The sequence below is a fragment of the Coprothermobacter platensis DSM 11748 genome, assembly GCF_000378005.1.
Classification (GTDB): Bacteria; Coprothermobacterota; Coprothermobacteria; order Coprothermobacterales; family Coprothermobacteraceae; genus Coprothermobacter; species Coprothermobacter platensis.
On the sequence record NZ_KB899040.1, the window covers coordinates 1,007,145 to 1,122,487 of the forward strand.

Annotated in this window: 108 protein-coding genes and 1 tRNA gene (2 of these 109 cut by a window edge); 48 read left to right on the plus strand and 61 right to left on the minus strand. The window is 41.9% G+C overall.

Annotation, left to right across the window (positions count from 1 at the left end):
* The 6 genes from D890_RS0105505 to D890_RS0105530 form a co-directional block, all read right to left on the minus strand.
* On the minus strand, positions 1-1,616 hold the 5' portion of the coding sequence (locus tag D890_RS0105505; protein WP_018963512.1) for an OPT family oligopeptide transporter. 304 nt of this gene lie to the left of the window's left edge; only the first 1,616 of its 1,920 coding nucleotides appear in the window; it begins with the start codon at positions 1,614-1,616; its stop codon lies beyond the left edge, outside the window.
* A 161-nt stretch (positions 1,617-1,777) separates the two neighbouring features.
* Complete coding sequence (locus D890_RS08070; protein WP_018963513.1) at positions 1,778-2,119, minus strand: PqqD family protein; 342 nt, start codon at positions 2,117-2,119, stop codon at positions 1,778-1,780.
* Between the two features lie 70 nt (positions 2,120-2,189).
* A complete protein-coding gene (locus tag D890_RS0105515; protein ID WP_018963514.1) occupies positions 2,190-4,103 on the minus strand; it encodes an OPT family oligopeptide transporter in 1,914 nt (637 codons plus the stop codon).
* Between the two features lie 94 nt (positions 4,104-4,197).
* Complete coding sequence (locus D890_RS0105520; RefSeq protein ID WP_018963515.1) at positions 4,198-4,851, minus strand: hypothetical protein; 654 nt, start codon at positions 4,849-4,851, stop codon at positions 4,198-4,200.
* Between the two features lie 5 nt (positions 4,852-4,856).
* A complete protein-coding gene (locus D890_RS0105525; RefSeq protein WP_018963516.1) occupies positions 4,857-6,002 on the minus strand; it encodes a hypothetical protein in 1,146 nt (381 codons plus the stop codon).
* Positions 6,003-6,014: 12 nt separating this feature from the next.
* Positions 6,015-6,605, minus strand: coding sequence for a ribonuclease H-like domain-containing protein (locus D890_RS0105530; RefSeq protein WP_018963517.1), 591 nt, complete (start codon positions 6,603-6,605; stop codon positions 6,015-6,017).
* Positions 6,606-6,631: 26 nt separating this feature from the next.
* Between D890_RS0105530 and D890_RS0105535 the strand changes: the two genes are divergently transcribed.
* The gene (locus D890_RS0105535; protein ID WP_245533151.1) at positions 6,632-7,081 is read left to right on the plus strand and encodes a hypothetical protein; all 450 of its coding nucleotides are present in this window, start codon (positions 6,632-6,634) and stop codon (positions 7,079-7,081) included.
* Here the strand turns inward: D890_RS0105535 and D890_RS0105540 are convergent.
* The 4 genes from D890_RS0105540 to D890_RS0105555 are packed head-to-tail and all read right to left on the minus strand — an operon-like array spanning position 7,041 to position 10,700.
* Positions 7,041-8,339, minus strand: coding sequence for a hemolysin family protein (locus D890_RS0105540; RefSeq protein WP_018963519.1), 1,299 nt, complete (start codon positions 8,337-8,339; stop codon positions 7,041-7,043). The genes D890_RS0105535 and D890_RS0105540 overlap by 41 nt on opposite strands.
* Before the next feature lie 25 nt (positions 8,340-8,364).
* Positions 8,365-9,282 carry a hypothetical protein gene (locus D890_RS0105545; RefSeq protein ID WP_018963520.1) on the minus strand — a complete coding sequence of 306 codons (918 nt, stop codon included), beginning with the start codon at positions 9,280-9,282 and terminating at the stop codon, positions 8,365-8,367.
* Positions 9,282-10,430 carry a hypothetical protein gene (locus tag D890_RS0105550; protein ID WP_018963521.1) on the minus strand — a complete coding sequence of 383 codons (1,149 nt, stop codon included), beginning with the start codon at positions 10,428-10,430 and terminating at the stop codon, positions 9,282-9,284. Before D890_RS0105550 ends, D890_RS0105545 begins: the two co-directional genes overlap by 1 nt.
* An 18-nt stretch (positions 10,431-10,448) precedes the next feature.
* On the minus strand, positions 10,449-10,700 hold the full coding sequence (locus D890_RS0105555; protein ID WP_018963522.1) for a metal-sensitive transcriptional regulator: 252 nt from the start codon (positions 10,698-10,700) through the stop codon (positions 10,449-10,451).
* Positions 10,701-10,912: 212 nt separating this feature from the next.
* Between D890_RS0105555 and D890_RS0105560 the strand changes: the two genes are divergently transcribed.
* Complete coding sequence (locus tag D890_RS0105560; RefSeq protein ID WP_018963523.1) at positions 10,913-11,077, plus strand: XapX domain-containing protein; 165 nt, start codon at positions 10,913-10,915, stop codon at positions 11,075-11,077.
* A 76-nt stretch (positions 11,078-11,153) separates the two neighbouring features.
* Positions 11,154-11,573 (plus strand): 23S rRNA (pseudouridine(1915)-N(3))-methyltransferase RlmH, encoded by a 420-nt coding sequence (locus tag D890_RS0105565; RefSeq protein WP_018963524.1) that lies wholly within the window; start codon positions 11,154-11,156, stop codon positions 11,571-11,573.
* Positions 11,574-11,583: 10 nt separating this feature from the next.
* On the opposite strand, the gene D890_RS0105570 is transcribed toward D890_RS0105565, so the two are convergent.
* The gene (locus tag D890_RS0105570) at positions 11,584-11,919 is read right to left on the minus strand and encodes an iron-sulfur cluster assembly protein (RefSeq protein ID WP_169333495.1); all 336 of its coding nucleotides are present in this window, start codon (positions 11,917-11,919) and stop codon (positions 11,584-11,586) included.
* 74 nt (positions 11,920-11,993) lie between these two features.
* Here D890_RS0105570 and mnmA point away from each other — a divergent pair, with 74 nt between their 5' ends.
* Both mnmA and mnmG read left to right on the plus strand, forming a co-directional pair.
* Positions 11,994-13,019, plus strand: coding sequence for a tRNA 2-thiouridine(34) synthase MnmA (mnmA, locus tag D890_RS0105575; protein ID WP_018963526.1), 1,026 nt, complete (start codon positions 11,994-11,996; stop codon positions 13,017-13,019).
* 37 nt (positions 13,020-13,056) lie between these two features.
* Positions 13,057-14,898 carry a tRNA uridine-5-carboxymethylaminomethyl(34) synthesis enzyme MnmG gene (mnmG, locus tag D890_RS0105580; protein ID WP_018963527.1) on the plus strand — a complete coding sequence of 614 codons (1,842 nt, stop codon included), beginning with the start codon at positions 13,057-13,059 and terminating at the stop codon, positions 14,896-14,898.
* Here mnmG and D890_RS0105585 read toward each other — a convergent pair.
* The 4 genes from D890_RS0105585 to D890_RS0105600 form a co-directional block, all read right to left on the minus strand.
* Positions 14,895-16,211, minus strand: a complete 1,317-nt coding sequence (locus D890_RS0105585) for a TldD/PmbA family protein (protein WP_018963528.1) — start codon at positions 16,209-16,211, stop codon at positions 14,895-14,897. The two genes, mnmG and D890_RS0105585, sit on opposite strands and share 4 nt — an antisense overlap.
* Position 16,212: 1 nt before the next feature.
* Positions 16,213-17,598, minus strand: a complete 1,386-nt coding sequence (locus tag D890_RS0105590) for a TldD/PmbA family protein (RefSeq protein WP_018963529.1) — start codon at positions 17,596-17,598, stop codon at positions 16,213-16,215.
* Between the two features lie 158 nt (positions 17,599-17,756).
* The gene (locus D890_RS0105595) at positions 17,757-19,049 is read right to left on the minus strand and encodes a TldD/PmbA family protein (RefSeq protein WP_018963530.1); all 1,293 of its coding nucleotides are present in this window, start codon (positions 19,047-19,049) and stop codon (positions 17,757-17,759) included.
* 1 nt (position 19,050) lies between these two features.
* The gene (locus tag D890_RS0105600; RefSeq protein WP_018963531.1) at positions 19,051-20,436 is read right to left on the minus strand and encodes a TldD/PmbA family protein; all 1,386 of its coding nucleotides are present in this window, start codon (positions 20,434-20,436) and stop codon (positions 19,051-19,053) included.
* Positions 20,437-20,519: 83 nt separating this feature from the next.
* On the opposite strand from D890_RS0105600, the gene D890_RS0105605 reads away from it, so the two are divergent.
* Positions 20,520-21,269 carry a G5 and 3D domain-containing protein gene (locus D890_RS0105605; RefSeq protein ID WP_018963532.1) on the plus strand — a complete coding sequence of 250 codons (750 nt, stop codon included), beginning with the start codon at positions 20,520-20,522 and terminating at the stop codon, positions 21,267-21,269.
* Positions 21,215-22,051 (plus strand): 16S rRNA (adenine(1518)-N(6)/adenine(1519)-N(6))-dimethyltransferase RsmA, encoded by an 837-nt coding sequence (rsmA, locus tag D890_RS0105610; protein ID WP_245533152.1) that lies wholly within the window; start codon positions 21,215-21,217, stop codon positions 22,049-22,051. Before D890_RS0105605 ends, rsmA begins: the two co-directional genes overlap by 55 nt.
* Here rsmA and glnA read toward each other — a convergent pair.
* Positions 22,029-23,396: a type I glutamate--ammonia ligase gene (gene glnA, locus D890_RS0105615; protein WP_018963534.1), complete on the minus strand. Its 1,368-nt coding sequence runs from the start codon at positions 23,394-23,396 to the stop codon at positions 22,029-22,031. The genes rsmA and glnA overlap by 23 nt on opposite strands.
* A gap of 116 nt (positions 23,397-23,512) precedes the next feature.
* Between glnA and D890_RS0105620 the strand changes: the two genes are divergently transcribed.
* Genes D890_RS0105620 through D890_RS0105640 form a run of 5 tightly spaced genes read left to right on the plus strand, consistent with a single transcriptional unit; the run spans position 23,513 to position 28,102 of the window.
* Positions 23,513-24,247, plus strand: a complete 735-nt coding sequence (locus D890_RS0105620; RefSeq protein WP_018963535.1) for a 4-(cytidine 5'-diphospho)-2-C-methyl-D-erythritol kinase — start codon at positions 23,513-23,515, stop codon at positions 24,245-24,247.
* Positions 24,247-24,999 (plus strand): nucleotidyltransferase family protein, encoded by a 753-nt coding sequence (locus D890_RS0105625; protein ID WP_018963536.1) that lies wholly within the window; start codon positions 24,247-24,249, stop codon positions 24,997-24,999. The genes D890_RS0105620 and D890_RS0105625 overlap by 1 nt, the downstream gene beginning before the upstream one ends.
* Positions 25,000-27,222: an O-antigen ligase family protein gene (locus tag D890_RS0105630; RefSeq protein ID WP_018963537.1), complete on the plus strand. Its 2,223-nt coding sequence runs from the start codon at positions 25,000-25,002 to the stop codon at positions 27,220-27,222. It begins immediately after the preceding gene.
* Positions 27,223-27,281: 59 nt separating this feature from the next.
* Entirely contained in the window at positions 27,282-27,701 is a 420-nt protein-coding gene (locus tag D890_RS0105635) for an OsmC family protein (protein WP_018963538.1), read from the plus strand.
* Positions 27,698-28,102, plus strand: a complete 405-nt coding sequence (locus D890_RS0105640; protein WP_018963539.1) for a secondary thiamine-phosphate synthase enzyme YjbQ — start codon at positions 27,698-27,700, stop codon at positions 28,100-28,102. Before D890_RS0105635 ends, D890_RS0105640 begins: the two co-directional genes overlap by 4 nt.
* Here the strand turns inward: D890_RS0105640 and lgt are convergent.
* Entirely contained in the window at positions 28,032-28,919 is an 888-nt protein-coding gene (gene lgt, locus D890_RS0105645) for a prolipoprotein diacylglyceryl transferase (protein ID WP_018963540.1), read from the minus strand. The two genes, D890_RS0105640 and lgt, sit on opposite strands and share 71 nt — an antisense overlap.
* A gap of 43 nt (positions 28,920-28,962) precedes the next feature.
* On the opposite strand from lgt, the gene D890_RS0105650 reads away from it, so the two are divergent.
* Entirely contained in the window at positions 28,963-30,141 is a 1,179-nt protein-coding gene (locus D890_RS0105650; protein WP_018963541.1) for a glycine C-acetyltransferase, read from the plus strand.
* 9 nt (positions 30,142-30,150) lie between these two features.
* Here the strand turns inward: D890_RS0105650 and D890_RS0105655 are convergent.
* Positions 30,151-30,240: transfer RNA gene (locus tag D890_RS0105655), tRNA-Ser, on the minus strand.
* 85 nt (positions 30,241-30,325) lie between these two features.
* Between D890_RS0105655 and murJ the strand changes: the two genes are divergently transcribed.
* Positions 30,326-31,879 (plus strand): murein biosynthesis integral membrane protein MurJ, encoded by a 1,554-nt coding sequence (gene murJ / locus D890_RS0105660; protein ID WP_245533153.1) that lies wholly within the window; start codon positions 30,326-30,328, stop codon positions 31,877-31,879.
* Here murJ and D890_RS0105665 read toward each other — a convergent pair.
* Together D890_RS0105665 and D890_RS0105670 are read right to left on the minus strand one after the other, a co-directional pair.
* A complete protein-coding gene (locus D890_RS0105665) occupies positions 31,863-32,897 on the minus strand; it encodes a DUF933 domain-containing protein (RefSeq protein WP_018963543.1) in 1,035 nt (344 codons plus the stop codon). The two genes, murJ and D890_RS0105665, sit on opposite strands and share 17 nt — an antisense overlap.
* 5 nt (positions 32,898-32,902) lie before the next feature.
* Positions 32,903-33,733, minus strand: coding sequence for a patatin-like phospholipase family protein (locus tag D890_RS0105670; protein ID WP_018963544.1), 831 nt, complete (start codon positions 33,731-33,733; stop codon positions 32,903-32,905).
* Positions 33,734-33,810: 77 nt separating this feature from the next.
* On the opposite strand from D890_RS0105670, the gene D890_RS0105675 reads away from it, so the two are divergent.
* On the plus strand, positions 33,811-34,449 hold the full coding sequence (locus D890_RS0105675) for a hypothetical protein (protein ID WP_018963545.1): 639 nt from the start codon (positions 33,811-33,813) through the stop codon (positions 34,447-34,449).
* Positions 34,450-34,514: 65 nt separating this feature from the next.
* Here the strand turns inward: D890_RS0105675 and D890_RS0105680 are convergent, their stop codons facing one another.
* The 11 genes from D890_RS0105680 to D890_RS0105730 all read right to left on the minus strand — a co-directional run bounded on the left by D890_RS0105680 (position 34,515) and on the right by D890_RS0105730 (position 47,074).
* Entirely contained in the window at positions 34,515-35,453 is a 939-nt protein-coding gene (locus tag D890_RS0105680) for a fused MFS/spermidine synthase (RefSeq protein ID WP_018963546.1), read from the minus strand.
* The gene (speD, locus tag D890_RS0105685; RefSeq protein ID WP_018963547.1) at positions 35,428-35,853 is read right to left on the minus strand and encodes an adenosylmethionine decarboxylase; all 426 of its coding nucleotides are present in this window, start codon (positions 35,851-35,853) and stop codon (positions 35,428-35,430) included. Before speD ends, D890_RS0105680 begins: the two co-directional genes overlap by 26 nt.
* 155 nt (positions 35,854-36,008) lie before the next feature.
* Complete coding sequence (locus D890_RS0105690) at positions 36,009-37,124, minus strand: S1C family serine protease (RefSeq protein WP_018963548.1); 1,116 nt, start codon at positions 37,122-37,124, stop codon at positions 36,009-36,011.
* A 46-nt stretch (positions 37,125-37,170) separates the two neighbouring features.
* Complete coding sequence (locus D890_RS0105695; RefSeq protein WP_018963549.1) at positions 37,171-37,668, minus strand: hypothetical protein; 498 nt, start codon at positions 37,666-37,668, stop codon at positions 37,171-37,173.
* The gene (locus D890_RS0105700; protein ID WP_018963550.1) at positions 37,665-38,633 is read right to left on the minus strand and encodes an SIS domain-containing protein; all 969 of its coding nucleotides are present in this window, start codon (positions 38,631-38,633) and stop codon (positions 37,665-37,667) included. Before D890_RS0105700 ends, D890_RS0105695 begins: the two co-directional genes overlap by 4 nt.
* An 18-nt stretch (positions 38,634-38,651) precedes the next feature.
* Positions 38,652-40,286, minus strand: a complete 1,635-nt coding sequence (locus D890_RS0105705; protein WP_018963551.1) for a glycoside hydrolase family 57 protein — start codon at positions 40,284-40,286, stop codon at positions 38,652-38,654.
* Positions 40,287-42,110: an alpha-amylase/4-alpha-glucanotransferase domain-containing protein gene (locus tag D890_RS0105710; RefSeq protein WP_018963552.1), complete on the minus strand. Its 1,824-nt coding sequence runs from the start codon at positions 42,108-42,110 to the stop codon at positions 40,287-40,289. It abuts the gene before it with no gap.
* On the minus strand, positions 42,103-43,683 hold the full coding sequence (locus tag D890_RS0105715; protein WP_026291333.1) for a 1,4-alpha-glucan branching protein domain-containing protein: 1,581 nt from the start codon (positions 43,681-43,683) through the stop codon (positions 42,103-42,105). The genes D890_RS0105710 and D890_RS0105715 overlap by 8 nt, the downstream gene beginning before the upstream one ends.
* Before the next feature lie 147 nt (positions 43,684-43,830).
* On the minus strand, positions 43,831-44,886 hold the full coding sequence (gene galT / locus D890_RS0105720; RefSeq protein ID WP_018963554.1) for a galactose-1-phosphate uridylyltransferase: 1,056 nt from the start codon (positions 44,884-44,886) through the stop codon (positions 43,831-43,833).
* Positions 44,883-46,286 (minus strand): glycogen synthase, encoded by a 1,404-nt coding sequence (locus D890_RS0105725; protein ID WP_156802686.1) that lies wholly within the window; start codon positions 46,284-46,286, stop codon positions 44,883-44,885. The genes galT and D890_RS0105725 overlap by 4 nt, the downstream gene beginning before the upstream one ends.
* Positions 46,287-46,300: 14 nt before the next feature.
* Positions 46,301-47,074 (minus strand): nitrilase-related carbon-nitrogen hydrolase, encoded by a 774-nt coding sequence (locus D890_RS0105730; RefSeq protein ID WP_018963556.1) that lies wholly within the window; start codon positions 47,072-47,074, stop codon positions 46,301-46,303.
* 156 nt (positions 47,075-47,230) lie between these two features.
* Between D890_RS0105730 and ptb the strand changes: the two genes are divergently transcribed.
* The 9 genes from ptb (at position 47,231) to pyrE (ending at position 54,636) form a co-directional block, all read left to right on the plus strand.
* Positions 47,231-48,142, plus strand: a complete 912-nt coding sequence (gene ptb, locus D890_RS0105735) for a phosphate butyryltransferase (protein ID WP_018963557.1) — start codon at positions 47,231-47,233, stop codon at positions 48,140-48,142.
* A gap of 124 nt (positions 48,143-48,266) precedes the next feature.
* Positions 48,267-48,701 carry a hypothetical protein gene (locus D890_RS0105740; protein ID WP_018963558.1) on the plus strand — a complete coding sequence of 145 codons (435 nt, stop codon included), beginning with the start codon at positions 48,267-48,269 and terminating at the stop codon, positions 48,699-48,701.
* A 384-nt stretch (positions 48,702-49,085) separates the two neighbouring features.
* The gene (gene pyrR / locus D890_RS0105745; RefSeq protein WP_018963559.1) at positions 49,086-49,643 is read left to right on the plus strand and encodes a bifunctional pyr operon transcriptional regulator/uracil phosphoribosyltransferase PyrR; all 558 of its coding nucleotides are present in this window, start codon (positions 49,086-49,088) and stop codon (positions 49,641-49,643) included.
* Positions 49,644-49,711: 68 nt separating this feature from the next.
* On the plus strand, positions 49,712-50,623 hold the full coding sequence (locus D890_RS0105750) for an aspartate carbamoyltransferase catalytic subunit (protein ID WP_040363572.1): 912 nt from the start codon (positions 49,712-49,714) through the stop codon (positions 50,621-50,623).
* Entirely contained in the window at positions 50,620-51,867 is a 1,248-nt protein-coding gene (locus D890_RS0105755) for a dihydroorotase (RefSeq protein ID WP_018963561.1), read from the plus strand. The genes D890_RS0105750 and D890_RS0105755 overlap by 4 nt, the downstream gene beginning before the upstream one ends.
* On the plus strand, positions 51,857-52,534 hold the full coding sequence (locus D890_RS0105760) for an iron-sulfur cluster-binding protein (RefSeq protein WP_018963562.1): 678 nt from the start codon (positions 51,857-51,859) through the stop codon (positions 52,532-52,534). Before D890_RS0105755 ends, D890_RS0105760 begins: the two co-directional genes overlap by 11 nt.
* The gene (locus tag D890_RS0105765; RefSeq protein ID WP_018963563.1) at positions 52,519-53,343 is read left to right on the plus strand and encodes a beta/alpha barrel domain-containing protein; all 825 of its coding nucleotides are present in this window, start codon (positions 52,519-52,521) and stop codon (positions 53,341-53,343) included. Before D890_RS0105760 ends, D890_RS0105765 begins: the two co-directional genes overlap by 16 nt.
* Position 53,344: 1 nt before the next feature.
* Positions 53,345-54,052, plus strand: coding sequence for an orotidine-5'-phosphate decarboxylase (pyrF, locus tag D890_RS0105770; RefSeq protein WP_018963564.1), 708 nt, complete (start codon positions 53,345-53,347; stop codon positions 54,050-54,052).
* A complete protein-coding gene (gene pyrE, locus D890_RS0105775) occupies positions 54,049-54,636 on the plus strand; it encodes an orotate phosphoribosyltransferase (protein WP_018963565.1) in 588 nt (195 codons plus the stop codon). Before pyrF ends, pyrE begins: the two co-directional genes overlap by 4 nt.
* Here the strand turns inward: pyrE and D890_RS0105780 are convergent.
* Positions 54,631-55,701 carry a PLP-dependent transferase gene (locus D890_RS0105780; RefSeq protein ID WP_018963566.1) on the minus strand — a complete coding sequence of 357 codons (1,071 nt, stop codon included), beginning with the start codon at positions 55,699-55,701 and terminating at the stop codon, positions 54,631-54,633. The genes pyrE and D890_RS0105780 overlap by 6 nt on opposite strands.
* Before the next feature lie 3 nt (positions 55,702-55,704).
* Entirely contained in the window at positions 55,705-56,490 is a 786-nt protein-coding gene (locus D890_RS0105785) for a metallophosphoesterase family protein (RefSeq protein ID WP_018963567.1), read from the minus strand.
* Positions 56,491-56,661: 171 nt separating this feature from the next.
* Between D890_RS0105785 and D890_RS0105790 the strand changes: the two genes are divergently transcribed.
* From D890_RS0105790 to D890_RS0105800, 3 genes are all read left to right on the plus strand, one after another.
* Positions 56,662-57,561: a cation diffusion facilitator family transporter gene (locus D890_RS0105790; protein WP_018963568.1), complete on the plus strand. Its 900-nt coding sequence runs from the start codon at positions 56,662-56,664 to the stop codon at positions 57,559-57,561.
* 56 nt (positions 57,562-57,617) lie between these two features.
* The gene (locus D890_RS0105795) at positions 57,618-58,244 is read left to right on the plus strand and encodes a histidine phosphatase family protein (protein WP_018963569.1); all 627 of its coding nucleotides are present in this window, start codon (positions 57,618-57,620) and stop codon (positions 58,242-58,244) included.
* A gap of 61 nt (positions 58,245-58,305) precedes the next feature.
* On the plus strand, positions 58,306-58,920 hold the full coding sequence (locus D890_RS0105800; protein WP_018963570.1) for a histidine phosphatase family protein: 615 nt from the start codon (positions 58,306-58,308) through the stop codon (positions 58,918-58,920).
* Positions 58,921-58,987: 67 nt separating this feature from the next.
* Here the strand turns inward: D890_RS0105800 and D890_RS0105805 are convergent, their stop codons facing one another.
* Together D890_RS0105805 and D890_RS0105810 are read right to left on the minus strand one after the other, a co-directional pair.
* On the minus strand, positions 58,988-60,025 hold the full coding sequence (locus D890_RS0105805; protein ID WP_018963571.1) for an alanyl-tRNA editing protein: 1,038 nt from the start codon (positions 60,023-60,025) through the stop codon (positions 58,988-58,990).
* A 2-nt stretch (positions 60,026-60,027) separates the two neighbouring features.
* Positions 60,028-60,618, minus strand: a complete 591-nt coding sequence (locus D890_RS0105810; protein WP_018963572.1) for an HAD family hydrolase — start codon at positions 60,616-60,618, stop codon at positions 60,028-60,030.
* 160 nt (positions 60,619-60,778) lie between these two features.
* Between D890_RS0105810 and D890_RS0105815 the strand changes: the two genes are divergently transcribed.
* On the plus strand, positions 60,779-61,234 hold the full coding sequence (locus D890_RS0105815) for a Fur family transcriptional regulator (RefSeq protein ID WP_018963573.1): 456 nt from the start codon (positions 60,779-60,781) through the stop codon (positions 61,232-61,234).
* Here the strand turns inward: D890_RS0105815 and D890_RS0105820 are convergent.
* The 7 genes from D890_RS0105820 to D890_RS0105850 form a co-directional block, all read right to left on the minus strand.
* Positions 61,204-62,190 (minus strand): nitrilase-related carbon-nitrogen hydrolase, encoded by a 987-nt coding sequence (locus D890_RS0105820; protein WP_018963574.1) that lies wholly within the window; start codon positions 62,188-62,190, stop codon positions 61,204-61,206. The genes D890_RS0105815 and D890_RS0105820 overlap by 31 nt on opposite strands.
* On the minus strand, positions 62,183-62,686 hold the full coding sequence (locus D890_RS0105825; protein WP_245533156.1) for a hypothetical protein: 504 nt from the start codon (positions 62,684-62,686) through the stop codon (positions 62,183-62,185). Before D890_RS0105825 ends, D890_RS0105820 begins: the two co-directional genes overlap by 8 nt.
* A 75-nt stretch (positions 62,687-62,761) precedes the next feature.
* Positions 62,762-63,694 carry an N-acetylglucosamine-6-phosphate deacetylase gene (nagA, locus tag D890_RS0105830; protein WP_018963576.1) on the minus strand — a complete coding sequence of 311 codons (933 nt, stop codon included), beginning with the start codon at positions 63,692-63,694 and terminating at the stop codon, positions 62,762-62,764.
* A 53-nt stretch (positions 63,695-63,747) separates the two neighbouring features.
* Positions 63,748-64,125 carry a lipopolysaccharide assembly protein LapA domain-containing protein gene (locus tag D890_RS0105835; protein WP_018963577.1) on the minus strand — a complete coding sequence of 126 codons (378 nt, stop codon included), beginning with the start codon at positions 64,123-64,125 and terminating at the stop codon, positions 63,748-63,750.
* Positions 64,125-64,334 carry a DUF3783 domain-containing protein gene (locus tag D890_RS0105840; protein ID WP_018963578.1) on the minus strand — a complete coding sequence of 70 codons (210 nt, stop codon included), beginning with the start codon at positions 64,332-64,334 and terminating at the stop codon, positions 64,125-64,127. Before D890_RS0105840 ends, D890_RS0105835 begins: the two co-directional genes overlap by 1 nt.
* A 34-nt stretch (positions 64,335-64,368) precedes the next feature.
* Positions 64,369-65,313 carry an NAD-dependent epimerase/dehydratase family protein gene (locus tag D890_RS0105845; RefSeq protein ID WP_018963579.1) on the minus strand — a complete coding sequence of 315 codons (945 nt, stop codon included), beginning with the start codon at positions 65,311-65,313 and terminating at the stop codon, positions 64,369-64,371.
* Between the two features lie 107 nt (positions 65,314-65,420).
* The gene (locus D890_RS0105850) at positions 65,421-66,059 is read right to left on the minus strand and encodes a phosphoribosyltransferase (RefSeq protein WP_156802687.1); all 639 of its coding nucleotides are present in this window, start codon (positions 66,057-66,059) and stop codon (positions 65,421-65,423) included.
* 114 nt (positions 66,060-66,173) lie between these two features.
* Between D890_RS0105850 and D890_RS08125 the strand changes: the two genes are divergently transcribed.
* Positions 66,174-66,410 (plus strand): DUF2905 family protein, encoded by a 237-nt coding sequence (locus tag D890_RS08125; RefSeq protein WP_083916941.1) that lies wholly within the window; start codon positions 66,174-66,176, stop codon positions 66,408-66,410.
* On the opposite strand, the gene D890_RS0105860 is transcribed toward D890_RS08125, so the two are convergent.
* Genes D890_RS0105860 through D890_RS0105885 form a run of 6 tightly spaced genes read right to left on the minus strand, consistent with a single transcriptional unit; the run spans position 66,348 to position 72,822 of the window.
* Entirely contained in the window at positions 66,348-67,004 is a 657-nt protein-coding gene (locus D890_RS0105860; RefSeq protein ID WP_018963582.1) for a DedA family protein, read from the minus strand. The genes D890_RS08125 and D890_RS0105860 overlap by 63 nt on opposite strands.
* A 7-nt stretch (positions 67,005-67,011) precedes the next feature.
* Positions 67,012-67,710 (minus strand): phosphatidylserine decarboxylase, encoded by a 699-nt coding sequence (locus tag D890_RS0105865; protein WP_018963583.1) that lies wholly within the window; start codon positions 67,708-67,710, stop codon positions 67,012-67,014.
* A complete protein-coding gene (locus D890_RS0105870) occupies positions 67,704-68,681 on the minus strand; it encodes a glutamate--cysteine ligase family protein (protein WP_018963584.1) in 978 nt (325 codons plus the stop codon). The genes D890_RS0105865 and D890_RS0105870 overlap by 7 nt, the downstream gene beginning before the upstream one ends.
* 10 nt (positions 68,682-68,691) lie before the next feature.
* Positions 68,692-70,137, minus strand: coding sequence for a PIG-L deacetylase family protein (locus D890_RS0105875; RefSeq protein ID WP_018963585.1), 1,446 nt, complete (start codon positions 70,135-70,137; stop codon positions 68,692-68,694).
* 33 nt (positions 70,138-70,170) lie between these two features.
* Positions 70,171-70,986 carry an AEC family transporter gene (locus D890_RS0105880; RefSeq protein ID WP_040363494.1) on the minus strand — a complete coding sequence of 272 codons (816 nt, stop codon included), beginning with the start codon at positions 70,984-70,986 and terminating at the stop codon, positions 70,171-70,173.
* A gap of 36 nt (positions 70,987-71,022) precedes the next feature.
* Positions 71,023-72,822, minus strand: a complete 1,800-nt coding sequence (locus tag D890_RS0105885) for a DUF2207 domain-containing protein (RefSeq protein WP_156802688.1) — start codon at positions 72,820-72,822, stop codon at positions 71,023-71,025.
* Positions 72,823-72,925: 103 nt separating this feature from the next.
* On the opposite strand from D890_RS0105885, the gene D890_RS0105890 reads away from it, so the two are divergent.
* Positions 72,926-73,789 (plus strand): class I SAM-dependent methyltransferase, encoded by an 864-nt coding sequence (locus D890_RS0105890; protein ID WP_018963588.1) that lies wholly within the window; start codon positions 72,926-72,928, stop codon positions 73,787-73,789.
* Between the two features lie 136 nt (positions 73,790-73,925).
* The gene (gene glgP, locus D890_RS07620; RefSeq protein ID WP_018963589.1) at positions 73,926-76,418 is read left to right on the plus strand and encodes an alpha-glucan family phosphorylase; all 2,493 of its coding nucleotides are present in this window, start codon (positions 73,926-73,928) and stop codon (positions 76,416-76,418) included.
* Positions 76,419-76,467: 49 nt separating this feature from the next.
* Here the strand turns inward: glgP and ptsP are convergent, their stop codons facing one another.
* The 5 genes from ptsP to D890_RS0105920 form a co-directional block, all read right to left on the minus strand.
* The gene (gene ptsP, locus D890_RS0105900; RefSeq protein ID WP_018963590.1) at positions 76,468-78,126 is read right to left on the minus strand and encodes a phosphoenolpyruvate--protein phosphotransferase; all 1,659 of its coding nucleotides are present in this window, start codon (positions 78,124-78,126) and stop codon (positions 76,468-76,470) included.
* Between the two features lie 2 nt (positions 78,127-78,128).
* Entirely contained in the window at positions 78,129-78,407 is a 279-nt protein-coding gene (locus D890_RS0105905) for an HPr family phosphocarrier protein (RefSeq protein ID WP_018963591.1), read from the minus strand.
* Positions 78,408-78,432: 25 nt separating this feature from the next.
* Entirely contained in the window at positions 78,433-78,843 is a 411-nt protein-coding gene (locus D890_RS0105910; protein WP_018963592.1) for a bacteriohemerythrin, read from the minus strand.
* An 87-nt stretch (positions 78,844-78,930) separates the two neighbouring features.
* A complete protein-coding gene (locus tag D890_RS0105915; RefSeq protein WP_018963593.1) occupies positions 78,931-79,338 on the minus strand; it encodes a bacteriohemerythrin in 408 nt (135 codons plus the stop codon).
* A gap of 101 nt (positions 79,339-79,439) precedes the next feature.
* Positions 79,440-80,609, minus strand: a complete 1,170-nt coding sequence (locus D890_RS0105920; RefSeq protein ID WP_018963594.1) for a M20 metallopeptidase family protein — start codon at positions 80,607-80,609, stop codon at positions 79,440-79,442.
* A 71-nt stretch (positions 80,610-80,680) separates the two neighbouring features.
* On the opposite strand from D890_RS0105920, the gene D890_RS0105925 reads away from it, so the two are divergent.
* From D890_RS0105925 to D890_RS0105945, 5 genes are all read left to right on the plus strand, one after another.
* Positions 80,681-81,223, plus strand: a complete 543-nt coding sequence (locus D890_RS0105925; protein ID WP_018963595.1) for an MBL fold metallo-hydrolase — start codon at positions 80,681-80,683, stop codon at positions 81,221-81,223.
* Between the two features lie 7 nt (positions 81,224-81,230).
* Positions 81,231-82,790: an MBL fold metallo-hydrolase RNA specificity domain-containing protein gene (locus D890_RS0105930; protein WP_018963596.1), complete on the plus strand. Its 1,560-nt coding sequence runs from the start codon at positions 81,231-81,233 to the stop codon at positions 82,788-82,790.
* An 83-nt stretch (positions 82,791-82,873) separates the two neighbouring features.
* Positions 82,874-84,172 (plus strand): HD-GYP domain-containing protein, encoded by a 1,299-nt coding sequence (locus D890_RS0105935; protein WP_018963597.1) that lies wholly within the window; start codon positions 82,874-82,876, stop codon positions 84,170-84,172.
* A gap of 74 nt (positions 84,173-84,246) precedes the next feature.
* On the plus strand, positions 84,247-84,726 hold the full coding sequence (locus D890_RS0105940; RefSeq protein WP_018963598.1) for a ferredoxin domain-containing protein: 480 nt from the start codon (positions 84,247-84,249) through the stop codon (positions 84,724-84,726).
* A gap of 6 nt (positions 84,727-84,732) precedes the next feature.
* Positions 84,733-85,863, plus strand: a complete 1,131-nt coding sequence (locus D890_RS0105945; RefSeq protein WP_018963599.1) for a pyridoxal-phosphate-dependent aminotransferase family protein — start codon at positions 84,733-84,735, stop codon at positions 85,861-85,863.
* Positions 85,864-86,402: 539 nt separating this feature from the next.
* Here D890_RS0105945 and D890_RS0105950 read toward each other — a convergent pair.
* The 4 genes from D890_RS0105950 to D890_RS07625 form a co-directional block, all read right to left on the minus strand.
* Positions 86,403-88,952, minus strand: coding sequence for a calcium-translocating P-type ATPase, PMCA-type (locus D890_RS0105950; RefSeq protein WP_018963600.1), 2,550 nt, complete (start codon positions 88,950-88,952; stop codon positions 86,403-86,405).
* Between the two features lie 236 nt (positions 88,953-89,188).
* On the minus strand, positions 89,189-89,809 hold the full coding sequence (gene pcp, locus D890_RS0105955) for a pyroglutamyl-peptidase I (RefSeq protein WP_018963601.1): 621 nt from the start codon (positions 89,807-89,809) through the stop codon (positions 89,189-89,191).
* A gap of 21 nt (positions 89,810-89,830) precedes the next feature.
* Positions 89,831-90,757 carry a DUF979 domain-containing protein gene (locus D890_RS0105960; protein WP_018963602.1) on the minus strand — a complete coding sequence of 309 codons (927 nt, stop codon included), beginning with the start codon at positions 90,755-90,757 and terminating at the stop codon, positions 89,831-89,833.
* A gap of 44 nt (positions 90,758-90,801) precedes the next feature.
* A complete protein-coding gene (locus tag D890_RS07625; RefSeq protein ID WP_018963603.1) occupies positions 90,802-91,428 on the minus strand; it encodes a DUF969 domain-containing protein in 627 nt (208 codons plus the stop codon).
* 193 nt (positions 91,429-91,621) lie between these two features.
* Here D890_RS07625 and D890_RS0105970 point away from each other — a divergent pair, with 193 nt between their 5' ends.
* The 11 genes from D890_RS0105970 to D890_RS0106020 all read left to right on the plus strand — a co-directional run bounded on the left by D890_RS0105970 (position 91,622) and on the right by D890_RS0106020 (position 106,141).
* Positions 91,622-93,595: an oxidoreductase gene (locus D890_RS0105970; protein ID WP_018963604.1), complete on the plus strand. Its 1,974-nt coding sequence runs from the start codon at positions 91,622-91,624 to the stop codon at positions 93,593-93,595.
* 26 nt (positions 93,596-93,621) lie between these two features.
* The gene (locus D890_RS0105975; protein WP_018963605.1) at positions 93,622-93,912 is read left to right on the plus strand and encodes a glutaredoxin family protein; all 291 of its coding nucleotides are present in this window, start codon (positions 93,622-93,624) and stop codon (positions 93,910-93,912) included.
* 97 nt (positions 93,913-94,009) lie between these two features.
* On the plus strand, positions 94,010-94,399 hold the full coding sequence (locus D890_RS07630) for a ferredoxin-thioredoxin reductase catalytic domain-containing protein (RefSeq protein ID WP_018963607.1): 390 nt from the start codon (positions 94,010-94,012) through the stop codon (positions 94,397-94,399).
* 30 nt (positions 94,400-94,429) lie between these two features.
* A complete protein-coding gene (gene rd / locus D890_RS0105985; protein ID WP_018963608.1) occupies positions 94,430-94,591 on the plus strand; it encodes a rubredoxin in 162 nt (53 codons plus the stop codon).
* Between the two features lie 180 nt (positions 94,592-94,771).
* Positions 94,772-96,403 (plus strand): L-glutamate gamma-semialdehyde dehydrogenase, encoded by a 1,632-nt coding sequence (gene pruA / locus D890_RS0105990; protein WP_018963609.1) that lies wholly within the window; start codon positions 94,772-94,774, stop codon positions 96,401-96,403.
* An 82-nt stretch (positions 96,404-96,485) separates the two neighbouring features.
* Positions 96,486-97,862 (plus strand): MFS transporter, encoded by a 1,377-nt coding sequence (locus tag D890_RS0105995; RefSeq protein WP_245533157.1) that lies wholly within the window; start codon positions 96,486-96,488, stop codon positions 97,860-97,862.
* A gap of 107 nt (positions 97,863-97,969) precedes the next feature.
* A complete protein-coding gene (locus D890_RS0106000) occupies positions 97,970-98,467 on the plus strand; it encodes a hypothetical protein (RefSeq protein ID WP_018963611.1) in 498 nt (165 codons plus the stop codon).
* Positions 98,468-98,535: 68 nt separating this feature from the next.
* Complete coding sequence (locus D890_RS08075; RefSeq protein WP_018963612.1) at positions 98,536-100,899, plus strand: copper amine oxidase N-terminal domain-containing protein; 2,364 nt, start codon at positions 98,536-98,538, stop codon at positions 100,897-100,899.
* Positions 100,900-101,170: 271 nt separating this feature from the next.
* Positions 101,171-102,811: a hydroxylamine reductase gene (gene hcp / locus D890_RS0106010; protein WP_018963613.1), complete on the plus strand. Its 1,641-nt coding sequence runs from the start codon at positions 101,171-101,173 to the stop codon at positions 102,809-102,811.
* 165 nt (positions 102,812-102,976) lie between these two features.
* Complete coding sequence (locus D890_RS0106015) at positions 102,977-104,863, plus strand: aldehyde ferredoxin oxidoreductase family protein (RefSeq protein WP_018963614.1); 1,887 nt, start codon at positions 102,977-102,979, stop codon at positions 104,861-104,863.
* A gap of 240 nt (positions 104,864-105,103) precedes the next feature.
* Positions 105,104-106,141, plus strand: a complete 1,038-nt coding sequence (locus D890_RS0106020; RefSeq protein ID WP_018963615.1) for an acyltransferase — start codon at positions 105,104-105,106, stop codon at positions 106,139-106,141.
* Between the two features lie 153 nt (positions 106,142-106,294).
* Here D890_RS0106020 and D890_RS0106025 read toward each other — a convergent pair whose 3' ends face one another.
* Together D890_RS0106025 and D890_RS0106030 are read right to left on the minus strand one after the other, a co-directional pair.
* Positions 106,295-108,457 (minus strand): copper-translocating P-type ATPase, encoded by a 2,163-nt coding sequence (locus D890_RS0106025; protein WP_018963616.1) that lies wholly within the window; start codon positions 108,455-108,457, stop codon positions 106,295-106,297.
* An 80-nt stretch (positions 108,458-108,537) separates the two neighbouring features.
* A complete protein-coding gene (locus tag D890_RS0106030) occupies positions 108,538-109,200 on the minus strand; it encodes an O-methyltransferase (RefSeq protein WP_018963617.1) in 663 nt (220 codons plus the stop codon).
* Between the two features lie 133 nt (positions 109,201-109,333).
* Between D890_RS0106030 and D890_RS0106035 the strand changes: the two genes are divergently transcribed.
* Entirely contained in the window at positions 109,334-110,782 is a 1,449-nt protein-coding gene (locus D890_RS0106035; RefSeq protein WP_040363577.1) for a cobyric acid synthase, read from the plus strand.
* A 251-nt stretch (positions 110,783-111,033) separates the two neighbouring features.
* Here the strand turns inward: D890_RS0106035 and D890_RS0106045 are convergent, their stop codons facing one another.
* Both D890_RS0106045 and D890_RS0106050 read right to left on the minus strand, forming a co-directional pair.
* Complete coding sequence (locus D890_RS0106045; protein WP_018963620.1) at positions 111,034-113,034, minus strand: hypothetical protein; 2,001 nt, start codon at positions 113,032-113,034, stop codon at positions 111,034-111,036.
* 102 nt (positions 113,035-113,136) lie between these two features.
* Positions 113,137-115,343 carry the 3' portion of a M56 family metallopeptidase gene (locus D890_RS0106050; RefSeq protein WP_018963621.1) on the minus strand. The gene runs 226 nt beyond the window's last position, so 2,207 of the gene's 2,433 nt are visible here — the last part of the coding sequence; its start codon lies off the right edge, out of view; its stop codon occupies positions 113,137-113,139.

Below are 115,343 nucleotides of genomic sequence, written 5' to 3' on the forward strand. Positions count from 1 at the left end.
ATAGGCAGATATAATCCCAAAGCGACAGGCATTATAGGTATTTCTAATATGGCAAGAACGATTGCAAAAACGACACCAATAATGACCAGCACCCAAGGCAAATCAGCACTAAACACACCTTCTATGATCATCTTCATCAATGTAGCTTGCGGTGCGGCAATGTAAGAAGTACCGAAACCCCACGCTTGGTTGAGTAATGTAAGAATAAAACCAATAACAGCAGCAGAAGCAACTACACCGATCATCATACCTGCTTCAATACGCCAAGGAGTACCTCCCACTAAATATCCCACTTTAGTATCCTGCACAACATCACCGGCAACTGCTGCGGCCGTACACACAATAGCACCCACAGCCAAAGCTGCAACCATACCGGTGGTACCTGTCCAACCCGTTGCCTTCATGATCAATGCAGTTATCAAAACCGTAGCGATAGTCATACCAGAAACAGGGTTATTCGAACTGCCTATGAGACCGACAAGCCTGGAACTAACAGTAACAAAGAAGAAACCAAAAATGGCTGCTAACAGAGCACCAAGCCAACCCATGTGCATTTGGGGAATGAATACGGACACAATAATCGCTACGACAATACCACCAATCATGATCATGGGGTTCAAATCAGCATCTATACGGGACACTTTACCATTCGCTTTACCACCAAATCCCTTTAAAGCTTCTCTGAATGATTTAAACATGGTGGGGAGCTCTTGTATGAGACTTATGAATCCACCACAAAGCATTGCACCTGCGCCCATGTATTTGAGATAGCTCGACCAAATATCCCCGTAGGACATCTGTGAAAGGGGCACTGTGCTCGGGAATATGGGGCTAGCAACTGACTGTCCAAAGAAGGTGATCATTGGTATAAGCATGATCCATCCGAAAACAGCTCCAGCAAACATGTATGACGAGATTTTCGGACCAACGATAAATCCTATGCCCAGAAGTGAAGGTAGTACATCAAGGCCGATAGCAGCATTTTTTATACCAGGAATAGTCCACCCAACTTCCGTGCTGAATAAGTTCATGCCGTCGCCCAAATACTTGTAGATGAAACCGACCAATCCACCCATCGCCATGTAATAAGCACCTGTTCCGCCCTCTTCACCTGCAACCAGTACTTCTGCACTGGCTATGGATTCAGGATAAGGCAGTATGCCATGCTGGCTCACAACCAGGTAGCGTCTTAAGGGTATCATCAGCAGCGTACCGATGGTACCACCTACAAGTGTTATTAATCCCATAACCCAAGGATTCGGATTCAAACCCCACATAAATAAAGCGGGTAAGGTAAAAATTGCACCTGCAGCCATTCCATCACCAGCAGATGCAATGGTTTGTACCATGTTGTTTTCCAAAATAGCATTTTTGCGCCCCAAAGCTTTGGAAACAGCTATGGCAATAACCGATGCAGAAATAGAAACAGAAATAGTCATGCCTACTCGTAAACCCAAGTAAGCGTTTGCGGCGCCAAATAAAATTGAAAGAAAGGCGCCTAACAAAACCGAGACAACAGTAAATTCGGGCAAAGCTTGTTCGGAAGGGATGTACGGAACATAAGTTTGTCCTTCTTTCAAACCATAAGCCCCATCTGGTAAACCTCTTTTAGCCAATTCTCAGTCACCTCCTAAAACCCAAAAGATTTCACTATATTTTAGCATTTAAACCCAGCTTACGCTTGAAACCACGTACAGTAGAAGCTATTCAATAACAATCTGGGGAACAAGGCCCATGTAGAACTAATTTATCGAGCAATTGCCTAATCTCTAAAAACTTACTTGCCTTTTTTGAAATAAATAAAATCGCCGTTATAAAGATAACGAATAAAGGTCACCAGTCGAGGAAATGTGGGAGATACTTTTTCTCCCATCTGTTCTTCTAAAAGCGTGCCTATCTGTGCTATGCTTCTCTCTCCATCAATGAGTAACCATACACGAGAGCCTATTTCGTCAAGATCTATGGTTATCTCTTCTGGCGTTTTAAAAAGGCGGTGCATTATTTTGTCATACCACCTATTTCTGTAAATCTTTAAACTGACCAAACCTTCGTTTTCTACATGTTTGACATACCATTTCTTTACAGGTACCAGTTCCAGTGCATTGCGTTTTTTTGCCACTTTTCACCTCCGTAGTTTACGGGGGACGCACAGCGTCCCCCAGATTAGAAACTTACTATTTTACACTTCCTTAACTATTCTCTTCTTTTGGCTTTCTAAAGGTGTAGAAGCACAATACAGCTGCCACCAATAAGAATAGCACCAACGTCCAACCGTTGCTAATTGGTGGCTTGTCGAACAGCGCAACATGGACATTGAAGTATGCAAACATTGCAAGCAGCAAGCCCATTAACGCTTCGCCAGCTATCAAGCCAGAGCTAAACAAGATACCTACTTCCTGCTGCTGTGAAACCTGCTCTTCATTTTTCTTGGACATCCTGTCTAAAATACCTCTGATAAAACCACCCACAGCTATAGGAGTAGAAAGATAAATGGGTAGGTACAAGCCAATTCCTACAGGAAGAACAGGAATTCCCAATAGCTCCAGTGTTATCGCTATAAACGCACCAGCAATAACCAATATCCATGGAATGTTCGCGTTAAAAACACCTTCAATAATCAATTTCATGAGTGTAGCTTGAGGTGCAGGCACCTGAATGGAACCGAACCCCCATGCAGAATTAAGCATGATAAGAACAAAACCAATGACTCCTGCAGATGCAGCTATACCGATGATTTGTGCTACTTGCTGTCTCCATGGTGTAGCGCCCAGTAAGTAACTCGCCTTTAAGTCTTGGGAAATGTCACCCGCACTGGCTGCTGCTGTGCACACAATTCCACCAACAATCAATGCTGCGGCCATACCTGTGGTGCCAGAGAAACCTAAAGCTTTCATGATTAGAGCCGTCAGCAATACTGTAGCAATAGTCATACCAGAAACAGGGTTAGAAGAGCTTCCCACCATGCCAACAAGTCTGGAACTTACAGTAACAAAGAAGAATCCAAACACAACAACAAGCAATGCTCCCATCCATCCTAAGGGAATATCCGGTAACAAAACCATGAGAACCACCATAGCAATAATACCTATGATAAGTGATAAGGGGCTCATATCTGTATCGGTTCGTACAACTTCCGTTGCTTTTGCACCGAAACCCTTCATGGCTTGTCTAAAAGAGCTGAACATCACAGGAAGCTCTTTTATCAAGCTGATCAAGCCTCCTGCGGCTACAGTGCCAGCACCAATATATCTTAGGTAAAATTTCCAAATATCAGAATAGTTCATTTGATTTAGAGGGATTGTTGACGGGAATATGGTTGCAGAAACGCTTTGGCCAAAGAACGATATGAGCGGTATAATAACTAACCAACCCAGTACAGCGCCCGCTAACATATAGAAAGATATTTGTGGTCCGACGATGAACCCAACACCGAGTAGCGAGGGCAATACGTCAAAACCAAATGCAGCGTTCTTTATACCAGGTATTTCCCAACTTATCTCCGTTGGGAATAACAGAGCACCGTCCCCCAAATACTTGTAAATGAACCCAACTAAACCACCGATGACCAGATAATAGGCACTACTTCCACCTTCATCACCCGCCACCAGCACTTCTGCACAGGCAACACCTTCAGGATAAGGCAATATACCATGTTGCCCCACAATTAAATAACGCCGAATTGGAACCATGAACAACACACCCAAAGTGCCACCTATGAACGTTACTGCACCAATGGTCCACGGGTTAGGGTTCATTCCCCACATAAACAATGCTGGAATAGTAAAAATGGCACCAGCCGCTAATGATTCTCCTGCAGAAGCAATGTTTTCCACTGTCATGTTTTCCAGAATAGACTTACGATGCAATAACCCTCGCGTTATTGCCATGGAAATGACAGCTGCAGGAATGGAAGCTGAAATCGTCATACCCACACGCAATCCCAGGTAAGCGTTTGCGGCACCAAAAACTACAGACAAAATCACACCAAGAATGACCGAGTAAATCGTAAATTCTGGCATTACCTTGTCTGGTGGAACATAGGGAATATACACCTGTCCCTCTTCAAGCTTGTAGGCGCCCTCTGGCAATCCCCTCCTTGCCAACTTCAATCACCTCCCACAATGCATATTGAATAATGTTATTTTATCACCGTTATGTGTAGGAGATGCCTAGTATGAATAGCAAAAAGTTCTTTGTTTAACTTTCAAGCAATTTCTGCAGCCAAAATGCCAAAAACGATGCGACAATGCCAACCAATAATGCTATGGCCAAAACCGCCCAAAATGACAACGAGAAAAAGAATGTATGTATCCACAATGTCGATAAAAAAGTCACCAAAAATGAACGCCAAAGGATAGCATCAGCGCCAGACCCAAACGGGATTAACAGAGAAAGTAGCATAAAGACCATGGGAAGCGGAAAAACATTATATAATAACGAGCCTTTTTCAGCAAGTACAGATAACTGCGTATAGTCCAAGGTGTTAAGGGAAACGAATACAGAAAGATAACCAAGCGCCCAGATACCAAGCAGTAGCAAAGTCCAAATGCGTGACCACGGATGATCTATGTCTTTTAAAACCAAACCAAAACCCATCGTACAAACCAAAGCAATCAAGACCACGTTAATGGGCAGAATCCATACAAAGGTACCTCCAAAAGACATACTCGAAAGCATGAGCCACAAGAATGCAACACCAAGTACGAAACGATTATCCTTAAATACAAAATCTTCTCTGCTGATAAACTTGCCATCTTCTCTTTTTTGTTTAAGCACTAACTTCGTCGATGCAACATGAACTACCATAGCAACGACAGCAAAAACAGCCCAGACCAATAGCATTTTCCACATCGCAGCTACCTCCCTTCACCAAAAAACACATAGCTTGCTAAAAGCGCAATAATGAATGGCACCAACGTGTTTATGACGTCCAATTTTATATTGGCCCAGCCCAGAGTGGAATTGAGTATGTTTTGGATTGAGAAAAATGCGCCGCTCCCACCCCAAAGGTTGACGGCTATAGAAGAAACGAAACCGGTAAAGATGCCGGCAATTGAGAGAAACAATCCTATTATGACGGGGACAATCCCTACGTTGATGCTTGGTTTAGCTATTTGGTAACACAACCCCAATAAGAGGATAAGGACATAGATCCTTACAATGGCCACAGTAGGAGCGGTAATGAGCATCGATGCAAGGCCCGTAGCTTTAAACAGAAAGCCGACAGATGGTGGTAAACCAGCTAATACGATGGTCTGTAAAGAAGGGCTCGCCAATCTGCCTAGAACAGCCCATGGAAAAGCGATCATAGCGAGTAAAGCCAACTCAAAGCTGCCTCCCCGAGGAGAGGCAAACAAGACTGCGTATGTAATCATGAAGAAAAAGAAAAAGTCTGATTCAGCAGAATCTGTCTTTCTAAAAACACAGAACAGATAAACCATACACGGGATTAATCCTATTAACCAGAGTACAGCATCAAGGTATGATGGAGTTAGCCTTACTTCAAAAGTTGGATACCACAGAAAGAAAACAAACATGTAGCTTACTAATGTTCCCAAAACCTTTAACGTGGAAGAAGTCAAACGTGTTAAGCTAAGCGGGAGCAGGGTCAGCGATAATACATCCAATAGGAGAGAAATATTCCTTGTGAAATCGGCATTGTTTGCGAAATCAGCTCCACGCTGAGCCATCTTTTGCGGCAGTAGCCACCAATAAGAAGATTTATCTGGTTCGCCCATAGCTAAATATGTTCGAAAAATGGTAGAGCCTACCAATATGGCTGTTCCGGCCCAAAACGTCCAAGGAATACGGTCTTTGGATAACATAAAAACCAGCACATATGTTGCAAGCAAAACAATTATGGCGATCCAGTAGGTTGATCTGACTAACGGGATAAGCCATAACGCAGACAGAAGCAAAACACCGACAAACTTTACATTCTTTGATTCCACCAACTCCCAGACGCTTACAACTAAAGACGGTATTACCATAAGAAAATCCATAAATCGGCCTCCTCAGAAAAGAGATTGTTCAATGTGAAGGTATAAATTGGCTAACCCAGTAATGTCATAAAAATTGTGCTTCAGCACTTTTTCCAAACTTTCCGTGTCTCCATCATAAAGAAAATTCTGGTAATACTGCGGAACAAAACGCGAAGGAACATCGTCAACGCGTTCAATGCCGAGAAAATGCTTTTCCAAAAATGATTGCTTCAAAGAAGGAACTTTCCCTTGAAAACGTTTTTTTGCAGTCAAGTATAAATCAATGTGCAGCTCAGGAGAAAACGGCTTAAGACCATGGTATCGTAAACGTTGGTTGATAAATGGGATATCGAAATTTGCTCCGTTATATGTGACAACATCGCCTCCGTCGGTAAGTTCCAAAAACCTTTCTAAAAGGTTTTTCTCGCCTTCTTCGTCCAAAAGATAAAGTTGCGTTGCCCTTACTTCCGGTCCTCCCCGTAAGAGCCCAATAACAGTAAGGGGGCTACCCACAAGAGACAACGTTTCTATGTCTAAAAACGTTTTCGGAACCCAAATGTCGTCGCTTATCTCATATCCGCGCTCAGCAAATCCTTCATGACGTATTTCCGTAAAAACAGCCATGTGTATATGATACAATGAACTTCGTTATGTGGCTTGCATTTTTGTTTTCAATATCTGCCTTTAACAACTTTCACAGGCAAAAATTTGCCCTTTCTTTTGCTACCGCTTTAGTTATACTTGGGTATCTTTACTCGAGCAATTATTTTATATTTGTGGACATAGGCCTTCTTATCATACTGTGGATTCAGAGACCGACGCGAATACTTGTGGGCTCAGTAGTGGCTTTAGCTATCTCGCTCTTTACATTCTCTTTGATGCCATATAGCATTGTCCCCGCTTATCTATCTTTTACCCATTATTTTCTTTCTCTGGCACTTATGGCTTCTATAACAGAAGATTCACTTATCGGGGCTGCCATCCTTATTTCGGTGTTCAACAGTCAGTGGGCTGCAGTAGTTATTGCTCTTTACGCAGTCATTACAGGATATCAAGCACTTAAGAAAGCTGATCTTCTTCCGAAACTTCACGTTCGATAAGAACTTTGTCTATACGCTTATTTGTAACAGAAAGAACAGTGAACTTTGTTCCATCAATTTTCAATTTCTCCCCTACTTCTGGAAAATGTTGAAGTTGTAAGAGAATAAAACCGGCTATGGTGTCTACTTCCTCTGCCTCCAAGTTTAGATCCAAAGCGTCATTAACATCCCCTAAAGAGACCTGGCCTAAAACCACAGCCTTTACGTAATCATCAGATTTTTCTACAATCCTTATGGGCTCTTCTTCCTGGTCGTACTCATCTCGTATTTCTCCTACAAGCTCTTCAAGGATGTCTTCCAAACTTACAACGCCCGCGACAGCACCATATTCATCAACTACCACAGCCAAATGATTACGTAAACGTCGCATTTGGAAAAACACTTCATTTATCATTTCTGTTTCAGGAACAAACAGTACATCACGCCTAATACTGATCAAATCCTGCCCCATATTTCCTTGAACCTGCAAACGCATCAAATCCTTTATGTGAACCACACCAAGTACGTTATCCAACGTTTCATCACAGAGCAAAGCCCTGGAGTAACCAGAATCGAGCATAAGTTTTAGGGCATCTTCCACACTGGTCCTTTTATCAAGCCAGAACACCGCAAGACGAGGAGTCATGATTTCTCTAACCGTTGTGTCACTGAATTCAAGAACAGATTTAATCATTTCCTCTTCTTCTTGAAGAAACTGCCCTTCTGACCTGCCACGTTCTACTATTCTCAAAACCTCTTCATCGGTAACCACACTGCTATATTCCAGGCTGCCTACGCCTACAAACGCCAAAACAAGTTTCTGAACACTAGCCAGCAACCAAACAAATGGGTACAATACATAAAGAGTGGTAGCAAGGCCAACTAAAGCTCTTGGAGCAAAATAATCCCTATACCTGACAGCTAATGATTTAGGAATAAGCTCACCAAAGATTATAGAGACAAAAGAAACAAGAGCTGTGATGATGATAGCGGCTATCGTTCCACTGTTTGGTATCCCGATGCGGGATAGTACCACGCCCAAGGGAGCAACCCAGCCTAACGTGGAAAAAGAAGACATGAGGAACCCTGCAAGAGTGACACCTATTTGGACAGAAGAAAAGAAAAACGGAGGATCATCCAGCAGCTTTTTAACGAGACCACTTTTTGCACGAGCGCCCAGAACTTCCCCAATCTCATCCTTATCCATTGATACAACAGCGATCTCTGTTGCGGCGAAATAACCATTTATAAGAACCAACAAAACTAACACAAAGAACATATTCACTTGCTAATTGGAACCTCCGTTATCCGCGATAGAACACAGTGCGCCAATCTGCTCCAACTGGCCTTTCATCTATCTCGGTATCCATGACCATACCTTCAATATAGGTCGTGTGCAAAAGAACCATTGTTGAATCGATTATCATAACATCAGGCACTGTTATGTTGTAATTCTCAGCAGAACCTTGACGTTGAGGCACTAGGCCTTCTGTAAAAACTTTTCCGTTTACTTCATTAAAAAGATTTTCTAAGTCATTATCAATGGTCTTGACATTAAAACCAAAGGAGGCGAGAACATTAGGACCCCATGGTAGACTCGCTCGTGAATAATCATCTTCAATGACTTTTCTCAGCTTCGCCAATGCATCATTTTTCCCAGAAGCCATTGATTCCAAAGCTTCTAAAGAACGCAGCGTACGTTTGTAAGCATTGTAAGCAGCACTCACGGATAAGGGGCTAACATCCTTTGTTATCGGTTCTACTGCCTGAGGGAAACTCTTAAGTAGTTCCAGATAACCCAAGAAAAGGTCCACGTCTAAAGGAATATAGCGGTGATTCTCATCAACGGGATTCCAAGGCGTATTAATAGAACCCCACCACATACCCATCTCACCTGTTTGTGTAAAGTAAACCGTATCTGCACCACATGCTATCAAGTTAGCTCCACCATAACACGGCCCATTAACGACAAAATCAAAACGTTCCTTAGAACGCTTGATGTGGTCAACTATGCGGAAACCAAGCTCAGGGCGTAAAGTTGTGGTTACAACAGAAAGCAAAACAGTTTTCGGAGCACGTTCAACAGCGTTCAGTATGTAACCCAGGATATCGTCCCCTACTTCTGTCTGAGGACGAACAAAAACTACAACCGGCCACTCACCGGTTGCGTCACCAACGTTTTTAACTATGTCAGATAGTAAATGATAACTTTCACTGTCCATTATCTTGTAAGAATAATTATATCATGATTGCGCGTAACCAAAGCCAGCCATTTTTCGTTCCACGAATAATCCATTACCTCAACACCTGAAAACCAACGTCCGTCACTGGAATAAAGATACCTCTCGCCAAGTAAGTATTCACTATGAGACGGAGAAATTGTAAATTTTGGAGAATCTACAGGCTCTCCCGTAAGGAAATCCCAAAATATCATGCCATTCTTTGTTTGGAAAACGATGTAATTGCCCTCTACGTCTACCAATTCACCCGGCGCTTCATGTACCCATAGCCAAGCGCCATTGTCTTTATATGCCCATACTTTATTCCCGTAAAAGACAAAGCCAGAACCGCTTTTATACCAGCTACCACTTTTTTCTGGTGCATCCACCGACCAAACACGCCAACCATATTCGACATTGTACTGACTCACCGTCGTAGAGGAAAAGGCTAACATTGAAGTATCGCTGACAATCTTCACTTTGGAAAAATCATCAGTGGCAGTTCTCAATATGCTTCCTGTAGATAAAGAGGGAGTAAGTACCAAAATGTTACCATCTAAAGAGTATTCATCGCTTATCTGGGCACTGGCAGTAACAATAGCAGGCATAGTGATAGTGCTGGTACCAATAGTTACCGTGGATTGCATGGGAACAGATTGGTAGTAAACGCCGTACAGCGGAACAACAGATCCTTGGTCATAATCAAACCCAACGAAGGAACTTTTAGCAACATTTAATGGCAAGGCTTTGCCATTTATCATAACAGTCGCTTCTCCAGAGAAACCAGGCAGCCATAAATAGTTGCCTTTTGCATGATATAACCCATCTATGGTTTGTACAGTAAAAAGAGATCTTGCAGGTCCTCTCAGAAGTAGGCCTGTAGGCATTATATTGATTTTTTTATTGTCCTCTGGTTTTATGTAAATATCCTCTTTTACTAATGTCAATCCGCTATACTTAACCTCCACCACATGCTTTCCTGCTGAAACAGACCCAGAGCTGAACGCTGCATTGTCCAGAAAAGTAGCAAAACCATTAGGAACCGACAATGTGACTTTTCCATAAGGAGCTGGTACCACCATGGAAAATATAAGCCACACACCACCAATAATCGCTATTATGGTGAAAACTAAAAACACACGCCACTTCACAACGATAAACCCCTTCGTTTAAGAAAGTGACGCAATAATCTTGAGGATTTTACCAATTTCTGCTTCTTCATTATCGTCATATGATACGCAATTGCAAAGGTGTGCCTTAGCAATCTCCACACCCACGCTTTTTAGCGCTTCGCGGGCAGCTACTATCTGATATAAGATGTCGCTGCAATTTCTTCCATCCAAAACCATTGATTCAATGCCCCTTATTTGCCCGTCAATTCTCCTCAAATGTTTTATGACCTTATCCTTGGCGTCTTCCAACGGCACTCACCTCTGTGCTTATTATAACCTTGCGGCTTTCTCTTAGTAAGGAACTATTGAAAACCGCATTCATATATTTCTTTGAGAGCAGGTAGCTGACCGCTATTTATCTTATCTCTAAAATGATGGAACCTTAAACAATTTTTCTTGCGTTCAGTTTCTTGTAAAATATTAGAGCTCAAAAAAATTTATTGTCTATTGAGGAGGATGTCATGATCTTACAAAGTATATTGGCCACTATTGCCGGCTTCGCTGTAGGTTTTCTGTTTTCGCTATTAAAATTGCCCGTTCCAGCGCCTGCAGAGCTCCCCGGTGTCATGGGTGTTGTAGGCATGTTTTTAGGATTTGTAGCAGCTCGTGCTGTATTCAAACATTAGTTTTGTAATAGAACGTTATTTCTGGGCGGGACATACATGTTACATACCCGCCTGTTCTTTTTTAAAATAGGATTATATGAAAATAAATCTTATAGCGGTGGGTAAGTTAAAGAAAGACTATGTCTCCGAAGGTATGTACGACTATATGGAAAGAATTAAACATTACATACCCTTTCACCTCATTGAAACAAGTAGTGAAAACCCTATTCAGTACTTACAAAAGAAAGGTATGCACATAGCCTTGGACATTAATGGAAAAGAGATGTCTTCTGAAGCATTTGCTACGTTCATAAACAATCTAATGAACACTTCTACTGATGATGTTTATTTTTATATTGGGGGAGCCAACGGGTTCAATAGTGCTTTCATGAAACAAGTAAACGAACGCATATCTCTTTCTCAGATGACTTTTCCTCATGAGTTAGCGCGTTTGCTGTTTCTCGAACAACTTTATAGGGCGCTAACAATCATTAGAGGCGAACATTACCACAAATGAAAAGGGCTGCTTATTGAGCAGCCCCAGGGTTCATTATGGCAGGGTTGATAAACTCCGGCGTCCAGCTCGGGTCAAACACTAATTCCACGTTAACATGTGGTCTTAGTGCTAAAGATGTAAGTATATCTTTAACCTGGGCAACCATATAGTCCATTAATGGGCAACCAGCAAAGGTCATGGTCATCTTGACATTAATGGTATCTTCTGTTATGCCCAAGCCATAAATAAGGCCAAGGTTGACCACGTCAAAACCAATTTCAGGATCTATTACCTGCTGCAAACTTTCTAAAATCGTTCTTTCCTCTTCTGTTTTTGCATCTTGCAAATATACCGGTCTAAAATCCACTTCATGCACCTCCACGCATATTATATACCCCCTCATAGGGGGGTTCCAATACAAAATAGTATAATATTGTTCCGATGAAGATCGCAGTCGGTTTATCAGGTGGAATTGACTCTACAGCCAGCGTTCTTAAACTGCTCCACGAAGGACATGACGTTGTTGCTGTTTTTCTGAACATGCTTCCAGAAGGCGTTTATCAAGAGAAAACATGTTGCTCATTGGACAGCAAGCTTTTGGCTAGGCGAGTCGCTAAACAAATAGGAGTGCCTTTTGAAGAATGGAATTTGCAAGAAGATTTTTCTTCAAATGTGATAAGTATTTTTAAAGCCATGATGAAGAGAGGCCTTACACCGAACCCATGCGTTTTCTGTAATAGATCTGTAAAGCTCGGAACTTTCGTAAGAATGGCATTGGAACGTGGTTTTGACGCTGTAGCAACAGGGCATTACGCTCGTCAGTGTGAAGGTCAACTTTATAAAGGAAAAGATTTATGGAAAGATCAATCATATATGCTCTCTTTGGTATCTCCAGACATACTCAAACACGTTATCTTCCCTTTAGGGAACTTAACACGTGAAGACGTCATCGATTTCGCACAGTCTAACGGTATCACCTATATACCACGCAGTAGTCAAGACATTTGTTTCATGCCACAGGGCGGTTTTGATGCCTTCGTTCAACAGTCGTTTCCAGAACTGTCAAAAGAAGGAAATGTCATTTACCATGGCAAGACTATAGGGCAACATCGTGGCTATGCATATTACACTATTGGCCAAAGAAAAGGCATAGGTATCGGCTTTAAGGAGCCTCTATACGTTAAAGCCGTAGAACCAAAAACGAACACTGTTTTCGTAGGTACATCAGAAGAACTTTTCTCTGGTGCCATGGATGTTGCTGTTATAAATAACTTTATGCCTGTTTCTGAAATGTCTCAAATCAAAATACGTTATCACGCCCCATCGGTTAATGCGCATGTAGAGAGAATCAAAGGAACAATACTTCATGTCGTTTTTGAGAAACCTGTTAGGGCAATAACACCGGGTCAAGTAGCAGTAGCGTATGAAGATGATGCCGTACAATGGGCGGGTATCATTCTAAGATAGCAAAATTGATCAATGTTAGGAGGTATCAATCGTAACCATGTCATATGACGTAATTGTAGTAGGAGGTGGCCATGCAGGCTGTGAAGCCGCCTATATTTCTGCTAAACTCGGCGCAAAAACGCTTCTCGTAACAAGTTTCATAGATACCTTAGCGCTTTTACCTTGTAACCCAGCCATAGGTGGCCCAGGCAAATCGCAGCTCGTTAGGGAAATAGATGCTTTAGGCGGCCTCATGGGAAGAGTAACTAACAATTCTTACATACAAGCACGTGTACTCAATAAAAGTAAAGGGCCAGCAGTTTGGGCAAATAGAGGACAAGTAGACAAATACAGATATCCCAGCGAAATGTTGCACAGATTAAGTGAAACAGATAACTTAGAGATTATGCAAGCATTCGTAAATGGTCTTTTATTTGATAATGACAAAATCGTCTATGGTATCAAAACAGAAGATGGCAGATCTATTGAAGGGAAAACTGTTGTATTAACTACGGGTACGTTCTTGGAAGGGAAAATATATATTTCAAGTTGGAGCAAACCTGCCGGTAGATGGGGTGAATTTCCAGCTATAGGCATATCGAAGGACCTTAGGAACTTGGGCCTTTCCATGGGACGCTTCAACACAGGAACAACACCCCGTGTAGATGAAAAAACTATTGATTACAGCAAAGCAGACAAACAAGAAAATGATCCTGGGCTGACATTTTCATTTTGGGAAGAGCCAAACCCACCGGGTTATAAAGACGTTTACATGGTCAGGACTAATGCAGAAACAATGAAAACAGTAAGAGATAACATACAGCTTACAGCCTCTCGAGCAAGCACCATGGTAAGAATAGGGCCAAGGTATTGTCCTTCCATAGAGGAAAAAGCCATATGGTTCCCTGACAAGACGGAGCATCTTATTTTCTTAGAACCAGTGGGGTTAACTACCTGTGAAATATACCCTAACGGCCTCGCTATCTCTTTACCGGCAGATATCCAACTAAGAGTACTAAGGACTATAAAAGGGCTGGAAGAGGTTGAAATTATAAGGCCAGGTTACACCATAGACTATGATATGGTATGGCCGTCTCAACTGAAAACAACTTTGGAAGTCAAAGGAGTTAGTAACTTATTCTTGGCAGGGCAGATAAACGGTACTACGGGGTATGAAGAAGCCGCAGCACAAGGCGTAGTTGCAGGCATAAATGCAGCGCTTAAAGCATTAGGAGAAGAACCATTTGTGGTACAGAGACATGAAGGGTTTATCGGTACGCTTATCGATGAACTTACAACAAAAGAGTTAGCAGAACCATACCGTATGCTAACGAGCAGATCTGAATTTCGGATGCTGCATCGTCAGGATAATGCCATATGGCGCCTATCAGAAAAGGCACATGATAGAGGCATATTGGCTGACTCAGAATACAATAAAGTTCTTGAACACAAAGAAAAAATGAACGATGTAAGAAAGAAACTCGCAGAAACAAGCGTGAGTCCCATATACTTCCCTATTCTCAAACAATCAGTAAAAGCTCAGACCATCCTCAAAAGGCCAGAGGTGCACATCACCGATTTGCAGAATGTTATACCGGAAATAGCACAACTTACTCAAGAAGAACAGCTCACACTGGAGATTGAGAACAAATATGAAGGATACATGGAAAAAGAAATGAGTTTACTTAATTCTATTAAGAAACTCGATAATTTGAATATACCGGCTGATTTCAGTTATGAGAATCTCCCCATAAGCAGAGAAGCATTAGATGCATTAAACAAGACGCGTCCATCTACTTTAGGGCAAGCATCAAGATTGGCAGGTGTACACATGAGTGATTTAGCCGTGATTCTGGCCAACATAAAAAAACGGCCGAACAGGGGCAAAAAGTTATCTTAACCGCTTACCGTTATACCATCTAATGCTACCAAAGGGCTTACGAACCAAGGACCAGTGGGGTTAGGAAATATGCCAATAGGATAAGCTGTTTCCTCTTTGCTAGTAGCAACAATCTGCTTAAGTGCGTCCCAAATATTCCCGCTTAGAGTAATGCCACTCAAAGGAATATGCTCGCCTTTGTCGACTAAAACACCGCTGGCACCCAAGGAAAAGTTTCCACTTAGGCTGTTCAATCCACCTGAGAATATCCCTTGTAAGAAAGTAATAAGAACATACTTATCCAAGGACTCAATCGGTTGCGTACTTGAAACTTCAAAATGAACAATAAAAGGTTGTTCTGATGGTTCGTTTCGGAAAGACTCGCGGTAACCTACTCCAGTCGGCCTTTTATTGAACTGCGCGGCAGACGCTAAGGAATAGTAAGGTGTAAGGAACATTCCGTCTTTCATCAAATACGTCGTATCGATTGGAGTACCCTCTTGGTCAAAACAATACTTTTGTGGTATGCAAGGATGCTCACCGCAAAGAACCAAGCTCGCATTTTTTGCTACAACTTGACTGTTCTCCTTATGAGTGAAAAAGCTCATGCCTCTACCTACATTTGCCCCGCTAAAAGCGTTCAAGAGCATCAACCAGATTTGTGACCATTCTGGGGAGTCGAAAACTACTGGAACATCTTTCATGTTTGCTTTTACGCCATCCAAGGAACTATAAGCCCTATCCAATGCTTTCCCTACAAGTTCATCTTCGTTCAAAGATTGAGGATTACCTGTTATGTTAAGCCAGAAACTTGTATTGCTCTTTTTACCTGTAACGACGGGATCTACTTCAAAATAATAAACTTGTTCTTCAGATCGTACATGCCCCTCATTGGTGTTAAACAACTCCCAATTTTTCAATACTCTTTTTGAGATAATGTCAAATGTTTTTATGCCCTTGCTAAGAAGCACACCCGATATTTGATATGCCAAAGAGGCAAGTTCAACATTGGACTGGGCCTCAGATATTTGCTCCCCTTCGCTGCCAGGCAGCATTAGTTGGCTCTTTTCACCAATCAATGCGCACTGAGCACTATTACTTATGGTTTTTTGCATTTCATCATCGGTCATCTTGTTGCCATAACTGAAACCAATTTGTCCATTCCTAATAACTCTGACTCCATACCCATTCATATGAGATAAGGATGAATCTTCTACTTTAACCCGCCAATCAGAACCAGAAAGTCTTACACGTTCAGTTTCTTCCTTCATATAAAATATGTCACCTTGCCCATATTTTTCAGATATGGAAGGCAAATAAGTGCTAAATTCCAACCTAATCACCTCCGACAAAGATTTTCGAAATCATGACGTAAGGCTCGCCGCACCCCACAGGAATTAATTGATTCTCTTTCCCACATAACCCAGCCGAGATCTTCAAGTCTTCTTTACTGCTCACCCCTACAATATCCTTGAGCGTGGTTAACCCGTTTCCAATCATACTCACTTCTTTAAGAGGAAATGTTATTTTGCCGTTTTCAATTAGCCATGCATCGATTACATCAAAAATGAAATCTCCTGTCGCTTGATCTACTTGTCCGCCTCCAAGCATATTCACTAAAATACCTTTTTCAATAGAGGAAAGCATATCTTCATATTGATCATGACCTGGCTCAATGTATGTATTGCGCATTCTCGGATAGGGTATGCATCCATAATTTTCTCTACGACCATTTGATGAATGCGGAAAGTTCCCAATGAGATGCTCTGTATAATCACTCATATAGGAAATCAACACGCCATCCTTTACAAGGATGGTCTCCTGATTAGGAAATCCTTCGTCATCAAAAGCATTAGACCCCCACTCGCCAGGAATAATTCCTGAGTCAATAAGTGTAACTTTAGAGTTTCCTATCACTTGACCGATTTTATCCTCCATTACCGAAACGTGTTTTCTTATGAAATCTGCTTCCAGCGAATGCCCTACTGCTTCGTGGAAAATAACACCACCTGGTCCAGGTGCCAGAATAACAGGATACTCTCCTGAAGCTGGCACTATCGCTTTAAGCTTAGAAATAGACATTGCTACCGCATCCAAAGCTGTTTTTTCAGCACTGGTTTCTTCTAATAATTCCAGTCCTCCAAGTTTTCCATTAACAGAATAGCCAACTTCTGTGTTTTCACCATCTGTTGAGTAAATGCTACAAGAAATGTGAGCTCTCGGGCGCTCTTCCTCAGCATAATTCCCCAAACTGTTAAGCATTTCAACTTTAGATATTGTTTGCGTTATACGTGCTGATACCTGAATTACTTGCGGATTTTTACCTCGCGCGTATTCATCAATGGCTCGCAAATAGGTCTCTGCTTCATCCAATTTGTTCCATTTACTCCATGATGTTCCTTTCAGAGTGCCTTGCATCTTCATAGTTAAAAAAGTAGTATTAGAAGGGTGGCTATTGTTTCCTAACCTGTTTCCAAGCGTATTTGCCATGGAAATTAGATCATCTAAGGAAGGATCATCCACAACTCCGAAATAGGTAATCCCATTGTGTATTAACCTTATACCTGCCCCAAAGACGGAGCCCATAGAAGGCTTTTCAAGTTTGCCATCTCCTATAGAAAGAGTCATATCGCTCCTGTCTTCAACGTAGACATCAAAAAACTCATGAGGAAACTTGTTCAACTCTTTACCAACTTCTTCTAATAAAGATTCACCGAACAAGAAATCACCCCCATAGATTGAATCTAAGAATAATATTAGCGCAAAAATGTCTAATTTGTCGTTTTATATGCTTTTAATGTAAAGGGACATTCTGGCGTCTTTTTCAGATCTTGAAGCCAAAATGTCCCTTAAAAAGGCTTGCAAATCAATAATAATTATTATCCGCTAATGGTAATACCATCCAAGGCGACCAATGGACTTACTACCCAACTACCTGAGGGAATAGCCTCTTCCTTATCCGACGCTGCAATAACTTGATTCAAAACATCCCAAATGTTACCGCTTAGAGTAACGCCACTGACTGGTATGTGCTTTTCCCCATCCAACAAAACACCATCAGCGCCTATGGAGAAAGCACCGCTAACAGCATTGAGGCCTGAATGTATGCCTTTTAATGATGTCACAAGTAAATACTTATCGAGTGACTCTAACGTGGGAAGACCCTCTATTTGGAAATGGCAGATAAATGGAACGTCCAGTGGTTGAGTTTCAAAAGAGAACCTTCTTCCCACACCGGTAGGCACTTTTCCAAACTCTGCTGCACTGGCCAAACCATAATAGGCCTGAACAAAGGCACCTTCTTCAACTAAGAATACTGGTTGCACGTTTACGCCCTCATTGTCATAGAGGAAGTTTCCAGGAACTTTCGGGTGGTTGTTTTCCAACTTTATGCTCAAGTGGTCAGAAAGCACACGCTGAGAAAGTTTTCCTGAGAAGAAACTTTTACCACGTTCAACATTTTTACCACTGAAAGAGTCTAGCAAGAAGGACCATAGCTCTGCCCATTCAGGCGCGTCAAATACCACTGGAATGCCTTTCAGATTAATACCCTTTCCATCTAAAGAACTGTAGGCACGATCTAAGGAACGCAAAACCAGTTCATTTATGTCCAAATTCTCTGGGTCCAGGGTAACAGCAAACCAATAGTTTGCATTTTCTCCGATTCCCGATACCACAGGCATAACAGTAACCGAGTAAGCCTCTTCTGAAGACATGATATGCGCTCCAGAAGTATTCGTAAGCAACCACTTCGAAGATTCTCTTTCTGCAGTTGCTTCGAACTTTGTTATACGTTTGGATAGGTATATCTCTGATATTCTGTCGAGTATCTCATTGATGTCCGACTCGGACTTAAGTTCAGTAACTTCATTCCCCTGAGTGCTAGGTAAACTGATATTTAGCGGCTCTCCCAGTTCTGCAGCCTGAGAAGCATATTCTATACTCTGCAAAATACTTTCATCATCTGTCTTGTTCCCAAAGGAAAAACCCATTCGGCCATCTTTAATAACCCTAATACCATAGCCACTTACTTCCTTAGAAGAAACATCCTCCAAATGAGGTTGGCCTTCTACACAGCCAATGCGTACGCTCTTCATAGAAACGTCAGAATAAAATATGTCACCGGCCTCATTGTTTTTAGCTATTAACGAAACATACTTGCTGAAGTCCACCTTACTCACCTCCTATGAGGATGCGAGAAACCTTCACATAAGGTTCACCTATACCTGCTGCAACACTCTGTCCTTCTTTGCCGCACATACCAGGCATAAAATCCATGTCTTTTTCTGAACTAACTGCTTCTATGTTTTCAAGAATGCTTAACCCATTACCTACCATACTCACATCTTTAATAGGAGCGGTTACTTTACCATCTTCTATTAGGTAACCTTCAGTAACCCCAAATATAAAATTACCTGTAACAGGATCTACTTGTCCACCGCCAAATTTCAGTGCTAGTATGCCTTTCTTTATGGAAGTGAGCATGTCTTCAAAAGTATCATTACCTGGTTGAATATATGTGTTGCGCATCCTCGGATACGGTATGTATTCATAACCTTCCCTGCGACCATTTGCAGTATGGGGAAAACCGGTAAGCAAATGCTCCAGATAGTCGCTCATGTATGAGACCAGTTGCCCTTCCTTTATGAGCACAGTCTCTTGATTGGGAAAACCCTCATCATCAAAAGCATTGGAACCCCATTCACCGGGGACAATTCCTGAATCTATTAAGGTAACTTTCGAACTGGCTAAACGTTGTCCAATCTTGCCGCGCATTACGGATACTTCTTTTCTTATTGCGTCAGCTTCCAAACTATGACCTATGGCCTCATGGAATATAACACCACCAAAACCTGGTCCAAGAATTACTGGGAGTTCACCACTGGGCGCAACTACTCCTTTTAGCTTCGACACAGCAACCTTTGCAGCACTAGCGGCAAAAAACTCTGGACTGTATTTCTGCAAAAGCTCTAAACCGCCCATCTTTCCCTGGTTAGCAGAACCGACTTCCACACTACTTCCATCGCTGGCATAGACCAAACAGAACACACGGGTTCTGCTCCTTTGCTCTTCAGTAAAATTTCCTAAACTGTTGAGCACTTGCACATTGGAAATCTGTTGGCTCACTGATGACGATACTTGTGCCACTTTTGAGTCATAACTTCTGGCATAATCATCCGTAGCTTTTAGATAATCTGCAACTTCACTGAGTTGACTCCACTGCTTCCATTCATCTTTCTTTAATGGTGATTCTACTTTCCTTAAAATGAACGTATTTCCTGGATTGGATGCAGTTTGCTTGACACTGCTACTTAATTCTTTAGCAGCCACAATCAAACTCTCTAATGAAGGATTATCCACCACAGAGAAATAAGTAGCTCCATTTACAACTGCTCTAATACTGGCACCGAACACTGTGCCTACCGATGGTCTCTCAAGTTTCTTACTTTCCAGCACTAATGACTTATTTGTTCGTTCTTCTACGAAAATGTCGAAAAAATCTGGAGATATAGTTAACAACTCTTGAGCGACACGCTCTAGGTCCTCCTGCGTAAACAAGTGCGCCACCTCCTTATGCTATAATTAAGCATAACATTTTTTACAGTAATAAAAGTCCATGTAATTGTGAGGTGTAAAAAGCTATGAAGCTGTTTATATCTATAATGCTTCTGCTAACACTGTCCCTCTCACCGGTAGCCGCTTTCACAAAGTTACCTATACCGACACAAACGGTGAGCATACAAGGTAAAACCTTGAAAGTTACAAGTCCTTACACAGACAAGAACATTCTTAATGTGATAAACGCACAAGGAAATAACTATCAGGTAAAGAAACAAGGAAATATTTTACTGGTACAAAACATTGAGGTTACGACGAAGGTAAATTATGTTTACATTCCCCCAAAGGTTGTGGTTCAGCCTTCTTCAGTTGTTGCAAAAGGCAAAACAGCGATATTAAGCCAAGGTTCACCCACTGTGAAGGCTCAAACGTGGCAAATAAAGAGTATAGATGGAAAAGTGGTCAATAAAACGTTGGTAAACGAAAAAATAGTTCGCCAAGGAACAAATAAAGTTATAGCACTGGGCCAGAGTGCTTACAGAGGAGAGGCTCAAGAAATCCTCATGGTGGCAACAGCTTATAGTGCAGAAGAAGCAGGAGTTGGCACTCGCACCGCCATAGGTACGAGAGCTCGCTACGGCGTTGTAGCTGTGGACCCAAATGTAATACCCTTAGGAACAAAACTTTATATAGAAGGCTATGGTTACGCTATTGCTGAAGATATAGGCGGTAGCATAAAAGGAAACAGAATCGATGTGTATTTCAATACGATTGATGAATGCTACAGATGGGGACGCAGAGTAGTAAAAGTTTATATCCTTGGCAAGGATTAGACATACCCAAACTGCTAAGAAGCTTCTACTTAGAACCTAAGAAAAGCTTAGGACAGTCGTTCTTGATATCTGATCATGTGGCAGATAACATCGTTTCTTATGCAGGAAGCGGCGACTGTGTGATTGAAATCGGCCCAGGTACAGGCATGCTCACAGCACGGTTGGCTAGTCATTACAACCGTGTAATTGCTGTGGAACTGGACCAAAGGCTTAAACCTCTTCACGACATCGTAAAAGCCTCTTACACGAATGTGGAATTTGTTTATGAAGATTTTCTAAAATGGCACCCCGTTGAAGCTTCGGCCGTGGTTGGGAATCTGCCCTACTACATTACGACACCTATTCTGGAGAAAACCTTCTTGAATATAAAGCCCAAAGTAATGGTTATCATGGTGCAAAAAGAACTTGCACAGCGCATGGTTGCCAAACCCGGATCGAAAACTTATGGAGCATTGAGTGTTTTCGTACAAAGCTTTACAAAACCATTTGCACTTTTCAATGTAAAGCCCACATGCTTTTATCCAGCCCCAAAAGTTGAATCCAGCGTGCTTAAATTAGAAGGCAACTACAATCCTGATATAGATGCTGTTCTCCTGGAAAAGCTGGTCAAGAAGGCTTTTCAACAACGAAGAAAAATGCTAAAAAACGTCATAGGTGAAGAAACTATATTACTTGAAACAGCAAAGGAGGCCCACATTGATGTAAGCCTCCGTCCTGAACAGATAACAGTTGAGCAGTTCAACTATTGGGCATCGTTGCTCAAAGGTCAAAATATAGTTTGAATTCCTCTGCACTTGGCACTCTTGCAACCTGTAAATCTTCTTTTGTTTTCTTTTCAACCCAATTATCAATGAGAGGCTGCGGGAATACTGTCAAATAAGCATGGTCCTCTACTAATGCCTGACAGGCTTCTCTGAGTGAAGTCGCTAACATTTCTCCTTTTCCTTCTGCTGATTCCTCTATGGGCCCATAACCTAATGAAACAGGGTCCAGATTGCGTCTTATACCGTCCACACCCGCTAAGACCATTGCAGCGAAACCTAAGTATGGGTTTGTCATCGCATCAATAGTTCTGAATTCTATACGTCTTTGAGCAGGATCCTTTACGTAAGCGGGTATCCTTATTGCAGCAGTTCTGTTTCCTAAACCGAAAACGGCAGAAGTAGGTGCCTCAAAACCCGGAGTCAATCTCCTGTACGAATTTGTCGACGGATTTGTAAATGCCATTATTGATTTACCATGAGTCAATATTCCTGCTATATATGAAAGCGCCATGTTGGAAAGCCCGAACAATGCTTCCCCGGTAAAAATATTGACACCATTCTTTACAAGATACTGGTGTACATGCATTCCGTTTCCTGCTTCATCGTATAAAGGTTTCGGCATAAAGGAAACAACATACCCCATCTTCTTTGCAACATTTCTGGCAACATATTTAACAAGCATGGCATAATCGGCAGCTCTCAATGCCTCGGCAAAACTAAGTTCTATTTCAACTTGGCATGTTCCTACTTCGTGGTGATGGTACTTAACTGGAACACCAAGTTTGAGCAGCTCATCAACAATCGCTCCACGTACCTTAGCCATGGTATCGAAAGGTGGCACTTGTTCGTATCCGCCTTTCTTATCTATGAAATATTCGCCTTTACTGTTACTATTCCAGAAACCTTCCTCCGCGTCTACTTCGTAAGAGACTTGATTATGGCTGATTTGAAATTTAGCACTATTGAAAATGTGAAACTCATATTCCGGAGCCAGCATAGCATTCTCTGCTACGTCAGATATGGAACTGATAGCACTCCTCAATATGGTTCTGGGGTCTAATGGACTATACTTACCATTATCCACATTGTATACATCACAAATCATGGATAGCAGTTTTTGGCCATCTAAATCTTCTATGAAAGCTGTACTTGGATCGGGCACCATCAATAAATCACTGGAAACAACATTTGCATACCCTAAGTTTGAGGCATCAAAACCGACACCTTCCACGAACGTTTTCTCACTAAAATAGGTGTTGGCCAGCGTCACATGATGCCAGCGCCCCCATATGTCCGTAGTTTTCAAATCTACTTGCGTTATTCCTTCGTCTTGAATCGTTTTCATTACTTCGTCAATCGTCAAGGTGTGCACCTCCCATTTTGTATAATAGCAATATTAATAATACTGTACTTTTAAACGCGGCATATAGCGTGCAGCAGAAAGGATGAGGCACATTTACCTAAAGGTGCTGTGGCACTATGGAAAAGAGAACAGTGAGAGCTAAGATAAACCTTACATTGGATGTAACTGATAAAGCTGAAAATCTCCACCGCATCCGTTCCCTATTTCTAAAAGTCCCTATTGAAGCTGAAGGCATGTTTTGGGATAGCCCTGGACTTTTTCGTATGGAACATCTTGAAATCCCATACAATCAGTCAAAAGCATATAAAACATACAAGAAACACCCATGCTCCGCCTACATATATAAATCCGTACCAACTGGTTTTGGCTTAGGCGGTTCCTCAGCAGATGATGCTCTCATAGCATCATACACACACGTTGAGCCATCTACCAGAGATGCCTATTTCTTGATGGGAAAAAGCAAACTCGCCGTAGTCGAAGGAGACCAAAGCGTGATAAGTCCGGTGCCTTTGCCATTTTCGCTTGAACTCATAATTGTATTCCCTGAGTATACTTCGCAAACAAGTGAACTTTATAGACGGTGGGACGAAGCTCCATCGTATACAGACTTCACTCGGCGTGCTCTTGAAGCTATTCAGAAAGGCGATAAAGACACCTTTGAAAGAAGCTTTGGTAATGTGCTTGAGACGTATGTGGACGACCAATTAGCCGAAGTCAGAAAATACTTGGGAACATGCGGTCCTTTTGTTATGACAGGTTCAGGGTCAGCTTTTTTTGCTCCCTTGAAGAAAATCAAGACATATCCTAAGTTACCATATAAAATATTGTTTATAGAAAGGTGGTCACCATAATGATGGATGTTGGTATATTAGTTTTGGCAGGTTCATCAAAAGAAGAATGGGTTGAAAAATATGGAGTAAGAAGTAAGTTGGAATTGCCTGTTGCCAATGATGACCCTTTGATAGTTCATACATGGAACAGTGTAAGAGAAACTGGTTTACCTGCTATTATTGCCACAGACCAGTGGTTGGCCGACAAATATCGTCTTGAGCCTAACGTAGAGGCCACCTCAAATATCGTACAAACGTTGGTTAATGCGGCTCAGAAATTAGATACAAAATATCTTCTTATCATATCAGCAGATATGCCTTTTATAACGGCTGATGATATAAAGCAACTACTGGCAGAAGCTGAAGCTGGAGGTGATCGCGGTGTTTATGTACTCATAGTTCCCAAAGATGCCATAGAAGAAGCATTCCCAGGTGCTCCCAGAACATATGTAAAAATCAAAGAGGGCTATTTCAAACTGGCTAATGGTGTGCTTCTTCAGAAAGAGCTTTTTCTAAAAAATGCTGATTTAGCAGATGACTTGCTCGGAAACAGGAAGAATCCACTGAAAATTGCTTCTATGTTGGGTATCGGCACAATATTCAGAGCTATTACTGGTCGCCTAGATGTGCCTTATATATGGAAAATGATCGAGACAAAGTTTCACACAACAGCATACCCTGTATTCACATCGAGACCGGTGTTCGGTTTTGACATAGACAAGGAAGAACATTATACAAAAACATTGGAACTGTTGAAGAAGGAGGCAGTTTAAATGGCTAAAAAAACAAAACAACAAACAGCAACGGCAGTGTCCCCAACACTGATGCTCAGTTTGAGTCTGGTTTTACTTATCTTCCCCATAGTCTTTTATTCACGTTCGGTAACACGTGCTTTTGACCTTACAAAATCAGCCATGTTCACGTGGCTCTGGTTGATTATAGGTTCCTGGGTTTTGTTCTTAAATCTAAGAAGAAGTGATAAGTGGATAAAGACTCCTCTTCTCATACCCATTATTGGTTATGCTGTGTCTTTAGTTTTCTCTACTGTATTTTCTATCACTCCCATCGTTTCATTCTTAGGCGTTTATGAGCGCCAAATCGGGCTTATCGTGCAATTACAAGCCATATCATTAGCATTCATCTTTGCAGGTATCATAGACAGGAAAAACTTCGTCAATATTTTTGTAGATACTGTCATCGTTTTTGGAACAGTAAATGGCTTAATTGGTCTTAGTCAGTTTCTTGGTTTCGACCCTCTTGGATTTGTTTCCGCTTATGGCACACAAGCATTCGGATTTTTGGGTAACCCAGACTTTTTTGGTCCTGTAATGGTAATCACGACCTTTCTCACATTAGGTCGACTGCTAAGCGACCAGGGAAGTGAAAATAGTTGGATATGGCTTGGCCTGTTTTTTGTTCAATTCCTTAGTCTTCTTCTCACCGCTCAAGGCGGTTTCATGGGTGCATTCGGCGGCTTAACTATGACTGTACTGCTATTCTTTACATTCCTAAGTAAAGAAGAACGTACAAAAACACAAAAATGGCTTTACATTGCCGTGGCCAGTGCACTTATTGCCTTTGTCATATCGTTGCTTATTTATCCTTCAGAAAGAAGCGTTAACGTGTTTTCTGGTGCTCTCGGTTTTGGAGTGGGCCTAACACTTTGGGCGTTTCTGAATGCCCTTTTTATAGACAAAAAAGCCTCTCCAAAGCTTTGGAGAACGTCCGTGGCACTGATTGTAATCATTGTAATCGTCGGCGCTGTAGGTGTGTTTGAAATCTATTCTATGTCTCCGTCTTCAATAGCAGATAAACTGGGCGGAACCGTAGGAACTCGGTTGGTGTTATGGAAGCACACGGTGGGTTTTTCTTTACAGAATACGCTACACGGAAGGATATTCGGCATTGGTATAGAAAGCTTTAGACGTGGTTTTATGCAGTATAAACCATTAGAGCTATCACAGTTAGAACCAAATGTTAATTATGATGATCCGCACAATAACTTCCTTGGTGTTCTCGCGAAGGTAGGCATAGTAGGGTTCATCTTCTACATATGGATGTTCATAGCTGCCGCTGGCATGCTCTACAAGACATTAAAATCGGTGGATTCAAAGAAAGAAAAATTGCTTGTCCTGGGAATAACGGCCTCGTTAATAGCTTACGCTACAAACTTGGTAACTATTTTTGACATGCTTCCTTCACTTATGATGTTCTATGCACTATTAGGGCTCATAATTGCCGTTTATAATCTGTATGCCAGGGAAGAAACAGAGCAAGAAACGCAAAAAAACACGCTGTTAAAGTTCATACCTACCTTAGCTTGGGCAGTGCTGCTCGTACTATGTATCTACAACAGCTACTACTACGTTAATGCTTGGGTAGCAGAGTCGAACTTTAGAAAAGGCTATGGAAACATGAGTTATTATGAAACAAATCAATCTTCACTTACCGATGAGCAAAAACCGCAAGTTATACAAAGTTCTCTCTACTACCTCGATCAAGCTATGAAGTACAACCCCAATGAGTCGTACTATGCTATTAACTATTTGAGGTCAGCATCATACTACTGGGATCTAACAAAAACATCAAGCCCTACGGAAGCAAATAACGTAATAGCCACTGCCATTGCTAAGGCTGAAAAATACGGATCAACCACGTGGGCTCCTGAAAATCTATATGCTACATTGGGAAATGTTTACGCAAAAGTTGGCGGCTTGGATGAATCAATAGAGTATTTCCAGAAAGCAGTGAGCTGGGACCATCAATTCTACTCTGCGCGCATGAATCTTGCTATTCTACTTTCTAATCGCGCTCAAAGTGAAATAGCGGCAGGTAGCAAAGATGCAGCGGTAAAAGATTTGAACGACGCTTTAGAGCAAATCAAGTATGCACAGCAAGTATTGGCATTAACCAAAGATACCAATTTGCTAAGTGTTCGCAGCCAAATGGCGAGCATACAAGCATCCATAGAGAGCATGCTCAGTAGCGTGAAGTAGGACCATGACAGGAACGCGTTTTTTGAGGTATGCTTTAGTTAAGGGAGGTGCTTATTACAATGTCGACATTAAGTGTTGAAGTAAACCAGGTTGACGGGATGCAACTATTGGCACGAACAGGAAGTGGGTTTGCTTTCGTAATGGATAGTACGAAAGACAATGGCGGTCTAGACGAAGGCCCTCGTCCCAAGGAAGTACTGCTCACAGCATTAGCAGGCTGCACTGCCATGGATGTCATCTCCATTTTGAAAAAGATGCAAGAGCCTATTCAGAGGCTGGTAGTTAAAGTCGAAGGAGAAACAGCGGAAGAACACCCCAAGTATGTCAAAAAAATCTCGCTTACATACATTGCTTACGGTAATGTGAAAGAAGATAATCTGAAAAAAGCTGTGGAACTTTCTCAAGAAAAATACTGCGGTGTCAGTGCGACACTCAGACCTGACATCGAGAAACACATTAGTTGGGAGATACACCCATGATAGAACTTACAATAAAGACTTCTTCCAGAAGAGCTTCCATAGATATCACGAAGCAAGTAGAAGATGCAGTCCGGAGTGCAGGCGTTAGCGAAGGTATATGCACGATTTATGTTCCTCATACCACGGCTGGGCTTACGATAAACGAGCATGCTGATCCGTCGGTCATCCGTGATGTCATGAATGCGTTAGTGAAACTGACAGCTGGTATGGAGTGGACACATTTGGAAGGAAACTCAGACGCTCACTTCTTGTCTTCCATAGTAGGAACTTCTATAACCATACCTGTGCACCAAAGCAAACTTTCTTTAGGTACATGGCAAGGTATTTTCTTTATGGAATTTGACGGTCCTCGACAACGTAAAGCTTACGTCCAAATTTCAGAGTCAGTGCGTACAGAATAGAACACACAACGATAAGTACTAAAGACAGTATTTGAGCCGTATGGAGCCCCCATAATGATGGGGGTTCTATACGGAAGAACTCCACCACAAAGCGAATTGCACTGTAGATTATCAAATATTCGAAAATCAATTGCCCTTTGAATTTTCTCTTATGTAAGAACCTGTAAGCCAAAATGGTTGCTCCTATAAGGCAAAGTACTCCTTCATAAAAGAACGTTGGATGGTAGAAAGCTTGCTCATAGTAGTTAGGCAGGCGATGAGCAGGATCAATAAACATTTTCCATGGCAAAGATGTGGGATAACCGTAAAGTTCTTGGTTAAAAAAATTACCAAAACGGCCGAAAGCCTGTCCTATGAGCAGGATAGAAGCACCCAAATCACCCAAGTCAAGTGTTTTCAATCCTACCCAACCGTAGAACAGAATCAGCGCAAGAACTCCAGCAACAATAGTTCCATGTATGGATAAACCAGAAAGCCCAAAACCGTTTGGCGTTATGCCAATGACCTCCAAAGGGTGATTTTGAAAATACTCTGCATTCTGTAGCACAAACCCCAGACGAGCACCTACCAAACCCAGAGGGATAGAAACTAAAGCAAAACGATCTATGAGGTCCTCATCTATGCCTTTTGTTGGACCAAGCAAAAGTGCAGCAATATAGGCAAATACCGCCCCCATGGTTATCATTAGTGCATACAGGTGAAATGGCCCTAAGTTACTTGGTATGTGCTTACTGCCAGAGAAGAAACTAAAAGCATACAAGCTTATAACGATAAAAACAAACCAAAGAAATACGTAAAACCCTCTGATTTTTCTCATGAAACATATTATACTAAATGAAGATTAAGGAGGCGGTAAGAATATGATGCCTGTGGAAGATTTCGAAAGGGAGTTAAAAGAACGAAAAGAGCAAGGCTTGTACAACACTATCAGAAAAATTGGGTCACCTCAAGGTGCATGGATCATTGTAGATGGTAAAAAAGTCTTAAACTTATCTTCAAACAATTATTTAGGCTTTGCCAACCACCCACGTCTAAAAGAAAGTGCAAAGAAAGGTATAGACGACTATGGAGCAGGGCCTGCTGCGGTAAGAACCATAGCAGGAGACCAGTTACCTCAAGAGCAGTTAGAGGAAATGCTGGCTGCATTTAAAGGTGCCGAAGCGGCCGTCCTCTATCAATCTGGTTTTTGTGCCAATTTGGGCACCATACCAGCATTGGTAACAGAAGGTGACGCCATATTTTCTGATGAATTGAACCATGCTTCCATCATTGATGGATCGCGCTTAAGCAGAGCCAAAATTATTCGCTATCCTCATCTGGATGCAGAGGCATTGGAAGACATATTGAAACAGGAAAGAGGAAACTACGCTAAAGCCATGATCATTACTGATGGGGTGTTTTCTATGGACGGTGACATAGCACCCATGGAAAAACTTGCTGACTTAGCTGATAAGTACAACTGCATGCTTTACGTAGACGATGCGCATGGTGAAGGTGTATTAGGAAAATCAGGCAGAGGCATTGTAGATTACTTCGGCCTTCAAGGACGTGTAGACGTAGAAATAGGAACGTTGTCCAAGGCATTTGGTGTCGTTGGTGGCTTCGCAGCAGGCAGCAAACTTTTGGCAGAAGTGCTTAAGCAGAAAGCCAGACCATTGCTTTTCTCATCTGCGCCTACTCCAGCAGATGTTTATGCTTGTATGGAAGCAGTAAAAATTCTTCAGGAATCTGATGAATTGGTTAACAAACTTTGGGATAATGCTAAGTACTTCAAAGAAAGCATGTCTAAAGCAGGTTTCGATTTAGGAAAGAGTCAAACACCTATAACGCCTGTAATGATAGGTAATGAACTGACTGCACAAGAGTTCTCTAAGAAGCTATTTGAGAGAAACGTTTTCGCCCAAGCAATCAGTTATCCTACGGTTCCCAAAGGCAAGGCTCGTATGCGCGTCATGATATCGGCAACACATGAAAAGAAAGATCTGGATTTTGCGTTAGAGCAGTTCACCGCAGTTGGTAAAGAACTCGGCGTAATTTAAAACATGTTTTGGCGGAGGGGGTGGGATTTGAACCCACACAGCCGTCAGGCTGCCCTCGGATTTCGAGTCCGGGCCCTTGCCAGGTTCGGGCACCCCTCCGCCTTAAATGTTAACACATCGCCATTTATGTTAAATTTTTCTCTCCTCCCTTTATTTGCACGACCATGATAAGATATAAATGCTTATGGAGAACGAAAAAGCTAAAACTCAACCGAGCTTAAGAAAAGCCACTGGGCAAGTAACTATCGCTGTTTTCATAAGTCGTATAACAGGCTTTCTACGAGAGATCGCTTTAGCATCCATATATGGCTTAAGCGGTATAAGAGATGCTTACAATATTTCTCAGTACATTCCTAACCAATTAGGAAGTCTTTTGAACGCTTCTACGTCCGCTGGGTTGATACCACTCTTCATGAAGCTGAAACATGAAAAGGATGAAGAAAGTGCCTGGACAGCAGCTAATGCGATACTCGGAACATCAGCTTTGACCTTAGCAGTTTTTTCCATTGTTCTCTCCGTAGTACCTCAACCATTTATTTCTTTGTTTGCACCAGGTTTTTTGAAAGAAAGCGGTTCGCGTTTTGCATTAGCCGTTTATTTTTTACGTTTCACTGCTTTTTCCACGCTTTTTATCGTTATGAACGGTATGCTTACCGGCCTTTCCCAAACATATAAAGACTTTGTCCCCTACATGATATCTGCTCCCATCCAGAACATCATCATACTAATTTTCATTCTCTTGGCTTACTTTTTCTTCCCACAGAAGAGTGTTTTGTTTTTGGCATTGGGCACTATGATTGGTGCTGCCGTATTTGTGCTCATCCCGATGGTACGAATCTTAAGAAAACAGCCTACATATTTCAAGCCATTTGTGGATTTTAAAAATCCTTATGTAAGAGACTTCCTTGTACTATCTTTCCCAATACTGTTGGGAAGCTCTGTGCAGTACATAAATGTTTTAGTAGATCAAATTATGGCTTCATTTTTGCCTGTTGGTAGTATTGCAGCTTTGAATTATGGGAACCAACTTATGACTATGGTAGTTGGTATATTTGCAGCAAGCATCTCTGCCGCTTATTATCCCTATATCATAGAGGACTTTAACAACGGCGCTTACACTGACCTCAATGCACGTGTGCAGAAAGCATTTGACCTCATACAAGCCATTATGATTCCTTCTGCTGTGGGACTTTTAATTTTAGGTTTTCCTTTAGCGAAATTGCTTTTTCAACGTGGAAACTTTTCTATCCATGATGCACAGGTAACAGGTAAGCTCGTAAGTGGTTATGGCTTGGGCTTATTCGCTGCCGGTTTGAGCATGCTGTATCCACGGCTTTATTACACTACAGGAGATACAGCAACACCAATGAAGATAGCAAGCTTAGGAGTGGTTATAAATGTTTTACTCAATTACATTCTTGCGTTTCCACTAAAGATGGGTGCTTTCGGCTTATCCATCTCAACATCCATAACCATATTTGTCAATGTTGCACTTTACCATTATCTATTAAGAGGGAAAATTCCTCATTTGTCTTTAAGACCTTGTCTTACCCCCATGGTAAAGTCCGTCATAGCTTCCTTGCTTATGGGGGTTATCACTTACACAATGTATAAGGCGCTCCCATTAAGGGACCTGTACACCGTTTTAAATGTGTTCATCTCCATAGCGGTGTACGCTGCCCTCATGGTTATATTTAAGCACCCCGTGGTAAATGATTTAATTAAACGTGAAATCTAAAGTAGAGAACATCATCTTCCTTGATAACGTAATCTTTCTTTTCTAACCTTACAAGCCCTTGGCGATGTGCCTCTTCCCAACTGCCGACTTTTGCCAAAACTTGCCAATCTACAACCTCTGCTCTTATAAATCCGCGCGCAATGTCAGAATGTATGGCTCCTGCAGCCTCAACAGCAGTAGCACCTTTTCTTATAGTCCAAGCGCGTGCCTCTTTCTCTCCAGCCGTCAGAAAAGACTGCAGCCCCAGAAGGTCATAAAGCGTCTTTGCTAAACGGACCACAGCTGGTTTATCTATGCCATATTCCTGCAGAAAGCTTTTTTGCTCTTCAGGTTCCAGCGATGCAATTTCCGATTCCAATTCAGCGTTAACGTTCAAAGACAGCCGCCCCTTTTCCCTCGCAAAAGACATAAAACCTTCTATTAGGTTCTTGTCCGTGTTTTCATCGACATTGAGTACATAAATCTGCGGCCTAGCTGTTACAAAACCCATTTTCCTTAGCTGCTCTTTTTCTTCATCTCCTAAATCCGTTCCATAAATAAGTAACTGCTCACCTTCTAATACCTTTGACGCCTTTTCCAAAAGGGCTTTCTCTTCTGGCAATATTTTTCTGGCACTAAGCCTTTTTTCGGCCATATCCATGTCGGCAAAAATCAGTTCTGTGTCGAGTGTCTCGGCATCTTCCTGAGGATTGATACGTCCTAATGGATGAGGTACAGATGCATTTTCAAATGCATGCACCACATGTACTAAAGCGTCTACACCGCGGGCGCCTTCAAGGAACCTTGACGTACTTTTTCTGTCTTTTGGATCCACTCCGGGCATATCCACAATGTTAATGGAAGCATACACAACCTTTTTCGACTTAAAGACCTCAGCGAGTGCATCAACCCTTTCGTCTGGAACCAATGCTGCCCCAATGTTTATCTCTTTGTCCTTTACTGGTACTTTATTCCCTGTCAATGCTTTGAAAAGTGTGGTTTTACCCGATAATGGCAAACCTACTATGCCAACTTCCATATATGTTATTCTCCTCCTTCTATGGGCAATACTCTCTTGAACATGCGTTCAAGTTCAGGAAGCATCTTTTCAGTCGCTTCCTCGCCCTTTTTTATCATCTGTTCAGCTCTTTCCTTAATAGACAAACTGGTGTCATTTGCGCAAGCCAGATCTGGCTCAACGGTTACAAACCAGAAAGCCTTTTGACGCTGCGCCGTAGACCAAAGCATAGCGTCAGACGTTCTCAACAATGTCGTTAATGGTTTCTTTAGCTTGTTTTTGGGCAGTTCCCATCCAACATAATTGTCGTAGCTATATAAGTTTACAGCCATTACAGGTATATTACTTGACCTAAAAACATCCACAGGCAGAGGTTCAAGTATGCCACCATCAGCCAACACCATGCCATCTTTTTCCAATGCTGGAAATACACCAGGAACTGCTATGCTAGCACGCACAGCAGTCACCAAATCGCCATGCGTAAACCAAATAGTTTTAAAGTGTATCAGATCGGTAGCGCATATATACGTTGGAATTCTCAATTGGGAAAAATCCTCCACCAATATCAGGTCATGAACAGATTTCATCATTCTGTCTTCGCTTATGTGATTAGATATTACAGTGCTCCAAGAACTATAAGTGAAAAGTGTTTCAGCAAATTCCAGTGAATATCGTTCCATATCCTCCACACTTAACCCTTTTGCATATAATGCCGCCATAATGCTGCCTACAGAACAACCGGATATAGCATTTACTTTTATACCTTCACGCTCAAGCACTTTCAACGCACCTACATGAGCAAAACCAAAATAACCACCCGAACCAAGGGCCAAGTTTATTTGACGGACATTTGTCATATTCATCACCTCATCCTTTTAGTATTAATATTATCTATGTAAGATAAATAAGATGTGTAACTACATGGGAGGTACTTATGTGCAGAATTGCTTTGTTTAACAGAGAGGGGCTGCAATCATTCGGTCAAGAACTGCCACCGTTATCTGATTTTCTGTCTTTTTTGGAACTAAGGAAGGGAGGAGACGGAAACGGATTTGCTGTTTTAAAAGAAAATGGAGAAGTCGTTTGCGAAAAAGGGATGCCTGATAAATTTAATCCTCAGATTTGTGCAGAACGTCTTTATGAGTTTCAAGAGGAAGGGAATTGGTTTCTTTTTCATACGAGAAAAGCCTCCGAAGGGCTACCCGCAGTGGAAAACCAGGTACAGCCCATGTTAATGGGGCCTTACGTACTCTGCATGAATGGGACAGAGAAAGACCTTTTGCCCATGGCTTCACAGATGAACATGAGCGATACACAGCTCATTTTAATCAAAACAGTAATGGATAAGCTTTCTCCCATTTCGTTGCTTCGATACCATAGCAACTTTGCTGGTTTTTATAATGGAAATCCATTTCTTGTCAAGAACCGTGATGTGGACATGCATCTACATTACAATAAAATATCAAATGCTATTGTATTTGCTTCCGAGTTTCCAGAAGAAGTAAGAAACTTTAATGTGCCAGATATATTCTATTGGGATAATAACGAACCTGTTGAACAACTTATTTCATAAAATGATGGGCCTCCTTGGGGAGGCCCACAGACAACAGTATGTTGATTAAATCAGCAACAAATTAGCTACTCGTAAGGAATGATGTCCCCTTTTCGAGTAAGATAAACAGGGTTTTCTTCGTCCAATACAGGGCCATCTTTTTCCAAAGCATGTCTTATGTTCTTTGGCAAGCAGAACATGTGCCAATGCGCTTGGGAATCATACATCTTTAGTTCACCTTGTATTCTTTGTTCTATGGCCTTATCAAGGTCTTCATCGTTCCAGTCCATAGGGTCTTTTCCCTTAGACGCTATGATAAACGACCATGGTGTATCAAACGATTCAACATATACAGCATAAGAGCGAACAATTGGAAATACAAGTTTTAATGTACGTCTTATGGCCGCGTGCATCGTGTAGACCAGTGGCCTAAGAATAGATGCCTGCAAAACGTAAATTCCATCATTGTCTAACTTATTGTAAACAATTTGAGCAAACTGCTTTGTAAAGAGTGGAAAAGAAGGGCCCATCTCAAATGGTTCAGTAAGATCACTAATGATGACGTTCAAAGCACCGTCTTCAAAATTGCCCACTACTTTTCGTGCATCTTCCAGCACTAAATGCATTCTCGGATCGTCGAATGCACCTTGATGCCAGGAAGGAAGATATTTCTTGGCGGCATCGATCATATCTTCATCAATGTCCACCATGTAGAGTTTCTCTACCGATTTGTGCTTTAATACTTCTCGAGCAGTTGCTCCCTCTCCTCCACCCATAATCAACACATTTTTTGGATCAGGGTGCAAGAGCATAGCCGGGTGAACCATGGCTTCATGATAAATGAACTCGTCTTTTTCGCTTGACTGCACGTCTCCATCTAAAATGAGCATGCGCCCGAAATACGGGCTGTTAACAATGTCTAACTCCTGGAACTGTGTCGTTTTCTCGAACACATGACCAGTAAAACCATGCATGTGGATTTCAGATGGACTGAAGTTATCAGAGAACCACAGCCAATTCTTCACCGTCGTTCTCCCTTTCTTGTGATGTTGTCATAATATGAGTGAACGAATCACTTTGTTCCACTCCGCGAAGCATAAACGTCTGTGTGACTTCCTTTGCGCCGAGGCTACTAACAACATAATCTACCGCCTTTTGAGGATCCGTGGTATCGCCGCACGTGTAAATATCAAGAGCGGCATAACCCTTCTCGGGCCAGGTATGTATGGCCAGATGAGACTCGGAGACCACTACTACACCACTCACACCCTGAGGGTAGAAATGGTGAAAGGTAGAAGTCACCACGGTTGCATTAGCCTGGCGAGCTGCTTCCACCAAAATGCTCTCAATCTTATCGATATCGTTTAGCACATCGGGGTTGCATCTCGATGCTTCAACAATGAAGTGACGACCGATGGTGTTCACCTACCACCACTCCCTTCTTATTTTGATGTTTTTCAGTGCAGTTTAGTATTTTACCACATTCAGCCAACAATGCAACTACAAAAGCTGACACCACTTCCGTATTTCTTAATAAATCTCAATCAATCTACCTTAATCGCTATAAATCGTAATGTTTATCAGCTTTGAGGCCTCTCACCTAATGTCACAGAGATCTTTAATGTCTGTCCAGAACGTTGCAGGGTGATAGTGATGGTATCTCCTGGATTATGTTTGCGAATTATACTGTTCAAATCTTCTTGGCTGGTAACTGTTTTACCATCAATTGCAACAATCTTGTCTCCGACCTTTATACCGGCTTTGTAAGCAGGGCCAGTAGCGTCTAAGTTAACCACGTTAACCCCATCACCTTTGGTCGCGTCTTGGGTAACAACACCAAGGTAAGCCCATTTAACATACCCATTTTTCATAATGTCATTTATGACCTTCACTGCGGTGTCACCTGAAACGGCGAAACCTATTCCCTGACCCTCAGTACTTATAGCAGTATTTATCCCGACTACCTTACCACTAAGATCCAGCAGAGGTCCACCAGAATTTCCCGGGTTAATAGCTGCATCTGTTTGCAGCATGTCTACAACCAATGCGCCATTGTCTTCCTCTATGCTCCGTTCTTTTGCAGACAGAACACCGAACGTTACAGAATAGCTTAAACCAAGAGGATTACCAATGGCCAGAACAAATTCTCCAACTCTGGTGCTATCAGTACTTCTAAATGTTAAGTACTTAACACCCGAAACGTTGATCTTCAGAACAGCCAAATCTGAAAGCTGGTCGCTTCCAACAACTTTGGCACTGTATTTTTTCCCATCTCTTGTAATAACAGTTATGTTGCTGGCACCATCAATAACGTGATTATTTGTCAGTATGTAACCATCACTGCTAATGAAAAATCCTGATCCAAGACCTTCAGATGGAACTGGTTGATAGAAAAAATTGTATGACATAGATTCCGTCTGGATGTTCACCACAGCGTCTGATGCTTCTGCAGCAACAGTTTCTATTTGAGATTGCAGATCAGAAATGGAAGAAGTCGATGTATAAGAGGTTGTTACCGCCACTGGGCTACTGCTTACAGCCGGTTTCTGATTGTACCCGTAGGTATAACCTACAAAACCTGATGCAAACAACATCACAGCAATTACTAAAATCGCTGTCACACTTCTAAGCCAAGAGTTTCTTTTCTTAGGTGTCTTTGGTCCTTCTACTTGAGGTTCTTCATAAAATCCTTCCATGACTCATTCACCTCCACATTACATATACAAGATACCCAAAATGGTATTAGGCTAAAGCACTGATTAAAACAGAGAAAAAGTACTGCAACACGGAGTAATCAGCCGTAGGAATTTCAAACCCTAAAGAAGTTAGTGACAGTCCACATGTACCTACAAAAATAAACCCGACAACAAATCCTACAATGGTGCTAACTGCAAGCCCCTGCCACGTACGAGGTGTCTTTTTGTGAATTTTAAAAGCATAACACGCTAAAGCCAAAAACAAAATGGAAACAAAAGCAACGATAACAAAAAAGAACAACGCATACGCAACATTTATCTTGGCTTCAGCAGGTAGAACCTGAATACTGCTCAAAGACAGTTTAGAAAAATGTGCTACTTGGCTCTTAAGAATACCTGTATCTTTCCCAATCTCTATAGCAATATCTTTCCATACATAGCCTGCCAAACAGCCAAGTAGCATAATAGAAAGAATGGGCACGCCCCAGAACCCAAAAAAGAAAGAACAAAGGGACCAAATGAGCGCACCCAACCAGGTTATCATGCGTTCTTCAGATACGTTTTCAGTTCAGTTATGATGTGAACAGGCATAGGGTCTATGCCTTTTTTCTGAGCCATATAAATGGATGCAAAATCCCCTACCAGGACGCCATAAAGCAGTTTTTCTAAGCGTGTCTCTCCTTTTAAGTCAATCTTTATCGCTGGAGATCCGTTCTCTTCAGCTTTTCTCAGCAAAAATGACGACTGAAGTTCAATCCTATCCAACTTATCTGTATCTTCATACACAACGATTCCTACGCGTTTACTTGCCCCATGCTGGAAACCCTGCAAGAAATTATGGTTAGCCTCTGTCATATAAAGAAAACCTGCTACTTCTTTTGTATTCTCAGAGATTTCTCCAGCAAAGCGCATAGAAAGTACGTAATCACGTTGCGAAGAAAACACATACACGGCGTCTGTATTAACTAACTTATCTGCGATGGCATTTGCTTTGTCTTTGATAGCATTCATTTCTCGCTTGAGAAATGCCACTGCATCTTTCCATGGAAGTTTTATTCCGTGCAGATTCTCCACCATGACAGAGATAACGCGTGCAGAATAAGGCAAAGCCATACGCGGTGGTAAATCAGGCGGCAGTTTTACAAAAGGACGGTCATTTTCCTTACAATACTTTTCTACTTCTCCGTCAGAAGAAACTCCAACTATGTAAAGTTTTCTCTTTGCAGCTTCCTTCAACAAAGTCAATGTTTCTTCTGTATTACCAGAATAACTCGAGGCAATAAATGTGCCATCACCTATCCAAAAAGGCAAACGATAATCTCTGAGCACAGGGATAGGCGGAAGCACGTCATAGTACGCTGTGTTCACAAAATCGGCACCAATCGCTGACCCACCCATAGCACCAACTATGAGCTTTCTGCTCATCTGCTCAAAAGGTAAGTGTGTCGTAAGTGATTCTGCTTCAAGAAGCCAATCTGGAAATGATTCTGCCATTTCCTCCATAGTCATAGCCAATAACACCTCCTGTTAAGAAATCGGTTCATTCAAGAACTCAGGGATAGGCTCATCAAGTAAAGAATAAACCTTTTTTAGGTTGTTTCTGAAAAGTTCGTCAAAAACGGGCTTATCTACAGATTCATTCGGTTTCCCATACCACCAAAACCAATCTGAGCCTTCTGCAATCAGTAATTGTTCTTCTACCTGTTCAGCAATTTCATCAGTATTAGTACCTTTTCTTAGTACCAAATCCGCTGCATGCTTGACTGCCGTTAGATAGTCCCACGCTTTATTCTTTAATGGATCTCCTATCCACATATCAAAATTTGCATATATCCATGAGCCCGTTTTCATTTTTTCAAGTTTACCTAAATCATTATCGTGCACACTGATAAAGTTGCCGACCGTTTCAGTTGTTACCCAATCAACATTGCTTAAGGCATTATAAAGCGCTGAGAGAAAATCATAGCCGTCATTGTCATAATACTCCCAACAGTTTTCTCCATCCAGCGCCACAGTTACTAAGTAATCACCCTGTAATGGCTCTATCTTTCTATAAATGGTTTCCAGCCTTGACATGAAATCAGACACAGCAGCATCCGCAGACCATTTGGCGTATTCAAAACCGATTAAATCCGAAAGCACTTGGTCCCTAAATACTAACGTTATTTCTCTACCATCATTCAAAGGTAGTTTGTATGGGCTATACAGAACCTGTGCCTGCTCTGGAACGTCTTTATAGCCACGTTTGAAGTACTCCATGCCCAAACTTTTCGCAAGTATACGTTCATCTGTTACTGCCCACGACACTCCAGTTTGTGCTGCGATGTCTAATACGTCAGTGGAAACAGATTCTTCCGAGGGCCAGAAACCCGTAGGTGGTTTACCGAAAAACGCTACGTGCTGTGCCCAACCTTTTTCGAGCTGACGCTTAGCGTCGCCAGGGGAATGAAATACTAAATTAGGCAAAGCCACATCTGGTTTTGCATCCCTTGCGCTACGCGTATCATAAAGCAGTGGAAGAATCGGATGATAATACGGTGAAAAAATTAGGTCTACTTCACCATTGATATTTGCCTGTTTATAATCATCGACCAACCGTTTCATGATCCTCATCTGAATATCAATTACCGTATGCACATCTTCGTGTGTGAAATCACGCTCTTTTTGTGCTATGTATCTAAGTTCTGGATACTCCTCATAATAAAGCGGATCTATCCAGGATAAGTTAAACAAAACTTGTAAATCTCTGAACTCATTGATGGCCCACGACGATACATTTTCTCCCAGCTCATGAGAAAAACGCTTCGCATAAAGCTCTGCATAACGAGGAAATTTAGATATCTTCTTTGTAAAATCTGCTTTGAAAAAGTTTTGCAATATGAAAGCCTTTTCATCTTCAGAAAGCGATTCTGCCTCCTTTAGCGTGACGTCAAGATAATAGTCAGTGTTACCTTCTCCATACTCTTGTAATTGACGTATTAATGAAGGGACCATGTTGAATGTAGCTTTTATCTTGGGGTACTTCTGCTTAAGAAGAAGCATATCTAAATAATCTTTTGTTGCATGCAACCTTACCCACGGTAAAGCGAACTTACCTGTGTAAGGATCTTTGTAATACGGTTGATGATTGTGCCAGATAAAACTTAAGAACAGTTTTCCCAACTATGTCTTACCTCCCTTACCTAAACTTAATTCGAACGATAAGTTCATCGCCTTATCTATATCGAACTGTAACGCCATTATTGTACCTTGATATGTTATTTCTTGGAAAAGGTCGCTTCTATGAGTAATTAACAAAGGTCGCACGCTCATCATGGCTACTTTGTCACATGTTAAATGTATATCATCTTTACCTACACTCCAATGAAGTTGACGAACATGCTCAAAATCCATCACGCTATCCATGGGAAATGGAACATCGTCAACATAAATACTTTCCTTTGAATTCCACAAATTCAAGGGGATTTCCACAACAAATTGTCCCGGTTTCTTTAGCTCGTACTTGACTATTAGATCATTGGCAAAGAAACTATATGTCTTTTGAACCATTGAAGAATCATTGCCAAAGGTTAACTCCATAGGCTCCGCTTTTCTTTTTATGAGCTGATACGGGACAGGCTGGCCATTCCAGAAATCATCGAATAGGCCATGACTCACAGGTTCTTCATCCAAGACATCGACCATGTTTTCCTCAGCCTGAAGCAGGTCAAACTCCAATACAGAGCCCCTATCTAAGCGTAAATAAGCATGATAACCTTCATTAGCAACGATAAGCTCTTCCCGACCATCAATATTGACATCTTCTATTTCCATATATTGCTTTTTTAGGCCATCGGCGCTTACTCTGGCACTAACCAGACGGTGGAACAGATTACGCCTCAGGTGCCCTAAATAAAGACCACCAAAGACACCATGCCAAAAAACATCGTTAGCTTCTGCTCTATAAAGCTCCATCAAAGCCTTGTTCTTTCGAGGATGGCGCGGTGTTAAACTGTTCAAATAACGCGAAAGATTTACTACTCGGCCGTACATCCATCTATTATGAGGATGATCTTTTAAGAAGCGTCTCCAGTAACCTGCATGCAACCAAATACGTTCTGACTCAGACAGCTTTTCTTTCACCGATATAAATTCATCATAACTTTGCTTTCCCAAAGACCATTCTGACATCTCTGGATAAGTACTGGTAGGCAGATAAACGATACCTGTTTGAGCATTGTTCTCTACTACTTCCATAGGTAGATTAACTTCAATATCAGCCTTTTTCAGTGCATCCAAAAGCTTTTCCAGATACTTCTCTTTATAGCAGAGTTCGTTTGTCCCTTGCCATAAGCCAAACTTCTCTCCATCATCCGCGTAAAGTATGTAAACGTCCTTGTCCTCTCGTGCAAAAGATTTCAAGTACTCCACAATTTCCTCTGGTTCACGCCAAGGAATGAGGTACCTAAGCTGCATATCTATGGGGAAAACAAATAATTGGTACCCTTGGTCATCGGTAAGATAGTATCCATGAAATGGTCCTTTCTCACCAGCTTGACTAAAATGATAATCATCCAAAAACACATACTCGTAACCAGCCTCGTTGTAAAACTTGGGAAAATTTGGTTCCCACACACGCTCAGCGACCCATGCGCCACTCACTGGCGATTGGTACGTCTTTTCAAGAAAGCTCTTTAGCAATTTCAGTTGACCAACTTTGTCTGCATCAGGAATGACAGAAAGAATAGCTTCACAGTATGTGCCTCCTATAAGTTCTATCTGTCCTTTTTCTACCAATTTTTGTACGTCTTCGATGTAGTCTTTATCATGTTCTTGAAAGTACTCCCAAAGAGTGCCACTATTATGTAACCCCACCTTGAGGCCAGAATCTTTTAAGAAATTAAGAAATGGTTTATAAGACTTCTCATTAGCTTCATCCATGACCCATGTGAAATTACCTTCGGGCTGGTGGTTGTGTATTACCCAACTGAGATGTACTTTACCCAAGTTCTACCAGCTCCGGTGATAAAAAGTAAAATAAGCTATCACGATCTTGCAAATCGTTTAAACGCTCATCTGAAAATGGTTTCTTATTAAGTAACGCATCAGACAAATCTTTGACATTTTCCAAATGGAAGTTAAAGCGTTCCTTGGCATAATCTACTGCCCCGCCCGTTGTTATCAAGAACTGCCAATCAGAAGCCGTTAGAAGCAAGAGCTCACGCATGAGCTGCTTAATCTTCTTATCATCAGCATTTGCTCCAGCCATTTTCAATGCATCAAACGTTGCATTTTCAGCACTATAAATTTGTGGCCACATCCATTCTACGCCTGGATTGAACCAAACTTTGTAATGGCCACCTTCCCCCCAAGATGTTTCTCCAAGATCGAATTTCGCGTCGACATCCCGCTTGTTCAAGTAGTCTTCACCAGAACACCACGCCACAGGGGTTTCAGCCATTTCTTTTACCAGAAACTCCAAGAACTTTGGCCCTTCAAACCACCAGTGCCCAAATAGCTCTGTGTCAAAAGTCAAAGTGACGATTCCTTCTTTGTGTGACGCACTGTAGTAATCAGCCAATTCATTTACTATACGTCCTGCATAATGACGGGCATGACCACCCACAGTTTTTAATGCATCCAATGGGTTATAAGGCTTTTTATCTTTAAAATCAGCGTTCTTGCTTGTTATTTTCCAAAATCGAGCGCCGCTGTAGGAACTCTTTTTGTGAAATTCCATGTAATTACCATCACCAGGATATCCAAAATCCCCTGACCACACTTGCGAGCATAATAGATCATGCCGAGGAAATCCGGCGACATTGCTCGTATTTATCAAATAAGGTTGGAACAAATTATATTGAGACGATTTACCGGTCATCCAAGGCTCAGGAGAAACATAGTTCTCAAATGGCTTGCTATCCAAAAAAGTGTATTGAACTCCATAACGTTCCAGAAACTCTTCCATGCCCGGCCTCAGAACAACGTTGCCTCCTGCCACATGGTAAGCACGAGGCCTATATGCACACTCTGGGAGCCAAAAACCCCTTGGTTTTTTCCCAAAAGCACCCATATGGAACAGCATTCCCGTCTTTACTTGAAGATCTACCGTCTCATCTCGCCCTAAAAGTGGCAAAAATCCATGTGTGGCTCCACTTGTTATCAATGACAAATAATTCTGCTCTTGGAGTTCACCCCATACCCCTAAAATGTCTCGTTCTATGGATTCATAGAAATTTAACCGGTCTTTGGCCATACTCAGCCAGAAATCTTTCAATTCGCTTGGCACATCCGTCTCATCTGTTTCCAACGACTTAATGAAGTTTTTTGCGTAATCCACAAAACCCTGTTGAAGATATTCATCAAGCAACATTTCTCCCAAAACGGGCGTTACGTTTATGGTGAATTTAAATGGATACCCTTCATCGCGAAGCTGTAAAAACGTTTGTGTTAAAGGTATGTATGAATCAAAAATAGCTTGATAAAGCCATTCTTCACCGAAAGGCCACTTGCCAGCTTTTTTCACCCACGGTAAATGAGTGTGGAGCACAATATTCACGTTCCCAATCAATGAAACCACCTCCCTGTGGTTTTGCTAGCCCTCTTCTGAAACACAGAGCTACTGTAGTGACTCGAGCACCCTTCAACAGAAACAATCACTTTCATCGTTGATGTTATTTTATAACGTTATTTCTAAGTCATTACCTACTGACAACTCTGAAGCATGTTAATCGTCATTAGAAGTGGCGGACCTTAATAAAGACGCTGCATCCTCAGGTGGTGTATGGTTGATAAAAAAGCCACTTCCCACTTCAAAACCTGCTAAATGTGCTAACTTTGGTGTTACATCAATATGCCAGTGGAAACTCTTACCATCATTGTCGCTGTTGTGCCAAGGCTCATTGTGTAGCCACATATTGTAAGATATATCGCCTAATGCATTCCTAAACATTTTAAAGATGTGCCTCAATGCTATCGCCAAATGTTTGACTTCATCATCAGTCATATCCACGAACTCTGAACAGTGCTTTACGGGGGCCAACATCACTTGATAAGTCATACTAGAAGCATATGGGCAGAAACAAACGAAATCTTCGTTTTGGTAAACCACACGTTTACCATCGTACTGTTCACGGCGAATGATGTCACATATGAGACACCTTTGCTCGCGAGTAATGTACTCATTTAAAGCATTCACTTCTTGCTCGATTTTTTTCGGTATAAGTGGCGTAGCAATTATCTGGCTGTGAGCGTGTTTCAAAGAGGCTCCTGCGTTCATACCATGGTTCTTAAATACTAAAGCATACTTAATGCGCTGGTCTGAATGCAAAGAAAGAAGCCTGTCACGCCACGCCCATATGACATTTTCTACATCTGTTAACGACATATCAGCATAATCGTCTGTATGAGAAGGAGTTTCGATAACCACTTCATGATACCCGAAACCTGTCATGGACTGGTAAAGACTATCGCCTGTAAGTAAAGGCTCTATTGTAGAAACAAGTGCTGGAAATTTGTTTCTTACTACGCGCAAAGACCATCCGCTTTGATTTGACCCTGTTCCGGGTTCTCTGTAAGAGAGAAGCTCAGGTGGTGTCATGAGTTCATTACCTGGGCAAAATGGGCAATCTTCTTTATCCGTTTCAGATTGTGCTTCTTCGCCACTCTCTATAGAAAACTCCATAGGTCTATGGGCTCTCTGAGGGGCAATAAGTACCCATGTACCAGAGAGTGGGTCTTTTCTTATTTCCGTATGCTCTTGCTCCCAATTATTACCAGTCACTGCAATGCCTTTCTGTATAAGTCAACATAAGCCTGAGCTGACTTATCCCATGATACATCCCAGGAGAGGCATCGTTTGAATAACTGAACATGTTTATCTCTCTCGTTCTTATAAATACGTATGGCTCTTTTCACACAGGCAATAAGAGCTTCTGGCGTTTGTTCCTCAAAAACGAAACCGTTTCCATGATCACACTGATCTACATCAAAAATCGTATCCGCCAATCCTCCGGTACGCCGTACGATAGGCACACTACCATAGCGTAGTGCAATCATTTGTCCCAGACCACAAGGCTCGAAACGAGACGGCATCAAAAAATGTGTAGATCCAGCATAAACACGTTGTGCTAGTGCGGGATCAAAAGTGATGTTTACTGAAACAAATCCTGGGTGTTTTTCCCCAGCACCGAGCAGTGCCTCTTCATATTGCTTGTCTCCTGTGCCAAGAGCCACAAACTGAGCGCCTAACCCAACAATATCATCTAAAGCTTGGGCAACTAAATCGATTCCCTTCTGTTCCACAAAACGGCTCACAAGTCCTATAAGAGGAAAATCACCTTCCTGTAATTTCAGTTCTTTCCGAAGAGCATTTGCATTTTGCAGCTTTTTCTCCCATTCGGAGGTGAAATTCTCATAAATCATAGGATCAGTGGCAGGGTTAAAAAGTTCTGTATCAATACCATTAAGAATGCCGATTAACCTATCTTGTCTTTGAAGAAGCACATCATTTAAGCCCATGCCATATTCAGGTGTTAGTATTTCTTTAGCATAAGTAGGACTTACCGTAGTCACATAGTCAGAACACAAAATGCCACCTTTCATGGGATTCATGGTGTGATCATCTTGCCTCATTTTGGCAGCCATGTCTCTGTTTAACATAAGAAATTCTTCCAAACTGCTGTCGCACAGCCCTTGGTATGCCAAGTTATGAATGGTAAAAACCGTTCTAAAAGGTAAATGCCTATCTTTTACTAAAACCGGAACTACAGCAGTGTGCCAATCATTCGCATGAATCACATCGGCCTTTTCTCTCTCTGCAAGTAAGATAGAGGCTAAGCTAAATGCAAAAAACCGTTCTGCATCGTCTATTTCACCATAGACAGCATTTCTATTAAAATAATGATCTTGCTTCAGAAAATAGTGAACGATGCCGTCTTCATCAACATATTTAAAAACATCGAAAGGGATATCTCCTTTCCCTGTGTGAACAACCAAATTGTCCTGAAATTGAAGGTGAAAACGCGTCTGGTCCACCAAGGGATAAAGAGGCAGCACTGTTACCGCTTCCACACCCAAACGCTTGATATATTTTGGCAAGGCCCCTAATACATCAGCCAGCCCACCTACTTTGACAAATGGTGCACATTCAGCCCCGATGAGGAATACTTTCAATATACCCACGCTCCTTTGAACATTTAGTTCATCCTATAAGCTTCGGGAAACCTATCTTTAATCAAATCATTGTAACGGTTAATACGTTTCTCTAAAGCCTGTTTTGGATCTATATCTACTGCCACAGCCTCTTCTTTACTTTTTGTTCCTCTATGCAAAACCACGCCACCTGGTGCAGTAATTTGACTCATACCAGTAAACTTCAAACCTCTCTCCATGCCTACTCTATTAGCAGTAACTTCAAAAACCCTATTTTCAATACACCTTGTAATCATGGCATCTTGGCAGTAAGGCAAAACCAGATTAGCTGGATGCAAAATTACTTGTGCTCCCATGAGTGTTAATGTTCGCATGGCTTCAGGAAACATCCAATCAAAGCATATGATCATTCCAAAAATCGTTTCACGCCATTCAAAAGTGAAAAACTCTGTCCCACGGCGGAAGAAACGCTTTTCCTCGTTAAAGAGATGCACCTTTCTATAAACACGCACTTGCCCATCTGGAGTTATGGCTGCTGCGCTGTTGTAGAACGACCCATTGTAATGTTCTGCAAAACCAAAGGTAACGAGCGCATTCTTTTTTATTGCCAGCTCTTGCATGGTTTGAACAGATGGTCCATCCATCGGCTCGGAAAGTTGTTCCAGCTCTTTCTGATGTTTGAAAACATAGCCTGTGTTGGCAAGTTCAGGGAAAACGATTACGTCAGCATCTAACTGCTCTCCCATTTGCACCATCTTCGAAATGTTGTAAGCTTTGTCCCCAAATCTCGGCTTGAACTGAACATAACCGATTTTCACGCCCTACCGCCTCCGTGCAGAAAATCTTGTTCCTTTTAAGTATAAGTCAAAACCATGGTAAGACGAGTAAAGCTCAAAGGCTTATAATAATGAAGGAAGTAATGCGTATTTTACAATACTATATGTGCATAAACGCACTATCAGGAGGTGAGCCCGTTGAACAATTTCGACGAGCTGTTGGAAACAGTAAAGAAAGCAAACCCCGTAAAAGTGTCAGTGGCTCAAGCGGACGATGAAGAAGTCATCGAAACAGTCAAGATGGCAACAGAGAATGGCATTGCTCAGTTTTATTTAGTAGGCAATGGTAAAGCCATACAGGAAAAATGCAGTCAACTGCATGTGAATATGAGCCAAGTGGAAATTGTGGATGAGCCTGATTTAGAAAAAACGCCACGAACTGCCGTCTCTTTAGTAAGCAGCGGCAAAGCACAGGTTCTCATGAAAGGGCTTATCCATACAGCAGATTATCTTAAAGCCGTATTAGATAAGGAAATAGGTCTGAGAAAGGATAAGAGTTTACTCAGTCATGTAGGCGTATTTCAAGTTCCGGCTTTTGACCATTTCATTGTTCTTACCGATGCAGCTATGATTATTGCACCAGATCTGGGGCAAAAAGTTTCCATTATTGAGAATGCTGTCATGGTGGCAAGAGCCTTGGGCATTGAAACACCTAAGGTAGCAGCCTTGTCGGCCGTCGAAACAGTGAACCCGGACATGCCATCAAGTGTGGAAGCAGCTATTTTAGCAAAAATGGGTGAAAGGGGCCAAATAAAGAACTGCATCATCGATGGCCCATTAGCCTTTGACAATGCTGTGTCAAAAGAAGCTGCAGAACACAAAGGTATCCACTCACCTGTCGCAGGCGCCGCCGACATACTACTGGTACCAGACATAGAAGCTGGAAACATACTCTACAAGTCATTTACATATGCTGCAGGTGCCACAATGGCAGGTATTGTTGTGGGTGCAAGGGCACCAATAGTATTGACGAGCCGCGCAGACACCGCTGAGAGTAAGCTTTACTCCATAGCATTAGCTGTTCAAGTAGCAAACGCTCAAGTGCGCTAATAAAAGAAGTAAACCCTTCTTAAGTGCAGCACTTTAAGAATGAGGTGCTGCACTTTTTTTATTACAACGGTTACATTTCTGCTATATAATTATTCGTAATACTTCAAATGTTAGGAGTGATAGTGTGCCAAGTTCAGTAAACATCGGTTTGACCTTAGGAGCATTAGCAGGACTTCTCTTTTTCATTGCAGATCTATATGCGATGCTGCATATGATTCAGCAAATTTTTGCACCAAAAAGTCATTGGGCATGGCTACAAAATATGGGGAGACGCTGGCATCCCATACATTATTATGGCAACATAGCCTTAGTGATTGTGGTTGTTATTCATGCAGTGATCATGCTTCCTTACACAGGCATTTGGAACTGGCTTTTCTTAGCCCTCATTTGCTGGATGGGAATTGCAGGCATGCTCATGAAATTCTCACATCTGCCACCTAAAACAAAGGGGGCAATAGCAAAGTTTCACGCTCGCTGGTACATGATATTGCTTGCCTTGATTTTGCTCATCGTCTCTCATCTAACGTCTATTAGCTCTTTCCCATACAAACTCGGATAAATCACCTAAACTACAATAAAAAAAAGGCCCTGGTGGGGTAGCCAGGGCTTTTTTTATCTTTCCTGAAGGGCTTGGGGTTAGCCCTAAAGGGTGGATAGGGAGGTGTAAGGTGTATCTGAACAACTCTTCAGAAACAATTATGCCAAATAGAAAACTGTATGACAATACGCAATGTTAAGTGTATTTAACACTATTTCCAGTAGATTATAGCTTGTTATTCTGCATAACAACGTTAGAAATAATCGATGAGGGACAGTCATCGGTGTTCATGCTATAATGAGCTAAGTAAAGGTCCTTTAATTCCGGTCCTGTGAGGCTGGAAAGGGCAAAACCCTTTTGTGTCTTGCTGGCCTGTGGAGGACCTCAAAAAAGGAGGCGCTCCGTTTGGCAGAGTTAAGAGAGAAAGCAAAGATTTTAGACGACAATGACATGAGGCGAGCCATTGCGCGTCTGGCCCACGAAATCCTCGAGAAAAACCAAGGTGCTCAAGATCTTATGTTGGTTGGTATTCGACGGCGTGGTATTCCCCTGGCACAGCGTCTACAAGAAGAGATTACATCCATTGAAAATGTAACAGTACCCGTAGGTGAGCTCGACATCACTTTGTACAGAGATGACTTGTCCATGTTAGGACCGCATCCCATTGTCCATCAAACCGTTATCCCTAAAGCAGTAGACGGTACCACTGTCGTGCTGGTAGATGATGTTATCTATACAGGAAGAACTGTCAGAGCTGGTTTGGACGCATTGTTCGACCTCGGGCGGCCAAAAGCTGTTCAACTCTGTGTTTTGATCGACCGAGGACATCGTGAACTTCCTATTAGGCCAGATTTTACGGGAAAAAACGTACCCACATCGCAAAAAGAAGTTATTGAGGTACATGTAAAGGAAATAGACGGCGAGGACGCTGTCTACATCATGGAAAAAGTAGAAAACAATTAAACCGGCACCCATCCCTTTAAATCGGCCCAGTGAGGCTGAAAAGGGTGCCAAAGAAAGGGGTGCAACAAATGAAGCATCTTTTAGGAATAGAAGAACTTTCCAAAGAGGATATCCTCTACATATTAAACTTGGCTACTCCCATGAAAGATATCATCCTCAGAGAAGTTAAAAAAGTACCCACACTCAGAGGTAAGATCATCGCCACCTTATTCTACGAACCGTCCACACGTACAAAAAACTCTTTTGAATTGGCAGCGAAGCTCATGAGTGCTGATCTGGTAAGTGTGGGCGTTTCTACAAGCTCTGTCCAAAAGGGAGAGAGTTTGAAAGACACCATTTACACATTAGAAGCCATGGGCGTTGATGCTATTGTGATACGTCATAGCAGAAACGGTGTACCAAATTACCTGTCCAGTTTTTCTCACGCCTCCATAATCAATGCTGGCGATGGCCAACATGAACATCCGAGTCAAGCCTTGCTGGATTTGTTTACTATCCAAGAGCACAAGGGCCACATAGAAGGACTCAAGGTACTTATTGTGGGAGACATCATGCACAGCCGCGTTGCAAAGTCCAATATCTATGCTCTAAACAAATTGGGTGCAAAAGTTGTCGTAAGTGGACCCCCCACCTTAATCCCAAACGAAGTCCGCGAGTATGCGGAGATTTGCTACAGTTTAGATGAAGCTATTAAGGATGTGGATGTGGTAAATGTCTTAAGGCTTCAACTGGAACGCCAGCAGACAGGTCTAATCAACTCTCTCCAAGAATATCACCGCTTCTACGGATTGACTAGCGAGCGTGTAAAACATGCCAAGAACGATTTGCTAGTTCTTCATCCCGGCCCCATGAACAGAGGCGTAGAAATTGATGAAGATGTCGCCTACAGTGAAAAAAGTGCCATCAATGAACAAGTTTCCAATGGCGTAGCTGTAAGAATGGCCATTTACTACATGCTCATGGGAGGTAAAGAACAATGATACTCAAAAATGGAACAGTATTGATGAATGGCGCCTTTGAGCGTTTTGATATAAGGATTGAAAACGGTGTCATAAGCAAGGGTGGGCATGACCTCTCGCCTGACGAAGGAGAAACGGTTATAGACTGCCAAGATAAAATCATATCACCCACTTTCGTTGACATGCATACCCATGTGAGGCTCGGTCAAGAATACAAAGAAGATCCACAAGTCACCATTCGCAAAGCCATTAAGGGTGGTTATTGCGCACTCAACGTTATGCCCAATACAAAACCAGCCTTAGACTGCGCTCCCATGGTTGAACGCATGCTCAAAACGGAAGCTCCTGAAGGCTTTCATATTTTTGTTACAGGAGCTATCACCAATGAAAATGGCACCCTTGCGGAAACAGAAGATATTGCTTCTGCTGGAGCTGTGGCGATAAGTGACGATGGACATTGGACAGAAAACAGCTTCCTGTTCTATCAAGCACTCAAATATGCAAAAAAACATGATTTGCTCGTAATGGATCATGCCCAAGATATGAACCTTTTTAAATCCGGAAAAATTTACGAAGGAAAAGCAAGCTTTGAAACAGGCTTAAAAGGGTTTCCAAAAGCCGCAGAAGCCTCAGCCATATACCGAGACGGCACGCTAAATGCGCAGGTAGGATCAAGGCTTCATATAACACATCTTTCCACCTTAATGGGATTGGAGACTGCTAATGCGCTTAAGCAAATCGGGGTTCATGTAACCATGGACGTAACACCGCATCATCTCATTTTTGATGAAAGCGCCTATCTTTCATACGATACCAATATAAAAGCAAATCCACCGTTTGGTGACGAGCGAGATCGGAAAGCCTTAGTGCATGCACTTAGAAGCGGTGAAATAACAAACATTGCGACGGACCATGCTCCTCATTCAGAGCCGGAGAAAGATCAAGAATGGGAAGATGCTCCTTACGGTATAGCTTCCATAGATAGCGCTTTTGAAGTACTCTACCAAGAGCTTGTCACTACAAGCCTTGTTCCACTTGAAACGCTGCTTACTGCTATGAGTACTAATCCAGCTTATCTGCTTGGAATGAGACATGGCATTGGCATAGGAAATGAAGCCAACTTGACCATAATAAAGCTGAACGAACCCCATGCTATAAGTTATGAAGGGGGAGCGAAGAATAACCCTTATGTGGGCAAAGAATCAAGTGCTGTAGTCACCATGGTCATTTTGAAGGGAAACGTAGCTTACGAGTATGGTAAATAAAACATTTGACATTCAGCAAGAAGATTTTGATACCTATAAATTGATTTCTTTCGGTCCGGTTGATGAGATTCCTCAACCGGGCCAGTTCTACATGTTTTGCACAGACTACCTAAAAAAGCCATTTTCTGTAGCATTCGTTCAAGAAAACGACATCTTCTTTATCATAAAAAAAGCCGGCAATTTTACCAGCAATATACCCAGTAAACTACGCATAGAGGGCCCTTACGGAAAACCGTTTCCAAAGCCGTCCCCAAACAGTACCCTCATAAGTGGTGGAGCAGGCATAGGCCCCATATGTTTTCTTGCTCAAAACCTGACTCAGTCGCATACAGTTTACAGGTGGTTTCACGGAGAAAACGAAGAACGCAGTTTAAGGCTGCTGGATCGCCTTCCTGCTAATCCACACCAATGCACCGTTCTTCCGACCCTTGTAACGGACATCCTAAATCCCTCTTCCTCTCCTTACTTTGCCTGCGGTCCAAGGGCCATGCTCAAAATGGTGGTGAATAAGCTGGGCATGTCAGGTTTTGTTTCTATGGAAGAACGCATGGCTTGTGGTTTCGGTGCTTGCTATGGTTGTGTCATACCCACCACCTCCGGCTACAAACGTGTTTGCAAAGAAGGCCCCGTATTTCAGGCAGGTGATGTAGCATGGAGAAACTTGTAAGAATAAAGCGTCTCACATTAAAGAACCCATTCATTGCAAGTTCTGGAACCTGCGGATATGCCAATGTTGAAGAGATACCACTCCATTTGTTTGGCGCAGCAGTGACAAAAACCATAACATTTACGCCACGTGAAGGTAACAGACCTCCAAGGCTTGCTGAAACACCAGCAGGTCTAATAAACAGTATAGGCTTGCAAAACATGGGGCTTTCAGCATTCAAGACATTTCTACAAGATTTTGTTAAACCGACTACGCTATTGGTTTCTGTAGGCGGAGAAACACCAGAAGAATTCAGCAGCATCCTACATGAGCTCTCGAAATACGACATTATCGATGGTTTTGAGCTGAACCTTTCCTGCCCTAACCTACGGTTAGGCGGAGAAGTGGTGGGCAAAGACTACATCTCTGTTTCAACGATTTTGGACGCTTGTGTAAAAGCCACGAATAAGCCCATACTGGTTAAGCTCTCGCCGTTTACAGAAGAATTGGGAAAAATACTCGATTATTGGGAACCGTTACTTGAAGGTTTCGTCCTCTTTAATACGTTCCCCGCCATGGAAATTGATCTGAAGAGCGGTCAACCTTTGCTGGGTGCTGTAAGTGGAGGATTAAGCGGACCAGCTATCTACCCCATCGTGTTAAACAGTGTTTACAAACACAAAGACCACACTATCATCGCTTCTGGGGGCATAGCTAGTCCTCAAATCGCACAAAAATTTATATTAGCTGGCGCTAAAGCATTGGAGATAGGAACAGCGAATTTGTGGAATCCTGAGTTCATCAAATCGTTGGTGAGTGAGGAGGAATGACATGAAACCAAATTTAGTTTTTGCGCTGGATTTTCAAGATAAAGAAAAAATAGATTATTGGATCAATATTACAGAAAGCTCGTTCGATTGGTATAAAGTGGGCATGGAAGCATTTTACTCCATGGGTGATTATGCCCTTCAAACACTTTTTACAAAAAACAAGCACATTTTCCTCGACCTAAAACTAAATGATATCCCCAATACCGTTTACAGAGCTACAAAAGCAATTCTCATTCACTATCCGGTGGACATGATAAACATGCATCTGATTAGTGGCAAGGAAAGTGTAAAGGCATTCAAAGATGCGGTAATAGAGGTCTCAAATATGAGAAGAAAGACCATATACAGCATCGGGGTAACTATTCTTACAAGCTTGAGTGAAGACGATATGTCCATTATAGGCATTAACAACATAGCAGAAACGGTCTCTAACCTTTCCACTATGGCATTTGAATGTGGCTTGGACGGCGTTGTCTGCTCCACAAAAGAAGCTCCCAACATAAAACAACACTTAGGGAGCAGTTTTTTAACAGTAACACCTGGAATCCGATTCGATAGCCAGGATGCTGCTGACCAAAGACGTACGGGCACCCTTGTAGAAGCAGCAAAGTGGTCGGACTTTGCTGTTATAGGCAGAGCACTCACCCAGTCTGAAGACCCAAACTTAACGTTGGAACATATGAAAGAAATGTTGGAGGGATTGTCATGAACGTATATGAACTTCTGGAAGAGCGTAAAGCAATCATGCATGGTCATTTCTTACTTGCCAGCGGAAATCATTCAGATACATACGTGCAGTGCCAAAAAGCGTTCACATACCCTCAAGACACCATTCTCGTAGCTGAAGAACTCATAAAAACAGCCAAAGGCATATGTGATATAGAAGCGTTAGATGCCGTAGTTGCTCCCGCATTGGGAGCACTTGTTGTCGGTTATGAAGTGGCCAGGCAATTACAGAAGCCATTCTTATTTGCCGAGCGGGAAAACGGTAAACTCACTTTCAGACGAGGTTTCGCTATTGGGCCTCATAAACGTTACCTGACCGTAGAGGACGTATTCACAACAGGAAGTTCCACCATGGAGCTTATTAACCTTGTAAAGGCCGGTGGAGGCGTGGTAGACGGTGCCGTGGCTGTAGTTCAACGTCAGAAAGAAATAACGCTTCCTGTACCACATGCAAGTTTGGTTCTTTTGAATTTACCTATATATGAACCTGAAGCCTGTCCGCTGTGCGAAAGGCATGTGCCTTTGGAAAAGCCGGGAACTAAGCAGAATATGCAAGATCCATTATGACAATGCCTTACTGATGTCTTGGTAAAGTTCTTCTGCATTGACATCACCTGTATAAAAGCGAACTAAGTTGGGGCTAAGCCCCCAACTTTTCAAAACGTCTACTCTGTAAGAGGCTAACAGAGGTGTTACCACAGGAGTAGTGCCGCCCCAAAAAACGCCTTTCTTAAAGAGTTCGAGCTTATCAACAAACATGGGAAGATCACTCAGGCTCATATCAAACTCTGCTGTTACAAAGCCGCCCACAGGGGATGGCTTTGAGCTATCCATTACTGGGTAATAGACATTTTTTACCCGTTCATCTACCTTTAATAGTTCCTGAAGATTGTAAGCATTGTGAGCGATATGGCTAAGCCTTTCAGGCATCTCCATTAATTCATCATAAAGGTGTTTTGCATCCCAAGGCATCATCACACCACCGAAGGTGCTACGCTCCATTTCTACCGGCTCTCTCCACATTTCATTCCCAAACAGTGCTCCGCCGAGTATTTGACTATCACCGGCAGGGTACTTACTTAATGAGACGGCTACTAAATCGGCAAAGCGTGAAGCTTGCAAAAAGCCAAAACCGGCACTGTTATCGGCCATTATTGTCAGTTCATAGTTATCAGCCATTTTTCGGAGGCCTTCCAAATTGCAAAGCTTGTTAGTAAACGGAGAAGGCGTTTCCACATAAACAAGCTCTGTCTCAGCTTTTATGGCTTTCTCAACCGCAGTCAAATTGGTAACATCAACAAAAGATGAAGTCACACCAAAACTCGGGAAGTATTCTTCAAATAGAAGTCTCGTGGGACCATAAACTTCCTCTTGCACAATGACATGATCCCCCTCACCTAAAACACTAAGCAGGCCAGCACTTATAGCTGCCATGCCGCTGGCAAAAACGAAAGAAAAGTCAGCAGGTTCGAATGACAAAAGTTTTTTTTCCAAGTTTTCTACCGTGGGATGGCCATCTCTGGCATAGAAATAATCTTTACTATCGCCGTATAAAGCTGCCTGCATATCATTAAAGTCATGGAAGGTAAAATTTGTACTCCTATAAATCGGTAACTTCAACGGTTTTGACATATATCAAGAGTGCTCCTGCTTTAGGTCCCAATTAGGAGCACCCATCATTATAACGGTTTTGAGTTTCTCCTTACTTTGCTCTTTTATGGGCATTTTGTCGATTTCTTTACAAGTAGCGGTAGTATCATATTTTACGCGTTTTAACGAAACCACGCCATCCTCTATCAATGCGTAACTTGCCATAGGAATATAATCGCGTGGTTGACCAACGGAACCCGGATTCAGAAACATTAGCCCACTTTCACAAACCAAGAACTGCTCGTGGCTATGTCCAACCAAAATAAAATCGTAATTGTTTTCATTTCCGTTGGGGAATAGATTTACCAAACTGCCAGGATTTGCACGCTTTGCTGCTTCCGCTTCGCCTTTAAAACTACCTCGGTCGCACCCTCTTAGATACTTGTAAAGGGGATCAGAAGGCGCGCCATGAGTAGCCAAAAATCTGTAACCGCCTATAGTCCAAGACTCCATGGGCTTTAAACGCTTTAAGTACTGTTTATTCTGTTCAGTAAGTACTTTGATTGTGAAATTTAGCCGGGTTTCCACGCTAAGTTCATAGAACATCAAACCACATTGGCAGCTAACTCCATAAACCGCAGCGTAATCATGGTTGCCAATGAGTGAATGCCCTGTTAATTTTTTTATTGTATCTATTACTTCATTAGGCGATGGACCGTAGTCAACAAAATCTCCGAGAAAAACAACCTCATCGGCATCAGATTCCTTATTGAGCACAGCTTGAAGTGCTTCATTGTTGCCATGAACATCACTTACAACGAGAATCTTCATTGAAGTATTGCCACTTTCATGGCAAAATTATAAACCAATTCTTGGACACCAACTCATCCACTGCTTGGCTCATCAAAAAAGTTTGCATTTGATAACTACTGTTACATCTGAAAGAATTGTGCTAAAATTTCATCTTATACAACTCAAAAATTCCCTTAGGAGTGAAAAATCGTGAAAACTGTGCGTGACTATCAGCCTGACCAGCAGCTACATCGGTGGTACGTCAATGCTTTTGAGATTACTATAGCAGGTAATGTAATATTGGTCGCTGTTAAAGCTATAGTAGCTTACATAACAAATAGTGCCGCAATGTACGCAGAAACGGCAAATTCGGCATCAGATGTGATTTACTCTTTACTGATGGTTTTTGGCTTATGGGTCTCACAGAAGCCACCTGACTCCTCACATCCCCAAGGGCATAGTCGATTCGAACCTTTGGTAAGCTTAGTAATAGCCCTTTCCATGGGCTTTGCAGGATATGAAGCTGCGCGAACCTCTATCATCAAACTCATTTCCGGTGGCGTCATGGTTCAACCAGGATGGCCTTCGCTGGTTATGCTGCTAACGGCAACCACAAAGGTGTTTATGTATTATGCACTGCTGAGGTTTTCTCAAAAAACGAGAAGCCCCGCTTTGCATGCCACTGCCCAAGACAATTTGGCTGATGTACTGTCATCCACAGCAGCATTTCTTGGCATATTAGGCTCTTATTACATAAACCCTTTATTAGATCCAATTGCTGGTCTCTTTGTCTCAGCATGGATATTCAAGGCAGTGGTACCTTTACTGATGGAGAATTTGAAATACATCACCGGTGGTTCTGCTACCGAAGAAGACATACAAGGCATACTGGATATAGCTTCAAAAGTTCCCGGAGTGTTGAAAGTCCATGAGCTGGTAACGGAATACGTAGGTCCTCGCTTGGTCGTAGAAATGCATGTGAACGTGCGAGGAGACTTGCCTTTGTCTGACGCACATCGTATAAGTGATGAAATTGTTAATAATGTAATCTCTCATGTAAAGGATGTAGACCGTGTGTATGTCCATTTAGAACCAGAGGATGAAAATTAGTCTTAGGTTAACACTGTATTTACTTCATAACAAATAGATGCGCATACAATAATGTCATGCGCATCTATTTAGTGAGACACCCTGAAACTCAATGGAACAAAGAAAACAGATTCCAAGGCCAAACGGATATCCCCATCACAGAAAAAGGACTTCATGACTTGCAAACTGCTGCACCCATATTAGCTTCTTTATCTGTGCAAACTATTTACACAAGTCCGCTAAAAAGGGCGAAAGTCGTTGCCCAAGAAGTTAGTAAACTAACAGGGAAAGCTTTTCATGAAGACCGTAGAATCATGGAAGTCAATTGCGGCCGTTGGGAAGGAGAAACCGTACCACATCTCATGCAAGCTGAACCAAATTTAATCGAACAGTGGTGGAAAGATCCCTACAATTTTCAGATTCCTGGTGGAGAAAGTTATGAAGATGTGGAACGAAGGACAACATCTTTTCTAAAAGAAATCGTCGATAAAGGTGAAGATGCTTTGGTCGTGAGTCACGGCATAGCCATCCTAACCATGCTCAGGTATGTCCTGCAAATCCCTAAAAACCATGTCCGCTCTATTCGTATAGACAATTTAGCAATCGTGCGTTTAGATGGCGATGGTAATGGACTAAGTTTATCCATGGTAAACCCAGCTCGCTTCTTACTAACAAGGACTGAGATTACGAACATTGATGATTAAGACATTTATTGCTTTTATGAATACTTTCCGTGAATATGGAATTCACATTATAATATGAATTATGAGAATTTACTTACTTAGACACCCTGAAACAGATTGGAACGGAGAGTGGCGTTTTCAAGGTCGCACAGATATTCCTATCAGCGAAAAAGGTATGAAATCCTTGGAACAAGCGCTTCCCGTATTATGCTCTCTTCCCGTAGAAACCTTATATACGAGTCCATTAAAGCGTGCAAAAATTGTTGCTGAAAAAATAAGTGAAAAGATGAATATTCCATTCAAAGAAGATGCCAGGATTATTGAAGCTCATTGTGGAGAGTGGGAAGGCAGAAGGGTTCCTGATTTGATGAAAGAAGAACCAGATTTACTTGGTAAGTGGTGGAAAAACCCATATCTAACACCCATGCCCGGTGGAGAAACATACCAACAAGTTGAACAAAGAACAAGTGCCTTTTTGGAGGAAGTTATAGAACAAGGCAAAAATGCTTTAGTGGTAAGTCATGGGATCGCTATAACCACCATGCTTCGTTATATATTAGACTTACCGCAGGAAAAAACGGGAATATTGAGAATAGAAAACCTTGGTTTAGCAAAAATAGAAATAGACGACTTAGGTAAAGGCTTTGTTATTTCGAACCCTGCCGGCATATTAGATGTTTTAACCTTTCCCCTATAGCAGAAGTGCCCTTTAGGGGAGCGAACTTCAGCTATAGCTATATAAGGCTTCATGAAATCAGATACGATTAACCATTTGACAACGGTATCTTTCCTGTTATAACGCCTTTTCCCCCACCATTCGCGCCTTGTTCTCTTAATTCTTGGAAGTACGTATCGCTATCAGGGCCAGCGATAGCGAAGTAGCCTTCTTCATTGATAAGTACGATATTTTTTTCTATCTCACCACAATATGAAGCGATTTGTTTCATACTTTGCATGTCTAAGGGCAGATTCTGCCAGCGCACTTGAGAGCTTTCAGATATATACTGCTTTATCATTTCTAACAGGTTTTTCTTATCATATTCCAACTGCCTTTTTTGGTCCAATATCTGCTGTATCCTTTCTTTTATATCGCCACTAAGTATGTTTTTCAATTGCTGTTCCTTGGTCACATACTTTTTGGCAATGCGACCCAAACGTAAACCTGATGCAAAAATCACTCTGACATACCGGGTATTTTTTCGTTCGACCTTCAATAAAGCAAATCCACCGATGTCGGCGGTATTCTGCACATGTGTACCACCACATGCGCACTTATCAATGCCTTCTATGTCAACGATTCGCGGATGTAGGACCTTAGTAGGCTTGCGCAAATGCTCTGTTCCGTCTCCTTCATATATGTGAACAGGAATCCTTTCAGCTATGACTTCATTCACACGTTTTTCAAGTTGCTCGTATTTGGTCATATCATCGTCTGCTCCAAGGAGCTCTATTTTAGAATCGTCGTCAAATATGGAAAAGCCCTCTGATGGCCAGCCATAAAGATCTTCAGCTAAAGCAGAAAATATGTGTTGTGCGGTGTGTTGCTGGCTTACTTCCAAACGCCACAACTCATCTATAAAAACATCAACATCCCCTTTTACAACATCGCCCTCTTGCTTTTCTATAACCCAAAAAACGTTGCCATCTTCCTTGGACTTTACCGTTGTTCTACTTTCTATAGAGAATTGTGGTCCTGCTACCCGTATGCGATCAGCAGGTTGCCCACCTCCACCCTCATAAACATCCGCCTCAAGTTGAAACATTTTTCGTTCTGAATCATAAGTCAATATTTTCCCTTTCAAATTTACACCTCCACTACTACATCACAAAGCGTTCTTACGCACGCATCCGCTTGGGGAATGCTCCTACCCACTGCCACAGCATAAGCGTTGGCAGAATGTGCCATTTCTATGTCTGCTTGCGTATCTCCAAAAACAACTGTAAATTCACAACGTACACCCATAAGTGAACAAGCTAAAAGAAGCATCTCAGGATATGGTTTACCTTTTTCTACGTCTTCTGCCGTAACTATTACAGGCATTTGCATGCCCCAATATGAAAACATTTTTTTCACATGCTCACGGGAGTCAGAAGTAGCGACTGCCACAGGTATATGCTGTTGAAGAGTATTCAACAACGCCTGTGCACCACGAGATGGCTTATACAACCACTCCTCTGGTAAAGACATATCAACTTCACGAATTATCTCGTGAGTCAACACTCTGCAATGAGACCAATCTTGTATCCCACTAAGATATATTGACGCAGAGAGCAAACATTGCGCCTCTTCCATAGTGCATAGTGCTAAGGGAGAATCATAAAGTTCTTTATCAATACCGAATAGTTCTTTCGCTTTTTCTTCTATATGAAGCCCTTTACTGCAAGCGACTTTCATGTACAGCCAAAATATGTCTTCTCAAAGGGAGATACCACCGGTCAGAACACCATCCTTATCAAAAACAACGCCTTTCGCCATAAAGACTTTGTCACCACATGTTAGTTTCACGCTGTTATTCGTGACCATGGTATTTATTTTATATTGAATTTGTGATAACATGAAAAATGTGGAAAACATAGAAAATAAAATTGAAACACTCAAAAACATTATAAAAAGAAACGGTGATCGTATCACAAAACCGCGGCTTGCGGTCTACCAGTATTTGGTTACCAACGCCGGCCATTTTAATGCTCAGCAGATTTTTAATGCCGTAAAGCAATCCATGCCAGATGTAACATTGGCCACCATCTACAATGTGCTTGCTTATCTATCAAATCTCGGTGTTATCCAAGAAATTCCTACTCAAAGCGAGACGTTGTATGACGGAACAGAGAGCCCTCATGCGCATCTGATTTGCATGGAGTGTGGGAAGGTTCAAGATCTGTCAGGCGTGAATACGAGCCCTATCCTTAAAACAGCTAAAAACCAGCATTGGAGGCTAACTCAGAATCCTGTATCCGTTTTTGGTATCTGCCCAGATTGTCAAAAACGTTCCAGCGGAAGCTTACTCTGATAGAACTTGCTTAGCTCCGTTTGGTACTTGTAACTCAAAGGATGTCTGACGGTTTCTAATTTAGCATAATCCAGTTCGGCGGCAACCAATTCTTCTTGATCATACTTTGAGCTTAAAGCCATGAAACCGCTTTTGTCCTCGGTATAATCGGCAGGTGCATAGATGCCAGCTTTCCCCTCCAAAACGTATTGTCCCAACTTGCCTACTAAAAACGATTGAGCTGTGAACAACTGGCTGCTTTGAGCTCTTGCCCAAGCCCCTCTTATTTGCTCACCTAAATAAAACGGCGAAGGGTTAGCGGAAGGCACCACGAGTAAACGGGCACCCATGTTCTCCAGTATTTTTGCTTGTTCATAATAAGTGGCATCCATACAAACCAGAACCCCGACTTTTTCGTTGCCCACATCAAATAGACCTAATCTCGATCCTCTGGTCATGCGCCATTTTTCTTCAATGGGCATCAAGTGAGCTTTATCTTGAGTCATAATGACGCGGCCCCTTCTAAAAACAAAGCATCGGTTAACAAGTTTGTCATTGTCGATAAAAGCAAGGGTTCCAGCAACAATGGTTGCATCTGTCTTTGATGAAACTTGTTGGAAAATGTCTAAGTAAGTGTTCAGTAGAATAGGTGAAATCATCTGGACAAGTTCTACAGTGTTCTCACTTTCCAGCTCAATAGGCTCTCCAGCGATACCCATAAGTAGGTTGCCAAAATACTCTGGGAATACGATAATGCCTGCACCATTATCCAATGCAGCCGTCATATAATTAGCCACAGCATGAGCAAATTCCAGGGCATTCTCGTAAAAACGAAGTTTGGCATTGAAAACTGCGACAATGTTCGAACTCTGATTATTTCTCAGGATAAGCTGATCCATGAAACTTCTATAAAGGTTAGGACTGCTGGTCCTACTCAACGTAACTTTAAGCCGCTGGCGTCTCCACCAACTAATCATCCTGGTTTACACCTTCCAGCAAATAACGTTCATATTTTAGGTAAAGATCAGGGTTCATCATCTTCAATAACATGTATTTTGAGCGTGTTTCGTATATGGCATTCATGGAGATTGAAAGTTTATCTTCCAACGGTTGGATAATGCCCGTTCTATCAGGGCTCATATCGACAGGCACAACACCAACAATAAAACTGCCTTCTTCATGCTGAAAAACCTCTATGGCAGCAAGCTGGTTCTCTTGAATCCCAATCCATGTTCTGTTAAATAAATCGAAGCTGTTTTCATTCCATGGTCCAAAGCAAACGATGAGATTCTTCCCCATATAACGTGCATACCTGTAGACAGATAAATCTTGAGCATATTTATAACCCAAGGCAAAACCCCATGGTTCTTCTCTGATTTCGTCTTCAGGTTCTACAATAAATGTTTCTTTCTCGTCTAGTTCAATAGACAATTGCTCCCCATCAAACAGCGCACATATTGATCCCATCACCATGGATTCATTTTATCCCATTAATGCCCAGGTTCCAAAATCTCATGCTGGACGAATGTAATAAAGAATAAACGTTTTTCAATATTCGTCAGAAACTGTACAAAGTGGTAGGTCTACATCCAGCCCCATATTTTCCAAAGGCGAACGACTAGCAGTCAACCAAAGTTCCTCCAACGGCATATTAAGCCATCTCGACAAGTTTATGATGCCGTCTTTCAAGTTGGTTGCACTGCCTATGAGTGTTCCATCATCGTAAGCAGCACCTTTTTCCACCTTCAGCAGTCTTCCATCGATTTCATAGACGCCATCCTCCATGCCCATGCCTTCTGTTCCATTAGAAACAAAGATAACCCGGGAGAGCGATTTTGCCTTTATTGTCATACCAACCGTTGCCGGATGAACATGCACACCATCAATGATTAACTCTACATAGGCGTCAGAGTACAAAGCTGTTCCGATGGGTCCCGGTTCTCTATGGTGAAAGAACTTCATGGAATTATAAAGATGGGTTATCCTATTGGCACCGATGCCAATGGCCCTTTGCATCTGTTCGTAAGTAGCTCCCGTGTGCCCTAAGCTCACTGTCGCTCCGTTTTTTACCAAATAATCTATCACTTCAAAAGCATTTGGAGCTTCTGGTGCTATCGTAACGATGAGAGGAAGTCCTTTTGCCACCTGAAGCAATTTCTCTGCTTTTTGCAGCGTAGGTTTTATTATGTACTCCACAGGTTGGGAACCATGAAAATCTGGGTTCAAGAAAGGGCCCTCAACATGTATACCTAAGATTTTTGCTTCAGCACTGGATTGCTTTTTCGATGCGATTACGACATTGTTTATGGTCTCCAAAATTGCATCCCACGAAACGGTTCGCGTAGTAGGGAACCAACCGTAAATGCCGCTTAAAGCTAAATACTCACCTATCTCTTTTATAGCATCAACGCCATCCATGACGGACTTTCCTACAGCGCCGTGGATATGACTATCCACCAGACCTGGAAGTCTACGTATCATTTTCGCCTCCTGCAGCGCAAGTTTAAATTAACGTTAATAGCATTACCTTAATATTATAAGCTATTATTATCCTCCGTACTGTTTTTCCCATATGCGCTGTTATTGTTATCTTGGGCATTAGAATCAGATTTTACTGTTTTTAGAAGATCTTTTGTGATATCTAACTGTTCTTGCAATCCTTGTTTTTCTTCTTGAAGCTTCTTTATTTCATCCCGCAGACCTTTTATAGTTCTTCCTCTGCTATTGAAACTCGGCAGCACAAGAAGGATGCCAAGAATGACACCCAAGAGCATAGACACAACCAAAATCAGTGCCGATGAGCCCTGAAAACTCCAAAATAGAAAATTGATTTTCATAGACACGGTGTTTTGCATGCCGAATACCACGGCCGCGACAGCAATAACCAGTATGGAAAGGATAGTACCTGCCATTAGCTGTTCCCCCTCTGTTTTTTCATAAACTCGTGCTCTTTTACTACTTCTTCCATCAAATCGCCGACTTTCCACTGCATGTTTGTCGGCGTTGTCACAGCAAATACGAACTCTTTTTCTGGTAACGCGGCTCTACATGCTTTCATCACTTTAGACAACTCTTCATCACTAAAGCCATGAAGAAGCACAAACCGTTGTTCTTCATTCATGAACGCGTTTGCCTCCTCTCAATGATATGAACAGTCATTGTTTAACGCTTTTTGCAAATGCTTCTGCTGTTATTCTTAAACCTTCTTCCAACGTTGTTTTCGGTTGCCAACCGAGCACCTCCCGAGCCTTTGAAAAATCAAGGCAACTACGTTGCAGTTCGCCAGGTATTGCCGGACCATGCACTTCTGGAAAATCTTTTCCCACAAAACGGCGTAGCAAATTGAATATATCCATAACGCTGCTTTCTTTAGATGTACCAATATTGAATATTCCAGTAACGTCATTCTGAGCTGCCCTAACATTGGCATCCACTACATCTTCTACAAATACAAAATCTCTTGTTTGTATTCCATCACCGTTAATTACAGGAGTTTCCCCAGAGAGCATTTTTTCCAAGAAAATCGCTACAACACCAGCTTCTCCTTTGGTACTCTGGCCAGGGCCATAAACATTACTGTAACGAAGCGCTACATAAGGTAGTCCGTGAACCACATGGTAATAGTACAAATACTTTTCTACAGAGAATTTTGCGACTCCATAAGGTGATAACGGATTAGGTATTACCGTCTCTGGCGTGGGTAGTGTATCAACATCACCGTAGATTGCGCCACCAGTAGAAGAAAAGACAAACTTCACTTTGCTTATGTCCTCTGCACTTTCCACAAGACCCTGTATAACATTTATACTACCCAGAACATTGATAGAAGCATCTTCCATAGGTTGCTGCAAGCTCTTCCTTAGATTGATCTGAGCGGCCATATGGAATACCAAATCTGGCTTAAAATCCTTTATGAATTGTTTCGCTTCTAAACTTCTTATATCCAGAGCAATAAGTTTCGCATTCGGATTTACCTTGGCGGCATCTCCTGTAGATAAATCATCCAATACAACGACCTCATCTCCTTCAGAAACCAATCTGTTCACCAAGTGACTTCCTATGAATCCTGCACCACCTGTTACGATAACGCGTTTAGCCAATTTGCTATACCTCCCAAACCGTTTTCTCTTTTATTATTCTTATACCGAGATACCATGTAAAGTATAAGCTACGATTCTTTTCGAACTACAATATCCATTAAATATACTTATCTATGCTTAAAAAGTTCCGCAATTTCGCTGTCTTTAGGTTGGGTAAAATCGGTATAAAACTCACCCACTCCCATGAAATCTTCCGGCACGAGCAAAGCATAGACCTTATCTACTTCTTGCTTGAATTCTGGTAAGCGGTCCATTGAAATAACAGGCACTGCAACCACCACAGCTTTTGTACCTTGCGCTTTTACAAATCTGATCGCAGCATGCATAGTGGCACCTGTAGCGATACCATCATCTGTTAGTATGATGGTGTTGTGAGCAATGTTTCCATAAGAGCTACTCCCTCTGATCTGGCTAAGTTGATTCACAAGTTCATCGAGCTTTTCATGCCTCGTCTGATCGATATATGACTCTGCTACATTAAAATTGTCTTTTATAACCTCATCCACATAAAATGATCCATCAGGTGCTACAGCCCCCACAGCCAGTTCAGGGTCAAACGGAACACCTATTTTCTTTATGCCCAGCACATCCCAAGGCAAATTAAGTTCCTGCGCCAATGTATGAGCCATGATGGCACCGGCATGCAGGATGCCCATTATTACAGTGTCATTGATGCCCTTATAATCTAAAAGCGATGCAGAAAGTTTGTGGGCTGCATCTTCAAATGACTCAAACAAACATATCACCCCCTATTACAATAATATTCTAACTAAAAGTGCAAGACATGAAGAAACAGAAAGTCATATTCATGAAGGCTGAGAAAAATGCGGTTCAAGGATAAAAAAGGAGGTTCGTCGTACATGAACGGCATAGCAAGAGCGCTGATCGTTGCAGGTTTATCCTTGCTTATTTTAGGTCTTTTACTTTGGGTATTTTCTTCCACACGTTTGAGGCTTATCCCCTTTGGCAGACTTCCTGGTGACATTTACATAAAGCGCGGAAATTTTGTTTTTTATGCTCCTATCGTGAGCTTCTTAATACTTAGTCTTCTGCTCACGCTTTTTGTCAATATTATCGTCAGGATCTTTTTCCATTGAAACAGTCCTATTTCTATACCAATGCCATAAACGCATAATCACTGTCAAACTTATGAAAGCGAGACCCCATCCTATTATGATGGCCCAAAGCCAGTTGCCGCTGGAACTTGCACCCAGCAAGGTCAATAGCAGCTTAGAACCCTGCCAGTTTGCCCAAAGAACTGCGTAGTTCCAGCTTATTGCACCTATGGACGAAAACAGTGTATACCGCAGGAGATCCATACCAAAACTGCCAGAAAGCAGTATGGTAGGGGTTCTTATCGGACCAAACCAACGTGATATAACCACAGCCCAAGCGCCATACTTTTTCGTAAACTTTTGCAAGCTATCGATGTCATCTTGGTCCATACGGAGAAATTTAAGTTTGAGAACAAAATCTGGACCAAGTTTTTTCCCCAAGAGATATCCGATTACGTTACCTAAAAGGTTTGATAAACCAGCTAATATACCCGCTATGAAAAACGATGTCTGCCCTTTCATAATCAAATAAGAAACCCATAAAAAAGCAGGTTCGAACGGGACGCCTGGCATACCAGTTCCTTCTACAACAAGCAATAAATCTAAAACGAGATTTGCTAAGAACGCTTGGCTCATTGTCTACTCACCAATTTGCTAAGATTGTCTCGGCACCTACGACATGCTGACCCACTGTCACATGCCATGACAGGTCTTTTTTCGGTATGAACAAATCAACCTGAGAGCCTCTCTTTATGAACGAAATCTTCTGCCCTTTTTTCACGTTATCTCCTTCTCTCACAAAAGTCTCAATTTTATTGACGAATTTATCCGCTATCTCCACCATGGCAATTGTACCCAATTCGCTATTTACGACCACAGTTGAGCGTTCATTTTCAAAATGCCATTTCTTGCTGAATAAATCCACCCACCGCCTTAACCACGTAATTTTTACATATTCCCACAAATCTACCATGGGCAAATTCGTTTTTGCCTGATAGTGGTAGATACTGTCAATATGTCCATCAACCGGAGCATAGTTAAAATGAACGTCCAACGGAGACATGTATATACCTATAAGCCAACCATCACTATCCCCCTTGTACATCTTAGTAATCTCAGGGATGCTAATCGCTTCACCAAGCTTGTTGCTTACCACCTTACCGTCTTTAACAGGTTTAATATAAACAACTTGCCCATCAGCAGGTGCAATGATTATATTGTCTCCTTCCGGAGCCTTACGTTTTGGATCCCTAAAAAACCAAACATTTCTAAAATACCAATAGCTGCCTAAACCGGCAGCACCAACCATTAACATTGAAATCAAGACATTTTTTCTTACCATTCTTTTAGTACCTTTCTTATATTGTAAGGTGCTTTCGGTAAATAATAGAAAACAAAACCACATAATGCCTTAACTGGGTTAAATGAGAAGTGTTTTTTCTTCCCTAATTCCAATTTCCCACCACGATACCCATTATCCAGAATATTATATGTATTCTCCAGGCCATAATCTTCATATATGTTACGGACTATGTCTGCCGGCGACGTAGAAAAACATGTTTCAGGAATATCAATTAATTGGGAAAGCTCTTCATACAAATGCTTAATTGGTTCCACATATCCATAGCGTGCGACAACCGTTCTTAGCTCATTATATCGCTGATAATCTCCATCGAACCTATGGCTATCTGCAGCAACAACACTCAGCGCATAAACCAGTTTTTCTATGCGTTCTAAATCCCATGTAGAATCAAAAAGCCGCATTTCTAAAGTACCCAACCGCTTAGAAATTATCACATCTTGGAAACGATAATACTTGTCATCTCTAAGTGGACCAATGGCAAATCCTTCTGCCCATCGAAACGACTTCCCGTACGGTTTGTTATTTGCCAGTGGAGCATTCGCAGTAAGTAGTGCAAGTAAGGGAAGAAAATGTATGATGTTATCGTAAGAATGCTCAAAATCATCAAATCCGCTCATGTGGATGTGAAGTCCAGCGATGTTTCGCGGTGCCCATTGATCAATGAGACTCCCCATGGCCACTATATAACCAGACGTTGCATTAGCTAAGTCACGCCTCCGTAACGAAAGATCGTCTATTAATTCCAAGGGAGTATCGCATATTCTCGTGGAAATTTCCACGCTGCTCATCAACCCCAACCGTAAATCCTGACCTCTATTGAAATTTGTAGCACTATGTGAGTAATAAAAGCTCGGATTGCTCCACAATAGTTTGCTCATATAATAAAGCGACTGGACATTGGGATGAACAGGCTCTAAGACAAAAACTTCTTCTTCAAGACCAAATCTCATACGGCATTCCTCATAGTTCAACAAAGCGCCATGGCAACGTGCTCATTGAAAGGCCTTCATAGAAGGCCTTTACAGAAACTGATAGTAAAGAAATTCCGTTGATATCGGAAATTTTAACACCCAGCATATTGTTCAGTTGTAATGCCTCAGTACCATGTGTATCCTCGGCATAAAGAATCTCTGGGCCAGCTCCTGTAACTCTTACTTTCATGTTTGATGAATGTACTGATCCTTTGGCGTCGAAACATATCATATTTACAACAAAAACGGTTCCTTCTTTGGGCTTACCTGCGGTGGTTATACACAGAAAAAGTGAATGTTCGCTGCTACCAGCGTAGAGCTTTTCGATGTAAGCGCCTCCATTAATCATGCGAAGCTCACTATTACCTTGGGGCGCATAAGCTACAGGGCTTTCCTTGACGGTTTCTATTAAAAAACCGTTCAAGTTTACAGTAGCGCTCAGCTTTGTAGCTTCCGGCACAGATAATAAATTGAATAGTTCGTTTGGCCTTTCAAAATTCTGTAAAAACTGAGGCATTACTGTTTCTTGTGTATGATAATAAGAAATTGCTTTTGCTTTGTCATTCTTGGCCTCTTGAGAAAGCGATAAAGAGTACCACTTGTAACCTTGAACCAAGAAATACTTGGGCGGATTTACCGTTTTATCTAAAGGTCTTACGATAGGCATAGTTTGCCAATATCCTGAATGTATGACATAGGTAAACACTTTTGGTTCAAAATTGACCATCTTTTGCTGAGCAGTGAGTAGCGATAAGATAAGAAAGTTCGATGAGCCATAATGGTCGGAATTAACATCTGAACTATCCGTAACTATTATGCTTGTAGGTTGGTATTGCTCAAGAATGTCTACCATCTCTTTTTGAAGCTGATAGGCAGTAAAAGGTGCACCTTCTTGATAAGAATTCGCGTATGGGACAGCATCTTTCAACGTACAAATGGAATGCCGTGCCACACTTGACCAACCGTTTTGCCATAAATCTGCTATTCCTTTGTCTGGAAAGCCCAGGAAAATAACATCATTGTTTTTTATACCGAGTTCGTTGAGTGCATTTAGCGTTTCGCGCTGTCTATCTTCCCCATATTGTATGTACGTATAAGGCCTAGGTTTAATCTGATATTGATAAGCTTCCACGCCGCGCGTAAAGCAATCTCCGTTCGTAACCAAAACAACCTTAACCTGTTTACCTTCCTTAACAGCCATATGTATCAAGCCACCAGCACCCAAGCTTTCATCATCCGGGTGAGGAGCCACTACGAGCAGCTTCTCGCCTATTTCTGAAAGATGCAATGCCGAAATAGATGCTTGCAGACCATTCCCATTTTTTAATAGCAGAAAGGGAAACTTAATGCCGTGGAACGATGACGCCAGTAATATCAGTATTAAACATACACTTACCACTGCTCTGGGGAGGATGCGCTTTAGGTAAGTTTTCATGAAAGCATTATAACAGCAGACGATATGGCGTCTTTAAAGCAAGGCATTCCATAGCAGAAAGGACAAAGGGTAGATTAACGTACTGATCACGACTGCTTTCGAAAGGAATGCTGTATCTAAACCCATTTGCTCTCCGTAAATTATGGACACTACCATAGTAGGCATGCTACTCTGGACGACCATAACATCTCTGTCTAACAAAGGCAAATTCAAAAGTGAAGAAACTGCCATAGCCAAAAGAGGCAGCACGAGAAATTTGAGAAATAGTGCCGGCAAAACTCTAACATCCCAATCCATCTGTAAAACATAACCTGTATAGATCATTGCCAATGGAGACGTGACGCTTGCAAGCATGCTAATTGCATCACTCATCGGCACAGGAATAGCCATGTTATGCAGGAGCAGACCCAAGAATGCCCCTACCAGAGGCGGGCTGAATATACTCTTTATTCCCTTTTGCATCCACAACAGGATAATCATTACGGTATTTGTCTGGTCAAAGATAACACCGCGTGATAATCCATCAAGCCCAAATAAACCTTCTACGATAGGATACCCAATAAAAGCCGTATTACCAGCCCACCCTGCAAACACAACATCTTTTAACCTGCCATTAGACAACCTAAACAAAACATAACCGAGCACGTGTAACAAAACCACGCCACATATGATGAGCAGAAATGAGCTTTTTAACGCACTGCCATGCATCGCTTTAAATGCCATACAGGGCAAACAAACATTGAACACAAGCTTGCGAATGGCATCGGCATCAGTTTTTAGAAGAAAACCTGACACTTTAAAAACGTAGCCTAAAATCAGCAAACACAAGAATGTGATAATGGAACTCATAAACACATTTTACTATTGAGCGAACATTACGCTTTGTTAACCAGCACCTACGGAACTGCCACCAGCGCCTCCACCTATGCCACCGCCCGCGCCGAATCCTCCTATACCCGAAGTATTCTGCTTGCTTATAGCAACTTCAGCAGATGTGGGAATGGAAGAGATATTGTTTATCAAGAATGGCCTCGCATAAACGGCTGATACCACTGGTGTTGCAGGAGGCGTTGGATACAACATGCCTATGTTCTCAATGACTTTTTTTGCTACTCCCAAAGAGGTCCCATATACTAAGTAATCATCCCATATGGCAATTCCTTGTGGTGGATTTTTGGAAAGTAATGTGAAGTCAGTTAGATATCTCCTAAGAGCCAACCATTTTCGGACATAAAGTAGCCCTTCTTCTGACCAATGGGAAAAGACTTCGCTTTTCATGAACAACACAATTATCCCCATTACAGCACTTATACCCATACCAAAAAATAGGACTGTTTGTGCATCCATCAAAGGATAACTTATTTCCGAGGAATCAAAGGATATTATGACGGGTAAAATTAAACCACCCACGATAGCGACCAATTTAGCAATGAAGTTTCCAGTAGAACTTAAATAATGCCTCTCCACAGCTTTCTTTCTTGTCCTTTCTTGCCATAATGTAAACAAGTTCCAAAATTCTGAAGCTTTATTCTTATCTTTGAAAACATCGCCAAGTTTGCCAAAGTCAATAATGCCATCATTATCAATTAAATGTAATGCATCACTAAGCTCAGGCCTTTGGGGGTCAGGTTTGATAACTTTCAACACCGGAACATCTTTCTCACCTTCTTTAAACGCCAGGTATCCTTTCTTAACCATATCAAGAATAGCCGCAGAGAAACCGTTATGATCTGGCTTTGAACAAGACCGCATAACAATGGCATTTACTACTTCAGGCATATCTTCACTTGGGAAATCCCTCTCATAAGGAGCACTATAGTTTATCTTTCGTTCCCTACCAAAAAGGGTATAAATCACAAAGAAAAGAACCAAAAGAACTATAGGATAAACAACGCCCATAGTTTTTGCCCCCATATAAGCTTTTGTGTAATTCTGCTCTATCGACTCGATATCAGCCAAGCTTAGGCTGTTGTTCTTGTATGTCGTGCCAATGTATTGCAATCCCGGAAAAACAAAACGCCCTTCTACATAGGTTTTCGGTGGTACATCACGAAAAACAGAGTTAAAAACGAATCCTCCTTCCGGAGTAGTGGATGTCCGCGTTTCAGACTTCAGACCTAAAGGATGGTTATAGATTATAGGCTTGCCATATGATTTGGGGAATGTTACTTGAACTTCAAGCTTATTTGTCTTTACTGTTGTATCTGATCCTATATACTTGATGAAAAGTTGTGAAAAATCCATGCATTCCATAACGATATCTTTTAAGTGGTAAGAAAACACAACTGTTACCACTTGACCATCTTTTGGCACACTCAGAGGGTTATTACCATTAGAAAACCAAAGTTCTACATAAAGGCCATTGGTGATATTGCCATAATTAAGCACAGGATTCGTGTTTGGCCCTTCAAGCACTTTGTACTGAAAGTTTTGCAAAGTCACGCCTTCAGGATAACTTACTTGCCAAGAAACAAACCTGAATGGGTCTTTGAGAAGCCAAGTAACAGTCTCTCTTACTTCCGCTGACCCATCTTCATTCACAACAACATTGAAATTACGTTCTGGCAGTTCAAAAGATACGTTAGCGTATGTTTTAAAAGGACAACCGACAAATGATGCAAAAACAGTAACAAAAACCACAACACTTGTGATAATGGCTCTTAATTTTCTACTCTTTTTCATCATGCCTTTATTATAGAGTTTATGTTCACATTTTCATACAACAAATAATGTTAGGAGATAAAACCGTTTTTCTTTTCACTGTGATGATAAAATCAAAAAAACGGCTATGAGCAAAATCGGAGAAATTGTATTAAAAACTGTCAATAAAGTCTTTCCACTCCCTATCCACCCATTCAATTTACAGAATAATGGCGTAAAAACATATGCTGAATGGGAATTTGAAAAAGGTTTAGATACACTAAAGTACTTTCTCGATTTTACAGACCTGGAAACACTTTTTAAAGATAAAACTGTTTTGGATATAGGTTGTGGAGCAGCAGGGAAAACCGTGTTTTATGCTACCCAAGGGGTAAAAAACATTTACGGTGTGGATCGTGTGGAACATTATAAAATGCAAGCGGAACATTTAGCTGCAGAAAAAAGTGTCTCTGATAAATTTCGCTTTGTGGTTGCTGATGCAACGTCATTGCCTTTCCAATCTAGCATGTTTGACACGATTATTATGAATGATTTTATGGAACATGCATCGAGGCCAGAAGCGGTACTCAGTGAATGCTATCGAGTGCTAAAAGAAGGGGGAAGATTGTATGTTAACTCGCCCCCTTACAACCATCCCTATGGTGCTCACTTGAGTGATGTGATAGGTGTTCCATGGGTTCACGTGTTTTTCAGCGATCAAACACTTATAAACGTATATAAAGATTTAGTAAAGGATCTTCCGGACGCACAAGACCGGATAAACTTGAGATTTTCCACAGATAATCATGGCAAACCTTACATTTCCTATATAAACAAGATGACCATTAAAAAATTCAACGCATGGATTCGCGAATCACCTTTTAATGTCATCTACTACAAAGAGGTCCCTTTGCGCAATAGCCTGTCATTTTTGGCCAACTTTTCTTGGACAAAAGAATATTTTGTAAAAATGCTTGTTGCCGTACTCGAAAAACCAAAAACTAATTCTTAACGGTATTAAGTAAAATTAATGTTATGTACAAATGGTTGACTTAATATCAGGTGTAAGATTTACTTAATAAATTATTGTTCATTTTTTGCTATGAGATGAAAACTTGCATATGGACATGAGGAGGTAACTCGTAGTGATGACGACCAAAGAAACTATTGAGAAAAAGTTGCCGGAAAATCTTAAAGATCTGGCTGCTATAGCATACAACTTCTGGCACACGTGGTCACGTTCAGCGATGAAACTCTGGAGCAAAGTAGATCCTCAGCTATGGAAAACTTACCAGAATCCAGTGAAGTTATTGATGGAAGTTCCTGCAGATCGACTTGATGAACTTTCTAAAGATGAGGATTTTCTCTCACTTTATGAGCTAATTACAGAGCGATTCCATACTTATATGAAAGAAACAAATACATGGTTCAATGCAAATTATCCCAATTGGGATACAAAATTTGTTTATATGTGCATGGAGTATGGCATTAGCGAAGCGCTCCCTATATATTCTGGCGGTCTTGGCATTTTAGCTGGAGACCACCTAAAATCTGCCAGTGATCTGGGTATTCCGTTGTTAGCTGTAGGTTTACTTTACAAACATGGCTATTTTGTACAAGAAGTGGGAGCAGATTTAACCCAAAAGGAGTTGTTCCCACAATACAGTCCGGAAGATTTGCCCATAACCCCTCTTTTGAACGCTGAAGGAGAGCAAGTAAAAGTAGACATACCTCTGGATGACACTATCATCGTTGCAAAAGTTTTTGAAGCCGATGTGGGACGCGTCAAGCTGTTTCTATTGGACCCAGATACACCAGAAACTCCTGAGCAATACCGCCTTATATGTGATTACTTATATAACCCAGGCATGGATATTCGTGTGGCACAAGAGATACTTCTTGGTGTAGGAGGAATAAGACTCCTTAAAACGCTGGGCATTGATCCAGGATTGGTTCATTTAAACGAAGGACATCCGGCCTTTGCCGCCTTTGAACGCATAAAGGATTACATGCAAAAGGGCTTGTCTTTTGAAGAAGCGCTGGAAGTAGTCAAAGAAAGTACAGTATTTACGACACATACACCTGTCCCGGCAGGACACGACAAATTTCCTTTAGACTTTCTCTATTCTCGATTTAGAAAGTTCTTTGAGGGGTTGCCCGCAGATGCATTTCTTTCTTTGGGTAAGGAAAATGATAATTCTGGTGAGCTGAACATGACTGTTTTAGCTATCCGCACATCAGCTTATGTAAATGGTGTGAGCCAGCTCCATTCCCGTGTATCCAAACAGATGTTCAGGAATTTATGGAAAGGTTATACGTTGGAAGAGATACCCATAGATGGCATAACAAATGGCGTGCACACTCTTACTTGGGTTTGCTCGGAGTTTTCGCGCATTTACGATAGAGCATTAAGTCGCGTGTGGAGAGAACATACAGACTTAGAAGGTATGTGGTATGGTGTGGAGCGCGTTTCCGATTCAGACCTGTGGGAAGCTCACCTCAAAGCTAAACGGAACTTTATCGCACTTATGAAAGAGAAAATTCAGCAGAGAAATGAACGCTTGGGTATAAATGACCCCATACCTGAAATCGACGAAAACAGTCTTATTATCGGATTCGGACGCCGTTTTGCTACCTATAAAAGAGCAGTGCTTCTATTCCAAGATATAGAACGTCTCAAAAAACTACTCAACATGGAAGGCAAACCTGTGTACTTAGTTTTCGCAGGTAAGGCTCACCCAAATGATGGTCCGGGAAAAGAATTCTTGAGCCAAGTTCTACATATGAGTAAAGAACCTGGGCTTCTTGGTAAAGTATTTTTCTTGGAAAACTATGATATTTCTTTGGCAAGAGCCTTAGTATCTGGTGTGGATGTTTGGTTAAATACCCCCCGTAGACCACAGGAAGCCAGTGGCACCAGTGGAATGAAAGCTGCGGTAAATGGTGTCTTGAATTTAAGCGTATATGATGGTTGGTGGGTTGAAGGTTACAACGGTAGAAACGGTTGGGTTATTGGTGATGAATCCTTGGAAACTGAATCAGAGATTGATGACAAACGTGACGCTGAAAGTTTGTACGACATTTTAGAAATGCAAGTAATACCCACATACTATGAGAACCACAAAAAGTGGTTAGCCATGATGCTGGAGAGCATAAAGAGTATTATTCCACGGTTCAGCACGCACCGTATGGTAAAGGAATACATGGAAAAGACATACGTAAAAGCGTTCATAAACGCTGAAAGACTTTCCAAAAATGATTTCGAAAATGCCAAACACGACGTTGCATGGGAGCACAATCTCATAGAAGCATGGCCTAACGTGAATGTGGAAAATGTTTCCATGGATGGAAACACAGGCATCCATGTCACATTGAACCTCGGATCGCTTACCCCAGAGGATGTTAAAGTAGAACTCTTCTTGGGAAGAGAAGGCTCCGAACTGGAAAAGGTACGAACAGTGGAACTACGCAAGTACATTCAAGATACAGGTAATCCAAACCGGTATACCTTCGTTTATAATGATGGATTCCTGCGATACTGGGGTAACGCTTGTTGGAAATACTCCATACGGGTATTGCCAGCTACGTTAGACACAGACATCATGCAGCACATAGGGATAATATGGTACAACATTCAATAGAATGTATATAAACTAAAGGTATAAAGAGGTAAAAAAGAAGCAGCCAGGCTTAAAGCCTGGCTGCTTCTTTAGCTACTTTTTGAGATTGCTCTTTTTGAGAAGAAATGACAACTTTCTTCACTCTGGGAATGCTCGAAGAGGTCATACTGAACACCCTCAAACCCAGTCCCAAAAGTATTTCCGTTGCTTTATCGTCTCCTGCCAATTCGCCGCACATGGCCACTTCTTTCCCCGTGCTCTCTCCAACTTCTATGACTCGCTTAATGAGTCTCAAGACACCGGGATGTAGTGGGTTGTAATAATCTCTGACTTTCTGATTATCTCTATCCACGGCCAATGTATACTGCGTTAGATCGTTAGTTCCAATACTGAAAAAGTCCACTTCCGGAGCCAGCAAATCCGCAGCGACTGCCGCAGAAGGAATCTCAACCATGATACCTACACTGATGTGTTCGTCAAATGGGACATTTTCTTTCTTAAGCTCTTCCTGAGCTTCTTTAAGAACCTTCTTTGCCTCAATGACTTCTTCCACGGAGCTAATCATGGGGAACATGATAGCGGCGTTGCCGTAAGCACTGGCCCTGAGTATGGCTCTGAGCTGTGTTTTAAAAACATCCTTACGGTCTAAGCAGTATCTGATTGCGCGCCATCCTAAAAACGGATTATTTTCTCTTTCTAGTCCCAGGTACGGCAAGTCTTTGTCTCCGCCGACGTCCAATGTACGAATCGTAACAGTCTTGCCTTTCATTCCCTCCAAAGCTTTTCTATAAGCTTCAAACTGCTCGTCCTCTGTGGGCAAGCTACTACGATCCATGAAAAGGAACTCCGTGCGGAACAGACCTACACCTTCAGCGCCAAATTTAAGCGCGGTCTCGACGTCTTCCGGTCTACCGATATTGGCTTCTAACTTGACTTTTGTACCATCCTTAGTTATAGCAGGAACTGTTATCAATTCAGAGAGTTCTTCTTGCTCGTGCTTCCACCCAGAAAGTTTTTTCTCATATGCTTCAAGAACGTGCTTTTCTGGGCTAATTTCAACAATCCCTTCGCTCCCATCAACAACGAGTTTGTCACCATTTTTAATATTCTGCGTAGCCGTCTTTGTTCCAACTACTGCAGGAATTTGGAAGGATCTTGCCATAATAGCTACATGAGATGTGGGTCCACCTTCATCGGTAACCAACCCCACTACATGGTCTCTATCGATTTGCGCCGTATCGGAAGGTGCCAAATCCCGTGCAACTAAAATAGTACCTTCTGGCAAGTCAGATAAATCGACGAGCGTACCCGTTAGATTCCTTATTATACGCTCTGCCACATCCTTTAAATCAGCGGCGCGCGCTTTTATATACTCGTCAGTCATTTTTTCGAAGGTCTCAATGTATTCTTGAGCTACGGACCAGACAGCAAATTCTGCATTAAGCTTTTCTTCTTGGATGGATTGTTTTACTTTTCCCAAAAACTCTGGGTCATCCAACATCATCAAATGCGCTTCCATAATGTCAGCCACATCTTTATGGCTGTTCTTTAGCGCCCTTTCTTTTAGCAAGGTTACCTGCTTTTTACTTTCTTCCAGTGCATCAGATAATCTATTTAGCTCTTCCTCTGCATTCTTGAATGCGAACCGAGGAATGTTTAAATCCTTGTTCAGCACAGAAGCAGTACCTATGCCGATGCCTGGAGCGCCTGGTATACCTTTTATGTTCATATCTACTTCTCCCCGAAATTATCTTTAACTAAATCGAGAAGCGCTTGCATTGCAGCTTTTGCATCTTCACCTTCCACAGTAATCTTTATCCTACTGCCCTGGTCTGCACCCAAAGAGAGCACTCCCATAATACTTTTAGCGCTGGCCGTTCTTCCATCTTTCTCCAGGGTGATGTTGCTCTTAAACTTCGCCGCCGTTTGCACCAACAGAGATGCAGGTCTTGCGTGTAATCCCGTAGGATTTGTAAGTGTTACTTCAGTTTCCACATGTTCCGTTCCCATTCTAATTACTGACACTCCTTCCTTACTATGCCAATCCAGCTTGCTTCACATATGGAGCGTACTGCGTATCGGTCTTTGTCACATGGTTTATAAGCCAGTCTACAAGTACCTTGTTTAACTTAACGGTAACGGTAACGCCGACGCCTTTATTATCTATTTCATCGTGAAACGCCTTGATCTGGCCTTTAAACCACTCATGTTTCTTTATGTGCTCTTCTAAATCGGGGTACTTGGCTTGCGCCATTAGGTTTTGTTCAGCGTTGAAATGGTACACAGTGTAGTCATTTAGGAAATTAAGCACCTGAAGAACTTCATTCTTATTACCCTTCTGAATTTCATCAAAGAGTTTGTTTATGCGAGCGAATAGTTCTTTGTGCTGATCATCAACCATTTTTATGCCCACTGAGTATTCATCCTTCCAAACGATGGCTGCCATGCAGTTTCACCTCTCCATACACAGTATATGGTTTACCATTTCTTAACACATATGATACGACAAAACGTAATGACTTTTTCACGATTTTTAGGAGACCACTTGTTTTACAAAGGGAGCAAACTTTATATCCGTCTTCGTTACATGGTTTATAAGCCAGTCAACCAACAACTTATTTAGCTTGAGTGTAGTTGTTACTCCCACACCATCTTTGGATATGGAATCTCTCAAATCGCTAACTTCGTGTTTAAACCATTCATGTTCTTTTCTATGGTTTTCAAGTTCAGGATAATTAGCCTTAGCCATGAGCTGCTCTTCTGCATCAAAATGGTAAACAACATAGCTGCTTAAAAAATCCATTGTTGTTAATATGGTTTTTGTATTGCCCTGCGAGACATCATCAAATAGTTTATTAACGCGGTTGAAAAGTTCTTTATGCTGATCATCTATAACTTTTATTCCTACCGAGTATTCGTCTTTCCAAACCACTACAGGCATTCTTGTATCACCTCATCTGCAAAGGAATAGTGTTCCATTATGTCAATTGAGCATACAATTAATTGTATAATGCCTGTAGAAAAATTGGTGCGTTTTCTGTATTATGATTTAAAGTTTACCGATGGAAAACTTTCCGCAAAAGCAATGTGGGCAGCTGCCATCATCCATAGTATATCCTCATCGACGTTGAAGTATGGACTGTGATTAGGTGCCGTTATGCCTTTCTCAGGGTTATTTGTATTAAAAAAGAAAAATGTTCCCGGGACTCTTTCTAAGAAATACGCCATGTCTTCTCCTCCCATACTTGCTTTCTGTGTAAACACTACGCTGCTTTCGCCTAAATTAGCCTTTAGAACAGTGCCCATTAAGTCCGTCAGTTTATCATCATTTATCATGGGGATATAACCAAAATGATAAGTTACATCTGCATCTACATTGTAAGTCTTTGCTAAGAAATCAGCAATTTCTTTTATTCTAATTGAAAAGTGTTCCCTATCTTCGTCGCTAACTGTTCTCACAGTACCAGTAATTTCCACACTTTTTGGTATGATATTGTTTGCTGTCCCACCGTGTATGGAACCTATGGATATCACACTTGGGTTGTTCGGATCGCTTTCTCTTCCTTTTAAAACTTGTGTAGCAATGACGAAATTTGCCGCTGCCATAAAGGGATCCCTACCATTTTGCGGTTGAGAACCATGGGTCCCCTTTCCACTGAACACTATCTTAAAATCATCGGTAGCGGCGGAAGCAGGCCCTTTCTTAAGCATGAACGTTCCCGTTGGGCCGCCCTCTAAAATGGTACCTACATGCCCTCCTATAGCAGCATCCACCCCTATCAATGCTCCATTTTCAATCATGTTTACCGCACCGAAATATCCTTCTTCGCCTGGTTGGAAAAGAAACCTTATCTTGCAATTCAAGTCATGTTGAGTAAAGTATTTCGCTACACCGAGCAATACAGCAGTGTGAACGTCATGCCCGCAAGCATGCATGGCCCCCGAATGTGTTGAAGCAAAACTCAAACCAGTAAGTTCTTGTATGGGCAAGGCATCCATGTCGGCTCTGATAGCTAAGCATCTTTCTCCATGTCCCATATCACACGTAATGCCGTATCCACATGGTTCAGGATGCAGTTTCATAGCTGTAAGCACGTTACTGACATAGTTTCTCGTTTCTGGTAAATCTAAACCCACTTCAGGAATGCGGTGCAAAGCCCTTCTAAACTCCACGATATCTTCATTCAAATGTCTAATGTTTTCCATATCCATAGTCTACAAAACCTCCTTTTGTCCCCGCCGAGCACATTAGTTAATATAATAAGAGCAAAGAGGTGAAAAACATGGAAATAACAAGAGTAACAGTGACAGATTTAAAGAGCAATTGCTATATAGTCAAAGCCAACGATGAGATTGCCGTCATAGATCCAGGCGGAGATGTGGAGAAAATACTGCAAAAGTTGGATCAAATAGGTGGAACAGTAAAATGCATCATAGCCACACATTATCACTTTGACCACACAGGTGCTGTCAAACCACTTGTAGAACATTTCCATGTGCCGTTTTTAATTCATGAAAATGACGTTCCTTTTTTAGATAACCTGACCGCCGACCTGGCGTTAGCAGAGGGCGACGACGTTTCCATTGGCGATGAAGCCCTGCAAGTTCTTCATACTCCAGGACATTCGTCTGGTAGTATTTGTTTGCTCGGTGATGGTTTCATATTCACTGGTGACACGTTGTTTCAATTTTCTTATGGTAGAACAGATTTTCCTGGAGGTGATGAAGACCAAATGCAGTCTTCCCTCAGACGACTTCATGAAATATTGAGCCCCGGCATGATTGTTTATCCCGGACATGGCTTGCCCTTTACTGTGAAAGCATGACGCGGCCATGGTTACCATTTACCTTTGGGATGGCGTAGGATGCATCGGCGGAAATAAAATATTGATTGAAGATACGACTAAAGAGCGATCGCTTTTGCTCGACTTTGGTAAAAATTTCGGAGAAGAAAACAAGTTCTTTGATGAATTCTTAAAACCGCGTGACCGTTTCGGTGTTTATGACTTACTGCGGATGGGTCTTTTGCCTCCGTTCGTTCATCTTTATAGAAAGGATTTAATTCCACCAGATTTCGATTTTTCCATGGAAGTACCTAAAATAAAACCCGTAGGAGGCCTGCTTATAACGCACGCCCACTTAGACCACATCGGTTATATACCGTACTTAAGTGAAGACTTGCCCATGGTTGCGTCCACTGTGTCTGCAGCGCTAATGAAGTCTTTGCAGGACACAAATAGGCAGCTTTATTCCGAGCTAGTAGCAGTGGCTGGCAAAGAAACTACAGAGAACGGTGTCATAAAATCATCCTCAACAGCATCATTAAGAGCTCGTCCCTTTTTGTTGATGCAATCTCCACAAGACAGAGATGCTTTCACCGAACACGTATGGAGCACATGTTTTACTAAAAAGTCCTATATGGCTTCTGCACCGTGGTACGGCTCAGACACATGTTCTGTTGCTGAATTCAATGTACGCTCTTGGCCTGTGGACCATTCTATTCCAGGTGCCATGGCTTATGCTGTTGAAACATCGGCTGGTTGGGTTGTGTACACAGGGGATTTGAGACTCCACGGCACAAAAGGAGCGCTTACCCGTGCCTTTTTCAAAGAAGCCGCAGCCCTCAACCCTGTTGCACTCATAACGGAAGGAACCCACCCAGAGGAGATTAACCCTGTCACTGAACAGCAAGTTGAAGAACGCTCTCTAAACACCGTAAAAAATAACGCTGGTCTGACCATCGCAGATTTTGGAGCCAGAAACGTGGAACGATTGCTTTCTTTTCTGCGCATAGCAAAAGAAACCAACAAGTACCTTGTTTTAACACCAAAAGACTTCCTCTTACTGGAGTATTTAAATTATGCAACTGAAGATGTGCCTCATCCTCTGGATGAACCCTGTGTATTAGTTTATATAAGCCCGAAAAGCAGAAATGACGGATGGGAAACCCATGTGATTTCTTTGCTTAGTCCTGAAAAGATGGTAAATAGCAAGCAAATCCATGCAAGGCCAGAAGATTATATTCTATGCTTTTCGTACTACGATTTTGCTAACTTACTTGACATCGATGTGCATAATGGATGCTACATATATTCATCAAGCGAACCTTTTAATGAAGAAATGGCTCTTGACCATGAAAAAATAAAAAATTGGATAAACCTGTTTGGCTTTGAAATTTATGGAAGGTTGGGCCAAGTGGCGGAAGCTTTTGATAACCGTGACCCATTCCATGCCAGTGGGCACATTGACGCGAATGGCCTTAAGGAAATGATAGAAACCATCAAACCAAAATACCTCATACCCATACACACAGAAAAGCCCCAGTTTTTTGAACAATTCAAAGGGATGGTAACACTGATTAATCCCAAAAGATATGATCCGATAGTATTGTAATGTTTGTTGTATTTTAGTCCTTCTTAAGAGTAGAATAACACTATGAAAATTACATGTGGTTTTTATTGTCCAGAAGGTAAACAATGAACTTTGATAGGGAACGCATTATCGCGCTTATAGAACCTGTATCCTCCCTGTCCGAAGTCGTGGATTTAGCGAGTCCGTCTCTTACTTCTCACCAAGAACAAGTTGCTTATATATCTATGAAAATTGCAGAAGAGATGGGACTATCCAGCCAAGAACAATGTCAAATAGCACTCGCTGGAGAACTTCATGATATCGGTTTCCTTTCATTGGAAGACCGCTTAAAATTCTCCGAAAAAACATTTGAAATACAGAACACGTATAACCATGAAACGATTGGTTATGCCTTACTTAGAAAGTTCAAACCGCTGGAATACCCTGCAACAATGATCCGCTTTCATCATTTACCGTGGGACAACGGTAAAGGTGCTTCTTATAACAATATGCCTGTTCCTTTGGGCAGCCATATACTGCACTTGGCAGATAGAATTGCTGTTTCCATAGACAAGAGAAAGGAAATCCTCGGTCAGGTGGACTCAATCGTAAAACAAATTCTTGACCACAATGAAACACTGTTTAACCCAAGTGTTGTAAAAGCATTCATTTCTTTGTCCAACCGAGAATACTTCTGGTTGGATGCGTCTTCAAATTATTGCGGACGCATTGTAAAAGAGAAACTGGAACCGTTGAACTTATGGCTGAGCATGAAAGATCTGCTTCTACTGGCAGAATTGTTTGCTCAGATCATCGACTTTAGAAGTCCATTTACAGCACACCACTCCAGCGGAGTGGCAGCCACTGCTGGTGCTTTAGCCCGTTTGGCTGGGTTTTCTGCTGTGGAATGCCAGCTTATGCAGGTGGCAGGATATCTTCACGACATAGGAAAGTTGGCAGTACCCGGAGACATATTGGAAAAACCCGGCGATTTGGATGACACAGAAAAACGCATTATGAAAAGCCACGTTTATTATACCTATAGAACGCTCCAAGACATCAGCGGCTTTGAAACCATAAATACGTGGGCTTCTTTACATCATGAGCGATTGGACGGCACGGGTTACCCATTTCATCTGACCGCTGTAGATCTTCCCCTCGGTTCACGCATAATGGCGGTAGCAGATGTGTTCACCGCAATAATGGAAGATCGCCCTTACAGAAAAGGGCTGGAATCAGAAGTTGCTCTTGAAATTTTGGATAATATGAGAAAATCTGCTCTCGATCCACACGTGGTTTCCATACTATTTTCAAACCTGGAAGAAGTGAATACCATACGCTTTACCGCCCAAACAATGGCGGAAGATCGCTACTTGTCTTTTCGTAGAGAAATTGACACTTCTGATACATCCACTCATCGTTAAGAAAACATTTCATATCAAAAACATTTATTATTAATATTGAACATGAAACACATACCAAGAAGGGGGTAAGAGACATGTTCAAGCTAAATCCTGAGAAAGAGCAAGAAATTGTTATCGAAGCAGCCAACAGAATGTGTGTGGCCGCAAGAACGGCTCCTAAGGCGAACGGAAAAGACTTTATCGTAACAGCCATCGTAAGTGGTCCTGAGCTAAAGCCTTTACAAGATGAAATGACACGATATGGAGAAGAAAACCACTTTCAGTACTTCCAACGCGATGCGGAGAACATAGATGGGAAAGTGGTTGTTCTTATCGGATCAAAGTTGAAAAATCCCGACGAGAGTATTGACAGCTACACGACATCTGCTATAGACCTTGGAATAGCTATAGGTTCGGCCGTTTCGGTAGCCAGCGCCATGAAAGTAGACAATAGAGTCATGTTTTCCATAGGCAAAGCAGCCTTAAACATCGGTTTGCTTGGAGATGACGTCAAGCTCGCTTATGGAATTCCTCTAAGTGTGAGTGGAAAGAATCCTTTCTTTGACAGGAGGTAAACTCTCATGAAAGAACTTTTACTCATCCCCGGGCCGACGCCCGTTAGTGAAGAAGTCTTGAGTGCTCTTAGAAAAGACACCATGGCCCACACAGATGACCGTTTTGCAAAAATTATGTCCGACGCTTTGCAAAAAACAAAAATTTTGTTTGGTGCTGAAAGCGGCTTTCCCTTTATCATTGCCGGTTCAGGAACATTAGGAATGGAAATGGCTCTCACAAACATTTTAAATGAAGGGGAAAACCTGCTTGTTATCTCCCATGGGTTTTTCGGCGACCGCTTTGTAGATTTAGGTCATGCTCTAAATATAAACACAGACGTTTTAAAAACAGACGCAGGCTCCTGCGTTCCATTGGAAACCATTAAAAACACCTTGCAATCAAAACACTTCCATGCAGTGACCATCACACATGTGGATACGTCCACAGGTACATTAGCAGACGTAGAGAACATAGCGCGCCTTATTCACGAAGTGAGCCCTGACACACTCATTGTTGTGGATGGAGTTTGTGCTACAGGTGGCGTGCCAGAAGCCTTTGACGATTGGGGTTTAGATGTTATCTTCACAGGCTCTCAGAAAGCGTTAGCGGTGCCACCGGGTCTCACCCTGCTCGCATTTTCGCAGCGTGCTATTGAAAAGAGAAAGTCCATGACAAAAACGCGCACGTACTATGGGGATATCCTCCGGTGGATGCCCGTCATGGCTGATCCGCATAAGTACTTTGCTACGCCAGCCGTGAACATGGTGTATGCTTTAGATGCCAGCCTGAACATAATCCTGAATTATGGGCTTGAAGCTTATTACAAGAAGCACCAGGATTTGGCAAAGAAGGTCAGAGGAGCGATGGAAACGCTAAATTTCGAGCTGGTAAGTAAAAATCCTGCCCCTACACTATCTGTTTTCCTTTTCCCACAGGGAGTGGACGACGCAACTTTTAGAAGCAAGCTTGCAGTTAAGGGAGTAATCGTCGCAGGTGCCTTAGCTGAACTTCAGGGCAAAGCGTTCAGAATGGGTCATATGGGAAGCGTAACGGAAGATGAACTATTTATAGCCATAAAGAAAATCTTAGAAGTTTGCGAAGAAATGGGTATAAGAGTCGATAAAGGAAAAGCGCTTGACACCTTCTTAGAGAGCTGAGCTTTCGCCTGAAGGGGGCAAAAAAAACAGACGAAAGGGACTCGCAAACAAAGATATACAAGCCACCTTTTTCTTTCTGGCCATACATCATCCATGTAGGTGCTGCCACCTTGTTGCTGTTGGCTTTTTCTTTATGGTCAGTCGTGGAATTGTTTTTAGCATCGCTTATTTGTTAATTGTGCCCCTCTCGGCTGCACTGCTTTTTCTGATAGCGATTTATGCAACAATGTACTACGCCCTCACAAAAGACCATATTCAATTGACATGCGGCCCCTTCAAAAAAAGCTTGCGATATCAGGACATTAGCATTTAATGACGTATTAATCATAGAAACCCGCGACGGGAAAAAATACGGCATTACTCCCGAAGACGAAGATAACTTTCCCAAAAGCCTAAGCCAAAAACGTGCTGAGCATACAGAAACAAGTTCAGAATCTGCTTCCAAAGGTTAAATCTTTTCATAAAAAAGATTGGGCAAATAATAAAAAAGGGACCAGAGCAGCTCTGGTCCCTTTTTTATTACTGCTTTCTGTTACTTTTTACATTCCCAGTTCATTCTTTCTAAATACCTTCGCAACTTCGGAAATGGCAAACGGCATCAAGGACAAAAGGATTATGTAGCCGAACTCTGAAGTTGTTGGCGGTATATTACCAAACACAGAAGCCAGAGGCGGAATATAAACCGTGATTGCCATCAGAGCTATACCCGCCAATGTTGAATAAGCCAAGAACCTGTTGGAGAATAAACCCATCTTGAACACATACCCTTCGAAAGAGCGCGCCGAGAATGCTCTTATCAGTTCAGAAAGAATAAGAACCATATAGGCGATCGTACGCGCCTCGTTTACATCCCCTACGCGATGAAGTCCTATGATGAATCCTATTAATGTTGCTGCTGTGATAGCTATACTCTGAACAGCGATTATGCCATAATGGTATCTTGTCAGAATAGGCTCCTTGTTACCCCTGGGTTTAACACGCATGATGAACTGTTCTCCAGGTTCCATCCCCAATGCCAATGCCGGAAAACTATCGGTAACCAAGTTCAACCACAACAACTGTAGCGGTACTAATGGCGTGGGATATCCCAGTAGAAGTGCCAAGAACATAACTAGCACTTCACCCACATTGCACGAGAGCAAATACACAATGAACTTTCTCATGTTCTCATAAATGGTACGACCTTCAAAAACAGCATCTACCAAAGTAGCAAAATTGTCGTCCATGAGGACCATGTCACTGGCTTCTTTCGCCACTTCTGTACCAGATTTTCCCATACTCACACCGATGTCAGCTTTCTTAAGTGCAGGTGCATCGTTGACGCCATCTCCGGTCATAGCTACTACCTCATGTTTTTTCTGAAGTGCTTCCACTATTCTTAACTTATCAAGTGGATTTATTCTGGCAAATACGCTAACATTATCCACAGTTTGAGCAAGCTGGTCATCGCTCATGGATTCCAAATCTGCAGAAGTTACCACATCACCTTCAGGGAAATCAAGTTCTCGAGCAATGGCATAAGCAGTCACAGGATGATCACCTGTTATCATTATGGGTCTTATACCAGCGCCTCTGCATAAATCAACTGCTTCTTTAACTTCAGGCCTTAATGGGTCTTTCATGGCTACAAACCCAAGGAATGTAAGCCCGTTCTCTATTTCTTTGTCATTAGTGGGAACAGGTGGTTCAATCATTCTTTGAGCAAATGCGAGTAAACGCAAACCCTGAGCAGCTAAATCTTCTGAATGCCTAAGTATTTCTCTCTTCCGTTCCATAGAAAGATCTTTTTCCTGCCCATTCACAAGTTCTTTTGTGCACAAGGAAAGTATGACCTCAATGGCACCTTTGGACACAATTAGTAATTTATCGCCGAATTGGTGAACAGTTGTCATGCGTTTTGTTTCAGACGTGAATGGTATTTCATACACCCTGGGGAACTTTTCACGCATGTTTTTCACAAAATCTTCATCGAGAAAATCTATCAAAGCAATTTCTGTTGGGTCGCCTGTGGTGTGAGTGGCATCGTTGCAAAGAACCATGCTACGTACGAGCTCATCTTTTAATGAATCTTTATCAACTTCCCCTTCTTTCAAATAATTGTCTTCAAACCATGCTCCAACGAGGGTCATTTTGTTTTGAGTTAGCGTACCCGTTTTATCTGTGCATATGTGGGTTACAGCACCCAGTGTCTCGACAGCAGGTAGGTTTCTAACCACTGCGTTCCGCTTTGCCATTTCTGCTACACCCAAAGCCAAAACAATGGTCACTACAGCAGGCAAACCTTCAGGAATGGCTGCAACAGCTAAGCTTATGCTGGTTAATATCATGTCCTTAACAGGGATACCTCTGAGCGTCCCCATGATGAACACAATTACGCACACACCAAGGAATAGAACACCCAAAATTTTCCCTAAGGTGTCAAGCTGACGCTCCAGTGGAGTCTTCTCTTTTTTTACTTCTCTTATCTTTGTAGCTATCTTACCCAACTGAGTGTCCTGCCCAATAGCTGTGACAAGAACCTTTGCTCTTCCCTTGGTGACCGCAGTTCCCATGAACACCATGTTCTTATCAATGGGTTCACTATCACCTTCTATAGCGTCTTTCTTTACAGAAACAGATTCTCCCGTGAGGGTGGATTCATCTAAATAGAGAGAACGTTCCTCCAATATGACACCGTCGCAACTTACTTTATCGCCTGCCTCTAACAACACTAAATCGCCTACTGTGACGTCTTCAGAGTTTATGACTTGCGTCTGCCCATTACGGATAACTTTCGTGGTTGGGTTAGCTAACTTTTTTACTGCTTCCAAAGCGGCTTCTGCTCTACGTTGCTGACTCACACCGAGCACAGCGTTAAGTATGACTATTGCAACGATGGCTAATGTGTCTATTAGCTCTCCGAAAAAAGCAGATATCACTGCGGCAAAGATAAGGATAATTACCAGAAAGCTCTTAAACTGGTCTAAGAATTCTTGCAGAAGTGTTTCCTTCTTCGCCTCCGGGAGTTTGTTTGGCCCATACTTGCGTTTAGCCTCTTCAACCTCAGTCGTACTTAACCCATGATCCAGAAAACCCTCTTTAATACGCATCAACGTTTACCTCCTCCTCAAATTGGATTGATAGCAAAAGATAGTCTTGGTACGTCTTTGAACCATTTATTGTTTTCAACCGAAACCCTCAAATAAAATCTTATCAAATGCATGTACTTTTACAGACACCAAACGTTAATGCCAAACTAATTTAGTCTAAAGGCTTGTTTGCTTCACGAGTTTTTACACATAAATAGGCGAGCCATATGACCCGCCTATTTATACAAAAGATGTTATTAACTGAGAAACGTGGATGTTTGCTCTATGGCTATCTCTAAACCTCTAATTATAGTTTCCAATGACATGCTGGGTCGAGCAGGTTTTGCACCCGCAGCTTGTTCCAGTATGAACGGTATGTGGATGAAACAGTTAGGAACATTAGGACGATTGTTCCTCAGATAATGCGATACGCCATAGAAAACTTCATTGCAGCAGTAAGTACCTGCGGTGTAAGACACAGAAGCAGGAATCATCCTTTCTACCAAAGCATCTGCAATTTTTTCTACGGGTAACGAGGAGAAATAAGCAGCAGGGCCATCTTCTACAACAGGAGCATACCTAATTTGATTGCCCTCGTTATCTGGTATACGGTAGTCTTTTACATTTATGGCAACCTTTTCCACGCTTAGCTCTACTCTGCCGCCAGCTTGTCCGACATTAATAACAGCGACAGGATCATACTTTTCAATAAGTTTTACCGCTTCTTCAATGCACTTTACCGTAACAACGGGAAGTACGCCTGTAACCACATCCAAATTCCCAATATGCTCACCTTGCAACCGATTAACAGCGAGCTGAGCAGGGTTTACTTTCTCACCACCGAAGGGCTCAAATCCTGTTAATAGAATGTTTGCCAATTTAATCACCTCCAAGTTTGACTAAAACAGTATGAGATAACCAAAAATCAAAATGGTTACCCACATTATGATCGCTACAGGAGCTTGCTTTTTAATGACGCCGAAATTGTCTTTCATACCAAGTAATGCCACAGGCACAATATTGAAATTTGCAGCCATAGGACTTATAAGCGTACCACAGTAACCGGCAAGCATCCCTAAAACCCCTAATATGGCAGGATTAGCACCATGCATTTGAATGACCAAAGGTATGCCAATCCCAGTGGTTATGACAGCAAAAGCAGCAAATGCATTGCCCATTATTATGGTAAACAACGCCATGCCAGCGAAGTACGCTATTAACGTACCTAATGCGAACTGTGTGGGAACCACAGCAGATATAAGCGATGCAACGACAGCTCCAACCCCCGCAGCATTAAATACCGCACCTAAGGCAGCCAAGAGCTGAGGGAGCGTGGCAGCAGTGCCCACTGCATCTGTCAATCTTCTGCCTTCTTGCATAGTATTGGTGAAACCTTCTCTAAACATTACCATAGCCACTAATATGGCAACTATGGATGCTATGCCTAAACCTATTAGAGCACCTAACTTCGTAAACTGTGCTACGGCAAATGTAACAATAGGAATAATCAAAATAGGTATAAACAAGCTGTTCCCCCACTTATCTCGCTCGCGATTTCTTATTTCCACGTCAGGTTCTCTATTTGACCCCACCTTAACCCCTCTTAAGCCTGAAATCAATGCCATAATAACAATGAATACCCCGACGACAATATTGGAAAGGTGGATAATCGGAGCCATAAATGTTAGACCGAACAAAACCCAGAATAGTGCTGTCGTAAAGCGCGCTTTATTACCTTTATCCAATAATGTGTACACAGAAATAGCAAGTAACAGCAAGCCTGTTATGAAGTAGATGATTTCCAGCATATCTGTTGTATTAAGCATTGGTAGTCACCTGCCTCTCAGAAAAATACTTCCTTATTCTTCTGTCAAGCATGGCGTACTGAATGGCACCATATACCAATAGGTATTGCGTATTTTGACATGGTCAGCAGATCTACAGAAATGCCAGCTTCTTTAAACACACCTTGAATCAGCAAAAGTCCGCTTGCTGCAACAAATATGTTTTGACCATAGAAATTACCATAGTTTTCTGAAGAAGCCGAATACCCCATGAGGTCTTCATATAAATCCTCAGGAATTTCTTGTACTCCATATTTCGATTGCACAGCGCCAGTAACCATGGGAGCCACCAATGGCCTCACAAACTGAGCATGCCCACCTAAGCGCAAACCTAAAGCCCCTATCAGGATTCTAATACCCAAGTAAAGAGAAAGAATTCTGCCAGCCGTAGCCGCTTTTATGGAGCTTATGAGCTTCGCAGCTTGTTCCCTAAGACCATGCTTTTCTGCTAAAGCGATAGCGGGTAATGTTAGAACGAACAACGACATAGACCGATTGTCCACAAATGCTTTTCCCATAACATCAAGAATCTGGATGAAGTTCATTCCAGACAGCAAGCCTGTCACAATGCCTGCCACCAAAACGATGAGAAGTGCATCAACCTTGAAAATGAAACCCACAACAACAATCAGAATACCAATCAGTTTAATCACCGGTCATCACCCCTTCATAAAATGATAGGACGCATATATGTACAAGATGTTGTATAACTTAACTTTACACCAACCTCCTAAATCTATTTTGCATGAAATATTTTAGCCATGTAATATTTTTCCATAAATATTGACTTGTTAATTTTTATAGCTTAAAATCTAAATTGTCTTTGAGGAAAGGAGGTTTTCTCAAGTGGAAGAAAATGTTAACCAGAAAAACATGAACACTCCAGCCTTTAGAATGTTGTTTTCACCCATCAAAATCAGAAACGTTGAAATCAAGAATAGAGTTGTGTTTCTACCACATTTGCCACTTTATGCCGATCAATACTTTGCGCCCACTGACAGAACTATGTACTATTACACAGAAAGAGCTAAAGGTGGTGCAGGACTCATTGTAGTTCCAAGTGTTATCACACATCCATCAGGATTGTTTCCAGGCACACATGCAGGATATATGGAAAGCAATGTACCCAAATTCAAAAAAATTGTTGATGAAGTTCATAATGATGGAGCAAAGATTTTCGTACAGTTTTCGCACATGGGCAACCAAACAAAAAGTGTGGAAACATTTAGGCCATTGTGGGCTCCTTCTGATGTTCCTGATTTAACAGTAGGTGAAGTACCAAAACCTTTGACCATCGATGAAATACATGAGCTCATCGAATCTTTCGTGTTTAGTGCACAGCTCATGTTGCAGGCAGGTTTTGACGGAGTCGAACTTAAAGTCGCTCACGACGGCATTTTAGGTCAGTTTGTCTCCCTACTGAAAAATCAGAGGAATGACCAGTATGGTGGTTCTTTGGAAAACCATGGCCGCGTAGTCGTGGAAATATTGGAACAGATAAGACAAAAAATAGGCGATATACCTCTGGGTGTTCGCTTGAACATTAATCGCTATATGCCTGGTGATTATGGTGTTGATGAAGCAGTAGAATATGCAAAAATGTTCGCTCGGGTAGCAGACTATATAAGCACAGATACAGGTACTTGGGAGAGCATTGATATGCTTGTTCCATCCATGAACGTACCGCAAGGCTTTTTACTGCCTGACGTCGCGCGGATCAAGCAAGCCATACCCGATAAAGTCGTAATTGGAAATGGTCGAATCGTATGGCCTTCTATGGCAGAAGACGCTCTTGAAAATGGTTATTTAGATATGGTCGGTATGGCAAGAGCTCAAATTGCTGATCCTTACTGGGCTAAGAAGGCTCAAGAGGGCCGTGACGACGAAATCAGAGGTTGTCTTGGATGCAACCAGAAATGCATGGGAAGGCTATTGCTCAATCTTCCCATAAGCTGTGTGCAGAACCCCACATCTGGACATGAAGAGGAATATGGCGAAGATATCCTTTATAAAAAGACGGAAACACCGAAGAAAATTGTTGTAATCGGCGGCGGGCCTGCTGGCATGAAAGCCGCAGAAATCTTTGCTCGTCGCGGTAACGATGTCGTGCTTTTCGAAAAAGACAACATTTTGGGTGGTAGAGTGCGCTGGGAAAGTGCTCTGCCTGGTCGCAGAGGAATGTCCGGGGTTAGTAGGTACCTAACTACGATGCTCTCACGTCTGCAAAACGTCCAAATCAGAATGCAAGAAGAGGCAACAGTGGAAAAAGTGTTGGCGGAAAATCCTGACATCGTTATTGTAGCCAGTGGCTCTTCCATAGTTACTTCAAGACCAGAATTCTTTAGTACCATGGATGTCGTTAGTGGAAAAGTAAACCCAAACAGCGTCCTTGTGTTGGATAACGACTCCACAACAGAAGGAGCAGCCGTAGTTGAAATGTTTTTAAAACAAGGGGCCCAAGTTCATTGGGTCACTCCCTCTTTCTTCAACGGTCAAAATATTACAGCGCCCATATTACTCGACGATTTTAAACGCTTAGCCGGTAATAGTAACCTTGAGACCCATCCGATGGAAGTAATTACAGAATTCAATGGCGACAAAGCGACATTGGTGAACATCTACATGGGAACGCAAGAGACATTAACAGATATTGACGCTGTTGTAGAAATCGGCGTAAAGAAAGCGAACAACGAACTTTACTATGCGTTACAAGGTAAAGTTCCACAACTGTTCATCATTGGTGATGCGGCAGCCCCACGTGATGTGGCCTGCGCATTAGAAGATGCAGTGGGCTTGTCTAAGCTCGTTGAAGGTGCTTAACGTCATGTTCTATAAGGAGGCTTTTTATGGACATTAAAGAGGTAGAAGGAAAAGATATAGGCAATATCATGCTTTATGCTTTAAGTACATGCCCTTGGTGCAAGAAGACAAAAGCATTGCTCAATGGCATGGGCGTGAAATACAGTTACGTTGACGTAGATCTACTGCCTGAAGATGAAGAAATGGCTGTAGAAGAAGAGCTATCTCACTGGACAGATGATATGGCATTCCCTACGCTAATCATAAACGGACAGAAAGTTATTGTAGGCTTTAGAGAACAGGAGATACGTAGAACGTTGGAGTCGCTTGGGGCATGAGCGGTTACACAAAAGAAGATGTAGTGCAATACTACAATAAGTTAAAAACGCAGGCCGAAAAGTCCGGATACTTGCTCAATCCAGATTTAGATTTCAAATGGGCATAGCGGAATCGCTTTTGATAAACGAACAGCGCTATGGTTACCCCCTTTGTCCATGCAGACTTTCAGGGGGAAGCCGCGAAGCAGATCTTGACATTATTTGTCCATGTGATTATCGAGATCCTGATTTAGCAGATTACGGTCGCTGTTACTGTGCTCTGTATGTATCACCCACAGTAACGGAAGAACAACTTGACGGCCCCATTCCAGAAAGACGCCCATCAAAAGAAAAGCGGCAAGCACCTAAAAAAGAAAATGTGGAGAACGATATTGTCATCTGGCGTTGTAAAGTTTGCGGTTACCTTTGCGCAAGACCACAACCACCAGAGGTCTGTCCCATATGTGGTGCAAGTAAAGATAGATTTGAACGATTCAATCCAAAATAGGGTATGTATTTGAAAGGAGGTGACAGAGAAATGCAGAAGTACAAATGCAGCGTATGTGGGTATGTTTACGACCCCGCAGTAGGTGATGCTAGCGCAGGTGTAAAGCCAGGCACGGCGTTTGCAGACCTTCCAGCTGATTGGGTATGCCCCGTATGTGGTTCATCAAAAGATAAGTTTGCTCCGATGAATTAAGGTCTTTTCTACCCGTTACGCGAGGAAGGTTCATCCAAAATTGATGAACCTTCCTCTTTTTATAGACCGCGTTGTTCTTGTCTCCTCTTTCTTTACGTTTAGTTAAATTCAATTTCATTTTTTGGTAATATATAACAAGGGTGGTGTAGAAACTTCCCTTTTCAAAGGAGGTAATAGACAATGAGCGATGCTGGTTTTCACATTCCAGTACCAAAAAATGAAGAAGTACTTTCTTATGCACCGGGAACACCTGAAAGAAAACAAGTTAAAGCAGAGCTAGAGCGCCAAAGCAACACTACAATAGAAATTCCTCTCATTATTGGTGGTAAAGAAGTCTATACCGGTCGCACAGGAAAAATTGTCATGCCCCACGACCATGGTCACGTACTTGCCACTTATCATAAAGCTGGCCCTGAAGAAACGAAAATGGCCATAGATGCAGCCCTGAAGGCAAAAAATGATTGGGCTAACATGCCATGGGTAGATAGAGCATCCATATTTCTTAAAGCTGCGGAATTACTCAGCAAGAAGTATAGACATTTGATAAATGCAGCAACCATGCTTGGACAAGGGAAAAACGTATATCAAGCAGAAATTGATGCAGCCTGCGAGAGCATCGATTATTTAAGATACAATCCTTATTTTGCTTCCTTAATCAATCAGTGGGAACCCGTGTCCGTAGGCGACAGTTTCAACAGAATGGAATACAGACCACTGGAAGGCTTCGTTTTTGCTGTTTCGCCATTTAATTTCACTGCCATAGCAATGAACTTGGCCACCGCTCCTGCTCTAATGGGGAACGTAATCGTCTGGAAACCCGCTTCAACCGCAGTGCTATCCAATTACTACGTTATGAAACTTCTACAAGAAGCTGGCGTTCCCGATGGCGTGATTAACTTCCTGCCCGGTTCTGGACCTGATATCAGCGACACAGTTTTCAGCCATCCATATTTTGCTGGTCTTCATTTCACCGGTTCCACTGCTACCTTTGACAGCTTCTGGCAAACAGTGGCACAGCACATGGGATCATATAAGACATATCCACGTTTGGTAGGAGAAACAGGCGGTAAAGATTTCGTTATAGCGCATCCCTCTGCTGATGCAGATGCTCTAATTACGGCTCTTATTCGTGGTGCCTTTGAGTATCAAGGTCAAAAATGCTCTGCCGCTTCCAGGGCTTACATAGCAAAATCTGTTTGGGACAAGATAAAGGCAAAACTGGTGGAACAAACAGAATCTATCCTCATGGGAGATGTCAGAGACTTTAGAAATTTCGTCAATGCAGTCATTGATGAGCCTTCCTTCGACAAGATTATGGGCTATATTGAAAAAGCGAAGAACTCCAATGTAGCCCAAATAATTGCAGGCGGTCAAGGAGACAAGAGCAAAGGCTATTTTGTAAGACCAACCATTATTGAAACGCAGGACCCACACTTTGTAACCATGCAAGAAGAAATTTTTGGTCCCGTGCTAACGGTATATGTCTATGAAGATAGCGATTACGAAAACGTGTTACAACTTTGCAATGAGACGTCTCCTTATGGTTTAACAGGAAGCATTTTTGCTAACGATCGAATGGCTGTGGAACAGGCTTATGAAACTTTACGCTTCGCAGCCGGAAATTTCTACATAAACGACAAACCCACAGGTGCCGTCGTCGGTCAACAACCTTTTGGTGGTGCTCGTCGTTCGGGTACCAACGACAAAGCCGGTTCACCTTTCAACCTGATGCGTTGGATTTCACCGAGGACTATAAAGGAAAATCTGATACCACCTACAAATTGGACATACCCATTCTTGCAAGAAGAATAGACCTTACAGAAAGGGGAGAGACCTTAACTTGGGTATTTCTCCCCTTTCTGTGCCCCTTTTAGAGACCGTGTATCATTATTCTGTGTATGCGGAAAAACGTTATGCCATTCTTTTTGCCGTTCTTATAGGCAATCTCATTAGTTCTGTAGACGGAAGCATGATTAATGTCCTACTTCCATCCATCAGTAATAACTTTTCTGTGCCACTATCGACCGTGCAGTGGATTCCCGTCATATACTTACTTGTAGTCAGCGCCACATTACTCCTTTTCGGTAGAATAGGAGACATCCTTGGCTACAGGAAGCCTTATTTGTGGGGTTTGGCCATATTCCTTATATCATCTTTACTTGCGGCATTATCACCTAACATAAATGGGCTCATCATTGCAAGAGCTATTCAAGGCTTGGGAGCATCGATGGTCATGTCTGTTGTCTTAGCCATGATAACAGCTATCTTCCCCTCCAATGAATTGGGAAAAGCTATGGGGTTAACAACATTATTCATTTCTGTTGGTTTGGTCATGGGACCATTTTTAGGTGGTTTGCTTACCAGCTTAATAAGTTGGCGCTCAGCATTCTATCTTGACGCTGCCATAGCACTCGTTGGAATTTTGTTAGCTTTCCTTTATATTCCTGATTTCAAAGGCATTATTGAAAAGATCGATTATGTGGGCGCATTTTATATCTTTGTTGCTGTTTCCGGATTGATTTTCTTCATAAGCATGTTTCAACAATTTCGCTTTAATACGCTGAACCTGTTGGTTCTCATCGTTTCGCTAATAGCCTTCTATTTATTTCTGCGCCAAGAAAGAACGAATTCATCTCCATTAATCAAGATCGAGCTTTTCAAGAGTACGTCCTTTTCAATGGGGCTGCTGGCATCTTCTTTAGCGTTTATATCGCAGTTTTCCCTCACCTTTGCCCTTCCCTTTCATTTGCAGCGGTTACTGAACTGTCCACCCTATCTAATAGGCATTGCCACGGCTATTTTCCCTTTAGTAAGCATGGTCAGCGGACCCATCAGCGGAACATTAAGTGATCACATGTCCAGTAACATTTTGGCTATCTGCGGCAGTGCTGTTTGCGCCTTAGGCATCCTGACAATGGCGATTATTCCACAAGACAGTAGTTTCTTGTTAGTGCTTGTTGCATTGGGCATATATGGAATCGGTTCAGGTATCTTCCAATCTCCCAACACCAAAGTTGTAATGTCTGCTCTTCCAGAAAATGCTCTCGGTATTGGCTCAGCAGTTCTTACCATGGCAAGGAACATTGGGATGGCGTTAGGCATCGCATTCGCCAGTTTGCTACTTTACAGAGCCGTTTCCATACCAATTATGAACAAACCGTCGTTAGTGGGAACCGAAGCTTTATCTTTCTTAAAGGGACTCCGTTATGTTTATGTTTTTAGTGCCGGTTCATCCCTGCTATCTGGACTATTCGCTTTGTTCTCAAAATAGTGTAAAAAGAGTATAAATAGGCGCTTCATTACCGATAAAAAGTCTCTGCACTGGGTATAAAATTAACAAGCACGTGTTTAAGCTATGGCGTGCAGGAGGTCAGAAAAATGAAATCATCAAGGCTGCCAATTATCATCGTGATTATTGCGTTACTGGTTGCAACACCGTTTCTGAGTAAGATAGCAGGGGCCAACACAAACAAGATTCAATACAAGAACACCGATTTTGGTTTTACTTTTTCTTTGCCAAAAACGTGGGAAGGATACCAAGTAGTAATGCAAGAATGGCAAGGTTATCGTACGGATAAGGTTTCTAATGGTCAGCCCGATGAGAAAGGGCCTATCATCGTTTTACGCAACCCGAAATGGACAGCCAGCAGCCCTTATCAAGACATACCTATCATGGTGTTTACACATGCACAGTGGAACAATGTCAATAGCGAATTGCTTTCCGTGAGCGCGGCACCAATGCCACCTACAGAGCTCGGAGAAAACTCAAAATACGTTTTTGCACTTCCGCCAAGATATAACTATGCTTACCCCAATGGTTGGGAAGAAGTAGATCAAATTATTAACACAAAACCGCTAAAAGCATTCGAACCTTAAACATACTTTTATCACCTTTTCTCTCACACCTCCTGATTTATAATTAGCACTAAGCAGGAGGTGTGAGAATGTTTAAGAAAGCTTTTGTTTGTTTAATGGTGTTTTGCTTGTTGCTCTTTCCTATAGTTAGAGCAGACGAATCAGATGTTCCCACTGATCCAACGGAACCAACAGAAACCGATGAACAGAGATTGCCAGAAATCAATATAAATCCCCTTTTGACTTTCCCTAATGGGGCAACCATAAGGTTTTATGTGGACCAAAGTTGCAGAGGTACCCACATTATTGGAGATTTCGACGGTGATTATGAATCAATGAAAACATCTTACGAAGATGGGGCACTCACTTCAACTATAGAAAAAGGCGGAAGATATTTTGTTGATTGTCTTGACCAAACACCTCCCATGTTAACGCAGGACGATCCGAGCTACCTATATATTTATGATGTTGATGGTATAGGAAAAATCAGTTATTCTGATGATAGAACTCAGGTGAATGAAGACTCGTTTTCCATTCTAATAGATGGCAAACCAGCAACTTTGCATACCAAAACAAAGGATTTCATTACTTTCGACTTACCAGCCAATGTGAAAGACGGCAGCGTAGGTACCTTAACCTTTTCCGATAATGCTGGAAACCAGTTTACCGTTTCTAAACCAATAAAATTAATCCCCAGAACCGCTTATAGTTTTAGCATAGTGGACAGTGATTTTAATAACGTAGCCATTCACGTACAGTTCAATAACCCCAATATTGCCCATATTACGAATGCTGAAATTACTACGCAAGTGTCGGCTCCAAAACGTGAGCCTCAATTCAACACATATCAATGCCAAATAGACACGTCAAATAACATGATACACTGCCCTTTTTATATGCCAAGAAAAATAGGCAGTGCTGTTGAAAACATAGATAGTTTTGATATCACGGTCGATTACGACAATGAGCCCGTACCGTTTAATGAGGACACAATCTCTTTGTTTTCGTACGTGCCCCATATAATTGAACCCACTTTAGAAACAGCCACTGTCTATCTGAGTCAAGATGCTGAAAACATAGTTATAAAGTGGAAAGGGTGCGACGCACCTAAGTTCGATGGAAATTCAAAGAATTATGTGGGACATATTACGCAGTACATAGTTAGTGTAGAAAGTGAAACCGACATGCAAAAAACCTATGTCCAAGACAATGATAACTTTAATATTTTCTTGCAGCAGCCTTCGTACGTAGATGAACAAGAACACATATTACAATACAAATTGCCTGATACATCCATACCTGCTCTCTATAAGGTCTCCTTAGAAGTAATCACTGACTCAGATATAACCAGTATGGTTGATGTTGGTAGCATTGCTATATCTCCGAAAACACCGACGAAGCTTACGGCCAGTTCACCTTACGTCATAACAGGAGTTTTATTGGGAGACGACAACAGCCTCACAGACTTGAATGGCCCTGTTTCTTTTATGACTCCAGAAGCATTTTTGAATTATGCTTACTACACAGCGGTGTCCACTCAGACAGGTCCATCCATATCTTATGGCCCGCGTGAAGACAAACCAATTTTTACTGCAACAGTGTCAGCAAACATACCAAATGTTCCAACTGCCACTGCAGAAGTTCTGTATGGAGAGACATTTGCATGGCAGGTGTCTCCCACTGTTGGAGATTGGACACTGTCTGATATCTTAGTAAATGGGATTTCAACAAAACAAGCAGACCCCATAGCCTTTGAGAACGCTCTATCGACTGGTCAGCTGTCCATCGATAATGTTTACTTTGATATGGATGTGAAGTTGATTTATGACAAACCAGTCAAAAACGCAAAGATTTCCATCTCCTTATCCAAAGGAGGATCTTTATCTCCTAAAGTAAATACAGCTACTGTGGGAAGTACATTACATTTCACAGTAACGCCCAGTGTCAATTATGAAGTGGGACAAATAACAGTAAATAACACAAATATCGGTTCAGTAAGGAGTTTTGATGTGGCAGTGAAAGGCGATACAACAATATCTGTTGTCTTCCAGCGAACAGCCACCGTACTCGTATTAAAAATCGGTAACTCCACCATGAGCGTTAATGATGATACCAACATAAAGCTTGATTCTCCCCCTATTATAAAAAACAGCCGAACGCTGCTTCCTATAAGAGCGGTAGCCGAAGCATTGGGTGCACGTGTAGCATGGGATGAAAGTACGAAAAAAGTAACCATAACATCATCCTCCATAAAAATAGAAATGTGGATAGGAAAGAACACTGCAAACGTGAATGGAAAACAGGTACCCATAGACAGCCAAAATCCGACAGTAAAACCTGAAATTATTAACGGTAGGACCATGCTGCCCGTAAGATTTGTAGCAGAAGCACTTGGCGCAAACGTGATATGGGATAACTCAGCGCAGACAATCACAATAACAAAAGAGCGATAACATCTCAGTCTAGCGTTCTTTTCTATTGTTGCCTTGTTTCATCTTACGAGGAAAGCTGCGTTAATAAAGGAAACAAGCAGCTTTCCTCGTTTTTTATTAAGCCAGCAGTTGGTTCTACGTAGTCTTTACGTTATTCAACATAAGGGCATCACTCAATCCAGCATTAAAATCCTTGGTTTCCATTTAAGCCCTTACTTTCGCTCCTACTTCAACCATTGGCAACGTTTCATATGTTATAATTTAGTAATCGAAAAAAGGAGGATCACCATATATGGATATGTTCTGTTACCAGTGTCAAGAAACCACGCAGGGGAAAGGCTGCACGAAAATAGGCGTTTGCGGAAAAATCGCCGAAGTAGCTAATCTGCAAGACTTACTCATCTTTACCTTGGAAGGTATAGCAAAGCTAAATCTTCAAGCGCGAAAAATAGGTATAAACCAAGAAGAAGCAGACCGCTTCATCGTGGAGGGACTATTCTCTACTGTGACCAACGTTAACTTTGACAAATCATTCTTTATTGAGAAAATAAAACAAGCTGTGGCATTACGTGATCAAATCAAAGACAATCTGGAAAAAGCAGGCACCAATCTAGACAAAAACGACAAAGCCATCAACTGGGCTTACCAAAGCGACGCTGATATAGAAGCACTGGCTCCACAAGTAGGCATACTTGCCACCCGTGATGATGATATAAGATCTTTGCGCTCCTTGGTTTTGTATGGTCTAAAAGGTATGTCAGCCTACGACTACCACGCGTACCAGTTGGGCTATAAAGACGACTCCATATTTGAGTTCATGGAACAAGCACTATCCAAACTTTTAGACGATACATTGACTGCGGATGACTATGTAACACTTGTATTAGAAACAGGCAAATGGGGCGTTAACACTATGGCGCTCTTGGACAAAGCCAACACCAGTACCTACGGCAACCCAGAAATAACCCATGTCAGTATCGGTGTTCGCAACAACCCTGCCATCCTCATAAGTGGACACGACCTAAAAGACTTGGAACAACTTCTGGAACAAACGGCAGGCAGTGGTGTAGATGTATACACACACGGAGAAATGCTTCCTGCACAGTATTATCCATTTTTCAAGAAATATCCTCATTTTGCAGGGAATTATGGAAACGCTTGGTGGATGCAGGATAAAGAATTTGCATCATTCAACGGTCCCATTCTTATGACGACGAACTGTCTTATTCCTCCAAAGGAGAGCTACAAAGACCGCGTATATGCAACGGGCGTAGTAGGTTTCCCCGGTATTAAATACATACATGAAGGGCCAGATGGTAAGAAGGATTTCACAGAGATCATCGAACACGCAAAGAAGTGTGAACCACCTACGCAAATAGAAAGTGGCGAGATTGTAGGTGGATTCGCTCATAACCAGGTTTTGCAGCTTGCAGATCAAATTGTCGATGCCGTAAAGAGCGGTGCCATAAAACGTTTCATCGTGATGGCTGGTTGTGACGGGCGCATGAAGAGTCGAGAATACTACACAGAGTTTGCAAGGGCCCTCCCCAAAGACACAGTCATTTTAACTGCCGGATGTGCAAAGTATCGCTACAACAAACTGAACCTAGGAGACATTAACGGCATTCCACGTGTACTTGATGCCGGTCAGTGTAATGATTCCTATTCACTGGCTGTAATCGCTTTGGCTCTTAAAGATGCCTTCGGGCTTGATGATATCAACGATTTACCCATTTCTTATAACATTGCTTGGTATGAGCAGAAAGCAGTTTTGGTGTTGCTGGCACTCCTCTCTTTGGGTGTAAAGAACATTCACCTCGGACCTACGTTACCAGCCTTTCTCTCTCCAAATGTTGCAAAAGTTCTTGTCGATAAATTCGGTATAGCAAGCATCACAGATGTCGAAGACGACATGCAAATTTTATTAGGGTAACAATTAAAAGTCTTTAACTTAGGGTGGAGTTGCAAACACACCATGCTACGCCACCCTTTATGGTAAAAAAATCTTACGCACTTCTTTTTGTGTAAATCCATAGGCGTACTCATAAAAGTGTTATATTTTAATAAGAATTTAAACTAAGCGGTGAGGTGGGTACTTATGGAAGGTGTGTTCGGGAGAGTGTTAGAGATAAATTTGTCTTCAAACGAGATTCAAACTAAACAAATAGATGAAACAATCATGAACAATTACCTTGGAGGCCTTGGATTAGCTACACGCCTCCTTTTTGATAACGTAAAACCTCAAGTTGATCCTCTTTCAGAAGAAAACGTTCTCATCATAGCCCCTGGGTTGCTGGTTGGAAGCGGTCTCCCCACCGCTTCAAAGACCACACTCACATTCAAATCGCCACTGACTAATGGTTTTGGCAGAAGCGTGGCTGGAGCATATTTAGGCGTTGAATTGAAAAAGGCTGGTTATGATGCTCTCATAATAAAAGGGAAAAGCGCAGTGCCTGTTTATATTTTCATAGACGACGATCATGTAGAAATCAGAGACGCATCCTTTTTGTGGGGCAAAGACACCTTGGAAGCTCAAGCCATGTTAAAAAAAGAACTTGGCAACGTAAGGACTGGTGCTATTGGCTACGCTGGTGAAAAATGTTCTAAAATTGCCGGAGTAGATTTTGAAGAAAGGCAAGCAGCTCGAGGCGGCGGTGGCGCTGTAATGGGAAGCAAGATGCTCAAAGCCATAGCTGTCAGAGGAAGCAAAAAACTACCTTATGATGATCCGGAAACATTAAAAAACTCCATAAGAAAATGGACTAAAAAAATCGTAGGAAGCCCGGTAGCAGACCTCGACATGAAATATGGCTCAGGAGAATTCTATGAATGGGTAAACAAAATCATGGGTGTTTTCCCTGTAGATAATTGGCAACAAAGCTACTTTGAAGAGAGTTTCAACGCCCATCCGGAGGATAAATCGCATCTTGATCCTTACTACTGGTCACCCTTGTACACAGAAAAGTTACACCCCTGTCCAAATTGCAACAAACCTTGCGGCCGATATCTCTCTTTTACCGAAGGCAAATACGCTCCCCTCAAAGTTGAAGGAGTGGAATACGAGCTTCTCTATTCTTTAGGTGGTGCCCTTGGCATAGAAGACATAGAGGTCACAGCCAAACTCAACGACATTTGTGATAGAGCTGGACTGGATGCTATATCAGCAGGCGTCACCCTTGCCTGGGCTATGGAAGCTTACGAAAAAGGCCTTCTAACAAAGGAAGATACTGATGGAATAGACCTTACCTTTGGTAACGGTGATGCGGCTGTGGAAGCGATGCAACGTTTAGCTAATAAAGAAGGAAATTTGGGAGAATTACTGTTTAATGGAGATAAGGAAGCATCACGCAAACTTGGTAAAGGCTCTGAGAAGTTTGCGCTGGAAATTAAAGGCATGGAACCGCCAGCTTATGATGTCAGAGGATTAAAAGGTATGGCCTTGGCACTTGCGGTTTCCGTCAGAGGCGCCTGCCACCTCACGGGTGGCATTTATGCCGCAGAACTAACGAGCTCTTTCTGGGAGCTCACAAACATTGATAGACTCTCTTCCGAATGGAAAGGGTATGAAGTGAAAACAGGTGAAGACTTCATGACTGTTTACGATACATTAGGCCTGTGCAAGTTTTCCCGGAGTTTATTCTGGTTAGAAGACGACGTTTCAGATGCCATAGAATCGATCACCGGCAGGCACTTCAACATTGAAGAACTTATGGCTTTAGGTGAAAGAATCTATAATCTGCAAAGACTTTTTAACGTCAGAGAAGGATTTACCAGAAAAGATGACTATTTACCATATCGCATCACCCACGAACCCATAGCGAATGGCGTTAGCAAAGGATCTTACGTTTCGGAAGAAGAGTTTCAAGATATGCTTGACCAGTACTACATGACAAGAGGATGGTCCAAAGAAGGCGTACCGACAAAGATGCACTTGAAGAGACTGGGCCTTTCCAATGAAGCAGAAGACATGGGCGCACCCGTGTAAAACCGTGTTGGCTTTACTGCGGATTATTAGCATTTCTTGATAACATACCTACACTGGATTGAAACGTTGGCCCAATAAGGGGACAAATCTAAGAGGTATTGGTTTTTTACCTTACCTATAAGGGATTGAAACCTATGCTGCTATTGCAATAACTTTGCCGGTGGCGGCTTTTTACACTTGCCCATGATAGGCAAAGAGTATGCAGAGTTGTCTTGGTATAATTGAACAGGTTGGCAACCAATGAAAAGGTTCAAGGAATTCGACATACTGAAAGGCATTGCTATTACGGCGGTAGTACTCATACACGTTACAAGCCATGGTACCTATACATTCGATCCTACCTCGTATTTATATTTTATTTATCTTCTTGCTAACAGGCTCTCGCAGTTTGCTGTGCCCGCATTTATTTTCGCAAGCTGTGTTCTGCTTTCATATATTTATAGGAATGATTTTAGAACTATTACTTTTGCAAAGCTGAAAACCTTTTATACTAAGCGCTTCATCCGGATAATACCGCCCTATGTGATATGGACACTAATATATCTCATTGTAAGAAATATAGAATCAAACGGTTCCATTGCAATCACACTGGAAAACTACTCAAACTTCCTTCTACGAGGTGACGGGTATTACCACTTGTATTTCGTTGTGGTTATATTGCAGGTATATATATTCTTGCCCTATTTAGTTCATGTCATATCACACGTTAATGTGAATTTTCAACATATTCTCTTGCTTTCCACTGTCTTACAAATACTCTGCTATTATACATACAGCTTTTACCTTATAAAATATTTTCCCCGAAATACACGCGTCATTATTTGGTACATAGCACTTATACTGATAGGCGTCTGGATAGGCACAAACTATGAAACGTACTCCAAGAAAGAAAAGAATGTTAGAGTATTCCTTCCTGTAGCCATTATTTCTGGTGTGTTATATACCTACCTATATCATCTTTCAAATATGGGCCAGCACGTTTCATCGGGAATGTCTACATCTGTCTGGTACATATATGTATCCTCCATGTCTTTGCTACTTCTGTACATATCTAAAAAAGTCAACACCAGACTATTTGAAAAAGCAGGGCAGCTGTCTTTCGGAATATATCTCATGCATCCGTTATTTTTGTTTATGATGGATCGTTTATACGATGCAGGGAACATCATACTTTACAACATTTACGTTTTATTAGAATTCTTCGTTATTCTTACTTTGTCCTATGTAATAACCAGATGGCTTGAAACTACCTCATGGGGCAAATACCTTTTAGGTTAAACACCCAAGGCTTACCGCTTCTCATATTGTCAACAACGGAGACTCTATGCCATTATTTGCTGAATTGTTGTTAACCTGCTATACATTCTTTTGTGCTACAAGCCACATGCACAATATCGGCAGTCACATATACAGCAATTACCAATTATATTCTTATGTTTGCAAGGTTAAAGTTTGGCTATTGAATGCAACAATAACCGTACTAACCGACATAAGAAGGGCTCCTAAAGCCGGACTTATGAGAATGCCGGCGCTGTAAAGCACACCTGCCGCCAGCGGGATAGTAACAATATTGTAACCAGCGGCCCACCAGAGGTTTTGCACCATTTTTGAATAGGTCTTTTTAGAAAGTTCTATGGCAAGAGCAACATCAGATGGGTTATTCTTCACAAGCACAATATCTGCACTTTCTATGGCCACGTCACTGCCTGCTCCAACAGCGATTCCAATATCAGCCGTGGCTAAGGCCGGAGCATCATTCACTCCATCGCCAACCATGGCAACTCTGTAACCATTTGACTTAATCTGTTTTATCTTTTCAACTTTTTCTCCAGGCAAAACTTCAGCAAAATAATCATCTATGCCAAGCTCATTTGCAACTTCCTTTGCTACCTGCTTAGAATCTCCAGTAAGCATAAACACCTTTATGTTCATCGCCTTTAACTGCTTTACTGCTTCATACGATTCAGACCGTATACTATCGTTTAATAATATTCCACCAATCACTTTACCGTCAGATACAGTAAAGATTACCGTTTTGCCACTATTTGCCATGTTCTTTAGCTGCTCGTCTTCAAGTTTTATATCCAGTTCATTAAGTAAACTCATCCCTCCAACATAAACCTTTTTATCGTCTACCTGCGCCATGGCACCTTTGCCAGGCATTGCCATAAAACCTTCAACACTGGCAATGCTTACACCACGTTCTTGAGCATAAGCAACAACAGCCTTTGCAATACTATGTTCGGAAAGCATTTCAACTGAACTTGTCATTCTCAAAAAATCATCCTCTGATATATTTGTTACAACTTTATTGACAATGAGTTTGCCTTCGGTTAAAGTGCCTGTCTTATCAAAGACAACTGCTCGGACGTCTTTCAATTCTTCAAATGCCTGCCTGCTCCTAATAAGAATACCTTTGCTTGCACCAATGGATGTTGACTTAGCTATTACCAGTGGTATCGCTAGCCCTAGAGCATGGGGGCACGCTATGACAAGAACACTTACTGCACGTTCCAGAGCGAATCCCCAGTTCATAAGAATGGCCCATATAAACAATGACAAAATGGCAGCACCCATGGCTATATAGAAAAGCAAACCTGCAGATCTATCTGCCAAATCTTGAGTTTTAGATCGACTTTGTTGCGCCTGCCTTACCATGTTCAGCATTTGCGAAAGATAAGTATCGTCTCCCGTTTTTTCTACTCGAATTGTTAAAGCTCCTTCTTCATTTATTGAACCTCCTATAACTTCATCGTCTTTTGTTTTACTGACGGGCTTTGACTCGCCTGTCAGTAATGACTCATCCACCGAACTTTCACCCTGAGCTACTATTCCATCAGCCGGAACCTTCTCTCCTGGCCTTACTAGCACCAAGTTACCTTTCTGAAGATGAGAAATAGGAATGTCCTCAACATTACCACTCTGGTCGACTAAATGAGCAACACTCGGCATAATCTTTGCCAATTCTTCCAGAGCGCGAGATGCACCCATGACACTACTCGCTTCAATCCAGTGGCCTAAGAGCATAATAACCACTAAAGAGGCAAGCTCCCAGAAAAAGTTACTTCCCTGTATGAAAAACAAACTTGCCGTAGAGTAAACAAAAGCAACAGTAATTGCCGTAGCAATAAGTGTCATCATGCCTGGTTGCTTTTCTTTAAGCTCCATGTAAGCTCCGGTTAAAAACGGCCAGCCACCATAAAAATAAATGACTGCTGAAAGCCCAAAGGCAATATAATCCTGGTAAGGAATCTGAAGAGAAAACCCAAGCCAATCTTGAAACATGTTAGAAAGTAAAAGGATTGGTAAAGCCAGAATCAGACAAACCCAGAACCGCTGCCGAAAAGCCTGCACATTATGCATGTGCGCGTGATTCATTCCACCGTGTTCACTATGCATCATTTCGTGGCCTGTATGGTTTGTCATGTCCATGGTATGGTCCTGCATAGGCATTTCTTGATCCATGTGGTCCATGTGGTCCGTGTGATCGCCGTCATAGTTATGTTTCATTTCCATATTCGTATCATGCCTGCTATCTCCATGTGAACCAACAATATTATTTCGTTCACCATTTTCTCGCTTCTTCTCGTCCATATGACCTCCTCTAACTATCCCCAAAGCGTTTATTTTATATAGCTCAATTTATTATAGGCGAAACAAGTGCCACGTTTGGTTCATTTCTTCAGAGCAATCGTAACACCATCACCCAACGGAAGAATCACGCTTTCTAACTCCTTGCTACCAGCAAACATGTGGTTAAACTCATCTATCGGCTGCACTAAATGATGCCACTCAGGGTCAAGTTCTAAGACAGGAAATAAGGTATCATCAGCCACAAGAAGGCCTCCACTTCTTAACAGGCGCACGCATGGCTGAAATAACTTTGGATACAGAGATTTGTCCACATCCAGAAATATAAAATCAAACGTTCTCGTTAGCTGAGGGACAATAACTTCTGCATCGCCGATTAGTTGCTTTACTATGTCAGTCACACCTATTTTAGAAAAGTTATTTCTAGCTTTGGCAGCGGTCTCACTGTCCAGTTCGACAGTAGTGACTGCACCACCGTATGTTCTCGTAGCAAGAGCTAAGAATATTGTGGAAAAACCGATACTGGTTCCAATTTCGAGAATGCTCTCCGCATGAATCATATCTACCAGTAGTTGCAGCAGCGAAGCTACATTATTGCTTATAGAAGGAAAAGGCTGAGAAGTCTTATCCAACGTTGGCAGCTTGTTTCTGAATTCCTTAGTTTCCTCATCGTACACATCAGAAATGTATCGATTTATCTGTTCATCGTTCAGGGATACCTCCCCTATTTCCCACAGCTTCCACAAGTAGAAACTTAATCTTTAGACAGATTTTCCGATGCTCCATCACAAAGAGCGTTTACCATCTTTCTACATTCTAAGATAAAATCATTGATGAAGTCTAATTAAGGAGATAAATACAAAAGTGCAGGGTTGTTTAATGCTCCAAGGAACAGGCTCTGGTGTTGGTAAAAGTGTTTTAACAGCAGCGCTGCTTAGAATTATGAAACACGATGGGTTCAAGGTTGCACCGTTTAAGGCCCAAAACATGGCGCTTAACTCTTTTGTAACCAAAGATGGTTTGGAAATGGGCCGAGCTCAGGCTATGCAAGCAGAGGCGGCAGGCATAGAGCCCGATGTAAGAATGAACCCTATTCTTTTGAAACCCACTTCTGATACAGGTTCTCAGGTTATCGTAATGGGCAAACCGCTACAGAATATGTGCGCGGTTGATTATGAAAACTATAAACCGCACTTCCAAAGGATCATACTGGAAGCATTTAATAAACTGAAAAAAGATTATGACTTCGTAATTCTGGAAGGCGCAGGAAGCCCAGCAGAGATTAATCTCATGGAACACGATATCGTTAATATGGGCATGGCACGACTCATAGACTGCCCTGTTTTGCTTGTTGGCGATATAGATAAAGGAGGAGTCTTTGCTTCATTAGTTGGCACTTTAACGCTGCTCCCTAAGGATAAAGACAGAATAAAGGGCTTTATAATCAATAAATTTCGCGGAGATATCAGTATCCTTCAGCCAGGTTTAGATATGCTAAAAGAGATTACTGGTCTTCCAACTTTAGGTGTAATTCCATATTTTCATCTAAAGCTTGATGAAGAAGATACTCCATCAGAACACAGTATTTCTCAGGGTAAAGACATTGACATTGCCGTCATATTCCTTCCCCACATTTCTAACTTTACAGATTTTGATCCATTAACTTACTATCCAGGTGTGAATCTTCGGTATGTTAAGAGCGCAGAAGAGATAGGTAATCCAGATATCATCATTTTCCCTGGCTCAAAGAATACCATAGGCGACCTAGAAACAATAAGAAAAGCAGGCATAGTAGATAAAGTCGTTGACTTTTATCACAGAGGTGGCTATGTGATAGGAGTATGTGGTGGCTATCAGATAATGGGGAAGAAGATTTTTGATCCATTGAGCGCTGAAGCAGGTGGAGAAAGTGATGGGTTAGGCATTTTTGATATGGAGACCACATTTGAAAATGAGAAGCTGACGGTGAACGCTGAAGATGTGATAACAAAAGACGAAGGCTTGTTAAAAGGGCTTTCTAATGTTTTGGTAAAAGGTTACGAAATCCATATGGGGAGAACAAACGGAAATAAAAACGATATTGCATCTAAAAAAGAATTAATAGCATTAGATGCTTCAGGAAGAGCGTTAGGAACATACTTACATGGCATTTTTGAAAATACGCAATTTACAACATGCTTGCTGAACAACATAAGGCAAACAAAAGGCTTGCCTCCTATGAACGTGGACATCGATTACAAGCAAAAGAAAGAAGAACAATATGACGCATTGGCAGACATCGTACGAAAAAACCTGAATATGGAGTTTATATATAACTTGATGAAATAGCGAGCACGTACTTTTAAGGTCAACTGCCGCCATTTGACTTATTTACAGAATACTTCGCTAAACCACAAACGAATGAGATTATCAGAACATTAAAAAGTAGACAAAAACCTATAATAGAAAGTAATTCCATAAAGGTAAGCATCCATAGCAAAAACATCTTGGATACCCCCTTTTAGTTTGTCAGCAAAACTTATCGCATGCTCGTCACTGCCATTTGTTACTTTATGCATCCATCGTTGGGAATGTTTTCCTTACTGGTTCGTATATTCACTTTTGTCTTTTCTTGCCATAAGTAAGGCAATAGCTATAAGCAGTGCAGCAACCACAGCAGCCATAACCACAACCAACGTGCTTTCAGGGGTTTTTGGTTCTGTGCTTTGCTTTTCCTGTAAATTGAATGTAATGGCGCTGTTTTTAGGAACATTGTCAAAATATGACTTATTAGTGTACAGATAGGTTAGCATGTTTTTGCCAAAAGCTTCATCAAAAATAGTTCCTTTAAACTGTTGCTCGGATGTAACTATCTGGTTTATTTCCCTCATCAAGTTGGCTAAACCTATTTCCATAGTAGGAGTAAGTGAAATAGAAGATTTAATAGCACTCAGTTTTCCACCATTCATAGTTAAATTGTTCAATATATCAGAGAAATATGGATAAAGTAGATTCACCGTGTGCGAATCATCTGGTATGCCGAAAGCCTCACGCTGTTTTTGAATGAGTGCATTCTTAACGCCACTAAACTCCGTAGGCGTGAGATTCTTTCTAAAAGATAACGTAAGATTATAGCCATAAGGGGGCGTTTTTTCTAAAGAGCCATTTATTTGATAGTCTTTCTGGTTACTCTGAACATCATCTCCACTGAAATCTGTTAAGCCAAGGCCCATGTCGTATGGGACATCAAAATGAATTACGACCGTATGATCTTGCACCATAACCGATGGGACAAAACACTCCGTGAATGCCGGAGATACATACTTGGCTATACCTTTCCCCATAGCATAAGCCATAGCAATATTCACAACAGGGGAAACTGTAGTGTATGCTTCCTTGTCAAAGTACTTTCCTGCAATAGTAAGGAGCTGATTAAAATCAGCAAGTGCTTGATAAGGTCGATTTTGTTTCAAATCCGTTACCACAACGTATTCCAAGAAATAACCAAGAACTTTACCCTCGGTGGTACTTTTTATGGAAGAAACATTTTCCTGCATGGTAGTCATAGAATCTGGCGGCAAATTAATGTAATTGCTATCTAATTTCAATATCGCATCGAGCCCTTCCACGAAAGAACCAGGAGAACGATAGTGCGCATCGTAAATTTCTTTCAGAGTAATGTACTCGCCGCTGTTTTTGTCTTGCAAACTTATAGCTTTGTTTAGAACATTATTTACATAGTCCATAAAGGCAGACGTACTGTACCAATTTACAAAATCATCGAAGGAAGCTAATGGATTCTCGGGGAAGAGAGCCATGGCATAGTCAAACCAATCTTTGGCATTGCTTGTTGCTTCTGCTTTCAGCCTAAACGGGTTTACCTTTTCATACATGTAATAAGGAAGGAATTCCACCTCTATGTTCTGCAGAGGTTCATAGTTGGTGAGGTGGTAAACAACTTCGTTTCCATCAACCTTATATCCTCCTGGCGTAATACTTAACACGTTTGGAGAGGCCGGTTCATAAGGAAACTTAAACGTCATGTCAAGCGTGCCTATGGGACCTTTCCAGTAAGAGCCCGTATTTAGTACATACAAAAAATAACCCCCAGCCGCCATACTTTCGTAACTAACTTCCACGTTTTTCGTTTCATGCTTGTCAAAGGTCATGTTGAAATAAATCAGCGGGGCGTATTCACTTCCCTCTCCGGATGCCACAAAACTTGGCGTTATTTCTTTACCGTTTATTTTTACCTTCACTTTTAGCGATTCCAGTGAAATGGTCGTATCAAAACCAGGCTTGGTAGCCAAGCTGAAAGGAAAACCAACCTTTAGAGAAACCTTGTCACCGGTATTTACAAAGGTAAACTGAGCGTCCACATCGACCGCAGTGTTCACAGGATTATTTCCCTTATTGAATGTAATTACAAGGTTTTCTTTGGAAAGTTCAATACTGTTTTCTTGATATGGTTTAATATTGACACCCCCTATGAAAAACGGTGCAGTGTCTGCATGTGTCACCTTTATTGGAATTGTCACACTTACCAAACACAACATTAGGATAAAGCAGAGCCCTTTTCCCAGATTATGTTCTATTCTCAACAGAACACACCTCCCCATTCGTAACCATGCACAATATGGTCATATTATCTATAAGACGCAGATTGCAAGCGAAATGTCTCACCCAAAAATTGTTGTTATGGTTTATTTTGCCTTTTCTATGGCTTCTTTCATAGCATTCTGCCCGTTTTTATACTGAGTCTCATCAGAATTAAACATGGGGTTGGGAAGAGAATAGAACCTTCCCTCATTCTCACTAAATAACTTTACTGTGTCCTCATCTACATTCCTGTTTTTGTCCAACTGTGCCGTTATTTTGTAGGTTGCATAAGAAGTTGGTTCCGGTTTGCCAATATATCCACTAAGTTCTGACTTCCAATCATCAATCAAACCATTTGCAGCCTTAAGCTGAGAAGCAGTAAGGGTGGGCTTAACAGTATCAAGATAGTCCAGCATGCCTTTCACAAACGGCATGTCTTCAACTTTTTCTGCTTTTAATGTAGCCGTGATCTCAGCATTAAAAATGGCACTAACGGTATTGCCATCCTCTGTAAAAGCTCCATCTCTTTCATCTAAAGACAGCTTTATAGTTATGTCTTTGTAATAATCGGAGTAATTGTCTAACAACGTTCCATATAGCATATTGTAAAGTTGCGCAAGAACAACGTTGTCCACGTTTAATGTATTTTCCAGTTGTTCTTTGAACTTCTCCGAAGCTGTTGCATCGTATTCAAAGATGTTCTCTTGGCCACTCCAGTCGTAAACTTCAGCCGAAACGGCAGTTACTTTCCCATTGTCATCGCGCTCTGCATTGTAATAATAGAGAGCAAAGTTCTTATTATTATTTTCCTCAGACATCTGCAAAAACACATTAGCCTCATGCTTAGTGGATGTGCCTTTATCAAAGAATTTATTTTCTATTGTTCCATCGCTGTTTTTGAATTTTGCCAGCAGAAGCTTGTTTCCAGAAACGAAACACGCAGTATAGTACTCTGTGTAAGCTCCACCAGTACCCATATCAACTAGTGCTACTCCTTGTCCTGTTGCAGTTCCCAATGGCAAAAACTCGGAAACCACTGGCTCGCTTTCAGACCCGGCGCTAGGAAAAGCGGTACGCAATGTTTTCGTAAGCTCTATTGTGTCATATAAAGCATAGCTGTTACTGTAAGCCTCGTCTATTAAAAACTTCTGAGTCGCTGGATCTTTTTTTACAATGAATAGTGCTGGTACCTTATCATCTATCTCAAGCTTACCCACACCTCCACTTGAAACCCACAGTATGTAACCTTTGACTTTCACCGTCTGCTCATCTAACTTATCCATAGAGATGATCTCAATTTGGTCAGGCCATGGGCTTGAAGTAACTCGCCCCAACGCTTCTGACGGATCAAATTCCCACTTTGCCAACAGATTGTCAGTTAAGTACGGAGAATAGTACTGTTTAATCTCGCTAATAACTTGGTCTTCCGGATCGATCAAAACAACTTTTGTGAACGTATCAGCAAAGTTGTTCAAAAGGGTTGTTATCTCTGTTTTTTCCTCAGCAGTAATCGGTTTAGGCTGATTACTTCCGTAAGTCACAATGCTTCCCACAACGAGTACAGCAATAATGACTACACATAGAGCAATAATACCTTTCCTCTTCCCTCTCATGTCAAATATGTTCCCCAGCCTCTCTCTCATTGCCTTCATCCCCCCATAAAAATATGTCGATAATACTGTCCCGCTCTCCTTACCTTTGTGTATCGCTGACAGTATCGTCTCTCCATACTGCTTCCTGAATTCTTTATCTTTCCCTTCTACTACCTCTGAGTCACATGCCATCTCTATGTCTGCATTCAATCTTCCCCTCATTATGTATACCAGCGGGTTGAACCAGTGCACTGCATTCGCACTTATCACCAATAGCTTGCTCCATATGTCTTTGTGCTTGTAGTGGATCAGCTCATGCTCCATTATGAGAACTATGTCTTCTTCACTGTATTCTGTGCTTGGCATTACTAACATGGGCTTTATGAACCCTATCATCATTGGACTTTGTACTTTCTTACTCTTTATCAGCTTGATCCGGCTCTTTACTTTCATCTGCTGCTTTATATCTTTCCAAATGTTTAATGTGCCTTCGTCACTTACTTCATCTGAGAAACGTAGTACATTTTTCTTAAACACTAAGTATCCTATGATGTAGTAAGCAAGAAAGAGCAGTGTCCCTATTATCCATATGATAGGAAGCACTTCTGCAAGGGTTACCGTGTGTTCCACAGGTGTGTTTGCCACTTCTGCAATGGGCTCACTATGTATCGGTGTGATATCCCTTTGTGAGTTTATGTCAGTGTTGTTTGCTACAGGTA

Bases quoted from the DNA above. Each gene is read 5' to 3' on its own strand.
- D890_RS0105755 (WP_018963561.1), top strand. From the start codon at position 50,620: ATGATACTCAAAAATGGAACAGTATTGATGAATGGCGCCTTTGAGCGT.
- pyrE (WP_018963565.1), top strand. From the start codon at position 54,049: ATGAACGTATATGAACTTCTGGAAGAGCGTAAAGCAATCATGCATGGT.
- D890_RS0105935 (WP_018963597.1), top strand. From the start codon at position 82,874: ATGAACTTTGATAGGGAACGCATTATCGCGCTTATAGAACCTGTATCC.
- D890_RS0105800 (WP_018963570.1), top strand. From the start codon at position 58,306: ATGAGAATTTACTTACTTAGACACCCTGAAACAGATTGGAACGGAGAG.
- ptsP (WP_018963590.1), bottom strand. From the start codon at position 78,126: ATGAACATAAAAGGTATACCAGGCGCTCCAGGCATCGGCATAGGTACT.
- D890_RS0105625 (WP_018963536.1), top strand. From the start codon at position 24,247: ATGATGGATGTTGGTATATTAGTTTTGGCAGGTTCATCAAAAGAAGAA.
- D890_RS0105815 (WP_018963573.1), top strand. From the start codon at position 60,779: ATGAAAAATGTGGAAAACATAGAAAATAAAATTGAAACACTCAAAAAC.
- D890_RS0105975 (WP_018963605.1), top strand. From the start codon at position 93,622: ATGGACATTAAAGAGGTAGAAGGAAAAGATATAGGCAATATCATGCTT.
- D890_RS0105925 (WP_018963595.1), top strand. From the start codon at position 80,681: ATGGAAATAACAAGAGTAACAGTGACAGATTTAAAGAGCAATTGCTAT.
- D890_RS0105690 (WP_018963548.1), bottom strand. From the start codon at position 37,124: ATGGAAGGATTTTATGAAGAACCTCAAGTAGAAGGACCAAAGACACCT.
- D890_RS0105540 (WP_018963519.1), bottom strand. From the start codon at position 8,339: ATGTTCTTTGTGTTAGTTTTGTTGGTTCTTATAAATGGTTATTTCGCC.
- D890_RS0105630 (WP_018963537.1), top strand. From the start codon at position 25,000: ATGGCTAAAAAAACAAAACAACAAACAGCAACGGCAGTGTCCCCAACA.
- D890_RS0105950 (WP_018963600.1), bottom strand. From the start codon at position 88,952: ATGCGTATTAAAGAGGGTTTTCTGGATCATGGGTTAAGTACGACTGAG.
- D890_RS0105960 (WP_018963602.1), bottom strand. From the start codon at position 90,757: ATGCTTAATACAACAGATATGCTGGAAATCATCTACTTCATAACAGGC.
- glgP (WP_018963589.1), top strand. From the start codon at position 73,926: ATGACGACCAAAGAAACTATTGAGAAAAAGTTGCCGGAAAATCTTAAA.
- D890_RS0105750 (WP_040363572.1), top strand. From the start codon at position 49,712: ATGAAGCATCTTTTAGGAATAGAAGAACTTTCCAAAGAGGATATCCTC.
- D890_RS0105835 (WP_018963577.1), bottom strand. From the start codon at position 64,125: ATGGCAGGTACTATCCTTTCCATACTGGTTATTGCTGTCGCGGCCGTG.
- D890_RS0105885 (WP_156802688.1), bottom strand. From the start codon at position 72,822: ATGATGAAAAAGAGTAGAAAATTAAGAGCCATTATCACAAGTGTTGTG.
- D890_RS0105565 (WP_018963524.1), top strand. From the start codon at position 11,154: ATGAAAATAAATCTTATAGCGGTGGGTAAGTTAAAGAAAGACTATGTC.
- D890_RS0105520 (WP_018963515.1), bottom strand. From the start codon at position 4,851: ATGTGGAAAATGCTATTGGTCTGGGCTGTTTTTGCTGTCGTTGCTATG.
- rd (WP_018963608.1), top strand. From the start codon at position 94,430: ATGCAGAAGTACAAATGCAGCGTATGTGGGTATGTTTACGACCCCGCA.
- D890_RS0105780 (WP_018963566.1), bottom strand. From the start codon at position 55,701: ATGTCAAAACCGTTGAAGTTACCGATTTATAGGAGTACAAATTTTACC.
- D890_RS0105650 (WP_018963541.1), top strand. From the start codon at position 28,963: ATGATGCCTGTGGAAGATTTCGAAAGGGAGTTAAAAGAACGAAAAGAG.
- pruA (WP_018963609.1), top strand. From the start codon at position 94,772: ATGAGCGATGCTGGTTTTCACATTCCAGTACCAAAAAATGAAGAAGTA.
- D890_RS0105695 (WP_018963549.1), bottom strand. From the start codon at position 37,668: ATGATAACCTGGTTGGGTGCGCTCATTTGGTCCCTTTGTTCTTTCTTT.
- D890_RS0105880 (WP_040363494.1), bottom strand. From the start codon at position 70,986: ATGAGTTCCATTATCACATTCTTGTGTTTGCTGATTTTAGGCTACGTT.
- D890_RS0105700 (WP_018963550.1), bottom strand. From the start codon at position 38,633: ATGACTATGGAGGAAATGGCAGAATCATTTCCAGATTGGCTTCTTGAA.
- D890_RS0105825 (WP_245533156.1), bottom strand. From the start codon at position 62,686: ATGGTGATGGGATCAATATGTGCGCTGTTTGATGGGGAGCAATTGTCT.
- D890_RS0105605 (WP_018963532.1), top strand. From the start codon at position 20,520: ATGAAGCTGTTTATATCTATAATGCTTCTGCTAACACTGTCCCTCTCA.
- rsmA (WP_245533152.1), top strand. From the start codon at position 21,215: ATGCTACAGATGGGGACGCAGAGTAGTAAAAGTTTATATCCTTGGCAA.
- D890_RS0105945 (WP_018963599.1), top strand. From the start codon at position 84,733: ATGAAAGAACTTTTACTCATCCCCGGGCCGACGCCCGTTAGTGAAGAA.
- D890_RS0105915 (WP_018963593.1), bottom strand. From the start codon at position 79,338: ATGCCTGTAGTGGTTTGGAAAGACGAATACTCGGTAGGAATAAAAGTT.
- D890_RS0105920 (WP_018963594.1), bottom strand. From the start codon at position 80,609: ATGGATATGGAAAACATTAGACATTTGAATGAAGATATCGTGGAGTTT.
- D890_RS0105905 (WP_018963591.1), bottom strand. From the start codon at position 78,407: ATGGGAACGGAACATGTGGAAACTGAAGTAACACTTACAAATCCTACG.
- D890_RS0105930 (WP_018963596.1), top strand. From the start codon at position 81,231: ATGGTTACCATTTACCTTTGGGATGGCGTAGGATGCATCGGCGGAAAT.
- D890_RS0105860 (WP_018963582.1), bottom strand. From the start codon at position 67,004: ATGAGCCAAGCGTTCTTAGCAAATCTCGTTTTAGATTTATTGCTTGTT.
- D890_RS0105875 (WP_018963585.1), bottom strand. From the start codon at position 70,137: ATGAAAACTTACCTAAAGCGCATCCTCCCCAGAGCAGTGGTAAGTGTA.
- D890_RS0106000 (WP_018963611.1), top strand. From the start codon at position 97,970: ATGAAATCATCAAGGCTGCCAATTATCATCGTGATTATTGCGTTACTG.
- D890_RS0105640 (WP_018963539.1), top strand. From the start codon at position 27,698: ATGATAGAACTTACAATAAAGACTTCTTCCAGAAGAGCTTCCATAGAT.
- D890_RS0105535 (WP_245533151.1), top strand. From the start codon at position 6,632: ATGTGGCTTGCATTTTTGTTTTCAATATCTGCCTTTAACAACTTTCAC.
- pyrF (WP_018963564.1), top strand. From the start codon at position 53,345: ATGAAACCAAATTTAGTTTTTGCGCTGGATTTTCAAGATAAAGAAAAA.
- D890_RS0105865 (WP_018963583.1), bottom strand. From the start codon at position 67,710: ATGGTAAGAAAAAATGTCTTGATTTCAATGTTAATGGTTGGTGCTGCC.
- D890_RS07630 (WP_018963607.1), top strand. From the start codon at position 94,010: ATGGGCATAGCGGAATCGCTTTTGATAAACGAACAGCGCTATGGTTAC.
- D890_RS0105840 (WP_018963578.1), bottom strand. From the start codon at position 64,334: ATGAATGAAGAACAACGGTTTGTGCTTCTTCATGGCTTTAGTGATGAA.
- D890_RS0105940 (WP_018963598.1), top strand. From the start codon at position 84,247: ATGTTCAAGCTAAATCCTGAGAAAGAGCAAGAAATTGTTATCGAAGCA.
- D890_RS0105765 (WP_018963563.1), top strand. From the start codon at position 52,519: ATGGAGAAACTTGTAAGAATAAAGCGTCTCACATTAAAGAACCCATTC.
- D890_RS0105870 (WP_018963584.1), bottom strand. From the start codon at position 68,681: ATGAGATTTGGTCTTGAAGAAGAAGTTTTTGTCTTAGAGCCTGTTCAT.
- D890_RS0105530 (WP_018963517.1), bottom strand. From the start codon at position 6,605: ATGGCTGTTTTTACGGAAATACGTCATGAAGGATTTGCTGAGCGCGGA.
- D890_RS0105665 (WP_018963543.1), bottom strand. From the start codon at position 32,897: ATGGAAGTTGGCATAGTAGGTTTGCCATTATCGGGTAAAACCACACTT.
- D890_RS0105560 (WP_018963523.1), top strand. From the start codon at position 10,913: ATGATCTTACAAAGTATATTGGCCACTATTGCCGGCTTCGCTGTAGGT.
- D890_RS0105525 (WP_018963516.1), bottom strand. From the start codon at position 6,002: ATGGATTTTCTTATGGTAATACCGTCTTTAGTTGTAAGCGTCTGGGAG.
- D890_RS0105670 (WP_018963544.1), bottom strand. From the start codon at position 33,733: ATGACAAATGTCCGTCAAATAAACTTGGCCCTTGGTTCGGGTGGTTAT.
- D890_RS0105675 (WP_018963545.1), top strand. From the start codon at position 33,811: ATGTGCAGAATTGCTTTGTTTAACAGAGAGGGGCTGCAATCATTCGGT.
- mnmA (WP_018963526.1), top strand. From the start codon at position 11,994: ATGAAGATCGCAGTCGGTTTATCAGGTGGAATTGACTCTACAGCCAGC.
- D890_RS0106025 (WP_018963616.1), bottom strand. From the start codon at position 108,457: ATGGACGAGAAGAAGCGAGAAAATGGTGAACGAAATAATATTGTTGGT.
- D890_RS0105545 (WP_018963520.1), bottom strand. From the start codon at position 9,282: ATGGACAGTGAAAGTTATCATTTACTATCTGACATAGTTAAAAACGTT.
- D890_RS0105795 (WP_018963569.1), top strand. From the start codon at position 57,618: ATGCGCATCTATTTAGTGAGACACCCTGAAACTCAATGGAACAAAGAA.
- D890_RS0105620 (WP_018963535.1), top strand. From the start codon at position 23,513: ATGGAAAAGAGAACAGTGAGAGCTAAGATAAACCTTACATTGGATGTA.
- lgt (WP_018963540.1), bottom strand. From the start codon at position 28,919: ATGAGAAAAATCAGAGGGTTTTACGTATTTCTTTGGTTTGTTTTTATC.
- D890_RS0106035 (WP_040363577.1), top strand. From the start codon at position 109,334: ATGCTCCAAGGAACAGGCTCTGGTGTTGGTAAAAGTGTTTTAACAGCA.
- D890_RS0105760 (WP_018963562.1), top strand. From the start codon at position 51,857: ATGGTAAATAAAACATTTGACATTCAGCAAGAAGATTTTGATACCTAT.
- D890_RS0105635 (WP_018963538.1), top strand. From the start codon at position 27,282: ATGTCGACATTAAGTGTTGAAGTAAACCAGGTTGACGGGATGCAACTA.
- nagA (WP_018963576.1), bottom strand. From the start codon at position 63,694: ATGATACGTAGACTTCCAGGTCTGGTGGATAGTCATATCCACGGCGCT.
- D890_RS08125 (WP_083916941.1), top strand. From the start codon at position 66,174: ATGAACGGCATAGCAAGAGCGCTGATCGTTGCAGGTTTATCCTTGCTT.
- D890_RS0106015 (WP_018963614.1), top strand. From the start codon at position 102,977: ATGGAAGGTGTGTTCGGGAGAGTGTTAGAGATAAATTTGTCTTCAAAC.
- hcp (WP_018963613.1), top strand. From the start codon at position 101,171: ATGGATATGTTCTGTTACCAGTGTCAAGAAACCACGCAGGGGAAAGGC.
- D890_RS0105890 (WP_018963588.1), top strand. From the start codon at position 72,926: ATGAGCAAAATCGGAGAAATTGTATTAAAAACTGTCAATAAAGTCTTT.
- D890_RS0105810 (WP_018963572.1), bottom strand. From the start codon at position 60,618: ATGAAAGTCGCTTGCAGTAAAGGGCTTCATATAGAAGAAAAAGCGAAA.
- D890_RS0105820 (WP_018963574.1), bottom strand. From the start codon at position 62,190: ATGATTAGTTGGTGGAGACGCCAGCGGCTTAAAGTTACGTTGAGTAGG.
- mnmG (WP_018963527.1), top strand. From the start codon at position 13,057: ATGTCATATGACGTAATTGTAGTAGGAGGTGGCCATGCAGGCTGTGAA.
- D890_RS0105910 (WP_018963592.1), bottom strand. From the start codon at position 78,843: ATGGCAGCCATCGTTTGGAAGGATGAATACTCAGTGGGCATAAAAATG.
- D890_RS0106020 (WP_018963615.1), top strand. From the start codon at position 105,104: ATGAAAAGGTTCAAGGAATTCGACATACTGAAAGGCATTGCTATTACG.
- D890_RS08075 (WP_018963612.1), top strand. From the start codon at position 98,536: ATGTTTAAGAAAGCTTTTGTTTGTTTAATGGTGTTTTGCTTGTTGCTC.
- murJ (WP_245533153.1), top strand. From the start codon at position 30,326: ATGGAGAACGAAAAAGCTAAAACTCAACCGAGCTTAAGAAAAGCCACT.
- D890_RS0105785 (WP_018963567.1), bottom strand. From the start codon at position 56,490: ATGAAGATTCTCGTTGTAAGTGATGTTCATGGCAACAATGAAGCACTT.